Genomic DNA, 115,343 nt, shown 5'->3' on the forward strand with positions numbered 1-115,343 from the left:
AGCGATCTATAAATCTGCTGCGAGCGGCAAAATGGTGAAAATCTGATGCGTTATTTTTTGAAGGAAGTCTTTTGCCTTTCGTTAATGGCAATAACGTTGACGGGTTATGCACAAACGCCCCGCGTGCAAAAGCTTTGGTATAAACAGCCTTCGGGCAAAATATGGGAAAATGCCTTGCCTGTCGGAAACGGCAGGCAGGGCGCAATGGTGTATGGCAATGTGGTGAATGAAACGATTCAGCTCAATGAACATACATTATGGTCGGGCGGACCAAACCGGAATGATAATCCCGAGGCGCTGGCTGCATTGCCGGAAATCCGCAAGCTGATTTTTGAAAATAAACAAAAAGAAGCCGAGAAGCTGGCCAACAAAGCCATCATTACTAAAAAATCACACGGACAAATGTTTCAGCCGCTGGGTGACTTGCGGCTGACATTTCCGGGTCACGATACTTTTACCAATTATTACAGAGAACTCGACATTGAACGCGCCGTGGCCAAAACCACTTACCAGGTCGATGGCGTCAACTATACCCGTGAAGTCCTGGCTTCATTCCCCGACCGCGTGATCGTCATCCGCCTCACCGCCGACAAGCCGGGTAAGCTGGCATTCAATGCTTCCTATGCCTCTTTACACAAAACGAAATCCATTAAAACAAACACCGCAAAAGACCTTACCATCGCCGGCACGACGCAGGATCACGAGGGCGTGAAAGGTCAGGTACGTTTCAAAGGGATTACCAGGATCAAAACCGAAGGCGGCAATGTGACCGCGAATGACACCGCACTCAATGTCGCCGGCGCCAATGCAGCGACCATTTACATTTCGATCGCGACCAATTTTAAGAACTATAATGACATCAGCGGCGACGAAAACGCGCTGGCTGCCGCTTACCTTGATAAAGCTGCATCCAAATCGTTCGCGAGCATGCTAAACCCGCACATTGCAGCTTATCAAAAATATTTCAAACGCGTCAAATTCAATCTCGGCACAACAGAACTGGGTAACTTACCGACTGATGAAAGACTGAAAAACTTCCGTAATGTGAATGATCCCGAACTGGTTACGCTTTACTATCAATATGGTCGTTACCTGTTGATTTCCAGCTCGCAACCGGGCGGCCAGCCTGCCAATTTGCAGGGGATTTGGAACAATAAAATGATGCCGCCGTGGGACAGCAAATACACCATTAACATTAATGCGCAGATGAATTACTGGCCGGCGGAGCGTACCAACCTGAGCGAGCTGCATGAGCCGTTTTTGAAAATGGTTGAGGAACTTTCGCAAACCGGAAAAGAAACGGCCAGGACCATGTACGGCGCAAGGGGCTGGATGGCGCATCACAATACGGATATCTGGCGCGCAACCGGCGCTATCGACGGTGCCTTCTGGGGCATGTGGATCGCAGGCGGCGGCTGGACGAGCCAGCATTTGTGGCAACATTATCTGTATCAGGGCGACAAGGCGTATCTCGCCAGAATTTACCCGATCCTGAAAGGCGCAGCTACATTCTATGCCGACTTTTTGATTGAACACCCCAAATACAAATGGCTCGTCGTAAACCCCGGAAGCTCGCCCGAAAATGCCCCGGCCGCGCACGAAGGCTCCTCGCTGGATGCCGGAACGACAATGGACAACCAGATCGCATTCGACGTTTTCAGCAGCACGATTCGTGCGGCCGAAATCCTGAAAAAAGACGCTGCATTCACCGATTCGCTTAGGCAAATGCGCAAACGCCTGCCGCCCATGCACGTAGGCCAGCACGGACAATTGCAGGAATGGCTCGACGATGTGGATGATCCCAACGATCATCATCGCCACGTTTCCCACCTGTACGGCCTGTTCCCATCCGACCAGATTTCCGCCTACCGCACACCCGAATTATTCGCCGCAGCACGCACCACTTTACTGCACCGCGGCGACGTTTCGACAGGTTGGAGCATGGGCTGGAAAGTAAACTGGTGGGCCCGTTTACAGGATGGTAACCATGCATTTACATTAATTAAAAGCCAACTTTCACCATTAGGCACGTCCAAGGAAGGGGGAGGCACTTATAACAACCTCTTCGACGCCCACCCGCCATTCCAGATCGACGGCAACTTTGGCTGCACCTCGGGAATTACTGAAATGCTCATGCAAAGCGCAGACGGCTCGGTGCATTTACTTCCTGCATTACCCGACGTCTGGCAAGCCGGAAACATTGGCGGCTTACTTGCGCAGGGCGGTTTTGAAGTGGTGAATATGGAATGGAAAGCAGGTAAGCTCACGAAAGTGCAGGTGAAATCGAAGCTCGGGGGAAACCTCCGGTTGCGGACGCCAAACACATTGAAAACGGCCAGCGGCAAGTCGCTAGGCCAAGCTTCGGGACAGAATGCCAATGCATTTTACCAGGTTGAGCCGGTTGCCAGCGCCGTGTTGTCTCCTAAGGCTAATCTGTCCGCGCCAACGATCAAGAAAACATTCCTTTACGACATTCCGACGCAGGCTGGCAAGTCTTATGTCTTTGTCGCTCAATAAGTTATTAGTATCAATGATTAAGGTCAAATTATAATGATCAAACGATTTATTTCTGCCGCTTGTGTTGCGTGGCTTTGCATGGGACAGCTTGTGTCGGCCCAAACGACATTGGTTAACCCTATCCTGACCGGTTTCTATCCCGATCCGAGCGTCGTGCAGGTTGGGGCGGATTACTATTTGGTGAACTCTACATTCTCCTACTTCCCCGGCATCCCGGTTTTTCACAGCAAGGATTTGAAAAACTGGAAGCAGATCGGCAATGTCATCGACCGGTCTTCACAAATGGATTTCATGGGTGAGAAGCTGACCAGAGGACTTTTTGCACCCGCGATCAGCCATCACAACGGCACATTTTATGTGACCTGCACGGACATTGACCATGACGGAAATTTTGTAGTTACGGCAAAAAATCCGGCTGGCCCGTGGAGCAACCCGATCCGCATTCCACAAGCCCGCGGCATCGATCCTTCATTGTTTTTTGATGATGATAACAAAGCCTATATCATTTACAACAGCGACGCGCCGGACCGTAAACCCTTGTATTCCGGCCACAGAACGATCCGGATCTATGAGCTGGATCCTGCCACAATGAAGGTTGTCGGCGAGGAAAAGCAACTTGTGAATGGTGGTGTGGATCTAAGCAAAAAGCCGGTCTGGATTGAAGCACCGCATATCATGAAGCGTAATGGCTGGTATTATCTGTACGCAGCCGAAGGCGGCACGTCGGTGAACCATACCGAAGTTGTTTTCCGCAGCAAATCGGTGTGGGGGCCATTTGTGCCTTATGAAAATAACCCGATATTAACCCAAAAGGGATTACCGGAAGACCGCAAAGATCCGATCACGTCAGCCGGTCATGCGCAGTTTGTAGATGGCCCGGATGGAAAAACCTACGCCATTTTCCTGGCCGTGCGCCCTTATGAAGGCAATTATTACAACACCGGCCGCGAAACATTCATCGCGCCAGTGGAATGGAAAAACGACTGGCCGGTGATTAACCCGCCGACAAAAAATGTGGATTACGAATACAAGGTCAATTATAAGGAAGTAAAACAAAAAGACGCGCTTCCGCAGGCTGGAAACTTCGCTTACACTTTAACATTTGAAAGCAAACTTGATCCTGCGCTGCTTTTCATGCGGACCATCGACAGCAGCTCCTTCGCTTTATCGAAGCAAAAAGGATTGACGATGAAGCTGAAACCCGAAACCATCATGGAACTGGGCAACCCTTCGTTCATCGGAAAACGCCAGCAGCATTTGTTCTGCACAACCGAAGTAGAACTCGATTTTTCTCCCAAATCAGAAAAAGAAAAAGCTGGCCTGAGCATTTTCCAGGATGAAGCACATTTCTATTTTTTGAGTAAATCAATAAAAGAAGGAAAGCCCATGGTGCAGCTTTTCAAAAGTGCTGCAACGGGAAAAGAAATGGAGTTAATGTCCGAAATGCCCGTTTCGGACGCTTCCAGGCCGGTTAAACTGCGCATTGTAGCAGAAGGCGACACTTACAGCTTCTATTTTTCCAAAGGCAGTTCCTGGGAATTGCTCAAAGACAAAGTCGACGCCAAATTCCTGAGCACCGAAGTCGCAGGCGGCTTTATCGGCTGTTTGTTCGGCATGTACGCAACCTCTTCAGGCGAGCCTACAACCAACTCTGCTTCATTCAAATACTTGAAATACAGCGGCAATGATCCTATTTTCAAAACAATTAAATAACTAGTGAATATGTCCACGTTTAAGAAGCTATTGACCGTTACAGCGCTGCTGATAGGCGGTTTTGTTCATGCGCAATCCAATTTTACCAGCAAATCCATCGGCGTAGGCGTCGTGGTAGCGGATATGCAGCGCTCCCTTGATTTTTACGTTAAAGGGATTGGCATGGTCAAAACCGGCAATTTTACGATTAATGCCGAATTCGGGAAAAGGGGCGGTTTGACAGGCGGTGAAGCCGTTGAAGTCAACATTCTGAAACTCGAAAATGGCCCCGAAGGCACGGATTGGAAGCTGATGAGCTTTGGCAAAAAGGCCAGTCATCCCAAACCTAAATTCATCCAGGACGATACAGGTCCGCAGTACATTACCATTCAGGTGAAATCTTTAACGCCCATTATCGACAGGCTGAAAGCGCAAAATGTGACTTTCCTCGGCAGCACGCCCACACCTCTGACCAAAGATTCGCACTTCGTCCTAGTTCAGGATCCGGATGGAACATTTGTGGAGCTGATCGGCCCTATGTAATCAGAATCATCACTAAACCAATATCTTTCAACAACCCATGAAACGATTTTTACCAATTCTAATGTGCCTCGCACTGCTGGCTCCCGTGAGTCAGGCGCAGGAGATTTTAAGAGAAATGCCGAAAGGGTACGACACGGCGCAGGCTGGTGTGGCGGCTGGAAATATCGATACGGTTCAGTATGATTCCAAAACGGTGGGGAACAAGCGTAAAATGCTGGTTTACACCCCTCCGGGTTTTAGCAAAAAGAAAAAGTATCCGGTTTTGTATCTGCTGCATGGCATTGGCGGCGATGAAAAGGAATGGCTGAAAGGCGGCAATCCGCAGTTGATCCTGGACAATCTGTATGCCGAAAAGAAAATTGAGCCCATGATCGTCGTTATGCCGAATGGCCGTGCGATGAAGGACGACCGCGCAACGGGCAACATTATGGCGCCCGATAAGGTGGCTGCATTTGCTACATTCGAACAGGATCTGCTCAAAGATCTGATCCCTTTTGTTGAAAGTAGATATCCGGTTTTGAAGGACCGCGAGCACCGTGCAATTGCGGGGCTCTCGATGGGCGGCGGGCAGTCTCTGAACTTTGGTTTGGGAAATCTGGATCAGTTTGCGTGGGTAGGAGGGTTTTCTTCCGCGCCGAATACGAAAGCGCCTGCCGAGCTGATGCCCAATCCGGAAGAGGCCAAAAACAAGCTGAAATTGCTTTTCCTATCCTGTGGCGATGAGGATCGGCTCATCACATTCAGCAAGCGGACGCATGATTATCTGTTTGAAAACAATGTTCCCCACGTTTTTTATATTGAGCCGGGCGTGCATGATTTCAAGGTTTGGAAAAATGGTTTATACATGTTTTCGCAGTTTTTGTTCAAACCGGTCGATGTTCCTTCTTTGACTAAATACACCATTCTGGGATCGCCCGCGGCAACGAACATCCGGAATGCAAAATATCCGCAAATCCTGCCGGACAACCGGGTTGTGTTCCGCACCAAAGCGCCTAATGCGCAAAAAGTCCAGGTGGATCTGGGCAAAAAGTATGATATGGTCAAGGACACCGCTGGCGTCTGGTCGGTAACGACGGATTCTATTGGTGAAGGCTTTCATTATTACTCGCTAATGATCGACGGCGTTGCAGTGGCTGATCCGGCCAGCGAGACGTTTTATGGAATGGGCCGCATGGCGAGCGGCATCGAAATTCCATTCCGCAACGGAGGTTACTATGCCATGCGCGACGTGCCGCACGGCGATATCCGCGTCAAAAAATACTTATCCAAAGCCAGCAACTCCTGGCGCGAAATGTATGTTTACACGCCTCCCGGCTATGACCAGTCTACCGAAAAATATCCGGTGCTTTATTTGTTACACGGAGGAGGCGAGGACCAGCGCGGATGGGCTACGCAAGGGAAAACCAATCTGATTCTCGATAACCTCATTGCAGAAGGAAAAGCCAAACCTATGATCGTGGTCATGATGGATGGAAACCTTGGCAGTCCGATTGGGCCGGGCAGCATGGCCACAGCCGGTGACGGTTTTCTCAAAGTATTTGAAAATGAGCTGAAACAAGGAGCCGTTCCGTTCGTCGAAAGCACATTCCGGGTGCAGGCTGACGCCGCACACCGCGCATTGGCAGGCTTGTCCATGGGTGGCATACAGACATTATACGCGGGAGTCAAAAACACGGACATGTTCTCGTCCCTGGGCGTTTTCAGTTCCGGGTGGTTTGCCAACAACGACGCATTATCCGGCCCGCATTATGCATTTGCCAAAGACAATGCAAAGACGATCAACAGCAACCTGAAAAACTTCTGGATCTCCATGGGTGGCGAAGCGGATATTGCCTACAAAAACTGCAAGATCATGCTGGGCAAGTACGACGAGCTGGGCATTAAATATCAATACAGCGAATATCCCGGCGGGCATACGTGGCCGGTGTGGCGTCACGATCTGCATGGATTTTCGCAGGTTTTGTTTAAATAATCGTTCATCAACATTGTTATGGTAAATCAATCACTATTAAGCACTTGGGTCAAGACAGTTGCGGTATCGGCTGCGTTGTTGTCGTCCACCAATCTTCTGGCGCAAAAATCGCTTAAAGAAGCATATAAAGATTATTTTCCCATCGGCGTCGCCGTTTCACCCAGAAGCGTGGCCGGGCCGGAAGCGGAATTGATCAAGCAGCAGTTCAGCAGCCTAACGCCTGAAAATGCAATGAAAATGGGGCCGATCCATCCTGAAAAAAATGTATACAACTGGAAGGATGCCGATGCCATTGTTGCATTCGGGGAAGCCAATGGCATTAAGGTGCGCGGTCACACGCTTTGCTGGCATAACCAGACGCCCAAGTGGTTCTTCACCGATTCACTCGGTGCGCAGGTTTCGCGGGAAGAATTGCTGGCACGTCTGAAACAGCACATTACCGATGTAATGACGCATTACAAAGGCAAGATTTACGCCTGGGACGTTGTTAATGAGGCTGTTCCCGACACGGGCAAAGGCATTTACAGAGAATCCAAATTTTACCAGATCATAGGCGAAGATTACATTGAAAAAGCATTCGAATACGCCCACGCCGTGGACCCGGATGCAAAGCTTTTTTACAATGATTATAACACGGAGAGCGCGGTTAAAAGAAACAAGATCTTTCAATTGGTCACAAAATTAAAAGAGAAAAATGTCCCGATTCATGGCGTAGGATTGCAGGCACATTGGTCAATTTATGAACCGACACAGGCCGAGCTGGAAGAGTCGATCATGCAGTTTGCCAGCTTAGGTCTGGCCGTTCAGATTACGGAGCTGGATGTTTCAGTTTACCCCAAAGAACATGAACGAAGACAAAAAAAGGAGGGCGAAGGAAGCACATTTACGCCGGAAATGGAGCAAAAGCAGGCAGCACATTACAAAATGATTTTTGACACATTCAGAAAGCACAAAGGAGCGATAACTGGCGTCACATTCTGGAATGTTTCGGACAAAACGACGTGGCTCGATAACTTTCCCGTGCCGGGCCGTAAGGATTATCCGTTGCTTTTTGATCAGAATTTTAAACCCAAGAAGGCATTTGACGGCGTTGTGAATTTTTAAAAAGCTATTTCTAAATATATCCAATGCGCGTTTTACTTTTCCTGATCTTTCTTTCAACAAACTCGGTTGCCCAAGTCCGCCTGCCTAAGCTGATCTCGGACAATATGGTGTTGCAGCGCGACCAGCCGATCACGGTTTGGGGCTGGGCAACGCCTAAGGAAAAGGTGACGGTAACGTTCAAAAACAAGAAGCAAAGCACATTGACCGGTGCGGATGGCAAATGGAAAATCCAGCTGCGGGCACAACCGGCGGGAACTGGTTTTGAAATGGTCATAAAAGGCAAAAGCCAGCTCACGATCAGGAATATAGCCTTCGGAGATGTGTGGCTTTGCAACGGACAGAGCAATATGGTGATCAACATGGAGCGTGTGAAAGAACGCTATCCTGACGATATTGCCACCGCTAGTTACCCCGACATCCGCAATTTTTTCATTCCCACATTAACCGATCTGAAAGGCCCGCAGCAGGATTTTCCAAACGCCGAATGGAAGGCAACCAATCCCAAAGATGTGCTAGGCTTTGGTGCTGTATCTTACTTTTTTGCCAGAGACCTTTACGACCAATACAAAGTGCCCATCGGCATCATTAACAGCTCGGTAGGCGGCACGCCCATTGAAGCCTGGATCAGTGAAGGTGGTTACAAGGATTTTGCTGACATTCAAAAGGTTATCAATAAAAATAAAGACACTGCCTACGTCCTGGAAAGGAAGCAGAGCACGCTAACTAACGCGCCAAAGCCACCAAAATCAACAGATCCGGGACTGACCGAACATTGGGAAAGCGATTCCTATCAGCCCAAAGGCTGGCGGAACTTCAACATTCCTGGTTATTGGGAAGATCAGGGGCTGAAAGACTTAAATGGAGTGGTATGGTTCCGCAGGGAATTTGAGGTGCCCGAAAGCTGGATCGGCAAGCCGGTGAAGCTGTATATGGGCCGCATTGTGGACGCGGACGAGATGTTTGTCAATGGAAAAAGCATAGGTCGCGTAACCTACCAATATCCGCCGAGGCGTTATGAAATTCCTGCCGGTTTGTTGAAAGCAGGCAAAAATACACTTGTGATACGTGTTACCAATACCGCTGGAAAAGGCGGTTTTGTGCCGGACAAGCCTTACTTCATGACAGCCAGTGATCAGGAAATTGACTTGAAAGGAACGTGGCAATATAAAGTAGGGCAGGTTTTTGAGCCGGCAAAAAGGTCAGATGACAGCCCAGCTCCATTTATTGCGCAAAACCAACCTGCTGCACTATACAATGCGATGATTGCGCCCGTGCTGCCGATGAAGTTGAAAGGGTTTCTATGGTATCAGGGCGAGACCAATGTGCATGATCCCGAGCCTTACAATGTGCTTTTGCCCGCATTGATTAATGATCGCCGCAAGCTTTGGAATGATGATAATTTGCCTTTTCTGGTGGTGCAGTTGCCTAATTTTCAGGATATTGACTTCCTGCCTGCCGAAAGTAACATGGCGCTGCTAAGGGAAGCGCAAAACCGCGCATTAACACTGAAAAACACGGCTGTCGCGGTAACATTGGATCTGGGAGAGTGGAACGATATTCACCCGTTGAACAAAAAGGAGATTGGCCAGAGACTGGCGCTATCTGCCAAAAACCTGGCTTATGGCGACAAAAACGTCGTTCATAGCGGCCCGACATTGAAATCGCAAAGCATAGCAGCCGACAAGATTGTTCTCACATTTGACAATGTCGCTGATGGGATTAAGTCAATTGATGAGCAAACATTGCGCTGGTTTGCTATGGCTGGCGATGACAAGAAATTCGTTTGGGCTAATGCAAAGATTCTGGGAAAAGATCAGATTGAGCTGAGCAGCGAAATGGTTAAAACGCCCAAATACATCCGCTATGCCTGGCAGGATAATCCTGAGGGAATCAATTTTTATAACTCAGCCAACCTTCCCGCTTCGCCATTCCGCACGGACGGTGAGCAGCCGGATGAAAGCAAGCCGTGGAAAGGGAAAAAATGTGCAGTCGTATTGACTTATGATGATGCCTTAAATGTCCATCTGGATAACGTAATTCCGGCCCTTGATTCGCTGAGCTTAAAGGGATCATTTTACTTAACCGCTTCCTCGGACGCCGCCCGAAACCGCATCAAAGACTGGCGCGCCGCGGCAACCTCCGGGCACGAACTTGGCAACCATACGCTTTATCACCCCTGCGATGCAACCGGACCGGGCATGAGCTGGGTGAAGCCGGAATATGATCTCAGCAAGTATAGCATGGGCCGCATCCAGGATGAGGTCCGGATGTGCAATGCATTCTTGAAATCAATTGACGGGCTTGATAAACGCACATTCGCCTTCACCTGCGGACATAAAAAGGTGGCAGAGGGCGAATTTATACAAACGCTTTCCAGCGAATTTATAGCCGCCAGAGCGGTCAGACATGAAATGCACACATTTGAGGAACAAAAACTGATGGACATTGACTGCTATTCGATGGTGGAACAATCGGGCAAGGATATGATCGAGCTGGTAGAGCAGGCGCAGCAAAGCGGAAAGTTGCTCGTTTTCCTGTTTCACGGCGTGGGCGGGGAGCATGCTTTGAATGTGTCAAACCAGGCGCACAGTGAGTTGCTGCATTATCTGAAAGAGAATGAAAAAGAAATTTACGTGGATACAATGCGCAATGTCGCAGAGCATATTCAAAGTTTGAGAAAATAATTCTGTAAAACACCAATCATGACCAAAAGCCCTTTCTTAATGCTTTTTAGCTGCCTGTTGATTGGCTTCAAACTGCTTGCAGCTGATCTGTCAGGCGCCGAAGCGTCGGGCGCCGAAGCGTCGGACGCCGAACCGTTAGCTTCTGACGGGAATGACGGTTATCGGTTATGGCTTAACTATGAGCCGGTCAGGAATGCTTCGATGAAATCTGAATATCTGAAATATGCAGCATTCATTGGTAGGCCCGCGAGTGGTCAAATCATGCAGAGCGCATCTCAGGAGCTGCAATTGGGATTAGGTAAACTTTTGGATAAATCTGTAAATATCACAAACTCATTTGCTGGAAAGTCGGGTGGAATAGTTTTCAAAATAGAAACGAGCGCTAGTACTGCACAGCCGGTTGAAGGTTATCGGATCCAGTTGTCGGGCGGCAACGTGATCATTAGTTCAAAATCGGAGCAGGGGATTTTGTATGGAACATTTGCCCTGCTGCGGCATATGCAAATGCAGTTGCCGGTCAAGGGTTTAAACCTTGCCAGCAGCCCCAGAGTGCGTTACCGGATGCTGAACCATTGGGATAATCCGGATGGCACGATTGAGCGCGGCTATGCGGGACAATCGCTCTGGAAATGGTATGAGCTGCCCGAGCGCGTGGACCCGCGTTATGCGGATTATGCGCGTGCCAATGCTTCTTTGGGCATTAATGGAACTGTACTTAACAATGTGAATGCAAGCGCTCGGTTCATGTCACAGGAATACATTGTGAAGGTGGCGGCGGTGGCGAATGTGATGCGGAAATATGGGATCAAAACTTACTTGTCCGTATATTTTGCTGCGCCCAAAACATTAGGCGGTCTTAAAACTTCCGATCCGCTCGACCCGCAGGTGCGCGCGTGGTGGAAAGAGAAGGTTGCCCAGATTTACAAGGAAATCCCTGATTTCGGCGGGTTTTTGGTTAAAGCCAATTCAGAAGGAGAACCGGGCCCGCAGGATTACGGCCGCACCCACGCCGACGGGGCCAACATGCTGGCCGAAGCATTCAAACCTTATGACGGCATTGTGATCTGGCGTGCGTTTGTTTACAAAGCCGATCCCAACGCGGATCGCTTCAAAGCGGCGCACGAGGAATTTGTGCCTCTGGATGGAAAATTTGATCAGAAGGTAATTGTTCAGGTCAAGAACGGTCCTATTGATTTCCAGCCCCGCGAACCGTTCTCGCCGCTGTTCGGCAATATGCCCAAAACGCCGCTGGGCATCGAATTTCAAATCACGCAGGAATATCTGGGCTTTGCAACCCACGCAGTTTATGAAGCGCCCATTTTTGAAGAATGCCTGGATTCGGACACTTATGTAAACGGAGCCGGATCGACGGTTGCAAAGATTGTTGATGGCAGCCTGCACGGTTATGAGCGCACACTTATGGCTGGCGTGGCCAATACAGGCAACAGCCGCAACTGGACAGGCCATCCGCTGGCGCAGGCCAACTGGTATGCATTCGGAAGACTAAGCTGGGATCATCAGCTAACCTCAGAACAGATCGCCAGGGAATGGATTGCCTTGACCTTGACCCAAAATGCAAAAGCAAGCGAGCACATTACCGCATTAATGCTTCGTTCCCGCGAAATTTACGTCGATTACAACACACCGCTCGGCCTTTCCCGTCCCTGGATGGGCGTCCATTTCGCCCCCGAACCCTGGCAAAACAAGGGCTCGCGCCCGGATTGGACCGCCGTTTACTATCATCGTGCTGACTCAATCGGGCTGGGTTTCGACCGGACAGCTTCCGGAAGCAACGCATTGGCCCAGTACCGGCCGGAGGTTCAGAAACAATGGAACAATCCTGACCAAACACCACTTCCTTACCTGCTGTGGTTCCATCACGTTCGCTGGGATAAAAAACTGAGCACTGGCAGGACATTGTGGGAGGAACTTTGCACCCGTTTTTACACTGGCGCGGACTCTGTTGTATGGATGCAGCAGCAATGGGACCTGGCCAAACCGAGCCTTGATCCACAAATTTATACGGATGTTGCAGAACGGTTGAAGGTGCATCGCAGGGAAGCGATCTGGTGGCGTGATGCGTGGGTTCTGTATTTACAAACATTTACGAAGCAACCTGTTCCCGCAGGTTTTGAACCACCAAAACAGACATTGGAGGATGTAAAGAAGTCGGTTAATGTGTACTTAATGAGATAGATCCCCGGCTGTTCAAAGAATCGCAAAAAATCATAAAAAATTCACACTTTTATTAAGTGTAGCCTTGACAAATATCTAAAAGATTATATATTTGTATATAGGATTGATCTGATTAAAAATTGGACTTAATCTGCGTTCCACGTTGCGTTTAGCTGTCTTTTTTTGATTCCCATCCGGGAATATTTTGTGCTGTTCAACAAGTGTCATCTTAACATTTAAGTCGGATCTATGAAAAATCGATTACAAATTTTTACCCGCCTCTGGGGTACATGGTTAAGCGGGGCTGTGATATTACTGGCGCTGTCTATGCAGATCAGTTATGCCGCCCGGTTCGCAGACAAGCAGGTTGCAGGCAAGGTCACGGCCGATAATGGTGAAGCGTTGCCGGGTGTGAATGTTACCTTGAAAGGCAGTAGCGTAGGAACCACTACGGATACGAAAGGAGAGTTCTCACTAAGTGTTCCTTCGGAAACCAGTGTGTTGGTATTCAGCTTTATAGGGTATGCCAAGCAGGAGGTCGAAGTGGGCAACAAGACTAGGATCGAAATCCGGCTGGCCGCTGAGAACCAGGCTTTGGAAGAAATGGTGGTAATCGGCTATGGTTCGCAAAAGAAATCATCCCTTACCGGAGCCGTATCTTCGGTTTCTCCCAAAGAGCTGACAGCACTGCCGGTGGTTAGTGCGGAACAAGCTTTGCAGGGAAGAGTGCCAGGCGTCCGGGTAGTGAATAACGGTAGTCCGGGCCAGACTCCGGTTGTACGTATAAGGGGTATCGGTAGTATTAACTATGCTTCCGGGCCGCTTTATGTGATTGACGGAATTCCTGCCGGGGACCTGAACAACCTGGATCCAAAGGACATTGAATCACTGGAGGTTTTAAAAGATGCAAGCTCAGCCGCCATTTACGGCTCACGCGCTTCAAATGGTGTGATCATTATCACAACCAAAAAAGGATCCAAAGACGGTAAGCTGCATGTGAACCTGGATACTTATTATGGCACGCAGTCGGCCTGGAAAAAGCTGGATGTGCTGAATACAGACCAATATAAGCAATATGCAACGGCCTTGCTTGGTAACGCCGGGATAGCCTTGCCGGGCAGGCTGAATGATCTGAACCAGCCCATTTATCCGGGAGCCACGCAAACTTTTGCCCAAACAAATACCAACTGGCAGGACGTGATGTTCCGCAGCGCGCCCATCCAGCAGCACCAGATTTCAGTTTCAGGAGGCAATGCTGTTTCCCGTTTCTTTACATCGGCTGGCTATTTTGACCAGGAAGGGATTTTGATTGGCACAAATTATAAGCGCGCCAATGTGCGTCTCAACTCGGATCATCAGGTCGCCAAATTTTTGAGCATAGGACAGACTTTGACCGTATCATTTGACAAATCACGCGGCGAGCAGGGATTTGGGGGAGGGCGTACTGCTGTGATGCAGATGATCCGTAACCTGCCATACTGGCCTGTTACCGACCCAACAAAACCAGGTGGTTACAGTTCGCCAACCGCTGCCGATGGAAGTGACCCGGATAACCCGGTCCGCATTGCATTAATGGATGTGACGCGTAACCAGCGTTTGAAGTTGCTGGGATCTTTGTTTGCTGAGGTTAAGCTGGCCAGTTTTCTAAAATACCGTTTCAGCTTTGGTGCAGATATCGTTTCCGCGAACACCGTCAATCAGTTCCCGATTTATAATGATGGTTTCAAATCGCGTACACAATATGAGATCCAGGATAACCGCACTAATTTCTTCTCACCCGTGCTGACAAACCAGTTGACATTTGAAAAGAATTTTGGCAAACATTTACTTAATGTAACAGCGATTGTTGACAAGCAAACCTTCCGGGCCAGCACCCTGAACGGATCCGGTTACCGGCCAAACAATGACATCGACGAGCTGCAAGGCGCCTCCAATCCAAATGCTACAAGCACGCTGGACGAAAGCTCGCTGATCTCTTATGTAGGACGTTTGAATTATGAATATGCGGGAAAATATCTGCTTAGCGGGTCTATCCGCCGTGACGGTTCTTCGCGCTTTGCGCCAGGGAACAAATGGGGGACATTCCCGTCGCTTTCGCTGGGATGGCGGATCAGCGAGGAGGAGTTTTTGAAATCAGTCCCGGAAATCTCCGAGTTGAAAATCCGCGCCAGCTACGGACAAACGGGTTTTAACGGCATCGGAAGCTATGCATGGCAAGCACTTGTATCGGCCGATAACAGCAATTATGTTTTTGGCGGAAACAAAGTGCTGGGTTCGTATTTCAGCTCACTGGCCAATACGCAGCTGAAATGGGAAAGCACGACCATGACCAACCTCGGTATTGACCTGGCCCTGTTCAATAACAGCGTCACATTCACTGCGGAAACCTACAACCGCAAAACAGATGGATTGTTGCTGCAAGTCCCGATCCCCAACTCGGTGGGTTACTCGACCTCGCCGCTGTCGAACATTGGAAGCATGAAAAACTGGGGTTATGAATTCCAGTTGGGTTACAGCAAAAATGACGGCGATTTCAAATGGAATGCTTCGGCTAATTTGGATATCACCAGAAACAAGGTGTTGAGCCTTGCAACCCAAAGCGCAACACTTTTCTCAGGATCTAATGCTGATTTTGGCGGCGGTGACATTACTAAAACGGAAGCCGGCCACCCCATTCAATCGTTCTTCGGCTATGAAGTGGATGGTATTTTCCAAAATCAGGCTGAGATCAATGCAGCCAATGCATTGGATGGCGATGACAAAACCAAGTATCTGGACGCGGCAGCACCGGGCGATATCCGTTTCAAAGACCGTGACGGCGATGGCCGCATCACGCCTTCCGACCGGACCTACCTGGGCAGCTTCATTCCGAAGTTCAGCTACGGAGCCAATCTGGGAGGAAATTTCAAGAACTTCGATTTTACATTGTATCTGCAAGGTGTGCAGGGAAATAAAATTTACAATGGAACAAAGGTTATCGAGCAGGGCATGTTGCGTTTGTTTAATGCCGGAACCGACGTGCTGAATGCCTGGACACCAACCAACACGAACACCGATGTGCCACGCGCAGTAAGCGGCGACCCCAACAACAACAGCCGCACCAGCGACCGTTTTGTAGAAAGCGGATCATATATGCGGATCAAAAACCTGAGCATAGGTTACACCATTCCGACGAAGATCCTGTCTGCTTTGACAAAAGAAACAATTACCAAAGCGCGTTTCTATGTTTCGGCAACCAACTTGCTGACTTTCACCAAATATTCCGGGCTGGATCCTGAAATCGGTGTGAACGGTTCTTCCACGGATACAGCAACGCAGCTCATCAACGGCATCGATTACGGTATGTATCCACAGCCAAGAACCTTGCAGGTAGGATTGAGCGTAGGGTTTTGATATAAAAATTTTATAAAAGGAAACTGAAATGAAAAAGAAACTTATCATCATATATGTCTGCCTTTTCGGAATCGTGTTCGCCTGTAATGACGACACTTTGGAAAAGACAAATCCCAATGGGGTGACCGTGGAAGGTTACTATAAAAACGGGGCGGAACTCAATAGCGGCGTTACCAGCGTGTATTCCATGCTCAAATCCAATAACCTCGTCGCCAGGGAATGGTTCTTCCTGCATGACCTGCGCAGCGACGATGTGGCAGCAGGCGGCGGGCAGCTCGAAACGCCGCGTAACCAGCTCTTGCTCGGGACGCATGACACGGGAAATTCGGTTTTGGGAACAGTTTGGCTGGCTTATTACCGTTTGATCCACCGCGCCAATGCCGTTGTGGATAATTCGGAAAAGGTGACGGATCTGGCTGATGCGGACAAGAAAAGGCTGCTGGGAGAAGCGCGTTTTTTAAGAGCCTATGCTTATTATGAGCTCGTTAGCCTTTGGGGTGATGTGCCGCTTTATAAAAATTATGTGTTAACAGTTGACGGCAGCCTTCCCCGTTCTCCGCAAGAAGAAGTGTACGCATTTATCATTTCTGAGTTGGCGGCAATCCAGGCCGATCTGCCATTGACTTACGATGCAGCGAACCAGGGCCGGATCACCAAAGGTGCCGCACAGATGCTTCTGGCCAGGGCGCATATGCAAAAAGGTGATTATGCCAATGCGAAAATAGAACTGCTGAAAGTTTACAGCTCAGGCGTTTATGCGCTTGTGGATAATTACAACGACAACTTTTTGGAAGAAACTGAATTCAACAAAGAGTCTATTTTCGAGGTTAACTTCTTTCCTTCGGGCGGTGTGTACAACTGGGATGGTGACGGAAACGGCGCTACGGCAGGAACAGAAACCGTGCGTACGCAGGAATATTCGGCTATCGGATGGCGTAATGTGATCCCGTCGAACAGCTTGCTTTCGGAATTTGAAAAAACCAAGAAAGGTGATGCCAAAACCGACCCGCGTTATGATGATTCCTTTTATTTCACAGGAGAGAAATATAATAAAGGCGCCAACACATTAACGGACGGACAGCAGAATGGTAACGCGTCGGTGGTGGATGGTGTGACTCAAAAAGTGAGCTGGCAGAAATATTCGCTCATGTACAAGATGAACGAATCATTCCTGACAGGAGCGATCAACCAGCGGATCATGCGTTTTGCAGAAACCATTCTTTCACTGGCCGAAGTGGAAAATGAGTTGGGCAACACAGCCGAAGCTGTAAAATACCTGAACATGATCCGCGCCCGCAAAAGCGTAAGCATGCCAGCCTATCCAACGGCAAGATTTCCTGTTTCGACCAAAGACCAGGTCTTCGCAGCCATCATTCACGAAAAACGTGTGGAGCAAAGCGGCGAACAAATCCGCAACCGGGACATTGTAAGGTGGAGGAAGAATAAAAAGCTAAAATCCGAACCGCTAGCTTACTTCCAGGCCAACAAACACGAGTTGCTACCCATTCCCCAGCAGGAAGTGGACAACAACGCAAAGATTGAGCCGGGGGATCAGAATCCGGGGTACTAGTAAGCCCATCATCACGCCTGTCACCCTGAGCGGAGCCGAAGGGGAGGACCGAGATGCAACGTCTCGATCCTCCCCTTCGGCTCCGCTCAGGGTGACAAGGCGACAGGGTTAGTCAGGGTTATAATGCCACAAACAACAGCATTTAAAGTATGCGAAGATTTACCATTTTATCCTTCCTGCTCTTGATCTTTTCCTGCAAAAAACAGCAGGAAAGCCTTTTTACATCCCACAAATCCTCGGAAACGGGGATTTCTTTTTCTAATACATTAACCCCCAACGACTCGATCAACCCATTTACATTCACCAACTTCTACAATGGCGGCGGCGTCGGGATTGGGGATGTTAATAATGATGGGAAGCCGGATATTTTCTTTGGGGGCAACCAGGTAAGCTGCCGGTTGTATTTGAGCAAGATTGATACGCTTTCTAAAAAATGGGCATTTGAAGATATTACTGAGGCTGCCGATGTGAAGACTAACCGCTGGTGCACGGGGATCTCTATGGTGGACATTAACCAGGATGGCTTGCTGGACATTTATGTTTCCGTGGCAAAACACATGAAGATTCCTGCCGAAGACACGGAAAACCTGCTTTTTGTAAATCAGGGCCTGGGTAAAAATAAGATGCCTGTATTCAAGGAAATGGCCAAAGCTTATGGTTTAAATGATGCTTCGTTCACGGTTCAGACTGCCTTTTTTGATGCAGACCTGGATGGCGACCTGGATGCCTTTATGATGAATTCTGCGCCGGACCTGCAAAACCCTAATTATCTCCGCAAAACCTACCATGACGGCTCTTATCCCAGCACGGGCAAGCTGTTTCGCAACGATGGAGCAGGTGAAAATGGGATTCCCGTTTTTACCAATGTTTCAAAAGACGCCGGTGTCAGATTTGAAGGCTTAGGCCTGGGACTGGCGGTAAGTGACTTAAACAAAGATGGTTATCCTGATATTTATTGCTCCAATGACTTCATCAGCAGCGACATATTTTACCTGAACAATGGTATCAAAAACGCGGGAATGCCCAGTTTCAACAATGTGATCCGGGAAGCGACTGCGCATACGAGCTTGTACGGAATGGGATTGGATGTGGCCGACATTAATAATGATGCCTACCCCGACATTTTCCAGCTGGATATGCTTCCAGAGGACAATTTTCGGCAGAAAAAAATGCTGGCGGGGCAGGATTACGACCGGAAGGAAATGAGTATTTCGGATCAGTATGGCTATCAGTTGCAGTATATGCGCAACATGTTGCAGCTGCACCAGGGAGTCGGTGCGGGACAGGGTGAGGTGCCCGTATTTAGTGAGATCGGTTTGTTGGCCGGCATTGCCAAAACAGATTGGAGCTGGGCGCCGCTAATCGCGGATTTTGATAATGATGGGAATAAAGACATTTTCATCACCAATGGTTACCGCCGCGACGTGACGGACCGGGATTTTATCCAGTTCAAAGAAGATTTCTCAAATTTTGGCACCAATAATTTCAAACAGCAGAATGCATTGGAACTGATTAAAAAAGTGCCTGAGGTGCAGATCGCCAATTATGCCTATAAGAATGCTGGTAACCTTACATTTTCCAACACCTCCAAAGCATGGGGGCTCGACGAACTTTCCTACTCCAACGGCGCCGCCTACGCCGATCTGGACGGCGATGGTGACCTCGATCTGGTTGTCAATAATATTGATTCAGAAGCATTTATATACCAAAACAATAGCCGGGAAAAAGGAACATCAAACTTCCTGACCATTGCATTCAACGGAGCAAAGGGCAACTTGTCCGGGATCGGAAGCAAGGTTACCATCTGGACAGGCAAAACAAAGCAATATGCTGAAATGAGCGTTGTAAGGGGATTTCAGTCTTCCGTGGACCCGGTGCTGCATTTTGGGATCGGAAACCATGCATTCATTGATAGTCTGGAAGTGGTGTGGCCCGGGGGCAAGTCACAGAAACTTTCTGGCATTGCTGCCAATAAACGGTTGATTTTAAACCAGAAAGATGTATTGCAATCCGAAAAGCCCGCATTAACCAAACCGAAGCCGCAACCTTATTTTACCGACATTTCAAAACAAATGAACATTGACTTTCAGCACAAGGAAGGCAATTTTATTGATTTCAAACAGACTGCTACTATGCACAAAATGCTGTCTAAAAACGGCTTTGCGATCGCGTCGGGCGATGTGAATGGGGATGGTCTGGAGGATATTTTTGCAGGAGGAAGTTATCGGGGAGCGGAGCCCGCAATGTTCCTGCAAACGGCCTTCGGTAGGTTTGAAAAGCGCATTGTTTCTCAGGATTCTTTGCATGAAAATGCTGCCGCTGTTTTTCTGGACGCGGACAAAGATGGTGACCTCGATCTGGTGGTCTCAAACGGCGGAAATGAACTGCCTGTGACGGAAAAGGCTTTTTACAATGTACAACTATACCTGAATGATGGTAAAGGAAACTTCACGCCAGCAGCGCAATCGGCCTTTCCGGCGATTTCATTAAGCAGTTCCTGTCTGGTAACGAGTGATTTTGACAAAGACGGCGACCTGGACATTTTCATTGGCGGTCGCAGTATCCCGGGGAAATATCCGCTTCCTGCCAGCAGCTATCTGCTCAGGAATGACTCGAAAAACGGTCAGCCGCATTTCAGCGATGTCACCTCCCAATTTTGTCCCGAGCTCCGCAATGTGGGCATGATATGCAGTGCATTGTGGGCTGATACCAATCAGGATGGATTTGATGACCTCGTGCTGGCGGGTGAATGGATGCCGATCCGCATTTTTGAGAACAAACAAGGAAAATCACTGCAATCTCAAAAGACAACCGGCTTGGGTCAATTCACGGGTTGGTGGAACAGCATTGCAGCTGTCGATTTTGATCATGATGGAGACATTGATTTTGTTGCCGGTAATGAGGGTTTGAATACATTTTATCGTGCTTCTGAGAAGGAACCGATCAAGATTGTGGCAAAAGATTTCAACGGTGATGGCACTTTTGACCCCTTAATGGGCTATTTCATTCAGGGTAAGCGCTATCCAAGCGTCCCCCGCGACGCGTTGAATCAGCAGGTGATACAGTTCCGTCGCAAATTCCCGCATTATGCAGACTATGCGCAGGTTACTTTCGACGATTTGCTTTCGGGCGATGAAATTAAAGATGCCTATTCCGCAGAAGCGACTTACCTCCAAAGCGCTTACATTGAGAACATCGGACAAGGGAATTTTAAGATACGAGCATTGCCTGTCGAAGCGCAAAAATCACCCGTATTTGGCATTGCGACAGCCGATGTGAATGCAGACGGGCACGAAGATGTGATCCTGACCGGCAACTTTTATCCCAATGAAGTAAATATGGGCAGACAGGATGCATCCACGGGATTGCTGTTGCTAGGGAATGGAAAAGGGAAGTTTACACCAACAAACTGCGCCGAAAGCGGGCTGATGATCCGGGGCGATGCCCGGAAAAGTATTTTTATAAAAACTGCTGACCAGCAACGGCTCCTATTGACGGCGATCAATTCGGGCACGATACAGGTCAGCAGATTAAATAGTGTAAAACCTAAAAAAGGAAGTTTAATCCAGACAGCGCAGGCAGCCGCATCCCGATAAGATCGTCCGGCAGGCGCGTCATTCAATTCAGCTCAGTCAACATTCCTTTTTAGCAGCGGGATAACCTTTGTGCCGATCAGTTCAATGGAACGCATTAGCTGCTGGTGCGTAAGTCCTGCGTTATCCATTTGAAATGTAAACCGGTCGACACCGCCGAGTGCCTTGCTGTGGTTAAGCAACTTTTCCGCCACTTTTTCCGGTCCGCCCACAACCAGAACGCCCCGGGGCGCGATCAGTGCGTCGAATTGCCGTCTCGTAACCGGCGGCCAGCCTCTTTCTCTGCCCAGCTTGGTCCAGAGTTCGGCATAACCCGGATAATATTCGTCGATGGCCAGCTCGTCCGTTGCCGCAACATAGCCTGGTGAATGCAACCCAACTTTCAATTGATCCGGCCTGAAACCTGCCCTGTGACCTTCTTCACGATACAGATCGATCAACGGACGGAAGCGCTCGGTTTCACCGCCAATGATCGCCACCATTAACGGCAAACCCAATCTCCCCGCTCTGGCGAATGATTCGGGCGTGCCGCCTACGCCCAGCCACACAGGCAATTTTTCTTGAAGCGATCTTGGGTAAACAGGTTGATTATTTAAAGCCGGCCTGAATTTGCCTGACCATGTGACAAATTCATTTTCCCGGATTTTCAGCAGGAGATCCAATTTTTCTTTAAACAGTGCATCGTAATCATTGAGGTTAAATCCAAAAAGCGGATAGGCATCAATTGCTGAGCCACGACCTACCACGAGCTCTGCCCGTCCTTTGGAAATGAGGTCCAGCGTGGCGAAACTCTGATAAACCCGGACAGGGTCGGACGTGCTTAAAACGGTTACAGCGCTGGTAAGGCGAATATTTTTTGTTCTGGCGGCAGCTGCCGAGAGGATGACAGCAGGGGCCGAATCCAGAAATTCTTTTTTATGATGTTCACCAATGCCGAAGACGTCCAGTCCGGACTGATCTGCCATTGAGATCCTATCCAGTAACTGCTCCATTGCGTCCACACCTTCGAGGGCATCGCTGCCGTACATGGCGGATGCGAAACTATCAATTCCAATTTCCATTTTATTTACCTTTTGTTTAAAAGCGCAGCAAATGTACTTGTTCTTCACCCAAAGATAACGCGTTCGGCTTACTGCTGTCAGGAACTTTTAAGGCTGGATTATCTGTCTAATATGTAAATGACTGTGAAAGGAACTTATGAAAAAAATAGGATTTTTATCATTCGGGCATTGGTCAAACCATCCGGCATACAACGCCCGAACCGCGAGCGATACATTGCTTCAATCCATTGATCTGGCTGTTGCGGCCGAAGAGATCGGTTTAGACGGTGCTTATTTTCGGGTACATCATTTTGCATCTCAGTTAGCATCGCCTTTTCCCTTGCTTTCGGCAGTTGGTGCCAAAACAAGCAAGATTGAAATCGGAACGGGCGTCATTGATATGCGTTATGAAAACCCGCTCTATATGGTTGAAGATGCAGGCGCTGCGGATCTTATTTCCGAAGGTCGATTGCAACTCGGCATCAGCAGAGGATCGCCGGAGCAGGTGATCGACGGCTGGCGCTATTTCGGATATGAACCCGCTGACGGAGAAACCGACGCAGAAATGGGACGTCGCAAAGCACTTGAATTTCTGGAAAGGTTGAATGGTGTGGGATTTGCACAGCCTAATCCTTACCCGATGTTCCCGAACCCGCCTGGCTTACTGCGTCTGGAACCCTACTCCGAAGGTTTGCGCGAGCGTATCTGGTGGGGAGCGGCTTCCAATGCTACTGCCGTATGGGCTGCGGAAAACGCGATGTATTTGCAAAGTTCAACATTGAAATACGATGAAGGCGGCAAGCCTTTCCACGTGCAGCAAGCGGAACAGATCAGGTTATACAAAGATGCCTGGAAAAAAGCGGGTCACAAACGGGAACCAAGGGTTTCTGTGAGCCGGTCGATTTTTGCATTGATGAACGATCAGGACCGCATGTACTTCGGGCATGAAAATCGCGACCGTGACAAGATTGGCATGATTGAGCAAGACAAACGCGCTATATTCGGCAGAAGTTACGCCGCAGAGCCGGATAAGCTCATCAAAGAATTGTCACAGGACGAAGCGCTTCAGGAAGCTGACACAATCCTTTTAACCATTCCGAATACACTGGGAGTGGATTATAATGTGCATGTGCTGTCGTCGATCCTGGAGCACGTTGCACCAGGGCTGGGATGGCGATGAAAGTAGGTAAAGTTCAAACAGAATTGTCTTAAAATCCTTTTACTATGAATCGCAGAATATTGATCGTTACCGGTGATGGTGGCGAAAGTTACGAAACCCTCTATGCCGTTCACCGCTTTCAGGAAGAAGGTGACATTGCCGTGATAGCCGCCCCAAGCAAGCGCAGGCTTAATCTGGTAATGCACGATTTTGAAATTGGTTGGGATACATATGTGGAGCGCCCTGGTTACTGCCTGGCTTCGGACCTGACGATTGAGGACGTTGTAGTAAGCGACTACGATGCCATTCTGCTGCTGGGAGGCCGCGCTCCGGAATATCTGCGCAACCATGCCGCGCTGCTGGAAGTGGTCCGTGAGTTTGACAGACAGGGTAAATGGGTCTTCGCCATCTGCCACGGCATACAGATCCTGGTTACGGCCGGATTAGCCAAGGACCGGACGCTCACCGCCTATGAGCACGTTAGGACTGAAATTGAAATGGGTGGCGGCACTTACTCGACGCTGGAAGCTGTGCGCGACGGGAACATTGTGACCGGCCAAACCTGGCAATCGCACCCGGATTTTTATCGCGAAGTTTTTACCTGTTTCAAAGAGGTGGAGGAAGTGCAAGCGTAGTATCATGGAAACGACAAATAGTAATCCGCTTTTATGCGATATAGACTCAGGCGTTTGTGAAATGCCTGAGTCTTCTTTAGAAACAACCGTGCAAACGGAAGCTGCCACTCATAAGCCAGTTAAAGTCATTTATTTCACCGACCCGATTTGCTCTTCCTGCTGGGGCATTGAGCCTCAGCTGCGTAAGCTGAAATTAGAGTATGGGGATTATTTCGAAGTCGATTACCGCATGGGCGGCCTGCTGCCGGATTGGAGTTATAACAGCGGCGGGATCAGTAAACCTTCCGACGTGGCGCATCATTGGGATGAGGTAAGCCGGCATTATGACATGCCTATCGATGGGGACGTGTGGTTGGAAGATCCACTCAATTCGTCCTATCCTCCATCCATTGCATTTAAGGCAGCCCAATTGCAAGGCCACGACAAGGCCATCCACTTTCTCCGGTTGTCGAGAGAAATGCTTTTTTTGGAAAAGATCAACATTGCAAAATGGGAACATATGGCAGCGGCAGCAGAAAAGGCCGGCCTGAATGTGGAACAGTTTGGGATTGATTACAATGGTGAGGCCAAGGGCCTGTTTGAGGAGGATTTACAATTAGCAGCACAACTGGGCGTCAGAGGTTTCCCGACCATGTTTTTCGTTGACAGCGAGGGTAATCAGGAAAAAGTTTATGGCACCAAACCTTATGCTGTATACGAAGAAGCATTGCTAAAACAATTCCCCGCCGCATCCAAAAAGAGCATTGATACAGACTGGCAAAAGCTCTTCACCAAATACAACACGCTGACTGCAAGAGAGTTTTCTGAACTTTCTGAAATGCCGCGCGAGCAGACCGGGCAGTTCCTGCAAACATTGGTCAAGTCCGGACAATTAGATGAAGTGGTCACCAAGAATGGTTCGCTATGGCGTATGTTGGGCCAGCACGGCTCATAAACACCAAAAAAGGAATGTTTCCAAAGTCACCATCAGGAATGTCGGCCTTCATCCGGCTGATCATCATTTTCATTTTTGTATTTCCAACGGTAAGTCTGTCACAGGATTTGTATAGTCGTTCATTTGGTGATAAAAAAGCGCAACCTGTCATATTTCTGCACGGCGGTCCGGGCAGCAGCAGCGTATTTTTCGAGGCAACTACGGCTCAGTTACTCGCTGACAGAGGCTTTTACGTCATCATATATGACCGCAGGGGCGAAGGTCGGTCTGCCGATGGTAATGCAGAAATGAATTTTGATGAAGCTTTTGATGATCTGAAAGGGATTTACAAGCATTATAATTTAAAAAAGGCTTCTTTGCTTGCTTTCAGCTTTGGCGGTTTGGTTGCTGCGCAATTTGCTCAAAAGCATCCCGATATGGTGAGATCACTGACATTGTGCAGCGCGTTGGTATCACAGCAAAAATCCTATGACACAATTCTTCGCGCTGCGGGAGCCATTTATGAGAACAAAAAGGACTCCTCAAACTTAAACGAGCTCGCATCGATCGCAAAGATGGATACAAACTCGCTGGCCTATCGAACATTGGTTTTCAAACACGCTTCAGCGAACGGATTCTTCAACCTGAAAGAGCCAAACGACCGTGCAAAAGCCATTTACGACACTTACAAGACTAACCCGCTGATCACCGGATACGTAAAAAACGAGCGCGCCGTATCAACGTTCTGGGAGCACGAACCCAGCCACAACATCGATGTTACGCCACAATTGGAATATTTACATCAAAAAGGACTCCCAATATTTGCATTATACGGAAAACAGGACGGTCTCTATTCAACCGACCATATCTCCGAACTCAGCAATAAAATCGGAGATAGCCATATTAAATACCTCGATAATTGCTCCCACACATTGTTCATTGACCAGCAGGAGGCATTTTTAAATGCGATAAGTTCTTGGGTAGGGTCGGTTAGGTAGGTGTGAATTTGTTATAAAGGAGAGTTTCCAACGGTCATACAACATCGAGGGTAAATCTTGGCATGGGCATTGGTGAGAGCAGGGCATGATCCATCATCTTTCAGCCGGGCTGGTTTAATTCCTGTGGCTCAATCCCGGGTTTGGCGTAGGCCAGCCTTGCGATGGATTGCGGAAGAAAATAAGCGTCCAGACCTGCTACGGTCACTGTTTTAGCCTCAACATGATCGATGGTGCCGTCCGTGCCCACCAGGGCATCGTTTACTATAACTTCAACAATTTCCCCGATTACAATGCTGGTCTGGTTGATTTCCATCGGAATAATCTCGCGGAGTTGCAGGCCAACACGAACGGTTGATTGTGCCACAAAAGGGGCATTGAACCCGGCGACGTAGTGTTCGTCAAATCCACACGTCCCGAACTCCGAAACACCGGAAGGATAGCTGGCACTGGTCTGATGCGCCTGCTTATACCAGTCGGGCAGGACATTGTTCAGGGTAAATTGTCCGGTTGCTTTGATGTTGCGAAGCGTGTCGTTGTGTTCGCGTGCAGGCCGCATGACCATTCCAATGAGCGGCGGGTTGGCACCAAGGTGAAAAGCAGAGCTGATCACACACAAATTTGTCGTTCCGACCTCACTGATCGTGCCCAGTAAATTTAGTGATTTGTAGCCTAGCAGACTGTTGATCAGGCAAATCCGATATTGCTTTTCCATTGCGGCAATGTCTGTTGCGCTTACTTTTCCGCTTTTGATATTAGTCATGTTAATCTCCTTTTTTATTTACCCAGACCGCCTTGGTATGATAACTATCATGCGTGTCTTTATTCCAAATGTAACACGATATCGCATTACAAATATGGGTGTTGGAATGTTTTGGTATAAATAAAAAGTATCCCCAAAAGATCAGTTTTTCTAGCTTTTAACAAAATGGCATAATCAGTAAAAGTGGTAGGGAATTCGGTAATATGTATAAGTCAATTAGACTTTTTCTGTATTATCTTGCACTCTTGCTATTCAGGCATTTCCAGCTTTTGAACCTAACCATCCTTTTGATTCCTATGAACATCATTGACAGAAGAGTTTTTCTATCCCAACTCTCGTTGGCAGGCGCCGCGGCCGCTACGGCAGGATTCGGTTTTACATCAGCGCGCAGGCCTGACGAGTTTATTGAAACAGAGATTAATACAGGAAAGATCAAGGGTGTTCGCAATGATGGTGTGAATGTGTTCAAAGGCGTGCCTTATGGCGGTAAGATTTCAGGGGACCGAAGGTTTCGGCGACCGGCACCTTTGCAGCCGTGGACGGGTGTGCGGGATGCCACGCAATTTGGGGCACCCGCCATGCAGCCACCCAGGCGGAATGAGCCCGCGCCCTCGGAGGATTGTTTGTTTCTGAATGTATGGACGCCGGAGAATGACAACAGGAAGCGGCCTGTGATGTTTTACAGCCACGGAGGCGGTTTTGTAGGCGGATCAGGGGCTTCGCAGAGTCAGGATGGGTCCAATCTTGCACGGAATTTTGATGTCGTTGTCGTGCAGACCAATCACCGCCTGGGTTTGCTTGGCTTCCTTTATCTGGACGAAATTGCCGGTCCTGAATATGCAGGTTCGGGCAACATGGGCATGCTCGATATTGCGGACGGGTTGAAATGGGTGAATCAGAACATTGCGCAATTTGGCGGTGATCCTGATAATGTCATGATTTTCGGGGAATCGGGTGGGGGAGCCAAAACATCCTGCTTATACACCATGCCGGCCGCAGCGCCTTACTTCAACAAAGCCTCTATCGAAAGTGGCCCGGGCGTGCGGATGACGACCAAGGAAACTGCGGCAGAGACAACGGCAATGCTCTTGAAGGAGCTGAACATTGCTGCAAAAGATTGGAAAAAATTACTCAACATTCCGGCTGCTGACTTGCTGGCGATGCAGGCTAAGCTGCCGTTTGTTCCGCCATTTATCGAAAAAACGAATAACAGGGAGGCTATGCAGCGCAGCGCAGGCGGTTTCGGGCCGGTTGTGGATGGCGTTGTTTTGCCGCAGCATCCTTTTGATCCGGTCGCGCCTGACATCTCCAGAAACAAACCATTATTGGTTGGCTGGAATGAGGATGAGCACACTTTTTTTGCCTGGGAACGCAAGGATACGGAATCGTTTAAAATCGATTTTGAAGGACTGAAAAAGAAACTCGAACCCAGATATGGCGAGAATACCGACAAGCTGATTGAAACCTATCGGAAAGCCAATCCCAATGCTTCGGCACCGGATGTTTTTGTGGCGATCTCTTCCATTGCGATGATGGGACTAGGCTCCGTGACCATTGCAGAAAGAAAAGTTAAACAAGGCGGGGCGCCCGTTTACCTGTATAATTTCGGATATAAATCTGAGAAAAAGATCCCTGGCACGGACTATGCCATGGGCACACCGCATGCGATGGATATTTCATTCAAATTCAACAATGAGATCCCGCCGCGCGACGGCTCTGCGCCAAAGGAAAGTTTCTTCGGCGGAAACAATCCCGACCGGTTTGTGGCTTCCAATCATTTCGCTGAGCTCTGGACTACATTCGCCAGAACCGGCAAGCCAGCCGCTAAGGACGTCCCTGAATGGCCCGCTTACAATCTGAAAGACCGGCCCACGATGCGCATTGATACAAAATGCGAGATCATTAACGACCGCTTCGCACAGGAGCTCGCCACGTGGAGAGCACTTGGGAAGCTTTAACCTTATGGCTTTGGGAAATAGATAATCCAGCGCCAATGTCCACCTAAAAATTAACAAATGAAAAAGACCAGAAATAAGATGCGTACAAAACTTATATTGACTTTGGCTGCGGCTTTAATATTCACTTTTAAGGGATTTTCGCAATCCAATGCAGACGCCAAGCAGGCTATTTTTCCAAAAGGCGAACAAGGACCTGCTTCAAATTTTACGGGTAAAGCCTTTAACTATGGGTTGGTAGCAAATGACTCTACTTATCATACAGTTGTAGGAAACGTTTATTTCGAACCGGGTGCCCGCTCAAACTGGCACAAGCATCCGGCCGGTCAGATCCTGGTTATTACAGCGGGCGAGGGATATCACCAGATAAAGGGAAGGCCGATAGAAAAAATGAGGAAAGGCGATGTTGTGAAATGTCCGCCTAATGTGGAGCACTGGCATGGTGCGAGTCCCAACAGCGCTCTGCACCAAATGTACATTATTCCCAACACGGAAAAAGGGATTGTTGAATGGCTGCAACCCGTTACCGACAAGGAATACAGTGCATTTAAATAAACAATGACCCGGTTTGGCGGTTATGCAAAACAATCGTGCTGCGTGAAGATATCTACTTCCGCAGCACTTTTTTTCATAGAACTAATTTTATATCTTGAAAGAATTGTTGTAAGCCAGCTTCTTTTTTGAGTATGCAGCAATGAATGAATCCGGAGTATCTATACACTAGATTTTTGTTCATAACAAAATGATATGAGGCACGCACTAGCTATCGCATTGATTTGGTGGATACAACATAGTTTTTCACAAGCGCAAAATGTAAAGTTCAACCACCTTACCACCAATGAAGGACTGGCTCAAAGCCACGTTTCGGCGATATTAAAGGATAGGGAGGGTTTCATGTGGTTTGGGACCGAAGATGGATTGAATAAGTATGACAGTTATGTTTTTACGCATTACAAACATGACGTTTACGACAAAAGCAGCATTTCGGATAGCTATATTCAGGATTTGCTGGAAGATAAGCAGGGCAATTTATGGGTTGCGACTTCCAACGGACTGGACCGATTTGACCGGACGAAAAATGGCTTTGTACATTACATTACCCAGGATATCAACGACCTTTTTGAGGATAGCAAGAGCAGGATCTGGCTCGCCACTAAGGTAGGATTGTTTGTTTTTTACCCAAATAAAAAGCGTTTCAGACTGCTTCTGAACGCCGGGCAGACCAAAGGCAGCAGAACCAGAAACCCGGTCTACCGCATTGAAGAAAATAGCGATGGTTCGTTGTGGGCAGGAACCGAGAAAGGGCTTTTTCAAATCACAATCGGCGATGACTCGTATACCAGCAGAAGGGTTGACATTAACTGCGTACAATGTGCTCCGGCACCCGCGATCAGGGCGTTGCGAATGGATCGTGAGGGCCATTTGTGGATCGGTACGAAGGGAAGCGGTTTGTTTCGATATAATCTGAAAGACCGGTCTTTCCGCAATTTTCTGCACAAACCATCCGATAAGAACTCCGTCGCCCACAACGACATTCTTTCTATTCTTCAAACCAAAGACGGCAAGCTCTGGATTGGGACGGAAAATGGAGGGATCAGCGTCTTTGACGGGAAGGGACAATTCGAGACTTATGAGCACCGGGCCAACGAGCCAACGACGCTCAGCAATAACTCTGTGTATGCGATTTACCAGGACAACGCGGAAAACACGTGGGTAGGAACCTATGCCGGCGGCGTAGACATGCTGCCGAAGTTTGGCGAGAAATTTCTCTCTTACAGGCACATACAGGGAGATCCGAACAGCCTCACCGACAATGTGGTGCTCGCCTTGTGCGGGGACAGCTCGGGCGAGAGAATTTGGATCGGGACCGATGGCGGCGGGCTGAATGTATTTGATCATCGAAACAACACTTTTGCCAGTTACCGGCACGATCCAAAGAATAAAAATTCAATCAGCAATGACTTTGTTATCTCCATTGTGCAGGTTTCCACCGATGTTCTTGCACTGGGATTTCACGATGGCGGCTTTGATCTTTTTAATACTAAAACGGGCATAGCAGAACACCATTTGCCCAATCCCAGAGACCCGAACAGTCTGTCAATTGCCGATGTAAACAATCTTTTCAAGGACAAGGACGGCAACCTGTGGATAGGAACCTGGGGAGGCGGATTGAATTACTATAATGTCAAAAGCAAGCAATTCAGGCAATATCGTACCGATCCCGATGACCGCACCAGCATTAGCTCCGACATTGTGACTTGTGTTTTTCAGGATGAGACTGGGGCAATATGGGTGGGGACTTATAACGGACTGAACAAGCTGGATAGCACGGGCCGGTATTTTACGCAATATCAGCAAAACCCCAAAGACATCTCTTTTTTGTCACATAACAAGGTACAATGCATCCGGGAAGCCGATGGCGGTAACTTGTGGATCGGCACTGTGGGCGGCGGACTCAATTATTTTGATACCCACACACAAACATTTAAAGCTTTTACCGAAAAGGACGGTCTGGCCAGCAATGTTGTTTTTGCCATGCTGAAAGACCTGCATAAAAACCTGTGGCTGAGTACAAACAAAGGCATTTCAAGGTTTAATATCGCCGGGAAAAACTTCCGTAATTTTGGTGTGCGGGATGGGCTGCAGAGCAATGAATTCAGGGACAATTCGTGCTTTGTTACGGCAGACGGACAAATGTTTTTTGGGGGAGTGAACGGGTTCAGTACTTTTCACCCCGATAGTATCCAGTATAACACCTTTGTTCCTCCTGTCTATCTGACCAGTTTCCAGATTTTTAACAAACCGGTTTCCGTAGGTGATAAATCGGGCATTCTGAAAAGTGATATCAGCGGCACGAAGTCCATTACGCTATCTTACAAGCAGTCTGTCATCACATTTGGATTCGCTTCGCTCAGTTATATAATTCCTGAGAAAAATCAATACGCGTATAAACTGGAAGGATTTGATCCGTATTGGAGCTATGTGGGAGAAAAGCGAACAGCAACTTACACCAATCTTGACCCCGGCACTTACACGTTCCGGTTCAGAGCATCCAACAACGACGGTGTATGGAACATGAAGGGAAACTTCGTGACCATTACGATTACCCCGCCATTCTGGCTTACCTGGTGGTTCAGGCTGATTTCGGTGATAGGCATTGCAGCTTTGCTGATCTTTATTTATAAACTCCGCACCCAATCCAACCGCAGGCAGAAAAGGTTGCTTATGACGAAGGTCAGGGAGCGCACTATCCAACTCGAAGTGGCGATCGAGGAAGAGCGGAAAGCCAAGCGTATGGCGGAAGTCGCTATTGAAGAAGAGAAAAAAGCCAAGCAGCAGGCTGAGCTGGCAAGCCAGGCGAAGAGCTCTTTTCTGGCAGTGATGAGTCATGAAATACGGACGCCTATGAATGGTGTGCTGGGTATGGCCTCCTTGTTAGCGGAGACTGATCTGGATGAGGAACAGCTCAGTTATACAAAAAGTATACAGTCAAGCGGCAGCGGCTTGCTGGCTGTGATCAATGACATTCTCGACTTTTCCAAAATAGAGTCCGGAAATATGGAGCTGGAAGAGAGGGCATTCAATCTTAGAAGCTGCATTGAAGATGTGATGGCCGTTTTTACTCCCAAAATAGTTAAATATCAGCTCAATCTGTCATATAACATCGGTCTGGATGTGCCCGAACAGCTCATTGGCGATGGACAAAGGCTTCGTCAGGTCCTGATCAACCTGATCGGCAATGCCATTAAATTTACCAAAGAGGGCGAGGTAGCCCTGACCGTAAGCCGTAACGGAAAAGATGACGGTGATCTGGTAGGGCTGCATTTTGCAATCCGCGACACCGGGATCGGCATTTCCGAGAGTAAGATGGGCCGTCTGTTTAAATCGTTTTCGCAGGTAGATTCCTCCACAAGCCGTCAATACGGCGGTTCCGGCCTGGGGCTGGTGATCTTTCAAAAGCTTGTAAATATGATGGGTGGGACGATGGGTGTGACAAGCCAGGAAGGGAAAGGTAGCACGTTTACTTTTTCAATCCTTTTGCGGAAGCAAGTTCTGGTGGATGGGGGATTTTTACAGCCTGCTGTTGGGCCCGCCACCATCCTGCCACACCCGGACGGTCCCGGGAAGCTGTTATATGCCAGTTTTTCGTCGAAATACCCATTGGAAATATTGGTTGCAGAAGACAATAAGGTGAATCAAATTGTGATCATGAATGTGCTGGCCAAGCTCGGCTATCATGCTGAGCTGGTCATCGACGGCCTGGAAGCAGTGAATAGGAACGAGCAAAAAGCATTTGATCTCATACTCATGGATGTTCAAATGCCCGTCATGGATGGCTTGGAAGCAACCCGGAAAATCAGAACAGAGAACCCAACCCGGCCTTACATCATCGCCATGACCGCCAACGCCTTACAGGAGGACCGGAAACGATGCGCGGCTGCGGGGATGGATAATTATATCAGTAAGCCGGTTGATCTGGAAGATTTGATGGCGATGCTGAAAGAGCTGTCGCAGAAGATGCAGGCAGCTATCAACGGCTAATGCACAGTTACTCACCGATCAACTTCTTATGGCATGTGCCCTAATAGGGTTTTCCCTAAGATTTATGAGAAAGGGACTTTTTGCTTTATGTTAACGGCTGATTCATCGTACTTTCGATGGAGTGATATAAATTTATATTGTATACATTCATGATACGAGTCCTCATCGCGGATGACCATAATGTTTTTGTTGAAGGCATCGAGTCGCTTATTTCAGGGTCACCCGACATTGAAGTGACTGCGCGCTGCTACACGGTAAAGTCGGTTATTGAGCGGTTAAGCCAGACGGCGATCGATGTCGTGTTACTTGATATTTCGTTTCCCAACATTGAAGATGGCCTCGGACTTTGTGAGTATATAGGCCGCACTTTTCCGGAAACGAAAGTGGTGGCATTGACCATGCACGACGATGCGAGCCTCATTAAGCGAATTGTGAAAAAGGGCGCGAAAGGTTATTTGTTAAAGAATACTACAAAAATAGAGTTGCTTCAGGCCATAAAGGCGGTTCACGACGGTAAGCAGTATTTCAATGAATCAATCACGCAAATTCTGCTGAACGATAGCCCCAAGACCAGAAGGTCAACAGCTGGAACTGGCGTAAAACCGCACCTCAGTCCGCGCGAATCGGAAGTGCTGACACGCATTGCGCAGGGATTGACCACGCAGCAAATGGCCACTCAATTGTTTGTAAGCGCCAAAGCAATCGAATTTCACCGAAGCAGTCTGCTGATGAAGTTCGGTGTTCCCAATACAGCCCTGTTGATTAAGACGGCTATGGAGATGCAAATGATCGATTAGTTTTATTTTGGCAAAACAAGCGATGCTCATGAGATTTTGTTCTTCCCGGTCTGGTTGGCGGATCATTTTCCTGTTCTTAGTTATCCTAAGTGGCGGGTTTCATTCTGTGAAGGCAGTAGCGGACACAACGTCCGTTGATAGCTTGAAAAAACAGATCAATCTGTTGGTTCAGGATAAGCATTATAGTAAGGCTGCCAAGGCTTATGATTCTTTGGGCAAGATTTACCACCGGCAGTACGGATACAACAAGTACACGATGGATTCTTATTTAAGCAGCTTGAAATATTACAGTCTGATGGGCGATTCGCTGGGGTATTTCAATCAATATCTGGTGATCGGAGATTACTATTCGCAGGACTATTTCATGCATGCTTATGCCGAAAAATACCTGAAAAAAGCCCAGCAGTATTTCGAGCGAACCCACAACATGCCCAAAGTCATCGAAGCCAGATTGGGTTTGGATAATATCGCCCAACATATAGAACCCACGCCGCCCGGTTTGAAAACACACCTGCGCGAAACGGAACGACTTAGTGTAAAGTACAAACGACCTTATTCTCAGGCTTATGCGCTTAGTTTGCTGGCCAATACGTATTCCAGGGACAAGCAGCCTGATTCTGCATACTATTTTGCCAGCCGAAGTCTGATTATTTCAAATCAATTAAAAGTTAACTGGTTAATTGCATTGAATCACTTTTACCTGGGCCTGGTTGAGCAGTTTAGGAACAATAGTATGGCTGCTATTGAAGAATATCAGAAGAGCTATAACTTATCGAAGGCGGAAAATAGTCTGGGCATGATGCGGGAATTGTCACGGCACACGGCAGACAGTTATTCGCGCATGGGCGACTATAATAAGGCATATGACTGGTCACAAAAAACGCTCGATTATACGGTTCAATTTTACGCATCCGAGCAAACAAAAAGCATTCGTTTGCAGGAACTGGATAGTCAGATCAAGACGCTGGCGGTCGAAAAGCAACTGGTCGAAGAACAAAGCCGCAATCAGCATGTTTTAAACTCTGCGCTGTTCATTGGTCTGATCATCAGCGTTATAGGTGTGTTCACGCTGGTGTATCTGAGACGTCAGCAAACATTGATCGATCATCAGCACACGGTTATCGCCCAGCAACAAATTCGACAATTGGAGCTAAAATCGCTTCGGGCCATGATCGAAGGTCAGGAAGGCGAACGGAGCCGCATCGCGCGTGACCTGCATGATGGTCTGGGAATTCAATTGTCACGAATTAAACTGTTCATTGAAGCACATCAGGAAGAATTGCCTTCAACCGTAAAAGATCTCTTGAACCAGTTTCTGGATGAAGCCTGCGCCGAAACCCGGCTGATCTCAAACGATCTGCGCCCGTACGCGCTGTCCACATTTGGCCTCGTTCCGGCGCTGGAAGATCTGGTGCAAAAACTGAATCTCGTTAATCAAACAAACCTTATTTTAGACCATTATGGCGAAATGCCGCCTTTGAGCGACGAAGCTGCCGTGATGATTTACCGGGTTGTGCAAGAGTTGCTCAATAACGCGCTGAAACACGCACACGCCCAGGTGGTGACCGTCCAGCTGATGGTCAATGAAGAAACAACCCTCATTAGCGTAGATGACGATGGCCTGGGGGCTGACTTCGATAACCTGCTATCCACCGGAAGCGGCATGGCCAACATTAAATCCCGCATTGCCTACCTCGGCGGACACGTCATGTGGCAAAGCGAAGCCGGCAAAGGAACGTCAGTGATGATTTCGTTGCCTATCGCAATCCGGTCGTTTGCTCAGTATTGATAAAGACGTAATTAAGGTTACAATCACAGATTATCAAGGTCGGCAACGGAAGGTAAAAGACTATCACGCGAAATAGTGACACTTTTATCCTGGGAAGTAGGGCAAAAATCAGGTTATAATCTTATTATTTGCAAAATTTTGCTAGCTTTGAAAACTAGTAGTTAGTCTGTACACACATTAGCGAGCCGCAAATTGCGGCAGTTTCCATGAAGATTGTTGAGCTTACACGCATTGTTCCTGAGACGCTTTGGGCGGCGCGGTTTGAAGGAAATGAAGAAAACGAATTTGACCGCACATTCAACTGCTGGAACGATTTGGAGTATTTGGATGCACTTTTTACCATGCATGAGCAGGATCTTGTAAAAGATTTTTACGGCTATTGCACAGTAAGCCAAGCTGTTTCAATTACAATGTCAGAAGCCGATGCATTTGAAAAACAATTATTGAGTGTAGCAAAAGGACAGGATTTTGAAAAGAGACTGGGAGATATTTTCAAGCCACTGGACAAAATTACGAGAATCAAAATCTAAACGAAAAGAGCAAAGCCTATGGAACAGGCGCAAAATCGTGGCTCAGAATTTATGCCGTCCGACTCAACTACGACTTTTTTGTAATCTCCGGAAGCGCCATCAAATTGACAAAGACAATGAATGAGCGCAAGCATTTGCAGGAAGAACTCAAAAAGCTGGATGTGCTCGTAAGATTTCTGAAAGAACTGAATATTGAAACCGTAGAAGATTGGGGATACATTGATTTTGAATGACTATGCAAACGAGAGAAGATATATTACAAAAATTGGAGACAGTTACCGCTGTCGAACCCAGCAAGTGGAAAGAACGCGCAGCTCGCAAAGCGGAAAATCCCAAAGCACTTGAAAAATCGAGGGTTATTGCGATTAATATCCTTGCCCAATTGCGAAAACTTGGAATGAGCCAAAAGGATCTGGCGGAGAAGTTGCAGGTAACACCGCAGACTGTGAATTCCTGGGTGAAAGGGAATAGCAATTTTACGATTGAGACGATTGTGCGGATTGAGGAGGTTTTGGGGGTGGAGTTGATTGGGGTTAGTATTGTTTGATTTAATAAGGATCTGTTTAATAACTGCTCATATGTTATTTAAATTAGGGCTTTTCGCATAAGATGCCTGTATTAGGTACATAATTAGTAAAGGTATATATGAGTCTAGTATGTCACTATTTATTAATAGCACACCATGCACCTACGGTTATTTTCCCAAAGCTTAGGATTAATAATACTATGACAGTTGCTACTATGGGAGCCGCCACTCCAACTACCGGTGCGATTGCCATAGTAAGGGATGCAACTGTCAATGCTTGTGCTGAAGAACCTTGTTTTAGAAGAGCATCTCGCTCTTTTTTATAAGCCTTATCACCGCACAGGAATTTCCGTAACTCTTCTTTTATGGCATGAGCAAAGTTGCGTGTTTCTCCTGCCCCGCCGAACTGAGCCACGGTGACCGGTTCTGAATTTAGCCATTTATCAATTGCTTCTATCGGGTCATCTTTTGACTCTAGTAGAATTGGTATCAGCGTTTCTCGCTGATAATCTGGTAATTGCGCCATAAGTTCTTCTCGACTCGGAAAAACTATTTCATGAAATTCTTCCATTGTTACAACATTTTAGCAAGATATTCGGATGATACTACGTAGGTCGTCTGATTAAGATAAGCAGGATTGACGCTTCCGAATTGGAAGCCTGCCTGACTCGGCGATAAATGTGCGCCGGTAACAATTCCGATTAGATCAGTATTCGATTTGCGAAATACGGGGCTTCCCGATTGACCGGGACTAGTTTGCAAATTAATCACAATATGTTTTGAAGCAATATTTGAATGATAAAGCAGTGTTTTTGCCCCGATAATGGTTTCTTGATAAGTCAAAATTGTGCGATTATCTGTGGCGTGAGGGTATCCCACCAAAAAGACGGATTCTCCAACTGAAACCCTATCCGTGCCTACGTTTTGAGACTTAAGGAATAGAGTGGAATTATCTAGAACCTTCAGTATGCAAATATCATGAACCGGATCTGCCTCTACAATCTTAACACTCGCGGCGTCCATACTTTTTATTAGTGAATCTTGATAGCCGGCGATTTTTGACTTATTAGGCAGCGCAACAGCTAAACCTTGATCACTTAAGCCGGTTACATGTAAAGCCGTAGCAAAATGACCGGGTTTTTCAATTGAAAAGCATGTTCCCAAAATAAAGCTACCCTGAGGCGTCTCTCTTGCTAATGGAAAAACGGAATTATGAAATAAATCCATTGGACGATAAAATTAATGCCTAATATATGTTTATTTGGGCATTCATTCAACTTTGAATTAGAACGGCTCGATATACATCTTTGCGGTGGCATTTTTGAGTTGTAGGTTTTTCATGAATAATACTCTAATGTATGGCTGATTACGAAGCTCACCTGAATTCCCTGCCCGACAAACTATATAAGGATTCTGTCTATTATTTTAGCAAAGACCGACTTGCCAATGTTTATCAGGGTTTTTTTGCTTTTGGTCTTAATGATTTGGGAAGGGATGATAGGTGGAAAGAATGGGATGTTGCGCGATGCGGATTATTTTTTCGCAAGGAAGCGAAAAACGACGCTAAGGCTGTGAAATGGGATAATGATTTGTGGATCGAGGTGAACGACTACCTTATAAAAAATCTCTTTGAAAGATTTGAGGACTTTAAGTTGTATCTGAATTCACTGCCAGAAGCTCATTTATTTAAAAATTCACACCCCAATGATGAGCTGTATTTCTTTATGTTTACTACTACGACTGTCTTTCTATATTATCATGAATTAGGACATATAATACAGTATGACAAAAGTTCTCAGAAGCAAATTACTGAGGAAATGAATGCAGCTCTCACAAAAATTGATTTCGATATAATGAAACACGCTTGTGAATACGATAGCGATGAATTTGCCGCCAATTTTCTATATGAACAAATAGCCGGAAACTTCATAACTAAATCAAAACTTAAATCAAGACAGGTATTGAAGGCGATGATTACGACATCTATCGCAGCAATTTTCGTTTTGTTTGAGATGTTAGATGATGGTTTTCAATTACCTGTTTATTTCGAAGAGAAATCTCATCCTAACTCATTAATAAGAACAATAGCAATCACTGGTCTTGTTCTTAATAAGATGGAAGAGGAGTTTGGTACAAAATATGAAATAACTCAATCAGACGTTATCAAGAGAGCTTTTCAGATTGTCGTGCCACTACTTGGCTCCGGATACTCCATGAAAAACTTTTATGATGCCTTAAACTTGGAAAAAAAAGGTATAGTGAATTATTCGACTAAACTAAGAAAAATTAGAGATCAATTTGATTGGATGGCCGGTGTAAAATTAAAGAAGCGAAGTTTAAATGCAACAAATAAGTAGTAATGCTTATACAGATGCTTAGCGGGTTTTACAGTTTCAATTTGTGCATATCTCCACCATTAAGTCTTTCAGTTTTGCATCAAGGTTCTAAAAATAGTAGCATTTTAGATAGTGCTGTGTAGATGATTATCTCCCCCCAATCAACCGCTCTAACCGCCCCATCATCTCATCCTTCTCCTTCAACATTCTCTCATAAAGTGCCATCTTTTCTTCATGAAGTTTTAAGACTGCATCAATAGGATTGTTGTAGTTATTGATCAGCGTACTTAGTTGAGAGTTGTCATTGAAAGTGCTGGAAATTACAGTGATGGCTTGCTGTTCATCAAAATTCCGAATCGCCTCAGCAGGAATTTTCAAAATTGCCGAAACCTGCTCCAAAATATCAGCATCAATTTTTTCCTTCTGTTCGAGCAATGAAATTTTCTGCTGGTTCCATTCTTCGCCGAGCTCAAATGCAAGGAAATCTTGTTTTATCCCGAGCATTTCTCGAAATCTTTTAAGGTTACGGCCTTCGTGGATCTTTGGATTGGAGGTAGTATGTGTCATACAGAGACGGTTTTTGTTAAAAAGGCAATTTATATAAATCCTTCGGGAAGTGCAGGTATATTTTACAGACCAGGGAATGTAAGTTACCTGTTGCAGATTGTTGGGTATGTTTTTCAGGATTGCATGTTGCTATGCATTGGTGCTGCTCTCAGCACAGTTGAACTGATTCCAAGGGAAAACCCTAAGTTTTAAAAAAGTAGGGTTTCCCTTATTCTATGTCCATGTTGATTCGTCCTATTTTTGCTGGATAAAATTCTATTTATCCTGTGGGATCTTCATGTACATTAATTTTTAAAATGATTCGAATATCAATCGCTTTAATCGTCCTCTTTTTTGCCTCAAATGCTGTGACCCGGGCCCAAAAACTGATAGACTCGAAAGCAACAAGAGAGACGGCGGCACTATACCAGAATATGCACAAACTAGCCAAAAAGCACATACTTTTTGGACATCAGGATGCTACGGATTATGGACACGGCTGGCGTGACGAACCTGGAAGGTCGGACGTGAAATCGGTCGTCGGCGCGCACCCCGCGGTCATCGGTGTGGACATTGCGCCGCTGACAGGCAGACCTGCGGAATCCATAAAAAAGAGTGAAGAGCGTTTAAGAAAACTCGTCACCGACACCTACGCCCGTGGTGGAATTACAACCATCTCCTGGCATTTTTCGAATCCGGTTTCGGGCGGCGGTTTTTACTGGAAAGATTCTGTTTCATTGCCAGCGGTCAAATACATTGTTCCGGGAGGCAAAAACCATGAGGATTACAAGCTCATTTTGCAGGGTTTGGCTGACTGGTTCAAAAGTCTGAAAGGTGCGAACGGAGAGGCTATTCCGCTTATTTTCAGGCCTTATCATGAGTTTGACGGTGATTGGTTCTGGTGGGGCAAGTCACATTGCACGCCGGACGAATTCAAGTCATTATGGCAATTCACGGCAGGCTATCTGCGGGATAGTCTGGATGTTCATAACCTGATTTACGCCTTTTCTCCTGACAATAAATTCAACACTGTCGCAGAGTTCACCGAGCGTTATCCTGGCAATGAATGGGTGGATATGGTTGGCATGGACAACTACGGAGATATGGGCCGCGATGGGAAATACAACCTGGATCAGGCGATTAAAAAAATCAAAATCGTCAATGACTTTGCATTGGAAAACAAAAAACTCGCCGCATTTACCGAGACCGGTCTTGAATCCATCGTGAATCCGGTTTGGTATACTGATGTGCTGCTTAAAGTGCTTCAAAAGAACAAGTTGAATCTGGCTTATGTGCTTGTGTGGCGTAATGATACCAAAAGCCCCACCCATTATTACGCGCCATTTCCCGGGCATCCGGCCGCACTGGATTTCAAGAAGTTTTACGACGATGAATACACGCTGTTTGAAGGCGATTTGAAGCAGATTTACAGCCGATAGCGCATTCAATTTGCTGCCGGATGAGGTGGCGTTAAACGAATTATATCTTTAAAACCAAACCATGTAAAAGTATGAAACATGCTTTACTAAGTCGACGCGCCTGTGCCGCGGCTGTCACCCGGCTGGTGCCAGTGCTTAATCAGGTGAAGATCAGAAGAATGAAGAAGTTGGCAGCCTGTGTTTTTGTGCTAGCTGTAATGCAGACAAACGATGACGTATATGCAATGAGCGTTCGGGAGTTCTATGTTAAAAATAGCACGGGAAATCAGCTGCCGGTGATTGAAGTGAGTGGCAAGGTGGTAGATGACAGAGGCGAGCCGCTGCCGGGCGTCAGCATTGTGATCAAAGGGACGACGCAGGGAACAACCACAGGCGCAGACGGCAAGTACGCGCTGGCGGTTCCGGGAAACAACTCGGTGCTGATCTTCTCATTTGTAGGGTATTTGTCCAAAGAAATAGTTGTAGGCACGCAAAGCACCATTAATGTAACGCTTCCCGTGGATACAAAGGCATTGGAAGAAGTGGTTGTAGTCGGTTACGGTGAAATGAAACGTGCCGATCTGACCACAGCGCAGACCTCAATTTCTTCCAAGGATATTGAAAAAACGGTTAACACAACCATTGAACAGGCTATCCAGGGTCGGTCTGCGGGTGTGTATGTGACGCAAAACTCAGGGCAACCGGGCGGTGGTATTTCGGTGAATATCCGGGGCGTTAACTCGATCAGCGGAAGTAACGAGCCATTATATGTAGTCGATGGCGTGCAGATTCCGGGCCAGTCGGCTTCCTACGGATCGCAGAGTTCTTCCAATCCACTTGCTGGTTTGAACCCTGCTGACATTGAGTCTATTGAAGTTTTGCAAGGTCCTTCGGCGACGGCAATTTATGGTTCAAGAGCTACGAACGGTGTTTTGATCGTCACTACCAAAAGAGGAAAATCAGGAGATACCAAAATCTCTTATGGATATCAATATAGTTTGCAGACGCCCCCGTCGCCGCTGAAAGTAATGAACATGCAGCAATACGCGCAGATGGTGGGTGAATACCATGCCATTGCAGGAGGCGATACGCCGGGTGAGTTTCTCGATCCATCGTTGCTCGGTCCTGGTACGGACTGGCAAAAAGAGCTCTTCAAAAGCGCACCCATGAACAAACACCAGCTAAGCTTAAGCGGGGGGAATGACAAGACAACCTATTATCTGTCAGGTGAATATCTGAAACAGGATGGTGTTGCATTAGGCTCGGGTTTCAACAGATATGGATTCAGGCTGAACCTGGATAACAAACCCAGAAAATGGGCGACCATAGGAGCGAATCTGAGCTTTAACCAAACAAATGATAACCTCACCACCAGCCAGGAAAACGTCATTGCCAGCGCATTGCAGCTGACGCCACAGGTTCCGGTGAGAAACTTGGACGGCTCCTGGGGCGGGGGCGATGAGAACAATGGTGCCAACCAGTTTGCACCCGTAAACCCGATCGCGATTGCCAACCTGACCACCAATAAGCTCGTAAGAAGGCAATTTCTGGGCGGATTGAACCTGGGCATCGAAATCATGAAAGGCCTGAACTTTCGCTCATCTTTTAATACAAACCTGGGCTTTTCAAACTCAACCTATTACATTCCAACCTATGCCATTGGCTGGGCAAGAAACGTAACGGCCTCACTCACAAACGGAACGGGTGTCAACACGTATTACAACTGGAACCAGCTTCTGGAATATAACAAGCAGCTCGGCAAGCACAGTATCAATGTGATGGTAACGCACGAAGCGCAGGCTTCCACGTATAAAAATGTGGGCGGAACCCGGACGGGATTTTTGACCAATGACATTCTCGATCTGGCAGCCGGTGATGCATTAACATCCAGCAACTCAGGCGGCTCGGGCGAATGGGCCATGGAGTCGTACCTCGGCAGATTGAACTACAATTACGCCGATCGCTACATTGTAATGGCGACCGTTAGACGCGATGGTTCCGCGAATTTTGGTAAAGAAAACAAATGGGGCTTTTTCCCATCGGTGTCCGCAGCCTGGCGCGTTTCGCAGGAGTCTTTCTTTAATATACCTGCGATCAGCGATTTGAAACTGCGTTTTGAAACGGGCGTAACGGGAAATCAGGGCGGGGGAGGCATTTACTCGCCAATGGGCACGGGCGCAACGCCAACTTCCACGGGTTTCCTGCCCACCAAATACAGCAACCAGGGTTTGAAATGGGAAGAAACCAAAACCAACAACTTCGGTATCAACGTAGCATTGTTTGACAACCGGATCCAGTTTGAGGTGGATTATTATATCAAAGACACCGATAACCTGCTGATGGAGAAGCCGCTTCCCTGGTATATGGGCACCAACGGCACGGGTGCGGTAAGCTCTCCGACGGTGAACATTGGTGCGCTGCAAAATAAGGGTTATGGCTTCACCATCAACACGATCAACATCAATAAAGGCGGCTTCAAATGGGAAAGCAGCCTGAATATTTCCAGTTTCAAAACCAAGATCAAATCTTTTTACTCCGAAAGTGCATTCGTAGACCGCACGTCCTGGTGGATGCAGGATTGGACGCAACGTTCCGAAGTGGGCGAAGCGCCGTGGTTGTTCCGGGGTTATATGGAAGAAGGTTTATTCCAGAATGTCGCCGAGATCGACGGCAGCGCAGTTCCGGTTGACAACAACGGAGACAGATTGCCAACTAATGTCGATAATATCTGGGTAGGCGATGTGAAATTTAAAGACATCAATGGTGACGGAAAGATCAATGAGAGCGACATTACCAACATTGGTAACCCTTGGCCGAAAATGTTTGCCGGTTTCACCAACACTTTCTCCTATAAAGGATTTGACCTCAGTCTGTTGTTTACCAGCACCTACGGAAATGACATTTATAATTACCTGGGCAAGCTTAATACCAACGCGAGCAACATTAACCTAAGCCGCAACCTGCTCGTACACGCCATGGATTATGCCAAGCCGATCACCAATGAAGCAGGTGACGTGGTGCTTGCGAATCCCGGAACAGACGTAGCACGCATTTCCAACGGTCCAAACGGAAACTTCAACCGGCATACCGACAAATGGGTGGAAGACGGCTCATTTATCCGCCTCAAAAACGTATCGTTGAGCTACAATGTGCCCGCCGCTTTTATGTCAAAACAGAAAGTGATCCGGGGCGCAAGACTTTCCGTTGGCGCGCAGAATGTGCTCACATTTACCAAATACACCGGGTTTGATCCTGAGGTAGGAGCCTACGTATCGCGGGATGCAAGTCCTGGAAACCAGGCGATCGGTCTGGATTATGGTCGCTATCCCCTGACTCCCGTTTACACTTTTAGCCTCGGCCTGGACTTTTAAAAACGAATCAGATGAAAATTTTAAACAATATCCTTTATCTCGGCAGCTTATTCGGTTCGCTGCTAGCGGTGACTTCCTGCTCAGAAGATTTTCTGGAAAGGCCTCCGGTCGACGCCATTGTGGATGCAGGTTTTTACCAAACAGACGATCAGGTTCTGGCCTCGACGGCATTGCTTTACAGCAAGGTGTGGTTTGACTACAATGATAAAGCATCCTATAATCTGGGCGATTTCAGGGCGGGAACAGCGTTTTCAGCCTATAATGATCGTGGTAATGTGCTTTTTAACACCACTGGAAACACGCCTGAGAATGGTTCGGCGTGGCGCTCGTTCTTTATTGTAGTGGGTCAGTCCAATCTGGCAATCAGTAACATTAATCAATATGCAGGAGACGCGGTTTCTCCGGCGATCAAGAAAATGGCGATTGCTGAGGCGCGGTTTATGCGTGCCGTAGCTTACCGGTCGCTTGTGATGAACTGGGGCGCTGTGCCGATTATTGAAAATAACCTGGAACTGCTTTCCGATACGACTGTTTCACGAAACACACCTGAAAGTGTCTGGAAGTTTCTCACAAGTGAAATGCGTCAGGTGGCCGAAGATCTTCCTGCTACACCCATTCGTCCTGGCCGCATTACCCGATGGTCGGCAGAAGGAATGCTGGCGCGTTTTTACCTGACGCGTGCAGGCGTAGAGTCCGCAGGCTCAGGAACCAGAAACCAGGCTTTTTTGGATAGTGCCAAATATTATTCTGAAAGGGTGATTACGCAAAGCGGCTTGTCGCTGCTCAAAAACTATGGCGACCTCTTCCTGTTTCCTTATGATAACAATTCCGAATCGCTTTTCTCGCTGCAATGGGTCTATTCACCCGGCGCTTATGGCACACAAAATTCGACGCCGGCTTACCTCGCATTTAGTCCCGATATTGCAAATGGCGACGGCTGGGGCGGTGACAAAAGCGCCACCTGGTGGATGCTGGGTCAATATGAAGGTATAAAGCAAACGGCCACCGGTATGCAGGGACGCACCGTAGATCAGCGGCTGAAAGCGACATTCATGCTTCCGGGCGCATCGTATCCGGAGATTACGCAGACGATCCCGGGGGGTGAGCAGAAACTGATCGTTCCTAATCCAGGCGGCGACAATAATTTTGTTTCCATTAAAAAATACGTGACCGGAAAGGCCAAGGATGTAGGCGGCTTGTCGGCTTCGCAGAACTACGGACACGATACATATATGATGCGTTTGGCTGAAATGTATCTGGTGTATGCAGAAGCGGTTTTGGGAAACAATGCATCGACCAATGATCCTACCGCGCTGAAATATTACAATGCAATACATACGCGCGCTGGCTTGCCGGTTTTCGCGGGGCCATTAACATTCGACATTATTTTCAAGGAACGTCTGGTGGAATTTGCCATGGAAGGAATGGCCTGGTATGACCTGGTAAGCCTGCATTACTACAATCCCGCGAAAGCCTATGCCATCCTGAACAGCCAGGACAGGGGGCTATTTGCCACGGCGCCGGATGTTTTTCCAAACCCGACATCGTGGACATTTACCAAAACGGCCTGGTCGACAACCGAGCGCACGATCAATGCCAACAGCGGAAATTTCCTGCTGCCAATCCCGTCCGCAGAGCTGAGCCAGGCACCCAATCTGCAAAAACCCGCTGTGGATTACTACAGCAAATAATTTTCGGATTTATAAAATCGACATTTAAATGAAAAACAGATATAGATCGGCCCTGATGTTTGCCCTGCTGGCGCTCATGGCTGCATTTCAGATTTCTTGTAAGGAAGATGACGTTGACACCCATGGCGAACCTTCCATTACTTACATCCGCGTGACCAACCCGGCTTCGTCGGATTCATTGCTGGTCGGTGCTTTCCAAAGTAACCTGATCGCAATCGTTGGGGAGAATTTGCAGGATGTTACCGAAATATGGTTTAATGATCAGAAAGCGGTTTTGACACCAACTTACATTACCAATAAGAGCATTCTGGTGAGTGTTCCCGCCATGGTCCCGAAGGAAATCAGCAACAAAATGCGGATGATTTTTTCAAATGGCCGGACGCTCGAACATGATTTCGAAGTGCAGATCAGCGAACCGGAACTCACCGGAATGAACTGTGAATATGTGGCAACAGGCGGCATAGCGACCATTAACGGAAACTATTTTTACCCGCCGCTTACAGTCACATTTGCCGGAGGCGTAACGGGGGAGCTGGTTTCAGTAACGGATCAGATCATACAGGTGCGCGTGCCTCAGGGTGCGCTGCCAGGGCAGGTGACGGTAAAAACTGCTTTTGGAGAAACGAAATCGGATTTCTGGTTCAGGGATAACCGCAACATCTTTTTGAGTAATGATCCCTTTACAGGCTGGTGGAACCAGGCTTATGTGGTTACTAAGCCAGGCGCGGGAGATCCGGTGGCGATTAATGGAAATTACATTCGGGTGAAAGAAGTGGTCAGTGGCTGGCAGTGGAAGGAAGTTGCGGGAGGACCGCCCGACGCGATGGGGCCGATCAGCAAAAACATTCCGGATGAAGCGATCTTGCGACCAGCAGACTATAACCTGAAATTTGAGGTTAATACTTTAAAGCCTTATAATAATAACCTGTTGAAAATCAATGTAGGGTTAGCAAAAGACTTTGTCACAGACGCTTACCAGTGGGCGCCGCCTTACGATACGAAGGGCGAGTGGAGAACGGTCACGATTCCTTTTAACGAAATAGCAGCCAGCTATGAAAGTCTGGGCGTAAAAATGGCTGTGAATCCAAACGGTTACTACACCCGGCTGCTTTTCCATGGCGGGGGAGACCTGGATGCCGACATATCCATGGACAATTTCAGGGTAGTGCCAAAAATTCTCAAAAAGTAACATTCAAAGACATTCAGGATGAAAAAAATATATGATCTGCGGTTGTTGACCGTAGCAGGTTTTCTGATGCTTGCGGCGCTGCTGATAGCCTGCAACGAAGACGAAGTGGCCACAAGCAGCGAAGTACAATTGCTCAGTTTCGGTCCTTCGGGCGTGAGCCTGGGGGATACGATCAGTTTTATTGGTAAAAATCTGGATAAGGTGACTTCCATTGAACTGACAGGTGCGAGCGTTCCGGCGTCTGCATTTGTTAAACAAACACCCGAGCGCATTGTCCTGACCGTTCCCAACGAAACTTCGGAAGGGCTTGTAACCCTCAAAACGACCGCGGGGGACATTGTTTCCAAAACCATACTGAGCCTGGAAGTGCCCGTGGAGATTACCAAAATCCCCGCGCAGGCCAAACCGGGCGATAAGATCACGATTTCAGGAAAATACCTGAATTGGGTGAGAGGAGTAACATTTGCGCAGGATACGACCGTAACAGCATTTGTAAGTCAAACCATGACCGAGATGGTCGTGACAGTTCCTTTCGGCGCGCAAACCGGCCCGATCGTTTTCTCCACCGGTGGCACCGAGCCCCTTTCCATTGAATCCGAGACGGAGCTGGTAATCACATTGCCAGCATTGAAAAGCTTCGCACCGGCGATTGCCGAACATGAGAAAAACCTGACCATTACGGGCACCAATCTGGATTTGACAATGGGCGTACTGTTTACCGGTTTAACGGAGCCTGTGACCACGTTCGTCAGTAAAGCACCTGGTCAGTTGGTTGTAAAAATTCCCAAAGCAGCCACGAAGGGAAAAATTAGTTTGATCGCTTATTCGGGCGTGCCGATTGAATCGAAAGATTCACTAAAATTCGTTGGCGAGAAGTAAGCTTTGCTATTCCTAACCCTTTAAATTATTATGAAAAAAATCTATCTATGCATTGCGCTTTTAACTGCATTCAATAGCACAATAGCCCAGCAAAAATCGCCCGCGCCGCAAACATTAAACTACAAAGCGGACCTCAAAGCCACCGGCACCAGCGAAGACAAAACAAAACGCATTGACTCGCTGCTGCAAAGTTTTATTGATCAGAAAAAGGCGAGCAGCATTGTCGGTTTTGTTGCCAAAGGCGGGAATGTAGTTTACAACAAAGCATTTGGCTATAAAGACGTTGAAAACAAGGTTCCAGCCGCCGTGGACGATTACTATATCCTGTTTTCTCAGACCAAAGCAGTAACGACCGTAGCTTTTATGACACTGGTGGAAAAGGGACTGGTTTCTGTTGATGATCCGGTTTCTAAATATTTCCCGGAGATTTCTGATAAAGTCGCGACAGCCATCAAAGAGGATGGAACATTTGAGACAAGGCCGGTGAAGACGCCGATGACATTTGCGCATCTGATGTCGCACTCGTCGGGCATCAGCGCCGGGCTGGTAGGAAAGGCACGTCGTGCCGAAATGGAGAAGAAAAATGCCGCTGCAACCTCGGGAGCCGCGCCGTCGGCAGGACCGGGACAGCGGACAGGTGGAGCTGGCACTTCGAAGTATCTGAAAGATGAAATGATCGCGCTTGCTAAATATCCGCTGGGTTTCGATCCGGGAAGCGAATGGAGTTATCATATCAGTACCAATATGCTGGCTTATATGGTGGAGCTCATTTCGGGCAAAAGTCTGCGTGAATACGTTAAATCAACGGTTCTGGATCCGCTGGGAATGACCGAAACAGACTGGTATTATGAGCCCTCGAAAATGAGCCGCTTCGTGAAGGCTTACAGCGACATCGATGGCAAACTCGTGCCGGAATCCAACAAGTATAGCGAGACCACGATCAGCCCGGTACAAACTTATGCGGAGGGCGCTATCGGATTGAATGGTCCTATCGGCGACTATGCCAAGTTTTGCCAAATGTTGCTCAACAAAGGCGAATACAATGGCAAGCGCATTCTCAAACCCGAGACCATTGAGCTGATGACCAAAGTGAACCGCCTGCCTGAGGTGAACTCCGGCGGAAAGGGGTTTCAGTTCGGGCTTGGATTTGAGCTATATAATGCAGAAAAGAAGCCGGTTCCGGAAGTTTCCAACACTGCATTTGCATGGGGCGGACTGTACGGCACGGATTACATTATCGATCCCGAAAACAATATGATTGTGCTGTTTTATCTGAATATGCCCAAGCACGAGCCGATGTATAAGCCATTTTTGAGCAAAGCCTATCAGCTCTTCAAGTAATCTTGTCAGCTGTTCAGACTTATAGAATTGAAATTTATTTAAGCATTTTCCTAATGTCAAAATCAGACAATTTCTGCAATAGATATGCATTGCTGAAACCTTCAATGCTATTTTCTGCATTGCTAAGCTTGCTTTTTTCAACCGAAAGTTTATTTGCACAAACACCTAAAAAACCGGAAGCTAACCGGTTCACCAAAGTGGTTCTTGCGCAAAGGCTTGAAGAGCCCATGCAGTTTCAGATCCTGAAAGACGGCCGGGTACTTTATGCGGAGCGGAAAGGGAAGTTGAAGGTGTATGATCCAAAGTCGCAGACTATGGAAACGGTGGCTGAGTTTGCCGTCAGTACAAAATATGTAAATAAGGCGGGTGAAGTTACCGAAGGGGAAGATGGCATGCAGGGCGTGATCCTGGATCCAGATTATGATAAAAACCACTGGATTTACATTTACTATTCGCTGGCTGGCGACGAGGCGAAAAACGTGCTCGTGCGTTATGAATGGCATGGCAAGGAATTGCTGGAAAGCTCGCGAAAGGTGGTTCTGGAAGTGCCGGTGCAGCGTGAAGAATGCTGCCACGTGGGCGGAGGAATGCTTTTCGACAAAGACAAAAACCTGTATCTGACTACGGGTGACAATACATTTTCCCGCGCTTCCGACGGTTTTGCTCCGCTTGATGAAAGACCGGGAGAAGCACCCCGCGATTCCCAAAAGTCATCTCCGAACACCAATGATTTGAGAGGGAAAATCTTGCGCATTCATCCTGAACCGGATGGGACATACACCATTCCAAAGGGCAACCTTTTTCCTCCGGGAACACCGCAGACTAAACCTGAAATTTACACAATGGGCAACAGAAACCCGTGGCGTCCCACGATCGATTCGAAAACGGGGTGGCTCTACTGGGGAGAAGTAGGCCCCGACGGTTCCCGCGATGATCTGGAAAAACGTGGACCGCAATCCTATGATGAATTCAACCGCGCCAAAGGACCTGGGTTTTACGGGTGGCCGTATTTTGTTGCCAATAACAAAGCTTATGTGAAATATGACTTCGCCACCAAAGTTTCCGGGGCGCCTTTTGATCCCGCCCGTCCGGTCAATAATTCTCCGAACAGCACGGGCTTAAAAGAACTTCCTGCTGCACAGCCTGCCTTTATCTGGTATTCAAAAGCGCAAAGCCAGGAGTTTCCGCTTATGGAAAGTGGTGGTAACAGCGCTGTGGGCGGCCCGGTGTTTAGAAAAAATGATTTCAAAAATGCGTCAAGGCTTTTTCCTGAATACTATGAAGGAAAATGGTTCATCACCGACTGGGTGCGTGGATGGGTTAATGTGGTTGAAATGGATGAAAACGGTGAATACAAATCCATGGAGCGCTTCCTTCCTGATTTGAAATTAAAGGGGCCGATCGATATGAAATTCGGGCCGGACGGCGATTTGTATGTGCTGGAATATGGAAACGGTTATTTCAAAGATAACCCGGAAGCAGAACTGATCCGGATCGAATACAACAGCGGGAACAGAAAACCTTTGGTAGAAGCATCAGCAAGCAAAACGGCGGGCGCGCTTCCCATGCAAGTTACGCTGTCGTCCGAAGGCACAAAAGATTTCGACGAAGACGACGCGCTGCAATATGAATGGGTTGTCAGCAAAAACAAATCCGTTTTCAAGACGCTGAAAGAGGCGAATCCCTTCATTACTTTTACCACACCGGGCACTTATCAGGCCGCCTTGACAGTAACAGATAAAGCCGGAGAAAAGAATACCAAATCGGTTGAAATTAAAGCAGGTAACGAACCTCCGGTGGTTGAATTTAAAATCACCAAAGGAAATTCCACCTTCTATTTTCCGGGAAAAAGCATTGATTATGAGGTGCGTGTGAGCGACAAGGAAGATGGCAGTCTTGCAAACAAGAAGATCGCGCCTTCCCAGGTTTCTGTTAGCACCAATTATCTTTCAGAGGGTTTTAACTTAACCCGGATCGCACAAAAGCAAATGAGTGTAGATGCTTCGGCGCAGTATGCAACCGCGATTTCACTGATCAACAATGGGGATTGCAAGGCTTGTCATGCCATTAAAGAAAAGGTGCTGGGGCCATCTTTTACGGCTATATCTGCCAAATACAAGGGTGATCCCGCCGCCGTAGCAGGTTTGTCCAAGAAGATATTGAATGGTGGTTCCGGCGTTTGGGGAGATGCATTCATGCCCGCGCACCCGACCATGGCGGAAAGCGATGTAAAAGGAATTGTCCGCTACATTATGAGCTTGTCGGACGCGCCCAAACCGGCCAAAACATTGCCCGTGAAAGGAACTTATACAACGGTTGTTCCCAAGGGCGATACGGAAGGCAGCTTCATATTCCGCGCCGCATATGCCGATAGGGGCACAAAAACAGCATCCTCGCAATCCTCGGAAGCGACTGTTGTTCTTCGAAATCCAGTGGTGCCGGTAACATTGGCCGATCAGGTTAAAGATATCAGTTTCAACAATGATAGTACAATGGCATTTGTCAGAAATTCCGGCGCGTCTTTCAGGCTTAAAGGCACTGATCTAACGGGTATCAAGCAAATCGAAATTATCCGAGCGTCCGGGCGGAATGCACCAACACCTCCTTCGGGAACGATCGAGGCGCACGCAGGCATCGCAGATGGAGTTCTTTTGGGAAAATTTTCAGGTGAATACAGTGATAAAATGGTACTTGACATTGCGGCCGGTGCAACTTCTGGTGTAAAAGATGTTTATTTTGTCTTTACAGGAGCACCTATCCGAATTAAGGCTATTCGTTTCGGCGCCGGTGATTAAAATCAATCCATATCAAATAGTATAGTTGTGTATAAGCATATTTTCAACAGCGTTTTTCTGGCAGTAACCGCAGCCAGCTCTTTTGCCCAGAATGCGCCAACCATTATTCCGATTGAAACCAGACAGAATGTGCTGGTCTTGCAAACAGACAAGGATAATCATCTTGAAATAACCTATTTCGGAAAGAAACTAAGTCAGCCCGCAGAATACAAACTCATCCCATCACAGAGCCGCCAACAGGATGGAAATGCTGGGATTTACAACTCCGCTTATACTCCGGCAGGAACCTGGAATGTCTCAGAACCAGCGCTGCAACTGACGCATGGTGATGGAAATAAATCACTGGATCTTGTTTATGTTAGCCATAAAACCGCAAAGGAAAACGACAATGTAAGTCTAACGAGCATTGTGTTGAAAGATCCGGTGTATGCGGTGGAAGTAACACTTTTTTACAAAACCTATTTCCAGGAAAATGTCGTGGAGCAATGGAGTGTCATTAAAAGTGAAGAGAAGAAACCCGTTACGCTTCAAAAATACGCTTCCGCCAATCTCTATTTCATCGCAAAAGACTATTATCTGACGCATTACAATGGAACCTGGGCGAAAGAAATGAACCCGGAAGAAGAACAATTGACAGCTGGGATCGGGGTGCTGGATTCCAAACTTGGAACACGCGCCAATCTTTATCAGCCGCCTACTTTTTCCTTGTCTTTTGATAAACCGGCCACGGAAACAGAAGGGAAAGTTTTACTGGGAACACTCGCTTGGTCAGGCAATTTCAAAATGGAATTTGAGGTTGATTCTTATCATAATCTGCGCTTAATCGCGGGTATAAATCCATATTCCTCAGAATATCCGCTCGCCTCAAAACAGGAATTTAAAACACCTTCATTTATATACACATTCTCAGAAAACGGAAAAGGAGAAGCCAGCCGCAACCTGCATAACTGGGCCAGAAAATACCGGATCCTTGACGGCGAAGGCACCAGAATGACGCTTTTGAACAACTGGGAGGCTACTTATTTTGATTTTAATGAAAGTAAGCTTTCTGAGCTTTTCAAAGATGGCAAGAAGCTGGGCGTTGATCTGTTTTTGTTGGACGACGGCTGGTTTGCCAATAAATATCCAAGAAACAGCGACGGGGCTGGCTTGGGAGATTGGCAGGAAAATGTAAAGAAATTGCCAAACGGGATCGGCTATCTGGTGAAGGAAGCACAGAAAACGGGGATCAAATTCGGGATCTGGGTTGAGCCGGAAATGGTCAATCCTAAAAGTGAGTTGTATGAAAAACATCCCGACTGGGTGATCAAACAACCGCAGCGCCCGGAACATTATATGCGCAACCAGCTTCCGCTGGATTTGTCCAACCCGGAAGTGCAGGACTTCGTCTATGGCATCCTGGATAAACTGTTTACCGAAAATCCGGATATCGCCTACATAAAATGGGACTGCAACGCAACCACATTCAACCCTTACTCGGCTTACCTCGAAAAAAACAAGCAAAATCAGGGCAAGCTTTATGTGGATTATGTAAAAGGATTGTATAAAGTTCTGGAAAAGCTGCGCGCCAAATATCCGAAAGTGCCCATGATGCTTTGCTCGGGCGGCGGCGGTCGTGTCGATTATGAAGCGCTGAAATATTTCACAGAATTCTGGCCCAGCGACAACACCGATCCTTTGGAACGCGTGTTTATGCAATGGGAATATTCGTATTTCTTCCCCTCGATCGCGCAAAGCGCACACGTGACCGATTGGGGAAAACAACCTTTGAAATTCCGCACCGATGTGGCGATGATGGGCCGGCTAGGTTATGACATTGTGGTCAGTCATTTAAATGAAAAAGATCTGCAATTCAGCCAGCAGGCAGTCACCAATTACAATGCCGTGAAAGACGTCATTTTCCAGGGTGATCTTTTCCGGCTGGTCGATCCTAAGAAAAACGATTACGCTGCATTGATGTACGCGGCGAAAAACAAATCCAAAGCCATTCTATTCTCCTATTTGGTCGGAAACAGAAATGGCGACGGCTCAGATACGCCGATCCGGCTGGAAGGTTTGGATGCAGCAAAGAATTATAAAGTACGAGAATTGAATCTCTATCCTGGGACCAAATCTGCCATCAAAGAAGATCAGGTTTATTCCGGAGAATATCTGATGACGGCCGGGTTTAATCCCGTTGTGAATGCGAGAAGAACAAGTGTGGTATTGGAGATTGAGGCGATGTAGGGTGCTATTTTTTGAAGAGTTTATGATCATAAATCTTGCGCTATGAACCTGAAATACATATCGATAACGCTTTTGAGCCTCGGTCTTTCGCTTACCCTGCGATTTACCGCTGATGCCCAAACATCCGAAGAAAAACCGCTATGGCCATCAGGTATCACAGACAATCCCGTGAAATATGCTACTGGCGAAGAGGTGGTAAATTTCGATGTAAATCCTCAGTCGCTTTCAAAAAAGAACCGGGTCTTTCGCAAAGTGTCCGTTCCTACGTACGTTCTACATTTGCCACCGCCTGGAAAAGAAACGGGGGTCGCCGTAGTGATATGTCCGGGAGGCGGCTTTGTAGATAATTGGTTCGATCGGGAAGGAACTGACCTTGCGCTTTGGCTAAAAGAACAGGGCGTGGCATCGATGGTGCTAAAATATCGCTTGAATACCAGAGATAGCAGCAAAAATTTTGTAATTCCCAGAGAAACCTATTTTGCAGCTGCATTCGATGACGCAAAGCAGGCCATTATCACTTTGCGAAAAGATGCATCTAAACTTAAAATTGATCCCAATAAAATCGGCATAGCAGGTTTTTCGGCTGGCGGAACATTGGCGGTAGAACTCGCAGCAACCGACGAAATCAATGAGGGATCCGGCACGGTTAGCTGGAAACCCAATTTCGCAGGTCTTTTCTATGCTGCATTTTTAAAAACTTATACAGTTCGAAAGGAAAGTTGTCCCCCGGTTTTCCTCATCAATGCCCACGACGATAAGTTGACAACAGCCGCCAAATGCGTTGATTTTTATTCATCTTTGCTGAAAGCAGAAATTCCAGCCGAAATGCATATTTACAACAAAGGCTCTCATGGATTTGCCATGGATTTTACAAAGGGCGAAACCCTGAAATACTGGCCTGAGAGCTTTTTAGGGTGGCTAACAGACATTGGAATGGTTCAGAAAAAGTAAGTGTATTTAACTGGATCTTCTGAAATTACTGATTAATAGCAAAACCTGATTGTCCCCACAGAAAGGCCACTGTTAATCCAGTTTCAACGGTGGCCCAACCACCTTCATTTCGTTTTGTTCAAATATTTTGGCGATTTCTTGTGGCGTAGGATCGTGCGTCAGCGCCGCCATTTGCAAGAAAAAATCTTCCAATTTTCCAGCCGGCTGCAATGTTACCAGCATTTTACCTTTGGCCGATGCCTGGGTCCAGGCGTGAGGAACAGCTCGCGGCAGAAAGATGCTCTCGCCGGCCGTCAGGCTAAATCTTTCCTTATCCACAAGGAATTCATAAGCGCCTTCCAGCACATAAAAAACTTCATCCTGTCCCGGGTGCACATGTAGCGGCGTTCCACGCCCCTGACTGAGTGAAGTTTGCTCAAAAATCGCGAAACCACCATCTGTATCGCTACCCGAAACCTTAACATCCAACACATTCGCATTGACGCCCTTCAACTGAATGTGACCATGCTTACGCCCTTCACCAGCCTTTGTTTTAAATACCTTTTCGATCATTCCTCTTAATGCCGCTGCATTCGCAAATACAATGGCAGGAAGTGAAGTAATGACAGCCATACTGCCAATAAATGCGTTTCTTTTCATATGATGATGAATGTTTAAGGTTGATTTGTTCAGGTTAAAGGCATTCGGGAAAAAGGACAAATGTGCGCATTCCGATAGATGGATGCGTAGCGTTTGCGTTGATTATTTAAGCTGATATTTTAGAGGAGGAGCGCAACTAATGTAAGGATGTGGGAGGTTTTGAGCGCTACCTTTAAATAAGTAGGAATGAGAGCGAATGGAAGTTACTCTTCCAGCTTTCAGGCTTATCCAGGCTTAATAATTGAATTTTTCCAGTAACATTGTATTTTCGAGGAAATGACCAGTACTATGCAGCAAACATTTCAGATAAATCCCGCCAACATCAACGCGCAAGTGATAGAGAACATTCTTGCTACTGCCAAAGCCAAATTTGGAAGTCGTACGTTTCGACTCATCATTGATGACGAGCCTATTGCCGCACCGGTTGATCAAAAAGAGCTTTATAAAAAGACGCTGGAACTGCGCGAGCTGTTTAAAGATGTAAGTGTCCCAGCTAATTTAAATTTGTCTGACCTGGCAAATGAAATGCTGGGCGAATGAACAAAGTCTATTTTGATACCGATGTTTTGATCCATTTGCTTATTTCTCAAGAACCTGATAAAGCAGAGCTAGCTTACCCACTATATAAGGCGGCTACAGACAATGACCGTTTTTTTGTTTCATTGCTTTGACTGCAAGAGGTGGCCTATGTACTGCATCGTTTGGGGCAACAACCAGACAACATTGAGCGGATGCTAAACACCTTTTTGCCCTCAGAACCGGTATCATATGATTTAAACCAAACGATGCGCGGCATTCAACTAGCTAAATTAATTGGGTTTCAAAATATTAGTGACTGCATCCATACAGCCATAGCCGAAGATCACTGTACAGAGTTAATCACCTTCAATAAATCCGATTTCAAGCGGATCCAAAAATTCTCCGAGCTTAAAATCAGGATCCTGTGATATCAGACTACGCGACTACGCCTTTGTACATTGTGATATTAATGGTTTCTTCATGCTGATTACAGAAGAAATAATCGCAGGATACTGGGAAACATTGATTTTGAATGACTATGGAAACGAGAGAAAATATATTATTAAAACTCGAATCTATTGCCATTTTTGAACCCAGCAAAAGGAGAGCGCGAAACACGCAAAGCCGGTAACCCGAAAGCTATGGAAAATCAAGGATTATTGCGAACAATAATCTTGCCTAGTTGAGAAAACTTGGAACGAGCCCGAAGCGTTTGGTGCAGAATTTGTGGGTAAGACCTCAGACAGTTAATTCTTGGGTTAAAAAGAATAGCATTTTACGATTGCTACGATTGTGAGGATTGAGGATGTTTTGGGAGTGGAGTTGGTTTTGTGTTAATCGGAACCATCTATTAGTTTGATTGCATTCTTTTAAGCATTTTAGCTTGGTGAAATTGTTTTTCGCCGAGATTAGTCGAATATATTATGTATTTTCCATTGTCTTCAACACGTGCTTTATTATGCAATCTGATATCACAGTGATTTACTAGATACCTCGGCATAAATTCGTCAACACTAGTAGTGATCTCGGCTCTTAATGTTCCACCCTTCCAGGATAAATAGATATCACTTATTTTTTGAAGATTTTTTGTAAATTTTATTGTAGAAGAGCATACTCTAATTTTTGACCTTGGTGGAATATCTATGGACCGGGCTTCTTTTGGAACTAGATCTTCTAAAAATTTCTCATACGAAAACGCATTCCCATTTTTGATTTGGGCGGTGTGTTCCGCACCACCTGAAATGTACGAGGCGGTGTTCCTTATGGATACCTGTAAATTCCGAAGTGTCAAAGTGTCACTGTTTTGAATCGATATTGCCAACATGTAAAAATCTTTATCTAGAACATCAATTACTTCATATTCAATAGTGGGTATCGATTCACTACCTGATAATTCTTGGAAATTGGTAATTTGAGTATTGATTAATTTGGCTTGCTCTTGTAACAGTTGGTCACCAACGTCAATCTGTTTTATAGCATAACTTAACGCGGAATCCTGCTTGGCATTGATACTTTGCTGAATCTTCGAATTTTCATTTGCTTTTTCTATAATGTTTTTGCTTGATTCTTGGAGTTTTTCGTAACGAGATAATAACGCCTTAAATTCGGTTTCTCTCTTGGCATTTTGTTGATTCGTTTCTCTCGCATCATCCAATTCTTTCTTAAATTGAATATATGCGGCGGACAGGCCAATGAGTGTAGCAATAACGCCGAATATAAATGTGTAGTGCGGAAGTTGCCAGTTTGAGAACATTTTATTTAGCATTGTGATAGTATCCTATGTTATTTTTTGGAACACGAGACTCTACATATTAGCGTCCTATGCACAAATCCAAGGGGGCGAGAAAAGTATCGAAGTTTGAACATCTTCAATGCTTAAATTTTTTCAAATATTCGGTAATTGTTTCACTGCCTTAAACACCAACTGCTTCTTCGTCTCATGCCTCGTTACCAACAGCAACCTTCCCAATTTAATATCTGAAATCAAGTCTTTAAGAAGCTTTGTTTTGGCATCGTCGGTGATATTTGGAGATCCGTCGGGGCCGGTTTTTGGATGGAGGAACATTAAATACAGGTTATCGTCTTTTAGGATAACGTAAAAATAGGTGCGGTATCCGCCAGATCCTCCTAAACGCTTTTTGATATATGGATTTTTGGCATGGCCTCCTAAACGTTTGCCACCTGAGAAATCTATTTTTTCTGCGAAGAAATAATCGACAATTTCTTTTTCCAAATCTTTGTACGCATTCTTCTTGCTAAGCTTTTTGAATATTTTCTCAAACTCAACGGTGCAGAATATTCTCATAAAAGATTTGAAAGCTCATTCATTGCATCATTGAATTCTTTGGAGTTAGGCAATATAATTACTGCGGATCTTAGATCAGAAATCGCTTCACCTAATTCTTCAATTGATTCTTTGTATGCCTTGAACTCCCTTGCTGCAATCCCATTTTTAATTACAGGTTGAATCGTTTCAATGTATTCCAACTCCAAATCATACCAAATTTGGGAGGAGTGAAGCAATCCGATGATCGTCTCTCTTACTTTTTCATCCGAAATGTCAACCCAAGTGAGTTCGGCCAGGTAGGTGCTGACGGTTTTGGCGCTTGCAGTCTTTCTTGTCAGGCTGTCTTGTAACTTATTAATGGCCAGACTGATGGAGGAAACCAGGTCCTTCTGGTCTTTTACGACTTTTCCTGTTGCCGTAGTAGATACAGCCTTTCTTAGTCCCTGGGTGAGTCTATGAATATTTGGCTTGGTCGCAATCATGGTCTATATTTTAGTCTTCTTTAATAAATCTTTGCTGACTAAGGTAACAAATTAAAGCAAAAAAAGAATCAGCATTGAGGTTGCAACTAGATGCACATTTTACCATCACCTACTTCCCAATTAACCGCTCCAACCTTTCGATCATCTCATCCTTCTCCTTCAACATCCGCTCATACAATGCAATCTTCTCTTCGTGAAGCTGAATAATCTTATCAATTGGGTCTAATTGAATGGTTCCGTAATTTACAGAACTACCGACGGCTCTGTCATTGAAAGTAGTTGTAATAATATTGACTGCTTGATTTTCATCAAAATTCCGAATCGCCTCAGCGGGAATTTTCAAAATCGCCGCAACCTGCTCCAAAATGTCGGAATCGATTTTTTCCCTCTGTTCTAGCAGGGAGACTTTTTGCTGGTTCCAATCTTCGCCTAGTTCGAAGGCGAGGGCGTCCTGTTTGATCGCGAGCATTTCCCGAAATCTTTTGAGATTGCGGCCTTCGTGGATCTTTGGATTGGAGGTAGTATGTGTCATCTGGAAAGGGTGTTTGGTTAAAAAGGCAATTTATGTAAATCTCCCGGGAAGTTTCCGGATAATTTACGCGAACCAAAATGTAAGTTACCGGGCGGTTAGGTCATTCCAGCGTTACTTTTTGAATCGTGGGGCTAGCAACATTTGTCCCACAAAATGAAAACGCCGACGAAATTTTTCGCCAACGAGATCATATACAAAGCCCTTCTCCATTGGGAGAAGGGCTTTACCGGGCGTTTTCACAAATCTATTTCTTTACTATCGCAGGGTGTCAGTATCGTTTGCCCGAGGTAATGCCCCTGGACCGTGACATCGCGCTGGTCGCCGATCTTTACACGGAATATTCCGTTTGTGACCGTTGTTTCTTTGAACGTTTCGCCTTTTCGTCCGCTCCGGTCCTTTCCCTTGATGGAAACGATCACTTTCCCATTCACGCCTTCGCCGTTGTCATTTCGTACAATCTCCCCAAATGCCAGGCCATGCTCTGCTTCAAACCTTTTGAAATGAGTGCCTAAGCCGGTTAGTACGAGTAAGGTTGCGCCGCCGATGATTTCCGCAGCGCACGTATTTCCCGTATCGCCGAGTGCAGAGAGGCGCAGATTGGTGGTAATCCTGCGTTCCCTCCTGATGAGGTTCTTGGTCATATAGCTGAAACGGCCGTCGCCAAGCAGGGATTCCGTCATCACGAGGATCTGCTTTTTTTCACCTGGTTGCAGGAAAACCCAGCGGTGATCGAGGTATACGCGGAATAACGGGTGCGGCTGGTGGATTGTGAAATAAACGAAGGCGGGGTGTTTTAATGTGTTTTCTGCTACAAGTACCGTCGCTTCCCTTGATGCCGGTGAGCTCGTGGTAGAGGCCATCCATGTGTAATTGGATTGCGCCTCGTTGTTCTCGGGAGTCACCTCCCATATATTGCTGACCGAATCGAGAAACGGGTCCATTCGCGCAACCAAACATGCGTGCTGGTTATACTGAACGGAGCCAAAGGGGAACGAGACCGTGGCAGGACTCCATATATCCGATGCCGTAAAGGTCACCGTCGAACCTGCCGGCACATCCAGTGTCTGCTCACCTAGCGGCGACTCCGTACCTCCGCCAAATGTAAAATCTTTGGCAAAAAACTTCACCGTAACACTATGGGCGTCACTGGAACCGCGGTTGGTAACCCGGGCGATAACTGTGTTATTGTGCCCTTCCCAGGGAATGTTCCTGAATGCAGGGTCCGATGCATTACGCCCATTGAGAACCTCAATGTCAGGACTTTGCCAGTTTGATCCCGGCGACCAGGGGGTTAATGCAGGGTCGGGTTTCAGGTCGGCCGCGTAACGGACGCGTATGGTTGCAGAGTCGGCAGTGGTATTGGAAACATCCACAATAAAATCCTGTTCAAATCCTGGTGTTGTGGTATCCCTGTCCTTGAAATCCTGCGAGAGTGAAAACGAGCCCTCATCGGTCACCGCGTCGGCGTCTTCCTCCACACGAAGAATATTAGGCCGGTCGCTCGGATTCGTTGAACGGAACAGCGCCTCAGTTCCCAGCACGGCCCTGGATTTTGGCGGATTATGGTCGGCCGTAACCCCGGAGACAGCGGGACGGTATTCGAAATAATAATTTTTACCATCTTCGAGGCGTACTTCGGCGGCGGCAAAACGACCCGCCGGTACCGGCCCTGCCATGGTTGCATGCAAGGTGATACTTTCGTCTATCGCGCCAAAAACGCCAAAGTTATACATCCGGATCTGGTTCGGGTTGAGCCAGCCGAGCATCAGCCGGTGTGCGGCAGAAGGCAGCGGCAGGTCACGCTCCCAGGTCATCAGTTCCCAGCTTTCATTGGGGTTAAATCCTGTAATGCGGCTGCTCGCATCCGCGCTGAAAGAATTTTGATCGTACTGATCATTGAGGCCGAGATTATGCCCAAGCTCATGAATTACGGTTTCATGAAACTGGCGGGCACCATCCCGCGTTGCCCAATCGTCCGGCATGAAAACTTTTCCCACGCCACGATATTGCGGAATAGGAATAGGAGCCGTAAGGTCAACCCCTACGAGCTGCTGAATGTTTGTGAGAGAAGCTCTTGGCCAAACAAATAAATCGTCGTCCGGTGCGGTGCGGGGCACACTTCTCACGGCATAAATCAGTGAATCAATCTGCGAAAGGTCCAAAAAAGGAGCATTACCTGCTTGCTGGGCAATGATGTTTTGCTGTACAATGAGAGATATGATGGTCGAGTCAAGATCTTGATTGGCTATCCACGTATCGTCAAAAGTAAAATAAGATTCCCAGGCATTGGGCAGCATAACAGGCTGCGTTATCCCAACAAGGTTCACATTGAAAAGTCCCCCGGAAGCCTCATTATAATACCGCACAACAGACTGGTTCAGCACGCCTACGCCATTGACCATCTCATCCTGAAAATCATTTATGATCGTATTCAAAGCCGCGCCGCCGGGATAACGGTTGCTGGAAGTATCTACCAGAACGAGGCCGATATTACGTGTACCAAGGGCCGGTATAACATTTACATTCTGCGGGACCTGAAAGTCGCCGCTGTCGGGCCCGCCCCAGGTCCCGCCCGATGGCCCCGATTCAATGCTGCCAAATGTTGTAACCGACGGCCCGTATTCCTCGTTCGTCCAGTTTTCGAGCACATTAAATATTGCGGTTGCGATGGAATTGCCCTGGTGGATCACTTCAAGTTTATGCTTTCCCGTCATCCAGCCCGCAGCCAGCATGATATCGGGCTCAGCAGGGTTGAAGCTGTTATCTCTTGAAATAGAGACCATGGCGCCGGATTCTTTGGGGTGAACAATAAATTCCAGATCATCGAAGCTGATGGCAGGATTATTGATTTTCACCGGAACCCGTACCCATCCTGAAATGAAAAGCTCGCCGTCGGGGACTCTGAGGGTAACCGGATCAGAATTCAGTTTGCCAATCAGGACTTCCTCCTTCATCCCGATCGCAATGCGTTCGTCATCGATGGCCTGAACTGCCCAGAGATGTCCTATGCCTGTGAAGATTTCCGTGGGGGCAATGCCAGGTTGCGACAAATCAGCAAATAAGATGCGGTCTCCGGATTTTTCAGCGATAAATACTTGGTTCTGCTGATTGTTTGTCCAGCAGGCGTCGGCAATTTCTCCGAGGTTATCGAAAATCACAACGGGCACACCACCACTGATTATTTCCAGAATGCGGCCTCCGCTCGAATTTTCTGCCACGAAAATTTTTCCCGAAGTTTCCTGTTTCAATACAACCACAGCTTTATTCAGATCTGCGGAGAGCACGTTCAGCAAGCTCGGCAGTTCCGTCAATGCAAACAGGCGGCCACTTGCGCTATCCTCCGTCACCAAGAGGGATTGGTCGCTCTGTGTGAGCACATTCGTCGGGTTAACGGGATTTCGCAGAAGCCTTCTCACATTACCTCCGCTGATCTTTCCTTTTAATAGCCCGCAAGCGGGCCCCACCATATATAATGTATCATCGTCGTCCGCAAGGTCAAAGGAATTTATTTTGGCCCTGACGCTAAAAATGGGGGACGAAGTACTCGCCGCAATATCCAGGGAAAAAAACCTCCCGTTTCTTTGGGCAATGATCACTTTGTCGCTGCCGGAAGTTACCCGGAGTGCTACCGGATTTTTAAAATTTTGTACAAGCTGAACTAGATTTGACATAGCGGTATAGTTAAAAAGTGGAACAATTTGACCGATTGGCGCTTCGGAAATTAATGGGAGGCATGCTAAAACTACAATTTATGCGGCCGCTATAATTACCATCAAATCAATTGGCTGGAAGGAACATGCTAATCTTATTTTATGGCGCGGGATTGTATAGTTTAAATAAAATATTTTCTTCCTAAAGGGATAATCGGCCCGGCTTGCTGCACTTAGGCTTTGAAACCAGTTTCAGCATGGCAGCTATTCTAGACAAGGTGCCTTCTGACACGAGGTTTTGCGCACGATGCGAAACTGCGCAATCACGTTTCGCGATCCAAAGCCTTTTCTTCATGAAAGAAATTTTTTACAAAGCACTGAAAGCGAATGTGCTTCTAGGTGCATTGATGCTTTTGGCACTCAATGTCTTTGCACAGAACGCCCGTGTTCTGACTGGCAAGGTTAACAGCGCCGCGGGGGCTGTTCCGGGTGTCAATATCTTGCTCAAAGGTTCACAAACCGGCACTACCTCGGATGCTAATGGTAATTTCAGCATCAACATTGAAGGGCCTAATCCCGTAGTCGTAGCATCTTCTATCGGCTACAAATCGCAGGAAGTGAATGTCGGTAACAGCTCTGACATCACCATTTTACTGGAAGATGACATTGCAACATTAAGCGAAGTCGTAGTTACAGGTTACTCGACGGAAAACCGCAGCCAGGTTACGGGTGCAGTTTCGACCGTGAAGCCGCAGCAATTGCAGGTTGTGCCTTCTTCCAATGTGGAGCAGCAGTTGCAGGGGCGCGTTTCAGGTCTTACAGTTATTTCAAATGGTCAGCCGGGAACGTCCAGCCAGGTTCGGATCCGGGGATTCGGATCATTTGGCGGAAATCAGCCGCTGTATGTTGTGGATGGCGTTCCTACGCAGAGCATTCAGTTTATCAATCCTAATGACATTGAATCAACGACTGTATTAAAGGATGCAGCATCCGCTTCTATTTATGGAGCACGTGCTGCGGCTGGTGTCATTGTGCTTACAACTAAAAAAGGGCAGAAGAAGGCGCAGAAACTGTCTGTGAGCTATGACGGACTGTATGGCGTTACCAATCCCGGCAAAGGCCAGGACATTCTGAATCCGCAGGAACAGGCAGACTGGACTTGGCAGGCCAGGAAAAATGACATTTTTCAAAGTGGCGGAACGATCGGGCCAAACAGCTTTGCAGGCATTGCCAATGGTCAGTATGGCTCCGGGAGTACACCGGTTTTGCCTGATTATCTGCTGGTTGGAGGGAAAGTTGGGCAGCCGGCATCGGCAGTTAATCTGGAAACAGAACGCACAAAATACAATACTAATCCGGCAAACGGCCCGTATTATCTGGTTATGGAAGCCAACAAGCAAGGTACGGATTGGTACAAAGCCATCACCCGAACTGCGCCTATGACGCGCCACACGCTTGGATTTTCAGGCGGCTCGGATTTTAGTCGTTATTATGTGAGTCTGGGCATGCAGGAGCAGAACGGGATTGTGATCAATAATAAATTTTCCCGTTACACATTGCGGACGAATACTGAGTTTGATCTGAGCAAAAAGCTGCGGTTTGGCGAGAACATTCAGTTGGCTTATGTTGGGGCAAAAGGATTACAGGGCAATTCCGGCAGCTCGCTGGGGAACAGCACCAACAATAATTCGAGCATTGCATCCGACGAGAACGACATCCTCTCGGCATTCAGAATGGCGCCGATCGTGCCGGTTTATGATGCATTCGGCGGATATGGCGGAACGGCAGCTCCTGGTTTGGGTAATCCAAGGAACCCACTGGCCAGCAGAGAAGCCGCTGCCAATAACCTTAACCGGACCATTTACGGTTTTGGTAACGCCTATCTGGAATATGATGTCATTCCATCATTGACATTACGCAGCAGCATTGGCGGCACTTATTTCAACAATTACAGCACGAGCTCTTCACGTTCCACCTATGAAAATGCGGAGAACATTGCCAATTTCAGCTATAATGAAGGATCTGGTTTTGCATTAGCCTGGACATTTACCAACACCGCGACATTCAAAAAGACATTCGGCAAGCACGAGATCAATGCGCTCGCCGGCGTCGAATCATTGAACACAGGCGCCGGAAGGAACATCAGCGGATCCGGCCTTAACCCGTTCTCGACCGATCCGGACTACGTGACGCTTAGTACAACCACGCCCGGCACGACGCGTCAGGTTAATAGCGGAAACTCCAAGGGAAATAACTTTTATTCACTTTTTGGTCAGGCCAAATACATTTACAATGACCGCTACATTGTAACCGCAGTCGTTCGCAGAGATGGTTCATCGCAATTCTCTCCCAATAACCGTTTCGGTGTTTTTCCCGCATTCTCGGCTGCATGGCGTGTTTCGTCCGAAGATTTCATGAAGAACATCAACTGGATCTCAGACCTGAAAATAAGGGGCGGTTACGGCTTAATGGGGAATTCCAATTACCTGAGCTCAACCAACCAGTTCAATCTTTTTGCTTCCAACGCGGCAAACGGATATGATCTGGGAGCGACAAACAACACCATTTCGCCGGGTTACTACACCAGCCAAATCGGCAACCAGGATGCCAAATGGGAAACCAGCGTCACTTCCAACATTGGGATCGACGGAGCGCTTTTCAATAACAAACTCGAAATCGTGGTGGATTTCTGGCGCAAGGATACGCGTGATTTGCTTTATCAGCTGGCATTGCCGGGCGTTGTGGGTGTAAGGGCCAGCGCGCCATTTGTGAATGTAGCCAGCATGCGTAACCAGGGAATTGATCTTCTGCTTTCGAACCGCGGCGCATTGATCGGCGATCTGAACTATGAAGTGACGGCGATCGGGAGCTTTTTGCAGAATAAAATCACGGCCATTGCGCCACTGGTTCCCTATTTCACAGGCGGCGGAACCCGCTTGGGTACGCCCGTTGTGCGTAATGAGGTGGGTCATACGCTTTCTGAGTTCTTCGGATATCAGGTGGCAGGGCTTTTCAGCAGCAAAGAAGAAGTTGCAACCGCACCTACGCAGGCCGGTGCTGCGCCTGGACGTTTCCGCTTTGCGGACCTTAATAATGATGGTAAGATCAACGACGCTGACCGCGCTTACCTGGGCAGTCCGGTCCCGAAATTTACCGGTAGTATTTCCCTCGGATTGTCTTATAAAGGCTTTGATATCAACACCAATATCTACGCTTCTTTGGGTAACAAAATATTCAACAACCAGCGCTGGTTTACAGACTTTTATCCCTCATTTACAGGCGGCGCGCTCAGCACACGCGTGAAGGATTCCTGGCTGCCCGACCGCACCGATGCCACTGTGCCGATCTTCGAAAGCGCCGGGAATTTCAGCACCAACACGCAGGCCAACTCTTACTATGTGGAAGACGGATCTTACGCCAGAATGCAGTATCTGAACCTGGGTTACACATTGCCGGCCACTGCCTTGAAAAAGATCGGCATGAGCCGTTTGCGCATTTCTCTGTCCGCGACAAATCTCTTTACCGTGACCAAATACTCAGGACTGGACCCGGCTGTGGGTGGTTCGTCTGACTCGGCCTTCGGGATTGACGTGGGCAATTACCCGGTGACGCGCGGCTATAACCTGGGCCTGAGTTTCGGCTTGTAATGCTTCTTAATGTTCAGATCAAAACATCAAATACAATGACAAAATATATCAATAAAACCTGGATCATCATGTTGCTGCTGACATTCGTCAATAGCGCATGTTCCGACCAATTCCTCGAAATCCCGGCTACCGGGCAGCTTTCTGTAACCCAGTTAAACTCAAAAGCAGGCATTGAAGGATTGCTGGTTGCTGCTTATGCAGAAACGAACGGCCGCGGGTTCCGCCGGGTAACGGGCACATCCAACTGGCTGCGCGGAAGCATTTCCGGTGGTGATGCCAATAAGGGTTCCAATTCCGGCGATTATGGCGATTTGATCCCGTTCATGACTTACCAGCTTTATCCGAGCCTTTTTGATATTGGTCAAAAATGGAATGCCATGTATGAAGGCATCAGCCGCGCCAATGCTGTGTTGCGCATTTTACCATCTGCCAGCGCGGATGTAACGGACGCTGACAAACAACGCATTTCCGCAGAAGCCCGCTTCCTACGCGCCCATTATTACTTCGATCTGAAAAGGATTTTTAACATGGTCCCTTTCATTGACGAAACAATGACCTATGGAAACGGGATAGAAAAAGTGCCAAATAACACCGATATCTGGCCCAAAATAGAAGAAGATCTTGCTTATGCTTACCAAAACTTACCCGCAACACAATCGCTGGTTGGTCGTGCCAACAAATGGGCAGCGGCATCTTATCTGGCAAAAACCTATCTCTATCAAAAGAAATTCCAGGATGCCAAAACGCTTTTCGACGAGGTGATTGCCAATGGCGTAACGAGCGGAGGGCTTAAATATGCATTGGTAGCAAATTATACCGACATATTTAATGCAGCCAAGGAAACCAATTCCGAATCTATTTTCGCAATCCAAGCGGCAGCAAACACGGGAAGCACCGACAATGCCAACACCGATCTCGGCTTAAATTATCCTTACGGTTCCAGTGCACCGGGCGGCTGCTGCGGTTATTTTCAGCCTAGTTTTGAGCTTGCCAATTCCTTCCGCGTGAATGCGCAGGGATTGCCGCTTGTGGACGGATCTTATAATACGGCCGCAAACCAGTTGAAAACCGATCAGGGCATTATCTCGGATCAGCCCTTTACGCCCGATGCCGGACCGGTCGATCCACGTCTGGACTGGTCGGTGGGACGCCGGGGCATTCCTTTTCTGGATTGGGGCGTGCATCCGGGTTATTCCTGGATCCGCGACCAGAGCTTCGGCGGGCCTTATTCCCCTAAAAAATTTATTCATTACAAATCCCAGGTTAAAAACCTTTCGGACGCCACAGCCAGCACAGATACTTACTCGGCGATTAATTACAATATTATCCGCTACGCCGATGTGCTCTTAATGGCTGCGGAAGCTGAAATCGAAGTGGGAAGCCTTTCGAAAGCACAAAGCTATGTGAACATGGTCCGCCAGAGAGCAGCGAACAGGGAAGCGTGGGTGAAAACCGCAAATGGTCAAAATGCTGCGAATTATAATGTATCCATTTACAATGCAGCCTGGTCAGATAAGACTGCTGCCAGGCTCGCCGTGCAGTTTGAGCGCAAGCTGGAACTGTCAGGCGAAGGCCACCGCTTCTTCGACCTCGTTCGCTGGGGAACGGCCCAGACAGTGCTTAATAACTTTTTGACCTACGAAAAAACCAAATTGCCTGTGGCATACAGCGGAGGCAATTTCACAGCTGGCCGGGACGAATACCAGCCCATTCCACAAACGCAGATCGATTACCAGGGAAGCGACATATTGAAACAAAATCCTAATTATTGATCCAATCAGGAATGCAAAATAACAGAAGAGATTTCCTGCAAAAATTTACACTCAGCGTCTCTGCATTGGGGCTGGGCACGTCGTCGGCCGCATTGGCCGGCCATGTGCCCGCGCCTGCGGAGGCTACGGTGAAAGCTTCGGCAAACAGCTGCATCGTGGATACGGCTTCCGGCAAAGTGCGCGGCTATATGCATAAGGATACTGTCAATTTCAAAGGCATTCCCTACGGCGCTTCCACAGCCGGAAAAGGACGCTTTATGCCGCCGGCCAAACCAGAACCCTGGACTGGAATTCGCGATACATTGACTTACGGACCCGTATGCCCGCAAAAGCCGAATAAAGGGTGGGGAATGGAAGAATATGCTTTTTTATATCAATGGAATGATGGTTTTCAAGGAGAAGATTGCCTGCGACTGAATGTATGGACGCCTGCGATCAATGATAGTAAAAAGCGGCCAGTGCTGTTTTGGATGCATGGAGGCGCTTTTTTCTCCGGCTCGGCGCAGGAGCATCCTTCTTATGACGGTGAAAATCTGGCGCGAACGGGCGATGTCGTTGTCGTGTCTGTAAACCATCGTTTGAATGCATTCGGCTTTCTGAACCTGGCCAATTATGGTGATCAATTTGCAACATCGGGGAACGTGGGCATGCTGGACCTGGTGGCCGCGCTGGAATGGGTGAAAGAAAATATTGCTGGATTTGGCGGTGATGCGGGTAATGTTACGATCTCCGGCCAATCCGGCGGAGCAGCAAAAGTGACCACATTAATGGCGATGCCGTCTGCGAAAGGGCTCTTTCATAAAGCCATTTCTCAAAGCAGTTCCACGGTGCAGGTCGCTACGCATGCTTATTCCTCGGAACTGGCCAAGCTGGTTTTGGCAGAACTCAAAATTGATAAATCCAACATTGCAGACATTCAGCAGATTCCTTTTTCGCAGATTGTTCAGGCCAGCATTGCAGCCGAGCAGAAGTTAGGGAGCAAGTTTCCGCTGGACGTCGGACGCGCTGGCTGGCAGCCTGTGGTGGATGGCAAAGTCATTCCTGCACATCCGTTTGATCCAACGGTTCCAGATTATTCTGCGCAAATTCCGATGATCATTGGCACCAATCGCAACGAAGCTTCTGCGAGCATTGGCAATGCGGCCATGGAATTGCTAGACGAGGATGGTTTGAAAATGAAGCTGGCCGAGGGGTTTGGGGATAAATCACAAACGGTTTACGACACCATGCGCAAGGTGCATCCAAAGGCAAAGCCTGTTGAGATTTTATCCTATATATCACCTTATAATCCAATGGCTTATGTGCAAGCCGAGCGGAAAGCATTGCAAAAAGCAGCACCGGTTTTCCTCTATCTTTTTGCGTGGCAAACGCCCGTGCTTGATAAACGCCCTCGTGCTTTCCATTGCAGCGAAATCCCATTCGTTTTTGCCAACACCGATCGCTGCGAAACCATGACGGGCGGGGGAGAAGAAGCGCGTGCACTAGCTGACGGAATGACCAAAGCCTGGATAAATTTCATGAAAACCGGAAATCCGTCCCACAGCGGCTTACCAGTCTGGCCCGACTTCGTCAAAAAGCCGGGTGCTATGATGGTTTTTGATGATAAAAGTGAAGTCCGCGTGGACCCGGACGGGGCTGCCAGACAAATGTTAGAGCGGATTTTTTACAAAAGAGATTTTTGAAATATGAGCAAAATATTCACCCTTTTACTATTCCTAACCCTTGGATTTTCAATGGCCTGCGTTGCTAAAAGCAGGCCAAAAGTCCTTATTTTTAGTAAAACCCTTCGCTATTACCACGAGTCGACCCCTAATGGCATTCAGGCTATTATGAAACTGGGGAAAGCCAATGGTTTTGATGTGGACACGACGAAAGATGCCGGTTTTTTTACCGATAAAACATTAAAAAAATACGCAGCCATAATCTGGCTTTCCACGACGGGCGATGTCCTTAATGCAACGCAGCAAGAGGCTTTTGAACGCTACATCCGTGCAGGAGGCGGTTATGTAGGCATTCATTCCGCATCGGCTTCGGAGAAAGAATGGCCGTGGTTTGGCCGGTTAACCGGCGCCGTTTTTGTAAGCCACCCGCCCGATCCCGTTCCGGGTGTAGTGCAGGTTACCAACCGGAAAGATCCTTCCACCGCCCATTTGCCCGAGCGGTGGGCGTGGAAGGATGAATGGTATAATTTCAACAAACGCGTCTCTAATGTAGAAGTGCTGTTTTTGGCGGATGAAAAAACCTTTGAAGGCGGCACGGAAGGCGAATATCATCCGCTGGCCTGGAAACATGCATTTGATGGTGGAAGGGCATTTTACACCGCGTTGGGACATCTGGCGACTGCTTACGATGATCCGCTTTTTCAGCAACACATTCTGGGTGGGATTCAATATGCCATTGGCAAGCATTAACTTTTTTTAATTATGAAGTCTTTTAAAATAAAAATGGCTGCTGCCTGCTCACTGGCGCTGATATGGCTGACTTACTCGGCTATGACGGTCAGAACGCAGCCGGCTCCGGCCAAAGTGCTGGTGTTTTCCAAAACAAAAGGCTGGCATCACTCCTCGATTCCGTTTGGAATTAAAGCCATTCAAAAACTAAGTGCGGAAAATCAGTTTGTGGCCGATACAACCACCAATTCCAATGCATTCACGGATGAAAACCTGAAAAATTATGCCGCCGTGATCTGGCTGAACACAACGGGCAATGTGCTGAATGGGGAGCAGCAGGCTGCATTTGAGCGTTACATTCAGGCGGGCGGGGGTTACGTAGGTGTGCATGCTGCTGCGGACACAGAGTATGACTGGCCGTGGTATGGCAAACTTATGGGCGCGCATTTCGCGAGTCATCCGCATAATCCTAATGTGCGCAAAGCCACGGTTCAAGTTTTGGATAAAACACATCCTGCCACTTCCAAACTTCCCGAGCGCTGGGATAGGGAGGATGAATGGTACAATTACCGCTCGTTTTATTCGGGTATCAGAGTGTTGGCTGAACTGGACGAAAATTCCTACGACGGCGGCACCAATGGCGCCAAACATCCGATTTCCTGGTATCATACCTTCGATGGCGGCCGCGCTTTTTATACAGGCAACGGGCATACGGATGAAAGTTACAGCAATCCCGCATTTCTGGGTCATTTATTAGGAGGGATTCAATATGCAATCGGTAAAAATGCGCCTTTGGATTACAAAAAGGCTTATGCCAAAGTTACGCCCCAGCAAAACCGATTCGTAAAAACGGTTCTGGCCAATGACCTGAATTCGCCGATGGAGCTCGCTGTTGCACCCGATGGGAAGGTTTATTTCACCGAGCTTTTTGGAAATTTCTCCGTTTTTGATCCTAAGACAGGAAAAGCAACACTGATCTATAAATTCCCGATCACGAACATGGGCGGCACGGGACTGATCGGCGTCACGCTGGACCCTGCTTTTGAACAGAACAGGCAAATTTACCTTTATTACGCGCCGGAGGGTTTGACCGAAGAAAATCTTGCATTCCAGCTTTCGCGGTTTACATTAAGTAAGGATAATCAGCTTGATCTGGCATCCGAAAAAATCCTGTTAAAAGTGCCTGTCCAGAAAAACAGCGGTTCGCATCATGGCGGCTCGCTGGCCTGGGATAAGGACGGAAATTTGTACATTTCAACGGGCGACAGCTCCACGCCTTTCCCCTCGGGCGGTTATTCGCCTATGGATGAGCGTCCTGAGAAAGAATTTTACAGCCAGGATTCCCAACGCTCCTCCGGGAACACCAATGATTTAAAAGGAAAGATCCTGCGCATCCATCCCGAGCCCGACGGCTCTTACAGCATTCCGGAAGGCAATTTGTTCGCCAAAGGAACGGCGAAAACGCTGCCTGAAATCTTCGTCATGGGTTGCCGGAACCCTTACCGCATTGCCGTTAACCCCAAAACTTCGGTTTTGTACTGGGGCGAGATCGGGCCGGATGCAGGGAAAGACGGCGCGCAGGGGCCGAGGGGTTATGATGAATTTAATCAGGCCAAAAAGGCCGGAAATTATGGCTGGCCTTACTTTTTGGGTAATAACGCTGCTTATGTGAAATGGGATTTCGCAACCAAAACGGCTGGGCCTAAGTTCGATCCGGCGGCACCGGTCAATAATTCACCTAATAACACAGGTCTGAACAAATTGCCGCCTGCCGTTCCTGCTATGATCTGGTATCCCTATGCTGCCTCGGAAGAATTTCCCGAACTCGGCGTGGGCGGGCGCAGCGCGATGGCGGGTGAATTTTATACATTCAATCCAAAAACAACCAGTGCCGGCAAATTTCCGGATTACTACGACGGCGCACTTTTCGTATTCGACTGGATGCGCAACTGGGTGATGGCTTTGCGATTTGATGAAAATGAAAATTACGTGAGAAGTGAGCCTTTCATGGCCGCAAACGGCGATTTTCGTCGGCCTATTGATCTGGCATTTGGTGCGGATGGCGTAATGTATATGCTGGAATACGGCTCGGTTTATGGCGCGGATAATGACGATGCGCGATTGGTGAAGATTGAATACAACACCGGAAACCGCCCGCCACTTGCCCAGGCTTACATCGTGGATTCGGCGCGGGAGGCTCTGGTCGATAAAACCGTTTTCCTGACTTCCGAGCGAAGAAATTTCCCGATGGCCAAGCAAGCCAGCGGCCAGCCACCCTTTCGCGTTGCATTCAGCAGCCGGGGAAGCAAGGATCTGGATGACGACGATGACATTACATATCAGTGGCTTTTTGATGGTAAAACAGTGGGAAGCACCAAGCCTAATGCCAGTTTTATTTACAAAAAACAAGGTGTTTTCAATGCAATTTTACGGGTAACAGATAAATCCGGGCTTGTCAGCGCGGATACGCTCGTGGTGCGGGTTGGGAATACCAAACCTGCGGTGAAGATTGCGGGTGCAGCTAACAAGTCTTTCTTTTGGGATGATAAACCTTTTTCCTATGCGGTTAATGTGAAGGACAAGGAAGATGTAAAAGTTGATCCTAAGCAGGTTAAGGTGCTGATGAGCTACAATCCGCAACAGGAATCACAGCAAACCCTCATCCCCGAAAGTGCCGACGCATTGTTACAGGAACCTACGCCATTAGGCAAGACATTAATGGCTGCCAGCGATTGCCGTGCCTGTCACACGATTGATCAGCCTTCGGTAGGTCCGACGTTTACAAACATTGCCAAACGATATAAAACAAAGGCCGGTGCGACCGAAGAACTTGCGGCCAAGATCATCAATGGCGGTGGCGGAAACTGGGGTAAGGAGCACATTATGAGCGCACACCCGCAGCTTTCTACACAGGATGCGCAGGAAATGGTGCGTTACATTTTTTCTGTGACCGACGAGAAAAAGAGCCGCGTCGCATTGCCGCTGCAGGGACAAGCCAGTCTGACTGAGCACACGAAGAATGATCAGAAAGGGCAATACACCATTGTTGCTTCTTATCAGGACAAGGGTGGAAAAACGGTGGGGCCACTAACCGGAATCGACGTTGTAAAACTCAGGAATGCCAATGTAAAACCTGCTTTTGCAGATGCTTTCACGGGTTTTTCGCGCTTCCGAGACAATCTTTCACAAGGCGGACACAAGTCATTTATTTTGTTAAAAAACATTGATATGACGGGCATTAAGCAGTTTGTTTACGAATATGCGTCATCGGGTCAACAAGGGAGCATTCAGGTGCGGATGGATTCGCAGGCGGGGCCGGTGATCAGCACGGTGGCATTCGGGCCGACGGGTTCCTGGGATACATTGCAAAAAGTGACGGGCACATTGGATAAGGCCATCAGCGGAAGGCATGACATTTATTTTTTCGCGATAAAGCCCGATAAGCCGAATGACGAAATCTTAAAACTGACCAATATCCGTTTTGAGCAATAAAAGTTGAAGCGTAATAAGCAGGAACAACCAAAGGGTTTTCCAGTCGGAAGTGAGTGTTTTGAGACTGTCCAATGCTTTGTAAACCAGCTTATAAACCGAGCCGGAAGTAAGGTCCATGGCCGCGGCGATCTCTTCGGTGGAAAGGCCGCTGTAATATTTCAGGAAAATGATTTCCCGCTGGCGTGTGGGCAGTTTTTCGATAAACTTAGATAATCCATCGGAAATCATTTCGCCTGCTTGTGCCTCGATCAGCTGGTCCTCCGCCGACGCTTCGGCAAGTTCGGCTTCCTGGTTCACAAACTTGCGCTGACGGGTGATCCGCCGCAGCAGTTCCCGGCGCAAGGCAACGATCAGATATGCTTTTACGGAAGCAACTGCAGGCAGTGTAGGCGCATTATTCCAAAGCTGGACAAACAGATCCTGCACCGTATCTTTGACGAGTTCTTTGTCGGCAACGAGGCGGTAACCATAGTTATGAAGCAGTCGAGCGTAAGTTTTGTAAATGCATTCGAATGCGGTAGCATCCTGTTTTTGGAGAAGCGCCCACTGGGTCAGGGCAGCATTTTCATCAGAACCCGCATTGTGCTCGTAGGGCGGATTTTGCAAGTTCTGATCTGATTCCATATGATTCACCCCCGCAGCCAAAACCTGCGTTTTGTCCAATTAATTATGATTTAAAGCAGGTTCAAAAATAGCCATAAAGAAATCAAAAAAAAATATCTTTCTATATTTATAAATTCAATTGGAACAACACTGATATGCCATCTTACGAGCATTTTGCCAGCCAGGATTTTGTGGCCGACGATGCCTTTATAAATTGGGTTACCAATCCTTCCGAAACCACTGATGCCTTTTGGCAGCAGTGGCTTTTGGAGCATCCGCACAAGCGAAAAGATGTGGAAGCGGCCGCCCGGATCGTGCGGGAACTCAGCGTCCAGACCAATGTTTTCGAAGAGGAAGCGTTGCAGGCGAACTGGGAACGGATCAGATACAAAACGACTGCTAATCAGGAAAAAGGCAAAGTAATTGCGTTTCCACGCCGCTGGCTGGCTATTGCAGCAAGTGTAACGATCTTAATTCTGGCAGGCATCGGCGTGTGGCAAAACAGCAAATCTGTTCAATATGCAACGGGTTACGGCGAGGTGAAAACGGTGACTCTGGCGGATGGTTCCAAAGTGACATTGAACGGGAATTCCAGGATTTCATTTGTGAATGGCTTCTTTAACAGAAAAGTCAGCCTGACGGGCGAAGCATTGTTTAAAGTAAAAAAAGTCCGGACACTGAGTCAGCAAGTGGCATTTAAAGTGCAGGCCGACAGGGTGCTGGTAAATGTGCTCGGGACAACTTTCAATGTGAGCAACCGCCGCGAAAATGTGGAAGTAATGCTTGTGGAAGGCAAGGTGCGGCTGGATCTGGAAGGACAGCGATCCGGGGAGGTTATGCTCGATCCCGGCCAGAAAGCGACGATTTCAAACACTGCGCCTGCACTCGTAAAATCCAGTGCGGATCCTGAAAAACATATCGCCTGGTTGCATAACGAGCTCATTTACAATGGTGAAGATTTGCAAACCGTGTTTCAAAATCTGGAAGATGGTTTTGGAATAAAAACAAGGGTAACCCGTCCTGAAATATTGAAAAAGCGTTTTACGGGTTCTGTTTCAACAGATTCAATCCAAAATTTTTACAATCAGCTTGAAACGATCTACCATTTGCAGGTTGAGCCGGAGGCAGGCGGTTATCTGGTCAAATAATATAAGGATAATTGCAAGCGCATGAAGGCAACGTGGCGAATGGTAATGCAATGGGTTCCGGCTTGGTTAGTGGCGGTTTTGCTGCTGACGCTTCAAACCAATGCTGCTTTTGCCCAACAAATCAGTCTTACCGAAGCGCTGCGCCGCATTGCTGCAACATATCAGGTTACATTTAACTACGACACAGATCTCTTGGCTGGCAAATCAGTCGAAGCATTTGATCCAGATTCGATCAGGAATCTTGATAAGGTGGTAACAAAACTGCTGAAACCTTATCAGATCTACTTTCGGCGGAGTGGTAAAACGTACATTCTTTATTCGGAAAAGGCGAAAAGTCAGGCCATTTCCAGGGAAATGAAAGAGGAGCGCTTTCATTCAAAAGGATCGGAGAATAAAGCGGAATGGCTATTGACAGGAACCGTTTTATCCCAAAACGGCGAGCCGGTTCCAGGCGCTACAATCAAGCTCGAAAATACTTCTTATGGTGCTGCCGCTGCTTTAAATGGCACATTTGAACTGGTGGTTCCGGCCCTTGAAGGCACGCTTTCTATTTCTTCGGTTGGTTTTGAAACGCAGCAAATTGGGTTTTCAAAGGAAATAAACATTGTGATAAGGCTGGCAGAAGACACCAAGCTGCTCAGTGAAATGATCGTGACCGGATATTCAGCGGAGATCAGGCGTGATTTTACGGGCGCTGTTTCCACGGTAAATGCGCACGACCTGACGATTGTGCCTTCGGCAAATGTGGAGCAGCAATTGCAAGGGCGTGTTGCGGGATTAACTGTTATTACGAACGGGCAGCCTGGCACATCCAGCCAGGTCCGCATTCGTGGTTTTGGGTCCTTCGGCGGGAATCAGCCGCTTTACATTGTGGACGGCGTTCCTACGCAAAGCATTTCGTTCATCAATCCGGGTGACATTGAATCCACTTCCATTTTAAAGGATGCAGCCTCGGCGTCCATTTACGGGGCGAGGGCGGCAGCGGGCGTGATTGTAATTGCCACGAAGAAAGGGCAACGCAAAGCGCAGCGGATGCAGCTCAGTTACAACGGATTATTTGGCGTGACAATGCCGGGGAAGCGACTTTCGGTGCTGGGTCCGCAGGAGCAGGCCGACTGGACCTGGCAGGCCCGGAAAAATGATATTTTCCAAACCGGGGGGACCATCGGCCCGAACAGCTTTGCAGGCATTGCCAACGGCCAGTACGGTGCAGGTGAAAAGCCAGTTTTACCGGATTTCTTGTTGGTTGGTAACCGCACCGGCCTTTCCGGGTCGGCTGTGGATTTGAACCTGGAAAGAAGCAAATACAACACCAATCCCGCACTAGGCGAGTATTATCTTGTCGTTCCGGCCAATCACAACGGCACGGACTGGTTCAAAGCCATCAGCAGGAATGCCGCACTGATGCGCCACACGCTTGGGCTTTCGGGCGGAAATGCATTCAGCCGTTATTACATGGGCATGAGCTATCAGAAGCAAGACGGGACAATAATCAACAACAACTTTGATCGCTATACGTTTCGTGTCAATACCGAATATGATCTTACGAAGCGGTTACGATTTGGTGAAAATTTACAGCTTGCATATCTGTCTGCAACAGGCCAGCAGGGGAGTATGGGCGGATTTTTGGGTAACAATATGAACAATAACCCAAGCGTGTCTGCCGATGAAAACGACATACTCGCAGCCTACCGTATGGCACCGATTATTCCGGTTTATGACGCATTCGGAGGCTACGCCGGCACAGCCGCACCGGGATTCAGCAATCCGCGCAACCCGGTAGCGAGCAGACAAGCAGCCGCCAACAACTTCAATCACACGATCTTTGCATTCGGCAACGCTTATTTGGAATACGACATTACTTCCTTCCTGACATTCAAAAGCAGCATAGGCGGGACGTATTTCAACAACTATAACGGCACATTAACGCGGGCGACTTACGAGAATTCTGAAAATATCGCCAACACCAGCTATACTGAGGGGTCCGGATTTGGGTTAGCATGGACTTTTACAAATACATTGCAGTTTAAAAAGACATGGAAACGGCACGAAATAAGCGCGCTGGCCGGTATGGAAGCCCTCAATACTGGTGCTGGCAGGAACATCAACGGCTCAGGCATCAACCCATTTTCAATTGACCCTGAATATGTTACGTTAAGCACAACCATTCCAGGCTCCACAAGGCAAATCGGGAGTGGGAGGTCGATGGGAAATAACTTTTATTCCCTTTTTGGCCAGGCCAGATATATTTTCAACGACCGGTATATTCTTGCGGCGGTTGTGCGGAGGGACGGCTCTTCGCAATTCGGTCCGGAAAACCGTTTTGGTGTATTCCCTGCATTTTCGGCTGCATGGCTGATGTCGTCCGAGCGCTTTATGCAATCGGCGCGCTGGGTTTCTGACCTGAAATTCCGGGTTGGTTACGGCCGGATGGGTAATTCCAATTTTTTGAGTTCGACCAATCAATATAGTCTTTTTGTATCCAATGCGGCCAATGGGTATGATCTGGGCGCAAGTAACGATTCAATCTCTGCCGGATATTATAACAGCCAGATCGGTAATCCGAAAGCCAAGTGGGAAACCAGCATTACCTACAATGCAGGTCTGGATGGCTCTTTTTTTAATAATAAGCTGGAAACTGCGATAGATGTCTGGCGAAAGGAAACCACAGACTTGCTCTATCAGCTCCCTATACCGGGCGTGGTGGGCACCCGGGCAAGCGCACCTTTCGTGAATGTGGCGGGTATGCGCAACCAGGGCATCGATCTGCTGGTGACCAATCGCGGACGTCTGGCTCGGGAACTTCGGTATGAAATCTCCGCATCGGGCAGTTTTCTTGCTAATAAAATAACACGGATAGCGCCGCTGGTGCCGTATTTCACGGGCGGCGGCACCCGATTAGGGACGCCCGTGGTCCGCAATGAGCCCGGACACGCGTTGTCTTCATTTTATGGTTACCGCGTGTCGGGTTTGTTCCAGAATGCAGAAGAAGTGGCGAATGCAGCCACTCAGCCGGGAGCAGCGCCCGGGCGGTTCCGGTTTGCGGACGTGAATGGCGACGGCAGGATCAATGATAATGACCGCACCTATCTGGGCAATCCAATTCCAAAATTTACCGGACGCATTGCCCTCACGCTTCGTTTCAAAGGGTTTGATCTGAATGCCAATTTGTATGCTTCGCTCGGAAGTCAGATTTTCAACAACCAGCGCTGGTTCAGTGACTTTTATCCCTCATTCACCGGCGCGGCGATCAGCACCCGTGTCCGCGATTCCTGGTTGCCTGCGCGAACGGCAACCAATGTGCCGATCTTCGAAAGCGCTGCCAATTTCAGCACCAACACCCAAGCCAATTCTTATTACATCGAAAACGGTTCCTATGCACGGATGCAGTATGTGAGCCTCGGCTACACCATTCCCGGACAACTAACAAAAAAGGCGCATTTGGATAAAGTAAGGCTCGTTTTTCTCACTTCCAACCTTTTTACGATCACCTCATACAGCGGCCTGGATCCAGCAGTAGGGGGGAATTCGGACGCCGTTTTTGGCATCGATGTCGGGAATTATCCTGTTAGCAGGGGATACAGCATCGGATTATCTGTGGACTTCTAGGTGGTCCTAAACTTATCTGAGAAATTGTAAAAGTTTGCAGACTGGCAGAGAGGAAGGGATTCGCTAAATAAGTGGCCCAATTCACACAATCCTCCCTGAGCAGGATCAGACGAAATATCCGGTAAACTTCCTAATTATAGCCCGCCCGGAATTGCAGCGGTGTTTGCCGTGTCTTCGTTTTGAAAAGCTTGCTAAACGATTGCGGATAATCGAAACCTAATTCATAAGCAATTTCACTAACAGATAGATGCGTTGTCGATAGTCGCTCTTTGGCACGTTCGATCAGCTTTTCGTGGATCAAATGTTGGGTAGTGCTCCCGGTGAGCTGTTTCAGGCAATCGCTCAGATACTTGGAAGACAAATGTAATTCCTCCGCCAGAAATTGTGCCGTGGGTAAACCATTGTTGAGCTGGTCGGAATCAAAGTAACTGTTCAAGATTCTCTCAACTTTATTTAAAAGCTCGTTGCTGACCGTCTTACGGGTAATAAATTGTCTGTTGTAATATCGGTCGCAGTAAGTCAGCAAGAGCTCAATGTTGGCAATCCATACTTCCTGACTGAAATTGTCAATTGGCAGCGACAACTCTTTTTGCAGTTGGAGGAAGATGTTTTCCACCGTCTTTTGCTCGTCGTCTGAAAGAATGAGCGCTTCATTGACTGCATAATCGAAATATCCGTAAGACTTAATTTTGCCGCCCAGAGCAGCGTTACGAAGGAAATCCGGATGGATGGACAGCTGCCAGCCAGCTTTGGCAAAAACGAAATCCTTATCAATAAAACTCACCTGCCGGGGCGCAAAACAAGACATTACTCCTTCGTCAAAATCGAAAATACTTTGGCCGTATTGTATTTTGCAAGGACATTCCGTTTTCAGAGTAACCTGGTAAAAGTCCGTAATAAGCCTTGTCCGCTGTTCAATTTTTATCTCAGGGAAATCCTCAAACCTCGTCAGGCTCACCAGCGGATGCCTGGGCTTCGGCAGCTGCAAGAGTTGGTGCAGCTGGCTGATCGACTGAATGTGAAGCGTTGTTGTCGTTTCCATCGTACAAGTTAGCTAAATCAAACCTGATTTTTTCCGATAGGAATTGGCCATAAATCGGGCGATCATCGCATTCGGCAATAAGCTAGTCAGCCGTGCGCCGATCCGGTTTCTGCTTCCGGATACCTGGAAATGCTTTTTTGTCTCCAAAGCTTTCAATAATTCATCTGCCACTTCTTCCGGCGTTTGAGTGACAGCTGTTTGATAATCTGAGCTTAATCCGACTCCTTTTTCATTATTGATGCCCGCAGCTTCATTGAAATTGGTTTTTGTCAGTCCCGGCGCAAACAGCATAACCAGAATATTGTATGGTTTACATTCCTCGGTTATCGCCTCGGTAAAGGAGCGGACAAAAACTTTGCTTGCCGCATAAGTCGCCATGTAAGGTACCGGAGCGAAGGCTGCCATCGAGGCGACATTGATGATCGTGCCGCTTTTTCGCTCACGCATAGGTTGCATGAAAAGATGCGTCATCGCTACCAGGGATGCATTATTAAGTTGTATCAAGTCCAGTTCAGATTGCAAATTCAACGCTGCAAACTCACCGCCCGAGCCGATCCCCGCATTGTTGACAAGCATATCGACTTCCCAGTTTTGTTTTTGGGTTTCTTGAAAAATTTGAAGTGGAGCATCCTGTTTAGTCAGGTCCGCCGCAATGTAAGTTGCCTGCACTCCATATGTTTCCTGTAAATGTTTACTAAGCTTGGAGAGTTTCTCTGCGTTTCGTGCCACAAGAATAAGGTTATGCTTTTTCTTAGCCAGCTTTATTGCCAAAGCTTCACCGATTCCACCCGAAGCGCCTGTTATCAATGTATTTTTCATTTTTTCTATGCATTAAATGATAATACAAAGGACGCTCGCTGCCGCTGAACGACTTGTAATCAAAAGTCGGTTTGTTGTGTTCAATAGTCGGGTAAACAGTCAAGCATCTGGGAAGTCACGTGGATGATGAGAAGTTGCGATCTGCTGAGTATGAAAGGATGTAAATCCCATTACGATAATTCTTCGCCAACTTTGTTAACGGCTTTTCTGATGGTGCCATTGACAGTAATCATTTTATTTCTGCGGTGAACTCTTACTTGCACAGAGAAAGAGATTCGAACCGCGCGGCGTCCGCTCTCGATACAGTTACCCATATACTACCTTTCCAGGGTAGCTCCTTCAACCAGAGAGGGCACAAAAAAAGCCAGTTTTCGTGATGAAAACTGGCAGTTGCAGAGAGGAAGAGATTCGAACTTTTTTGTAACCTGCTCTGAATGAATAATTTATAAAGCTATTTTTTGCCTGCTCTCGAATTGCTCACCTTGATGTTTTGATTGGCAACGGACCTATCAAATTTAAGAAATTCCATCTTTTTAGAAAAACTTTGATTGCATTAATTCCGCTAATTGAAGTCTGACAAACAAACTCGGTAAATGGTCAGCTAAATAAGTGGCCCAATTCACACAATCCTCCGTGAGCATGATCAGACGAAATACCGGTAAACTTCCTAATTATAGCCCGCCCGGAATTGCAGCGGTGTTTGCCGTGTCTTCGTTTTGAAAAGCTTGCTAAACGATTGCGGATAATCGAAACCTAATTCATAGGCAATTTCACTAACAGATAGATGCGTTGTCGATAATCGCTCTTTAGCACGTTCGATCAGCTTTTCGTGGATCAAATGATGGGTAGTGCTCCCGGTGAGCTGTTTCAGGCAATCGCTCAGATACTTGGAAGACAAATGTAATTCCTCGGCCAGAAATTGTGCAGTGGGTAAACCATTGTTGAGCTGATCGGAATCAAAGTAATTGTTCAAGATTCTCTCAACTTTATTCAAAAGCTCGTTGCTGACCGTCTTACGAGTGATAAATTGTCTGTTGTAATATCGGTCGCAGTAAGTCAGCATGAGCTCAATGTTGGCGATCCATACTTCCTGACTGAAATTGTCAATCGGCAGCGACAACTCTTTTTGCAGTTGGAGGAAGATGTTTTCCACCGTCTTTTGCTCGTCATCTGAAAGAATGAGCGCTTCATTGACTGCATAATCGAAATATCCGTAAGACTTAATCTTGCCGCCCAGAGCAGCGTTACGAAGGAAATCCGGATGGATGGATAGCTGCCAGCCAGCTTTTGCAGGAACGAAATCCTTATCGATAAAGCTCACCTGCCTGGGCGCAAAACAGGACATTACTCCCTCGTCAAAATCGAACATACTTTGGCCGTATTGTATTTTGCACGGACATTTCGTCTTCAAAGTCACTTGGTAGAACTCCGTAATAAGCCTTGTCCGCTGTTCAATTTTGATCTCAGGGAAATCCTCAAATCGCGTCAGACTCACCAGCGGATGCCTGGGCTTCGGCAGCTGCAAGAGTTGGTACAGCTGGCTGATCGACTGAATGAGAACCGTTGTTGTCGTTTCCATCGTACAAGTTAGCTAAATCAAACCTGATTTTTTCCTATAGGAATTGGCCATAAATCGGGCGATCATCGCGTTCGGCAATAAGGTAGTCAACCGTGCGCCGATCCTGTTTCTGCTTCCGGATACCTGGAAATGTTTTTTTGTCTCCAAAGCTTTCAATAATTCATCTGCCACTTCTTCCGGCGTTTGCGTGACAGCTGTCTGATAATCTGAGCTTAATCCGACGCCTTTTTCATTATTGATGCCCGCAGCTTCATTGAAATTGGTTTTTGTCAGTCCCGGCGCAAACAGCATAACCTGAATATTGTATGGTTTACATTCCTCGGTTATCGCCTTGGTAAAGGAGCGGACAAAAACTTTGCTTGCCGCATAAGTCGCCATATAAGGTACCGGAGCGAATGCTGCCATCGAGGCGACATTGACGATTGTGCCACGTTTTCGCTCACGCATAGGCTGCATGAAAAGATGCGTCATCGCTACCAGGGACGTATCATTAAGTTGTATCAGATCCAGTTCTGATTGCAAATTCAATGTTGCAAACTCGCCACCCGATCCAATTCCTGCATTGTTGACAAGCATTTCGATCTCCCAATCTTGTTTTTGGGTTTCTTGAAAAATTTGAAATGGAGCATCCTGTTTAGTCAGGTCTGCTGCAATGTAAGTTGCCTGCACTCCATATATTTCCTGTAAATGTTGACTAAGCTTGGAGAGCTTATCTGCGTTGCGCGCCACAAGAATAAGGTTATGCTTTTTCTTAGCCAGCTTTATTGCCAAAGCTTCACCGATTCCTCCCGAAGCGCCTGTTATCAAGGTATATTTCATTTTTTCTCTGCATTAAATGATAATACAAAGGACGCTTGCTGCCGCTCAACCAATTGTAATCAAAAGTCGGTTTGTTGTGTTCAATAGTCGGGTAAATAATCAGGCATCTGGGAAATTTTATTTAAATCCACCTTTACACGCACAGCAGCACTTCCGAACATGCGATGCGATCTAAATACAGATCCGCGGTTTATACTTTCAATGACTATCAGGTAATCCCAGCAAAGCAGGCTATTGAGATATTGCAAAAGGAGTTTGAAGATCCAATCATTACAAAAGTGATTCCGTTCAAGACCTTCAAGTTGAACGATCAGCAATATCTGGATTACTACTATAAAAACCCCGACAAGCCGTTTTGCAAAACGTTCATTGACCCGAAATTGAAGATTCTATTGAAGCAGTTATCAAGTCATGTGGATGAGGAGAAGTTGAAATCTTCGGAGCGGCAAAGGTTGTAGATTCCATTATGATAATCGTTTGACAACGTCCATGATCTTTTGTTCAAGCCTGCTTTCATTCGGTTGCGACAGAATCGGGGTGATAATCTCTTTCTGCTCATCATTTGGCAGGGCTTTGAATCTTTTTAACATTCCAGCATCGTCAAAACAATTAAGTACTTGATCTTTTGAGCTGAGCTTATTATCCGAGTTCATGTACATGGTTACTGCCACTTCATCTCCGCCACCTTTGTTAATGGCTTTTCTGATGGTGCCATTAACTGAATCATTTTATAAGCGTTTGTGACAGGTGCGAGGTTCAAATCTTTGAATTCATAGCCGTCAATCGTACCGGATACTTTCATTTCGCCCCAGCTGCCCTGAATGTCTTTCGTTCCAGGTATTACCAGATGATACGTCCAGGCACCCTTTCCGGGCTGATGCCTGAGAATCAACTTTTCACTCTTTATTAATGTTTTCATCTTTCAGGTTTGCCAGACATATTGAAATTTATGGATCGACGAGTCTTTTCTGGCAATCGGACACCCAATCTCCCAAATGTGCCCAAACGCATCTTTGAGCTTCCCATTTTTCGAGATGTGATTGTCTGATTAAGTAGCCGTTAAGACGCGAAGAATTTCTGACAACTTTGCGAGCCGGTCGTTCAAGTCCACCAGACCAGACTTTTGCAGACAATTAGCTGACAACGCCAGTAACTCATCCTTCGACTCACTTGAAGCTATGTCGATCAAATCGGGATTGCTTCCATCACCAGGAATTTTAAGCGCCCTTCTTCTTGCCTGGGTCAACAACAAAACATTTCGCCTACTGATTTTCAAATCAATTTTGATCTGGTCATTCATTCCGGGGATACTCATGATGGTATCATACACACTGGTCAAATCTTTCACGTTCATCATGTCATTTCTAAGTTAGAATTGGAACTGTACAAAGCTACCAATTGCCCTTGAAACGATCCTAAGGAGAATTTCCCTAGGATAGGTGTCTGATTTCCAAGCTCCTTACTTTCGCTGTCACGAAACAAACCATTGAGCAAATGAGAGTAAGAACGAGGGGAAATGGCGGGCTTTTGACCTTGGCCAAATCAAGGAGCTAGACATTGTGGATTATTTATTGGAGCTGGGGTTCGAGCCAGACAAAATCAGAAATGTCGACCATTGGTATTTATCACCATTTATGCATTGGGCTTGCAGAATGATTCAGGTGGTTACGAGCTACGCAATTCATGTACAAAGCTTGCAAGCAGTCCGAGAGACATAACCACAATTGATGTTGGCGCCTCGACTGTATCTGTGTTCGAAAGGATGTTTGATTTTTTATCGTACAAGACCATCATGATCCAAACAGTCGAGGTGCCGGAGAACCATGTGATACTCAATTCCATTTCGCTTTTTGAAAGGTCACGATCATTTCTCGAACGCCATAGTCAGATTAACCTGTATCTGGATCGGGATACGGCGGGATTAAAGTGCAGCTCAGTAGCAAAGGGGATCAGTGAAAAATACAATGACGCCAGTCCGCTGTATGACGGCTTCAAAGATCTAAATCATTGGTTGATCAGCATCACCTAAGCATCTTAGCCTTTTGAATCTCTCTTTAAAGAAGTTAACAACATCGACATACTGAAAAGCTGGAATGATTGCCTCTTATCCGCAATCGGCCAGATGTCAGTTTGTCTTACAAACTAAGGATCTGGCCCGCTCAAACACTCCGGAGTCGTTGGCGGGATTGAATAAAAAATGATGTCGAAATGTGAAAATGATAGTGTGATGAAAAAAGACAAAAACAATCGAACCAAGTTGCTGAATGTCCGCTTAACGCCTGAGGAGTTTCAGCAGCTTCTCCGGAAAGTGCAAAAAACAACATGCCGGAAGACGAGTGAGTACGCAAGGAAAGTATTGCTTTCGGAGCCAGTTATCGTCAACCACAGGAACCAGTCATTTGACGAAGTGATGGTTGAACTTACACGCCTTCGCAGCGAGCTAAGCAAGGCCGGCAGCAACCTGAATCAAGCTGTCAAAAGACTGCATGCACTCTCGCAAATTGCTGATTTTCGAAGCTGGTTGGAAGCTTATGAGGGTGATAAGAATCGCCTGATCGAAATGGTGAACGAGATCAATACTTACATCAGCAAAGCCTCGAAAATATGGTTGCAATCATAAAGACAGGGACGTCAATCCGCAGCACTTTTTATTACAATGAAAACAAGTTGAAAGAGGGCGTGGCAGAGTGCATTATGGCAGGAAACTATCCGGATGATACCACAAAACCTTTCCGAGCAAGAGCGTCTGAATCTGCTCTTAAAATTGGCTTCTTTGAACACCAATGTGGTTCGAAATAGCGTCCATATCTCCCTAAACTTTGACCCTTCCGAACAACATTCTAAGGCGCTTTTGAAAGAAATTTCGAAGGCTTATATGGAGAAGATTAGCTTTGGTGACCAGCCATTCCTGGTGTATCAACATCACGATGCCGGGCATCCGCACATCCATATTGTGAGCGTAAAAGTGGCGCATGACGGTAGCCGGATTGAAACACAGAATATTGGACCAAACCAATCAGAAAGAGCAAGGAAGGAAATCGAACAAGAGTTTCATCTGGTGAAGGCATCAGACAAAAAACAACAGCAATCCGAACATTTGAAGCCTGCGATGGTCAGCGCGAACTACGGCAAAGTCGAGACCAAAAAGGCAATCTCAAACGTCCTTGCAGGGGTCATCGACAAGTATAAATTTACTTCAATTCCCGAGTTAAATGCGGTCTTGAACCGCTACAATGTGGCGACAGATCGCGGAAATGAAGAGTCCAGAACTTTTAAGAAGGGCGGGCTTCACTACCGGCTGCTGAATGCGAAGGGTGAACGGGTCGGTGTGCCTATTAAGGCTAGCGACTTTCACCAAAAGCCAACATTAAATTACCTGCAAAATCGGTTTGAAGCCAATGAGCAACTGCGGCAAAATGACAAGCTAAGGGTCAAAAATGCTATTGATTTCACATTGTACGGAAAGACGAATGTGACACTTGATCGGCTCATTCATATTCTCGAACGAGATGGAATCGACACCGTTGTGAGAAAGAATGATACTGGACTCATCTATGGAATAACCTATGTCGATCACCGCTCGAAAGCAGTTTTTAATGGAAGTTCTCTCGGTAAAAATTATAGTGCAAAAGCGATTCAGGAACGCTGTGTTACTATCAATACCGCCATGGCTAACAGGCTATCAAATACACAGAAACACGACCAACCAATAACAGGTTATGGACAGTCAGCCACATCAAAAAACTATTTGCTGGCAACTCGTCAGCAGGGTAATAACGCTAGACTTGCCAATGGCGAGGATTCATTATTTGATCCTGTCAAACAAGATGGTTTTACACCAGCAGACCTTCGTGGAAGCAAGCGTAAAAAGAAAAAAGGGTTCTCTCAATCATTATAAATCTGTTTTATTATGGCATCGAATACCGGCGAAAACAACATAAGCCTTCGCAAAATAACCGATATGACCCGCTTGATCAGCATCATGGTCCTAGCATTGCATTTTTACTACCTCTGTTGCCAGGCATTTCAAAATTGGCACCTGACATCTTTAATATCAGACCTGATTTTGCATAAAATTTTTGCAGCAGGGTTGTTCTCTTCTTTCAGTAAAACGAAGATTGTGGCACTCGCTTTCTTAGTCATTCCGCTGGTCGGGGTGAAAGGTAAAAAGGGCGAAAATATCCGGGTAAAACCTTCTTTAATTAGTGTTTTGACAGGGATCGCCATCTATTTTTTAAGTGCCATCATTCTGAAAACACCAGTCGAAGAGCAATTTAGATCAGCTCTGTATATGGTATTTACCTCAGTTGGTTTCCTACTTATATTATCCGGTGGAAGCCAGTTTTTCAGATTGATAACTGCTCGTTTGAGCAACGATATCTTTAATAAAGATAACGAAAGTTTTCCTCAATTTGAACAGCTTCTAGAAAACGAATACTCGATCAATCTTCCCGCAGAATACCGTCACAAGGGCAAAACGCGGCAGAGTTGGATCAATATCATTAATCCTTTTCGTGGGGTGCTGGTGAGCGGATCTCCGGGATCTGGGAAGACATTTTTTATCTTTCGACATGTGATCACTCAGCACATTGAGGAAGGTTTTTTCGATGTTCGTTTATGATTTCAAATACAGCGATTTGACCCTGCTAGCATACAATGCCTGGTTGAAAAACCAATCCAGTTTTCCCGTTGAGCCGGCTTTCTATACGATCTGTTTCGATGACCTATCGCGTAGCCATAGATGCAACCCATTGAATCCTGAAAGTATGCTTGACATAACCGATGCAGTGGAGTCAGCCCGCACTATTTTGATGGGATTGAACAGAGAATGGATTAAACGGCAAGTCGATTTCTTCGTTGAATCGTCTATCAACTTTATGACAGCGGTTATCTGATCTATTGCATACGGTGCTGTATGTATCGCGGCGATAATGTATCCTGCTTCATTTTTCGACGCGTAGTCAAGTCTTGATTTGCTAGCAGCACCTTGTTTTGCCCCATAGATTTCTCAAGCTTATCGACGAACGCCATTAAGTGCCAGTGATGAGGATGAGTGTCTACAGACCTCTTAGTCGTTACTGAATTTTCGGCTGGTACACAAATACCGTGGTTTAAGCGAACTTTATTCATCCCTTCAGTTTCTGGACTATTAGCATTCAGAGCGTTAAAATTGTTCAGTTAACCGCTTCAATCTCACGTTAAATTGTACTTTCATCTGGTCCCAACATCTATTTCGAGACTACACTTTTAATGCGTTTTAAGAGCCATACGTACTTCTCGCGCCTGTTTAAGAAAGTAACAGTGAGCCGCCCCGGGCTTTTCACGGAGGAGTGCAAACTTACTTGAAAGCTTGTCTGCTTTAATTGCGGCTAGTACCTGGTTATAATAGCACAGTTCCGCACTTTTCCGTTTTCGCATATACTGCTACAAGAAACTGTCCCGATTTTGACAACATCAGTCGTCATTTATACATGGTCGTCATAACAGAAAATTAGTACCATTGCATTTTTGTGTTTGGTCGGTCAACGGATATTGGGCAGATCAATAAGTTGATTAACATGCATTTTGGTAAGGCCAGAATAATTTTCCCGATCATTATCTCTGCCATTTTATTAATGGCCCCGCTACGCGACGTTTCCAAAAAAGGAAAAGATAATCATCCGGAATTACTGTTGCAGCTCCGTAATAGCAAGGCTGATACCCATCGCGTGCATATTTATGACAAGCTAAGCCGGCATTATCTTAATAGTGCCGGTAAGTTGAAAAGCCACGCTGACAGCGCGCTATATTTCGCAAATAAAATGTTCTATTTGAGCCAAGCTTTGAAATACCAAAGGGGACAGGACGACGCGATCTTATTGAAAGGAGATCTATTTATTAAAAATAATGAGCTGAAATCTGCCATCAGCTTATTAAGCACATTGCGGGATTCCACCCGCATTCGATTTGCCATCACTCTGGCTAATTATTACCTGGCTAAACAAAATAAAACGAAGGCCGACACAGACAGTTCACTGGCGTTTTTGCAAGATGCAGACAAAAATGCAAAGACACTTTCTGCTGAAAAATGGCAAAATGAAGCTCTCCATGCCCGCGCAATCTTTGAGTTTAAGATCGGAAATATAAATGCTGGAAAGAGACGATTTAAAGAGCTGATCGACCGGATTGACAGACCCGGCAGTGAAGAAATCCAGGCCAGTTTATGGCAGGAACTCGCTAAGTTGATTTCGTCGCGCGATAATAGTGGGATTACCAAGTTATATTGTTATCAACAGATGGCTGCGCTTTACAAGCAGTCGGGCAGCGAAGCAAAAGAGATTGAAGCATTAAAAAGCATTGCAGACATTAATCTGGTGCATGGTAGACTGGCACTTGCCGAATCGCAGCTGCTCCTGGTCCTTAGGCGCTACAAAGCGATAGGCTATCAAAATATTCACTTTGTATATGATTTACTGGCAGTCACTTATCGTTATAAAGGGGAGTATAGCAAGGCTATCTTTTACGGGATAAAAACCATTGAGGGAATGGAGGCTACACATGATACTACCAGGGCAGCTACCTTTTACAGTCGACTTGCCAATATGTATAGAGAGCTGGGAGAACATGAAAAAAGTTTGGAATGGTATCGAAAGGTGGTACGAAAGAAATTACTTGCGGATGATAGCAATCCTTACACAATAAGGGACGCAGGTTTTTTGGCCAGGGAATTAATAAAATTAAAAAGGGAAAAGGAGGCTCTGGCTTTTATGCTTGCTTATCAGACAAATAATAGGCCTTTGGGGATATATGCGGAAGCAAGCATGACGGCCTCCATGGCTTACTGCTATCGCGCGTTGCATCAAAATCGTCAGGCGGATCGATATTATACCAAATTAATAACGATCAGTAGTCAGTTGCAGAATAACAATGAAATCTATACTGATGTTTATAATGAAATCGGCCAATATTTTATAAGTAAAAATGAATATAGGAAGGCCGCACTTTATTTAAAGAAAGCATTAAATGCATCGGAGGGAATTAACTCATTGTCAGAAACAAAGGAGCTTTACATGGTACTTTATAAGGCAGATTCTGCGGCTGGGAATTACATTTCAGCTATGCAATATTTGCTGAGGCATAAGGCATTGAATGATTCCATTTTCAGTATCGCAAAAAGCAGACAAATAGAAGAATTACAAGTTCAATATGAAACAGCACAAAGAAAAAAGGATATTGAAATACTCCATAATAAAAATGAACAGGCAAATGACTTGAAAAACATTATGCTGGCAGCCGCAGCATTATTGCTCGTGATTATCGGACTGCTTTATAATCGATATCTGATCAAACAAAGAAGTAATCGCGTACTGGAAGCAAATCAAAAGGAGCTGGACCGCAAAAACCATTTCTTGCAAACACTTAATGCCGAGCAAAATAAATTGCTGGAAGAAAAAGAATGGCTGATTACGGAAGTGCATCACAGAGTAAAAAATAACCTTCAAATTGTTACAAGCTTGCTCAATACACAAACCGCGTATCTAAAAGACGATGCTGCAATTCTTGCTGTAAAAGACAGCCTTCGACGGATGCAGGCCATGTCACTGATCCATCAGAAACTTTACATGGATCAGAACACGTCCACTATTTCCATGAAGGAATATGTCAATGAATTGGTCTGTAACTTGCAAGACAGTTTTTCAACAGGGAACCGGATCACTTTCGAGCAAAATATTGAAGCATTGTACCTGGATGTGGCATCAGTCATCCCACTGGGGCTCATCATCAATGAAGGGATCGTTAACGCGATCAAATATGCTTTCCTAAATGTAGAAATGGGTGGCGTCCGCATTGATCTGCATCGCGACGGAGCGGAACATATACTGCTCAGGATATCGGATAATGGTGTCGGCTTGCCGGCAGGTTTGGACATTATGCAGGATAATTCCCTGGGGCTGGATCTGATGCAAGGGCTAACAAAGCAATTGAATGGTGTGTTCAAAATAGAAAGTGATCATGGCGTACATATCACTGTCAGATTTAATTTGGTAAATTAGCTCTTTAAATTATAGCTGTTTATATGAGTGGTAACGTGCTTATCGTAGAGGATGAATTTATTGTAGCCAATGACCTGCGCGTAGTTTTGAAGCAGGCCGGTTACAAGGTGAATGGCATCTCGGCTTCGGTGGAAGAAGCGGACGAAAGTATTAAGAAACAAAAGCCGGATCTTGTTATTCTTGATATACAGTTGAAAGGTAAGTTGTCCGGAATTGATTTTGCCAGAACATTACGTGCTGAAAATATTGCCTTCATTTATCTGTCGGCCAATTCGAGCCAGAAAATACTGGAAGAAGCCAAGTCTACGGAGCCGGATGGGTTTTTAGTCAAGCCGTTTAGGGAAAAAGATTTACTCGTTTCATTGGACATTGCGTGGTATCGCCACACACACAGTCTGGATTCAAAGTTGCGCCAGGAAACCCTTTTACAAAAACAGATGAGCGATATCAGCCAGGAAGTGCTGGATGCTGATCAAAAGTTGTTGAAAATGGCAGGGGTCGTTCAGCCATTTGTTCCCTTTGATCTAATTGCTTCTGGTACGAGGCCATTTAAAACCGGGCAGTTTAATGATCTGGCTTATTTACGTATCGGTTTCAACGAGTATCAGTTCTTAGGCAAAAAAGAGTTTGCGACCATTTTAGGTTTGAAGGATCCTGCGCTCGCGATGGTGGCGGATAATAGCCCAATAGACACGGATGCGAATATTTACGATGACTTATCTGCTGTCGAAATGTCTGCGCCGGTAACACTTCAGAAGGTCCTTGCCGATACATTCAAATTGAAATCGTATCTAGTTTTGCCTGTGGCTTTGCATAATGGATTGGTTGTTCATTATTTCTTTTACAGCCGACAGCCTAATGCTTATTCCACAAGCCACATTAATTTGTTGCAAAGTCTGAAAACCCATTTGAGCGACGTTGCGCAAACTGCATTTGATACTGCCGAATCACCGGCCTTATCATCCAATATGGCACAACCAAAGAACAGTGCAGCAATATTTCAATCCGGTTTCAAAGGCATTATTGGTAATCATCCCCTTTTACTGAGCGCCCTGGATCTAACCATGCAAGTTGCTCCCTACACGACTTCCGTGCTAATCCTTGGCGAGAGTGGCACTGGTAAAGAGAATATTGCGCGGTCTATCCATGCCAATTCGCCGAGGAAAAATGGCCCATTTGTCAAAGTCAATTGCGCTGCTATTCCTTCTGCATTGATAGAATCGGAGTTGTTCGGCCACGAAAAGGGCGCATTTACCGGCGCTAGCGAAAAGCGTAAGGGCAAGTTTGAACAAGCCAATGACGGGACTATTTTTCTGGATGAAATCGGAGAGCTTCCATTGGATATGCAGGTGAAGCTTTTGCGTGTTTTGCAGGAAAAGGAAGTCGAATACATTGGCAGCAGCATTTCCAAAAAAGTAAATGTCAGGATCATTGCTGCCACCAACAGAAACCTTGAAAAGGAAGTCGCAAAAGGAACATTCAGACTTGACCTGTATTATCGGTTGAATGTATTTCCCATTACATTACCGGCATTGAGGGAGCGAAAAAGTGACATACCTGCGTTGACCGAATTCTTCGCAAATAAATTTTGCCACGAATTTGGCAGGCTTTTTCCGGGTGTTGCCGAATCCATGATGGAAGGATTGAATGCCTATGATTGGCCAGGCAACATTCGCGAGCTCGAAAATGTAATAGAACAATCTGTGATTTTGAATGACGGGAAATCGAAGCTGGAATTGAAGCGAAGCCTGACCAACAAGGGCATTGAAAGCACCGACAAATTGAACATTGCAACGCTTGAAGATGTCAAGAACATTCAGAGAGAGACGGAGCGAGAATATATCATATCCATTTTACGAAAATCAAAAGGGCTGATCCGCGGTGCAAATGGAGCTGCTGAATTGTTGAATTTAAAGCCAACCACACTGGAATCCAGAATGGCAAAACTCGGCATTCAGCGCGAAGATTTTACGAATTTAACAGAATCAAACAAGTTTTAAATTCGTCACACAACTCCGAAAATATCGGAGTCCGAAAAAAGCCTCCCCCGAAAATTTCGGAGCCATATGGGTTTTTCATAAATCTATATACAACATTAGTTAATTTTAAGTGTATGTAAATCAAAATGTTATGTTTGTTTTGGTGTTGATTTTGGTATAAACGCAGAAATGGCACATAATTGGTTGCAATCGAATTTGAAAGTGAAAAAGCAAATTCGATTGATATGCAAACTGACCTGACTGAGCCTTTGGAAATATTGATGTTGACTGCTGACTATTTTAAAAATAGGGCAGACGTGAAGGAGGAGTTTGTCGAGATCATTTGGATAAAAGGAGGCAATTGTAAATTGTTGTCCTGTTCGGAAGTTTATACCATTTCAGCAAAAAATTCACTTCTTCTGAAACCAGGCCGATCAATCAATTTGGAACAAGCATTCAAATTGGATGGATTGGTAATTCGCTTCCAAGCAGAAATGTTACCAGTCGATTTTAAATTTACAAGTGCGTATAGCTCCAATCTTGTGTCGAGGATATACGAAATTGGTGAACTTAGTGCAGAAGGAATCGGGAGCGTCATCGAATGTATGCAATGGGAATTGAAGCATTCCACCGGTTCAAAAATTGAAGTTTTGTCCGCTTACCTGCGTATTGTTTTGATTTATTTATCCAAACAGAAATCAATTGTCCTGGGGCCTGATATCAAATCAGATGCTGTTTTGGCAATCCGGTTTTTTAGCCTGCTGGAAAGCAAATATTTGGAATTCAAGAAAGTCAGTGACTATGCGGATGCACTGGCGGTAACTCCCAATTATCTGAATAAAGTCATCAAACGCGAAACAGGGCTTTCGGCCGGGGCAAACATCCGCGAGCGACTGATCAGACAAGCGAAGCAAATGGCGGCGGCACAAAATGCTAATCTGAAAAACATCGCATATAAGCTCGGTTTCAACGATGCAGCACATTTTAGCAAATATTTCAAGGCAAGTTGCGGATGCAACTTTACAACATATGTAAAGACGAAACCGCTCCGAAATGAAGCTTACATTTAATCTTGGGGTAGGCGTCGCCTTGCATTTTGTTTGTCTATTCAGCTTTAAGGCAAATGCTCAAACTCCGGCAACCAGGGGGATTTGGCTGATGCCGACATTACAATTCAATGTGTCCGATTCGGCGGCAATCAATTTGCAGCCGGGCTGGAACCCACAGCAGGGAATGTTCTTTATCTATGCCAACTCGGTTTTGAAGGTCAATCGGCTGCTCGACATTAATCTGGGCTATTTGTTTTTGGACTTACCAGAAAGGAATAACGACGAGTCGACATTCATGAATGGGGCAACGCTGAAATTAGGTTCGAGGAAATTCATGCTGGAAAACAGAAACCTAATATGGAACCGGTTCAGAACTTTGAAGGACAGCAAGCATTACGATCGGAACCGGGCGCGGCTGTTTTATCATATCAAGTTTGATCACTACAAAATAAGCCCTTATGTGGTTGATGAGTTCTGGATTTATTTAAATGAAATTCACCTGGCCAGGAACAGGGTAGGTGCAGGAGTTAGCTTGGCGGTGGTCGATAAGCTCAACCTGGACTTCTCTTACGTGAGGCAGTCGGATCGATCCGGCGACAAGCTGCATTTGTTTTTTCTGGTTCTGATCAAGTCACTAAACTAGCAAGATCAAGGCCTTGAAATTGAAGCGTATAGGGCAATGCGTTAATGAAATTTAACGAGGAATTATTTCAAACAATCAAGAAATATGAAAGAGATCAAATTTGGCCGTTCACCTTTTTTGTTTGCTACAATCGTGGTAATTCTGACGTGTTTCGTTCATGCAAAAGAATTGATTCATGAAGATCAAATCGATGATCTCGACGCTGCTCGCGTAAAGCCCATGGAGCAGATTTTGGAAGCCAACCTGCGTGCAACAGAGTCCAAGAGAGCATTCCTTGACGCGTACACGGTTTTTATGCATCCCAGATGTATGAATTGCCACCCGAAGGGAGATACGCCGTTTCAGGGAGATGACAGCCATTTGCATTCCCAGGGCGTCACCCGCGGCGTGGACGGCAAGGGGGTTTATGCTAATAAATGCTCCAACTGTCACCAGCCGCAGACTACGGAGCTGGAAGGGGCGCATTTGCCTCCTTCGCATCCAAACTGGCATTTGCCCCCGGCAAACCGCAAAATGGTCTTTGAAGGGAAATCGCCGAGGGAGCTGGCGGCCAGTTTCAAAGATTCAAGCTTTACGGGCTTTGCAACCATGGAACGGTTTATCGAACACGTTGAAAAAGACCCGCTTGTGCAGCACAGCTTTACATACGGCAACCGCCCGCCGCTTTCCCATGATGTGTTTGTTGCAAGAGTAAAAGAGTGGATAAACAAAGGTGCCGTGCTGCCGGACAAGTAACATGGAATGTATTTCAATTCATCACCAGATTAACAAATGTTGCAAATGATGGAAAAGATACCTGAATACAACCGTCGGGAGTTTCTGACAACCAGCGCAATCCTGGCAGGCGGGCTGCTCATTCCATTTCATTCTTTTGCAGGCAAAAGAGAACGGAATAACGCGAGCCTGGACACCTTAAAACCAAATGCTTACCTGCGGATCGGAACGGATGGTCAGGTGACCGTGCTATTGTCACGCTGCGAGGTTGGACAGGGAATATGGACCTCGCTGCCCATGCTGATCGCAGAAGAGCTGGATGCCGACTGGACAAAAGTCCGGGCTGAACATGCCCCCGCCGCAGTGGAATATTATCACACCGTTTATGCCACACAGCGTACAGGCGGGTCAACGAGCATTTCCTCAGAATTTGAACGATACCGAAAAGCGGGAGCCACCGCACGACATTTATTGGTGCAGGCCGCTGCATCCCGCGCAAAGGTTGACTTTGCCGAATGTATCACAGAAAACGGGCAGGTGATTGCCGGGGGCATGAAAATAGATTATGGTGATCTGGTGAACGATGCCGCAAAGTTGAAACCACCAGCGGAGGTGCCTCTTAAAACCCCAGCGCATTGGAAAATAATTGGCAAAAGCAAAAAACGGCTCGATACACCCGATAAATCAAATGGTAAGGCGATTTTCGGCATTGATGTCCGCGAACCTGATGCGCTGACCGCTGTGATAGCACGGGTTCCGTTGGAAGGATCAGTTATTAAAAGTTACGATAAGGAAAAAGCGCTTAGCATTCCAGGCGTAAAGCAGGTTGTGGAAATTCCGCAGGGAGTGGCGGTGCTGGGAGATAATTTCTGGGTGGCAAGAAGGGGAAGAGATGCACTGAATGTGCAATGGGACCTGAAAGAAAACGCGAAGATTGACAGTAGGAGCCTTTTAGCAGATTACAAAAAAAGAGCAGATCAGGGAGGCATAGTCGCAACGGAAAAAGGTGATGTAGATGCGGCGCTCAAAACTTCCGCAAAAATACTATCCGTGGAATACTTCCAGCCCTACATTGCTCACGCACCGATGGAACCCTTGAATGCAACGGTTCGCTTAACCAAAGACAAATGCGAGGTGTGGACCGGCACCCAGACACAAACGGACGATCAGAATGCAGCCGCTGAAATTACGGGCTTGCCGATCAGTAAAGTTTTTATACATACTATGTTTTTGGGCGGTTCATTCGGTCGGAGAAATATTACAAGGTCCGATTTTGTGCGCGAGGCGGTTGAAATTGCAAAGGCGACAGGGAAAGTTGTCAAGACGGTCTGGACGCGGGAAGATGACATTGCGGGCGGACGTTACAGGCCGGCATTTTTGCATCGGTTCAAAGTCGGGCTGGGTAAGGATGGCTTGCCAGTCGCCTGGAAACAGATCAGTGTCGGACAGTCGGTGATGACGGGCGGGCCGTTTGAGAAAGTGGCGGTGATTAATGGTGTAGATCAATATTCCATTGAAGGCATGCAACAAGCCGCACACGTGAATGCACTGGTAAATAAGAAAATCGAACTGAACACGCCAGTTTTGCCCGTTACCGTAGACAACTGGCGGGCGGTTGGGCTCAGCCACACCATTTTTGCCATGGAAAGCCTTTCGGATGAAATGGCCTACGCGGCCGGGAAAGATCCATTGGATTACCGCATCGCGCTCTATAAAGAAGAGCCCCGGTTGGTTCATGTACTCAAAGTGCTTAAAGAGAAAAGTGACTGGGGTAAAAAGCTGCCCAAAGGACAAGGAATGGGCGTTGCCGCTTTCAAAGGAATGGGAAGTTTTGCCGCATTAATATTTAAAGTGACGGTTAATCCGAAAGGTTTGGTCAAAGTCAGCAAAGCAACCTGCGTCGTTGATTGTGGCATTGCTGTCAATCCGGATGGCGTTTTAGCCCAGGTGGAAAGCAGTGTCGGTCACGGACTTTCCGCAGCCTTGTACAGCGAAGTGACTTATAAAGCCGGACTGGTGGACCAACGCAATTTTCATGATTATAAATCGCTCCGGATGAATGAGATGCCGCTGGTGGAAACACATATTATCCCAAGCGAGGAAAAGCCGGGCGGGATAGGAGAGGCGGCGGCAGGACAAGTGATGCCCGCCTTGACCAATGCAATTTTTGCCGCTACGGGAAACCGGATCAGAACACTGCCTGTGTACCGAAAAAGCTAGGCTTTAACAACATTCCTTTAAACAGAAGACGACTATGATCACGCTAAAAGTGAACGGGGACGATCATACATTGGACGTGCCGGGCGAAATGCCAATCCTATGGGTAATCCGCGACGTGCTGGGTCTGACGGGAACAAAATTCGGCTGCGGCGCGGCGCAATGCGGGGCTTGTACATTGCATTTGAATGGGGACGGAATACGGTCCTGCATAACACCGGTGTCCCGTGCAGCCGGGAAAGAAATCGTTACCATTGAAGGCCTAAATAATCAGGTAGGAGACGCACTCCGTTCGGCTTGGGCGGAAGTGGACGTTCCGCAATGTGGTTATTGCCAGTCGGGCCAGATCATGGCAGCGGCCATTCTGCTGACAGAAAATCCGGCACCCAATGATCAGGACATTGACCGGGCTATGTCAGGAAACATTTGCCGGTGCGGCACTTATCAGCGAATCCGGGCCGCAATTCATCTCGCAGCAAAAAGCTAACTTCTAAACATTGATCTATGAGCATTAAATCAATCAATCCAACCAATGGCAGCCAGATAAAAACTTATACTGAGCTGGGTTTTGAGGAAACCGTGCAAAAGATCGAGCGTGCAAACACCGCCTGGGAAAGTTGGAAAAAATCCACCCGCGACACCCGCAATGCACTGCTTATTTCCATGGCTGATGTGTTAAGAAAGCGCAGTCAGGAATTGGCTGTGCTCATGGCCACTGAAATGGGGAAACCTGTCACGCAAGGACTTGATGAGGTTGAAAAATGCGCCCGTTGCTGCGAGTATTATGCGGAAAACGCCGAGAAGCATCTTTCAGACAGGATTATTGAAACGGAAGCTTCTAAAAGTTACGTCACCTTTCAGCCGATGGGCGTAGTGTTGGCAGTCATGCCGTGGAATTTTCCCTTCTGGCAGGTTTTCCGATTTTTAGTGCCCGCGTTGGCTGCTGGAAACTGCGGCGTGCTAAAACACGCATCCAATGTGCCGGGTTGCGCATTAGCTATTGAGGAAATAGTAAGGCAAGCCGGTTTCCCGGATGATGTTTTTTTGACGTTACTGGTTGGGAGCGACAAAGTTTCGAAAATCATCGAACATCCTTTGATCAAGGCAGTCACCCTCACGGGCAGCACCAAGGCCGGTATCCAGGTTGCCACAAAAGCCGGGTCGGTTTTGAAAAAGACGGTTCTCGAACTGGGCGGAAGCGACGCCTATGTTGTGCTGGCAGATGCTGATCTTGAACTGGCGGCCGAATCCTGCGTGAACAGTCGCCTGATCAATGGCGGGCAGAGTTGCATTGCAGGGAAGCGGTTCATTATTGAGAAAACGGTGATCGAAGAGTTCATCAAGCTTTTTTTTCAAAAAATGAAGGCGAAACGGATGGGAGATCCGCTGGATGCCGCAACAGAAGTGGGACCTCAGGCACGCGCAGACCTCCGCGACGAGCTTCACGGCCAGGTTGAGAAATCGATTGAAAAGGGAGCAGTTTGCATTTTGGGCGGGGAAGTGCCACCTGGAAATAATGCATTTTATCCGCCCACGATGCTTATCAATGTAAAGTCCGGAATGCCGGCTTACGATGAAGAATTATTTGGACCCGTGGCTTCCATCATTGAGGCGGAGGACGAGGCCGACGCCATCCGGATTGCTAATGACAGCATTTTTGGATTGGGGTCAGCTGTTTTCACGCAAGACATAGCCAAGGGTGAGCGCATTGCTGCGACAGAACTTCAGGCCGGTTCGAGTTACGTGAACCACCGTGTGGCTTCCGATCCGCGCCTTCCGTTCGGCGGGATCAAAACGTCAGGGTACGGCCGCGAACTGAGCGATTTTGGCATCCATGAGTTTGTCAATGTGAAGACAGTTTATATCAAATAATGCAACCACTTAAAATCCATTTATTATGAGCAGGAAAATTCTATTCATGGTGACCAGTGCGGCTGTGATCGGCCCGAAAAATCGCCCAACCGGCAGCTTGCTTACCGAGCTGGCGCATCCCTACGAAGCCTTTAAAAAGCAAGGGTATGACATCGATATTTACAGTGTGAAAGGAGGCGAAGCACCAATTGATATGGTCGAATTGGATGATCCCATCAACAGCGCCTTTTTGAGCGACGAAGGATTGACTAAGATGAAAAATACGGACAGTATCGAAAACCTCTCCATAGCAGGATACGATGCGGTGTTCGTTCCAGGCGGCCTGGGGCCGGTTGCCGACATGACGGACAATCCACCTGTGCAGCAGATATTGGCGGATTTTTATGAAAGCGGCAAAATCGTGAGTGCAGTTTGCCACGGTCCGGTTTCGTTGGGCAATGTGATATTGAAAGATGGTTCTTACCTCGTCAACGGAAAAAATGTGACCGGGTTCAGTAAAGAGGAAGAAGAAAATTACGCGAAGGAAGATGTGCCTTTTGAGCTGGAAGATCTGCTGAAAGCAAACGGTGCTAATTATAGCTCCGTGGACCCCTGGCAGCCTTACAGCATCGCCGACGGAAGGCTTGTAACAGGTCAAAATCCGGCTTCGGCCCAGGGCGTTGCCGAGAAGGTAATTGCCATTTTAGAGTCAGCAGGTTCATAAATCAGCGATCATGAGCGCAAACGCAATTACAACCTTTGCCAAATGGCAGGTCAAAAGTGAAAATCTTGAAACTGTGCTTCATTTGCTGGCAGACCTTTCAAAAAAAAGCAAAGCAGAAACGGACAATCTCTTTTATCAGGTTTTCCAGGATCAATCAAATCCCAATGTGCTTGTTTTATTTGAAGGCTACACGAATGAAGCCGCCCTGACGGCGCACCGGAATTCAGCGCATTTTCAAGAGATCGCCGTAAAGCAAATCATCCCGTTACTGGAAAACAGGGAGGTCGTATTGACCTCAGAATTAAATCTGAATTGAATAAATAATGCTGAGAATAAAACTCAAATACATCGTTCTGTTAATGGTCTTCGCGCTGGCCGCGTGCAGGGATAAGGAGCAGCAAAGCGAACATTTCCTTGACTACTATGCCTCGGACACTTCGCAGGTGCAGACTGCCGGGGTTAAGATGATTCCGATCAAAACCCCGGCCGGTGTATACAAAGTTTGGACAAAGCGGATCGGGAATAATCCCAAAATCAAGGTTTTGCTCCTGGCAGGCGGCCCGGGTTTTCCGCACGATTATCTGGAAGTTTTTGAAAGCTTTTTTCCGAAGGAGGGCATTGAGTTTTATTATTATGATGAACTCGGCTCAGGGAATTCTGACAAGTCGGTGGATTCAACCCGGTTTAGCGTCGATCGTGCAGTCGCGGAGTTGGAGCAGGTGCGGGAAGCATTGGGTTTAGGTAAAGACAATCTCTACATTTTCGGGCATTCGTGGGGTGGCATTCTGGCTATGGAATATGCGCTGAAATACCAGCAGCACGTCAAGGGACTGATTATTTCCAATATGTCGTCAAGCGGGAAGGAGTTCAACCGGTACATTCAAGAAGTGCTCGTAAAACAGCTTCCGAAAGTCACATTGGACAGCATTAACCTGCTGGCAGCCAGAAATGACTACGCCAATCCCAGATATACGGCATTGGTTACGGAACATTTCTATGGGAAGTTTGTTTGTCGGCTCCCACTCGATCAATGGCCCGAACCATTTACCAGAGCATTAGGAAAGCTCAACCAGCCGTATTACTTATCCATGCAGGGGCCGAGTGAGTTTGGCATCATCGGGAGTTTGAAGAATTGGGATATCAGCAGCAGATTGAACCAGATCAAAGTTTCGGCCCTGATGATCGGTGCGAAATATGACGAGATGGATCCCAAGCACATGGAATGGATGAGCAAGCAAGTCGCAAACGGCAGATATCTGTATTGCAACAATGGAAGTCATCTCAGTATGTATGATCAGCAGCAAGTCTATATGAAGGGGATCATTCAGTTTCTCCGGGATGGAAATGTTGACTGATTATGTTCGTATATCTCTATCCGTTCATTCAGATTGACTTAGCATTTAATTTTTGTCGCGGTTATGATTGTCAGGAAAATGCTTTCGGTTAGAGCTATTTATGAGTTCACGGGCTATCATTTGTGGTGGCTCACTGGGTGGATGGCGCTGGTGGCTGTCGTGTATCATTTCACGCAATGCAGGTTGCTGGCGCTTCCATGGCTTCCGCTTCCGCTCATTGGCACGGCAGTCGCATTTTATGTGGGTTTTAAAAATAATCAATCGTATGACAGGCTTTGGGAGGCGAGGAAAATATGGAGTGAAATGACCAATAGCAGTAGGAGGCTGGCAACTTTGGCCCGCAATACCCGGTCGGGCGAGCTGGATGTGAGTGATGGCGCAGAAGTGAGAAGACAGATTGTGTTCCGGCACATAGCTTATATTTATCAGCTTCGGAATCAACTGCTTGAACCCACTCCATGGGAACATGCCAGTTTGAAGGGGATTTTTGGATTGGGCAAAATCAACAGATTGAGGCGGGCAAGACTCGCTGCGATTTTTGAGAATGAGTTGCATGAAGCAGCAGGGAGAAAATACATTTCCGAGGCAGAAACTGATCAATTGAAAGAATATCAAAATGCGGCTGTACAATTGCTGAACCTGCAAACGGAAACGATCCAGAAGCTTTATGAGCGCAAAGAAATTACCATGATCCAGCAAATGCAGTTTCAAACGGCTGTGAATGGTTTCTATGATTGTCAGGGAAATCTGGAACGGATCAAGCAATCGCCATTGCCTCGAAAGTACGCCACATTCAGCTTTGTGTTCGTCTGTATTTTCATTTTTCTGCTTCCGTTTGGCATCGTTGGCGAGTTTGGTAAAATGGGTGCGGCTGGGGTCTGGTTGGCCATTCCTGTCGGGGCAATTATAGGCTGGATTTTCGTGGCCATGGAAATGACCGGCGATTATTCAGAGAACCCTTTTGAAGGATTGCACAATGATACACCGATGCTCTCAATTTGCAGGGAAATTGAAATTAATATGCTTCAAACCATATGCGAAAAAGACATTCCGTGCCCGATTCAAGCGAGGGGAGACACAATTATTTGACCGGAGCATTATCATTTACATTGAATTTTTATCAACAAAAATTATGAAACCGAAAGCGTTTTTTTCCATTCCAAGACGGGCTGAATTGTTATTCTCTCTGCTTTTTATCATGTGTATTTTCCAGTTATCTGCACAAAGCATTCAGCGAAACAATGTTGCCCGGATCACGCAATTTGAAGTGAAGGATGCGTATCAGGATCAATTTAGAAAAGCATTGAGCGAATACGTTTTACATGCGCTCCGCTCAGGCAATAATGTCATGGCAGAGGCTTATTCAGAAAGAGAAAATCCCCGTGTATTATGGTTGATTGAAAGATGGGAAAATCAGGCTGCGTTAAGTCAATCAGCGAAGGATAAGCAGTTTACAGCCATAACCGCGCTTGCGAAAACAGCATTGCAGCAGCCTTCCAAAGTCTTTAATGTAAAAGATCTGGAACCACTCTCGAAACAGCAATGGAGAAGATCTGCAAGAAAGGAGGATAATCCGCAAACGATGATGCTTTTTGTGAACTCAAAATCAGGCACAGCGCAGCGTTTCAAGGATGTTTACCACGTTGCAATGCCCCTGTTTCGCAGTGAGAAAGGCGTAGTTACGTATCAGCTTTCACAACTGGAAAATGACAGCGAGCAATTTGTGACCTACGAAAAATTTAGGAGCGAAGCCGCTTTCCAGTTTCACTTGAAGTTCCCGCCAATCAAGCCTGTTGTTGATTATTTGGAAACAGACATTAAAGAAAAGCCTTTTCAAAAAGGACTGCACACACTCATTGAAATAGCTCCTCTCACCCGTGAATAGTACTAACTCAATTCAACATTAAATCATTTAAAAAATGAAAGCAATCACAAAATTCATCCTGGCAAATCTATTGAGCTGCTTTATCCTGTTTAGTGCGCAAGCGCAGACAAATGCAAGAACATCATCCGGCGGCGTTGATGAACTTGAAATTTTGAAACAACTCACTTCCACGGCTGTCGTGGCCGACCTGCCCGTTTACCAACTACTCAATGCTCCCGGAAATGAGCAATTGAAAGCATTCTTTTTCACGCCAGTCAAAGATCCTGCTGCTTTAAAAGGAAAGAGGATAGCGGTGATCGCGGCAGACGGCTTTGAGGAAATTGAAATGCTGGGACCAGTCTGGTATTTTAGGGCATTGGGCGCGAAAGTGGATATTGTGGCACCGAAATACAATCCTGCGCCCGAGCGCTATGGTTTGGGAACGCCCGAAATGGCCAAAGGTTATATTATGGCGATCCAGTATTTGCAACCTGTGGGCTGGGTAAAAGTGGACCGCACGGCCGATCAGATAAAAGTGGCCGATTATGACGCTATTTTCATCCCTGGCGGCGCCTGGAACCCGGATAACCTGCGCTTTGACAAAGATGTGATCAAATACATTCAGGATTTCAATAAGGCAGGAAAATTGGTCGCAGCCATTTGTCATGCGCCGGTTGTACTGGCAACTGCTGATATTTTGAAAGGCAAAAAGCTGACTGGCTACTGGAACGTCCACGCCGATCTTAAAAATGCAGGTGGCGTTTTGCAGGACGTGCCCGTGGTAACAGACGGAAACTTGATCACCAGCAGGCACCCGATTGATGTTGCTGATTTTTCGAAGGCTGTGGAGCAGTGGTTATTGAAAAAATAGCTGTTCTCAATTCATTGACATCAGTTTTCATACTTAACATTCTTATCTGATGAAAGCGAAAGGAAAATTATCAGTTTGCCTGCTTTGCCTCCTGCTTGGAAATCTACCAACACAAGCCCAGCAGCTAAAACACCTGGTGATTGACAAAATGGAAGCTAAAGCAATCTCTGACGGCATTACACTCAGATCTGAGTCGGGCGCCAACGGCACATTTGGTTATTTCGTTTTAAAAAAAGACGCAAGTGTTCCCATGCATAAGCACGTAAATGAGCAGTATTCTTTCATCTTAAAGGGTAGTGTAAAAGCAATAATCGGCGATACAACGATCATTATCAAAGCTGGTGAAGCTGTGCTGATCCCGGCTAATCTTCCACACAGTTTCACCAGCCTGGAAGAAGGGACTATTGATCTGGACTTTTTTGCTCCCCGCCGCGAGGATTGGATCAACGGCACAGCTGATTATTTCAAAAAGAAGTAAGTGGTAAAATTCATCACATTAAAATCCAGAAATTATGGAATACAGACAGTTAGGTAACTCGGCGTTGAAGTTATCCGCGATCACGTACGGAAGTTTTGCGATTGGCGGCACCATGTGGGGCGGAACTGAAAAGAACGATGCGCGAAAAGCAATCCTGACTTCAATTGATCACGGCATTACCACATTGGACACGGCGCCATTCTATGGATTTGGCCTGAGCGAAGAGTTAATCGGTGAGTCTATTAAGGACAGAGATCGTTCAGCAATTCAGATTCTTACAAAATTTGGGATGGTGTGGGACGGAAGTAACAATGGCAAAGGTGACTTTATGATGGATATTGATCAGGACGGTAAAAAGTATCCGATCTATAAATATGCCTCGAAAGCCAACGTCATGAAAGAAGTGGAGGAAAGCCTGCAACGGCTGCGGACCGATTACATTGACCTGTTGCAACTACACTGGCCCGATTCAACCACACCCATTGAAGAAACCATGGAGGCAATGCAGCTCCTGATCGATCAGGGTAAGATCCGCGCGGCAGGGGTTAGCAACTATAATGAAGTACAAATGTTGAGAGCGCAGGAACACATCAACCTGGCGTCTAACCAGGTGCCTTACAGTATGTTGAAACGACAGATAGAGGCGAAAGTAATTCCTGCGGCAGTCGAAAATCTTATTGGCATTATTGCATACAGTCCGCTGGAAAGGGGGTTACTAACCGGGAAGTTTTTCAACGGCAATGCGCTGAAATCCGATGATCACCGGAATGGATACTTTTCTCAATTTGATCTTGATAAGGTAAAATCTTTACTGGAACGCATTGAGCCGATTGCGCAAGAAAAAGGCGCCACCTTATCACAGCTTGTATTAAAATGGACAACACTTCAAAAAGGCGTTACCGTTGTTTTGGCGGGAGCCAGAAACGAAGAACAGGCCATTAGCAATGCCGGGGCGGTTGATATCGACCTCAGCAACGACGAGCTGGACCTGATTAATAAAGCAGTGAATAGTTTGTAATATGTTGAATCTGGAATGGTTTAGGACATTTAAGGTTGTCTATGAAGTTGGCACATTGTCGGCGGCGGCGCAGTCGTTGTTTATTTCCCAGCCTGGGGTGAGCCTGCATTTGAGTGCGCTTGAATCCTACACCGGTTACCGATTATTTGAACGAAAAAACAGAGGTGTGATTCCAACGGACCGGGGCACACTGCTTTACAATTACATCATTGGCCCGATGATCGGCCTGGAAGAAATTGAAAAGCTTTGCTACAAAAAATCGAAAACCAGCCGGGCGACGGTGAGTGTCGGGATGTGTTTTACAACGTTTCAATATACGCTTGAAGAGCATGTCGGACATTTACCGTTCAACCTGATTACCAAGTTTGGTGAATGTGCCCAACTGTTGAATGAGCTCAATGCCGGAGTGATAGACTTTGTAATTACCTCACAAACACCACAGTTTCCGAAACTGGTTTACACACCATTTATGGCCACACGCAATGTGCTGGTCTGTGGAGGTCAAACCGACATTAGTACACTTGATAAACTAATCATTGCTAACAAGCCCGAGCCAATCAGAGATTGGCTCGGGAATCAGGTTTGGTTTGCGACTTCCGCAGATATGGAGGCTGTAAAACGTTTTTGGCAGGTAAATTTTGAGACATCACCGGCCTTTAAACCGAGCTTCGTTTTACCGCATTACGGGTCTATTCTGCGCAATCTCAAAAGTTGTAATGGTTTTGCAGTTGTTCCGGATTTTGTATGCAAGCATGAATTGGAGGAAGGAACTGTGAAACTCGCATGGGAGGGAAGCCAACAGCCTGAGGATATGCTTCATTTTGCCAAAAGAAAAAATACATCTTATCCCAAAGAGCTCTTGCACCTGGAAAATTTAATGACCGAAAGCTGTTCTCTTATAAATTATCTTCCAACGTCTCTTCTTTAAGGTCCAGTCGCCGCTCCATGATCCGGATGACATCATCATCGAATTCGTCCCTGCGACAGAAATGTATCAAATGTCTTCTTTCATGTTCCAGAACCTCCATCATTACTTTATTAAAATGTCTGACCATTGCCTGCACTTTTTCCTTTTGCTCAGCGTCATCCAGTCCCTCATAAACTCCTACTTTGAAAGCCATCAAGTCTAGTTTGTGCTGGATCATCCTGTTTTCCAAAGCATCTTTTGCATACCTGGAATCGAGTTTATCATGCGCAGCATTGAATAAATATTTTTCAATGGCCATGAGCTGATCATGGTCCTCCACTTCGCCCGGGATTTTTTCCGGCTTTATCTTTTTGATCACCCAGGGAAGCGTCAGTCCCTGACCGACGAGCGTCACGATGATGACAATGTAAGTGATAAATAAAATCAGGCTGCGAAACGGAAATTCAGCGCCACCGGGAATGACAAGCGGGATCGATAACGCCGATGCAAGCGAAACGACGCCCCGCATGCCGATCCAGCTGATAATCATGGGATTTCGCCAACCCGGATGTGGGACTGCCACTTTGATGTACTTACTGATAAAAGAAGTAAAAATGCCCGAAATATGTCCCGCGGCCAGCCTCACCAACATAATCAGAACAGCAATGACCAATGCTATTTTCAGCGCTTCGGAAAGTGAAATATCCTTTAATCCCTTCATGATCCCAGGGAATTGTATGCCAATCAGAAAAAATACTATTGCATTCAGGATGAAAGTGATCGAGGGTAATATGGCGTTTGATTTCAGGCGGCTGCTGTGCGGCAGGACAAAATGAGTCTGTGAAGAAAGCAGCAATCCGGCAGTAACCACCGCAATCACACCGGAAGATCCTAATTCTTCGGCTACAATGTAATTCAAGTAGGGGAGCACCAGTAAGAACGTCACATCCAGGTTGGACGTCGTTGGCAGCCATTTGTACAAAGCATAGAACAGCATTCCGATGGCGACACCGATCGCAACACCTGAAACAGTGATCAGCGCAAAGGTGCCAAGTGCCTCATACCAAACGAATTGATTGGAAACAACAGCCGCTAATGCAAACCGGAATATGGTCAGGCTGGCTGCGTCATTCAGCAGGCTTTCACCTTCCAGGATGGAAATCAGGCCTTTGGGAAGTTTGACTTTTTTAAGAATCGCAGTGGCTGCTGCGGCGTCGGGTGGCGAAATGATGGCGCCCAGCAGAAAACCCTGGGCCATGGTGAAGCCTGGAATGAGCCAGCAGGAAACGATGGCAACCAATGTGGAAGTAAGTAAAACGTAACCTAATGCCATTACGCTCACCATTCTGCGCCATTTCCAGAGTGCCCGCCATGAATATTGCTGCGCTGCGTCGAAAAGGATAGGCGGGAGGATGATCAAAAAAACAGTGTCTGGATCGATCCGGACATTGGGAATTCCTGGTATGAAACTCAATGCTAACCCGGTCACTACGAGCAGAATCGGGTAAGCGATGGACAGCTTCCTGGCGATCAGCACCAGGAATGCTACCATCAAAACCAATGAAACATATATGATGATATCGGTTTCCATCAAATCGTGTTTTCCCAGGCTTTGGCTTGTCCGTCTTTCAGCATATCCTCAACAAACTGAGGGAATACATTCCTGAATTTTCCGGTTTCAGCCGGAACGACGCGCACCATTTCGTCGATCATATCTTGCGGGTCCAGCTTCCAATCCGGCGTATTGATTTGTTTATCGAACGAAGCTTTCAAGGCCGCTTTTTTTGTGAAATTTTTAGCATCGTTCAACCAGCGGAATGACGTTTCGGACATTCTTTCATTGAAACCAGTAAAAAAAGCGCCAGGATTAATTGTTTGGACTTTAATTCCAAAAGGCTCCAATTCTTCCTTCATAGACTCGGCAATCGCCTCCAATGCATGTTTTGTAGAACAATAAATCCCAAAATGGGTCGGCGTGAACAATCCTCCCATAGAAGACAGCCAAACCACTTTACCTTTTCTGTTTTTTTCAATCAGGTTTGCAACGAACCGCTGAGTCAGGTCCAGCGGTGCAAAGACATTGGTTTCAAAATTCCTGCGAACAAGTTCCAGAGGAGTTTCAGACACCGGGCCCGTTTCTCCTATTCCGGCATTGTTGACCAGTATATCAGCATCCCATCGAAGTGCCGCACTAACGTCATACTTGTCTAAAATGTCAAGTCTTTCCACACGGAGGTTCTCTGTAATACCAAGTTCTCTTGCTTTATCGCGAAGGACTGTTACCTGTGGCCCGATGTGCACGCCGGCAAAAACTTCATGACCTAATTGAGCTAGTCCTATTGCGGTGCCTTCCCCTAAACCGGAACCTGCGCCCGTGATTAATATTCTTTTACTATTCGGCATGATGATGTGATTAAGTTGTTGAAACTATACAGATTAAAGTTGTATTTTTAAATACTGAATGCAATCAAAGCTCGGTCGAATAGGCTGGTATTCAAAATAATATGACTGATAGTCATTATTAGTTAACTGATAATATAAAAGCAATAAATCAGCGGTTGCATTCTCCAGACAAGTATGATGCATTACTACATTAAAAGAATCTCTATTTTCTTTATTTTCATTTTGGCGAGCTCACCGTTCTCTTTTGCACAAAAAATGTGGGCCGAACAAACCAAATTGTTTGCACAATTACGAAATAGCAAGGCAGATACAAGACGCGTTGATATTTTGCTCAAACTCGGCCGTTATTACATGCTTAGGGAATATTACGTGTATAGAACGGGCAACCCGAAGTCACAGCTGGACAGTGCGTTGCATTTCTCTGACAAAGCACTTAGTTTAAGTAAGACATTGAAATATGAGCAAGGAAAAAATGAGGCGGTTATTTTAAAAGCGGATGCCTTTATCAGGGGTCAAGATATGGGTTCTGCTCTTCGGATATTAAGTTCATTGCAAAACGAAACCCGCTTTCGCTTGCTGGTGATTTTAGGACGTCACTATTTATTCCATATCCCTAGGACTCCCCGGGCGAAATCACATTTAGATAGCTCACTGCTTTTCTTAAATCAAGCCAATAAAATATCGCCAGTATTATTGTCTGATAAGTTACAGCCGGAACGTATACATGTCAAGGCAATGCAAAGCTTTATCCTGGAAGGTATCCACCCCAGTATAAAAATATATCTAGAATTAATCAGCAAAATTAATGCACCCGGAAATGAAGATCGCGAAGCATTGCTGTGGCATGAACTTACTACGCTTATTCCGTTGAGGGAAAAAACGGGTTTGACGCGCTTGTATTGTTTCCAAAAGATGCGGGATTTGTACAAAAGAAATCACAATCAGGAAAGAGAAGCCTGGGTTTTAAAATCCATTGCAGATATCCATATCGTAAGTGGAATGCTGGATTTGGCTGAAAGCGAATTGTTAGAAGTTCTTGCACTTTACGATGCCATTGGCTATCGCGAACTACATCATATCTATGACCTGCTGGCCATCACTTACCGCAGCAAGGGTGATTACGGCAAAAGTATTTTTTATGCAACGAAGGCCATTGAAAGTGCGGAAGCAACCAACGATTCTTCTTCGGCACTGACATTTTATGGCCAGCTAGCCGCGATGTATCGAGAGTTGGGACAATCGAATAAAAGCATCGAATGGTATTCTAAATTGCTCGATAACAGGTCGTTTACAGCTGGTGAGAATCTTTTCAAATTCAGAGAGGCTGGCTTTTTCGCAAGGGAGCTGGTTAAATTGAAGAGGGAAAAAGAAGCATTGACTTACATGCTCAATATAGAAGCCAAAAACAAGCCAGTCGGGATGCAGGCGGAAGTGTCGCTAATCAGTTCATTGGCATTTTGTTACAAGGCTACAAAGCACGAGCGACAGGCGGATAATTATTACACCAGGCTGATAACGCTTACAGAAAAACTACCCAAGGACAATCAAGTTACCGCCAACGCTTATTATGAGATTGGTCAATATTTTATTAGTAGACATCAGTTCGAGAAGGCGTCATCATATTTGCATAAAGCACTAATTGAATCACCTGGGACCGTTTCAATTTCATTAAAGAAAGATATTTATCTGATGCAATACAAAGCGGATTCCGGTTTGAATAATTGGAATGCAGCTGCGAAAAATCTTTTAATGCATAAGCAGTTGAATGATTCCATTTTTAATGAAACAAAGAACTGGCAAATGGCAGAGCTTCAAGTGCAATTTGAAACTGCTAAAAAGCAAAAGGATATTGAGCTGCTGAATAGTCAAAACCAGTTTCAACAAATCAAGGTTAAGGAAGCTAATAGAACAAAAAATATCTTGCTGGCTGCTGCCGCATTGCTACTGGTCATTATAGCCTTATTATTAAATCGCTATCTCACAAAGCAGAAAAGCAATCGGATTCTTGAAGAAAAGAAAAAGGAATTGGATGAAAAAAATAGATTTCTTGAAATGCTTAACGCTGAGCAGGATAAGTTGCTTGAAGAAAAGCAATGGCTGATCAAGGAAGTGCATCACCGGGTGAAGAACAATCTCCAAATGGTGACAAGTTTACTCAACTCGCAATCGGTATATCTGGAAGATGATAAGGCAATTGTTGCTGTAAAAGATAGTCTGAGACGCATACAGGCAATGTCCCTGATTCACCAAAAACTTTATCAGGGTCCGAATACATCTGTTGTTTTTATGCCGGATTATATCAACGAATTGATAAATTATCTGCGCGAAAGTTTGGAGTCCAGTACACGGATTGTATTTGAACAGAGAATTGAAATTATTGATCTGGATGTTGCACAGGCAATTCCACTAGGATTGATCCTTAATGAATGTGTTGTTAATGCGATTAAATATGCATTTTTTAATCGCCAGGATGGGATTGTACGCATCGATTTGATGCGGGTGTCACCGGATCGTATAATGCTCACCGTATCAGATAATGGAATTGGTTTGCCACAAGGATTTGATGTAATCGAAAATAATTCACTCGGTCTCGATCTCATACGAGGATTAGCAAAACAAATCAACGGCAACTTTGTAATTGAAAGCCATAAAGGGGTGCACATTAAGCTTACCTTTACGTAACACAACTTGAATTAGCTTTATTTCATATGACACCCGTTTCAGAGGATTGGCTTACGTGTCAACTTAATACATATTTAGTTTTTCAGAAATGAATTAAATCCATCATCTCAAAATTCTTGCAGATTCTTTCTAATAAATGATATGACGTTCGACAATTCTCACTTCAAGTATGCGGACAGTGACGGACCGACGCTAGCCATGTCGATGCAAGTTCATAACAATGTCCTTTACATATGTAGTTTAACCAAGTATATAGCAGCTTGATCTCGCATCTTCATATAAAGTTGAATTTTGTAACCGCTTGCAGGTGTCTAAAAATTCGGTGGTTAAATAGTAAACTAAGCAACAGACATAAATTTCCTCTTATTCACAGTGGAGGAGTTAAATTTTACAATATAGCTTTCATCGGACACCTTAATCTGTACTCTGCTCAACGAAGTAAAAGTGCTGCCGAGCGACTGAGCACAATTTAGGACTTATATGAATAATCATTAAGTATATGACACTAAAATCACTGCATGTGCAACGCTCTTTTCATAAATCCACCCAAAAAGCTGGCGACGAATGTAAGGACGAGCGAGCCGTATAAACAGAAATTTTCCAATTCCCGAACAGCGGTGTTTTGTGGCGGATCGGTCAATAAGAAGTAGCCTGTTACAATGAGAAAGCATTGCAGCAGCGCGAGAAGCCAGCCTTTATGAGGCTCAACAAAACCCAGACAAATCGCTGAAACTACGGCCACAAAGTATGGAAAATGAATGCTTTCTGCATTTTTGATAACGGCAACAACGAGAGCGCTCGTGAACAATACCATGGCTGAGCTGACGATCAGTTTCTTGTCAAAAAAAGGGGTTTTAACGGTAGATGAGCGATTTTTTTCATTGGAGATCTGCGCTAAGATCCGTCTTTCGGAATCGAAATCTGCCTGCGCTTCGGCAAGCATGTTCATCTCCTGATGCGCTTTTCCGCGCCAGTGGTAGGGTTCGGGTGAAGTTTCCTGCGCCTTGCTAATCGCTTTGCTGAATGCTGGAAGCGCAGATTCTACATCTTGCTCTTCCAGGTACATTTTTGCAAGTTCCAAATGCGCCTTATAGACATCATCATCCAGGCTCACAGCAGTTTTAATGTCATAAAAGGCCTCAGGCCTGTTATTTTTACCCTTTTGTGACAAGCCTCTATACAAATATGCAATGCTCGATTTTGGTTTGGTTTTTACTTTAGAATCAAAATACTGGTATGCTTCATCAAATTGATTATTAAGAAAAAGTTCAATGCCGTTTGAAAATGCAGCTTCTTCCTTTTCCGAAATGGTGCGGAGATCAGCATAATTTCTCAGGTAAAATATATAGCTAAAAAATAAGATAACGGCGAGCAGTTCGAGCATTGCGACGTAGATTGTATGTTGTCAAAATAATTAAATTATCGCTCCCATCCTTCCCCATATTCCTAATGTTCTTCAACAAAGCATAAGCGTTCTTAAAACCGGTTTTTTGCTATCGTCGATGCCGTTTGCTTCTATTTAATGCTTGCCGCCGTTGATAGCGCACTGCTTCACGTGGATCATTTCAAAAAATGGACTGGAAAGGTGTAGTCGGTCCGACTACACCTTTTCTTGCGTATATGTGATTTTAAACAGGCCGCTAACAACGGATCTATAATTTCTTCCAGTAATCATTTGCGGCGGCAATGGTCGCAAATTCCATAGCCACTATTTGTCCTATCGCAATCAGCATCCCGGCGTCTTCTGCGTACACCGGGCGAAGCCTTTCGCGTACGGCTGGATCAGGTTGCGTTGCCTTTATAATAAGTCTGGACATTTTTATCGCAAGATGGCGTCCTTCTTCCGCGGTTGCTGTAATTAGTGTGCCATTTGGCACTAGTTGTATTGGATCTGCC

Annotated in this window: 87 protein-coding genes (2 of these 87 cut by a window edge); 63 read left to right on the forward strand and 24 right to left on the reverse strand. The window is 46.6% G+C overall.

What is annotated here, in order from left to right; all coding sequences use genetic code 11:
• The 11 genes from L0660_RS13700 to L0660_RS13750 all read left to right on the forward strand — a co-directional run.
• A protein-coding gene (locus L0660_RS13700) for a Gfo/Idh/MocA family protein (RefSeq protein ID WP_233796434.1) crosses the window boundary here: on the forward strand, positions 1–46 show its final stretch. Its footprint begins 1,043 nt before the window's first position; only the last 46 of its 1,089 coding nucleotides appear in the window; its start codon lies beyond the left edge, outside the window; its stop codon occupies positions 44–46.
• A gap of 38 nt (positions 47–84) precedes the next feature.
• Complete coding sequence (locus L0660_RS13705; protein WP_235159972.1) at positions 85–2,517, forward strand: glycosyl hydrolase family 95 catalytic domain-containing protein; 2,433 nt, start codon at positions 85–87, stop codon at positions 2,515–2,517.
• Positions 2,518–2,550: 33 nt separating this feature from the next.
• Positions 2,551–4,230 (forward strand): glycoside hydrolase family 43 protein, encoded by a 1,680-nt coding sequence (locus tag L0660_RS13710; RefSeq protein ID WP_235159973.1) that lies wholly within the window; start codon positions 2,551–2,553, stop codon positions 4,228–4,230.
• A 9-nt stretch (positions 4,231–4,239) separates the two neighbouring features.
• Positions 4,240–4,752, forward strand: a complete 513-nt coding sequence (locus tag L0660_RS13715) for a VOC family protein (RefSeq protein WP_233796431.1) — start codon at positions 4,240–4,242, stop codon at positions 4,750–4,752.
• Between the two features lie 61 nt (positions 4,753–4,813).
• Entirely contained in the window at positions 4,814–6,724 is a 1,911-nt protein-coding gene (locus tag L0660_RS13720) for an alpha/beta hydrolase-fold protein (protein ID WP_409013402.1), read from the forward strand.
• An 18-nt stretch (positions 6,725–6,742) separates the two neighbouring features.
• The gene (locus tag L0660_RS13725) at positions 6,743–7,828 is read left to right on the forward strand and encodes an endo-1,4-beta-xylanase (RefSeq protein ID WP_235159975.1); all 1,086 of its coding nucleotides are present in this window, start codon (positions 6,743–6,745) and stop codon (positions 7,826–7,828) included.
• A gap of 23 nt (positions 7,829–7,851) precedes the next feature.
• Entirely contained in the window at positions 7,852–10,512 is a 2,661-nt protein-coding gene (locus tag L0660_RS13730) for a sialate O-acetylesterase (RefSeq protein WP_235159976.1), read from the forward strand.
• Positions 10,513–10,530: 18 nt separating this feature from the next.
• Positions 10,531–12,708 carry an alpha-glucuronidase family glycosyl hydrolase gene (locus L0660_RS13735; RefSeq protein WP_235159977.1) on the forward strand — a complete coding sequence of 726 codons (2,178 nt, stop codon included), beginning with the start codon at positions 10,531–10,533 and terminating at the stop codon, positions 12,706–12,708.
• A gap of 228 nt (positions 12,709–12,936) precedes the next feature.
• Positions 12,937–16,080 carry a TonB-dependent receptor gene (locus L0660_RS13740; protein ID WP_235159978.1) on the forward strand — a complete coding sequence of 1,048 codons (3,144 nt, stop codon included), beginning with the start codon at positions 12,937–12,939 and terminating at the stop codon, positions 16,078–16,080.
• 28 nt (positions 16,081–16,108) lie between these two features.
• Positions 16,109–17,650 (forward strand): RagB/SusD family nutrient uptake outer membrane protein, encoded by a 1,542-nt coding sequence (locus tag L0660_RS13745; protein WP_235159979.1) that lies wholly within the window; start codon positions 16,109–16,111, stop codon positions 17,648–17,650.
• Positions 17,651–17,799: 149 nt separating this feature from the next.
• Entirely contained in the window at positions 17,800–21,246 is a 3,447-nt protein-coding gene (locus L0660_RS13750; protein WP_235159980.1) for a VCBS repeat-containing protein, read from the forward strand.
• A gap of 32 nt (positions 21,247–21,278) precedes the next feature.
• On the opposite strand, the gene L0660_RS13755 is transcribed toward L0660_RS13750, so the two are convergent.
• Entirely contained in the window at positions 21,279–22,304 is a 1,026-nt protein-coding gene (locus L0660_RS13755) for an LLM class flavin-dependent oxidoreductase (RefSeq protein ID WP_235159981.1), read from the reverse strand.
• Positions 22,305–22,440: 136 nt separating this feature from the next.
• On the opposite strand from L0660_RS13755, the gene L0660_RS13760 reads away from it, so the two are divergent.
• The 4 genes from L0660_RS13760 to L0660_RS13775 are packed head-to-tail and all read left to right on the forward strand — an operon-like array spanning position 22,441 to position 25,988.
• Entirely contained in the window at positions 22,441–23,463 is a 1,023-nt protein-coding gene (locus L0660_RS13760; RefSeq protein ID WP_235159982.1) for an LLM class flavin-dependent oxidoreductase, read from the forward strand.
• Positions 23,464–23,507: 44 nt separating this feature from the next.
• Positions 23,508–24,077: a DJ-1/PfpI family protein gene (locus L0660_RS13765; protein WP_233796421.1), complete on the forward strand. Its 570-nt coding sequence runs from the start codon at positions 23,508–23,510 to the stop codon at positions 24,075–24,077.
• A gap of 4 nt (positions 24,078–24,081) precedes the next feature.
• Complete coding sequence (locus L0660_RS13770) at positions 24,082–25,011, forward strand: ClpXP adapter SpxH family protein (protein WP_235159983.1); 930 nt, start codon at positions 24,082–24,084, stop codon at positions 25,009–25,011.
• A 14-nt stretch (positions 25,012–25,025) separates the two neighbouring features.
• Positions 25,026–25,988, forward strand: coding sequence for an alpha/beta fold hydrolase (locus L0660_RS13775; RefSeq protein WP_235159984.1), 963 nt, complete (start codon positions 25,026–25,028; stop codon positions 25,986–25,988).
• Between the two features lie 100 nt (positions 25,989–26,088).
• Here the strand turns inward: L0660_RS13775 and L0660_RS13780 are convergent, their stop codons facing one another.
• Positions 26,089–26,748, reverse strand: coding sequence for a flavin reductase family protein (locus L0660_RS13780; RefSeq protein WP_235159985.1), 660 nt, complete (start codon positions 26,746–26,748; stop codon positions 26,089–26,091).
• 296 nt (positions 26,749–27,044) lie between these two features.
• On the opposite strand from L0660_RS13780, the gene L0660_RS13785 reads away from it, so the two are divergent.
• From L0660_RS13785 to L0660_RS13815, 7 genes are all read left to right on the forward strand, one after another.
• A complete protein-coding gene (locus L0660_RS13785) occupies positions 27,045–28,706 on the forward strand; it encodes a carboxylesterase/lipase family protein (protein WP_235159986.1) in 1,662 nt (553 codons plus the stop codon).
• 57 nt (positions 28,707–28,763) lie between these two features.
• Complete coding sequence (locus L0660_RS13790; protein ID WP_235159987.1) at positions 28,764–29,258, forward strand: cupin domain-containing protein; 495 nt, start codon at positions 28,764–28,766, stop codon at positions 29,256–29,258.
• A gap of 192 nt (positions 29,259–29,450) precedes the next feature.
• Entirely contained in the window at positions 29,451–33,245 is a 3,795-nt protein-coding gene (locus L0660_RS13795; RefSeq protein ID WP_235159988.1) for a hybrid sensor histidine kinase/response regulator, read from the forward strand.
• Between the two features lie 149 nt (positions 33,246–33,394).
• Positions 33,395–34,042 carry a response regulator transcription factor gene (locus tag L0660_RS13800; RefSeq protein WP_235159989.1) on the forward strand — a complete coding sequence of 216 codons (648 nt, stop codon included), beginning with the start codon at positions 33,395–33,397 and terminating at the stop codon, positions 34,040–34,042.
• Positions 34,043–34,070: 28 nt separating this feature from the next.
• Positions 34,071–35,831, forward strand: a complete 1,761-nt coding sequence (locus L0660_RS13805; RefSeq protein ID WP_235159990.1) for a sensor histidine kinase — start codon at positions 34,071–34,073, stop codon at positions 35,829–35,831.
• 206 nt (positions 35,832–36,037) lie between these two features.
• Positions 36,038–36,361: a hypothetical protein gene (locus L0660_RS13810; RefSeq protein WP_235159991.1), complete on the forward strand. Its 324-nt coding sequence runs from the start codon at positions 36,038–36,040 to the stop codon at positions 36,359–36,361.
• A 235-nt stretch (positions 36,362–36,596) separates the two neighbouring features.
• Positions 36,597–36,908, forward strand: a complete 312-nt coding sequence (locus tag L0660_RS13815) for a helix-turn-helix transcriptional regulator (protein ID WP_235159992.1) — start codon at positions 36,597–36,599, stop codon at positions 36,906–36,908.
• A 115-nt stretch (positions 36,909–37,023) separates the two neighbouring features.
• Here L0660_RS13815 and L0660_RS13820 read toward each other — a convergent pair whose 3' ends face one another.
• Together L0660_RS13820 and L0660_RS13825 are read right to left on the reverse strand one after the other, a co-directional pair.
• Positions 37,024–37,458: a hypothetical protein gene (locus L0660_RS13820; protein WP_235159993.1), complete on the reverse strand. Its 435-nt coding sequence runs from the start codon at positions 37,456–37,458 to the stop codon at positions 37,024–37,026.
• Between the two features lie 2 nt (positions 37,459–37,460).
• Positions 37,461–38,114 (reverse strand): serine protease, encoded by a 654-nt coding sequence (locus L0660_RS13825; protein WP_235159994.1) that lies wholly within the window; start codon positions 38,112–38,114, stop codon positions 37,461–37,463.
• Positions 38,115–38,245: 131 nt separating this feature from the next.
• On the opposite strand from L0660_RS13825, the gene L0660_RS13830 reads away from it, so the two are divergent.
• Positions 38,246–39,244 carry a hypothetical protein gene (locus L0660_RS13830; RefSeq protein WP_235159995.1) on the forward strand — a complete coding sequence of 333 codons (999 nt, stop codon included), beginning with the start codon at positions 38,246–38,248 and terminating at the stop codon, positions 39,242–39,244.
• Positions 39,245–39,370: 126 nt separating this feature from the next.
• On the opposite strand, the gene L0660_RS13835 is transcribed toward L0660_RS13830, so the two are convergent.
• A complete protein-coding gene (locus L0660_RS13835) occupies positions 39,371–39,790 on the reverse strand; it encodes a helix-turn-helix transcriptional regulator (RefSeq protein WP_235159996.1) in 420 nt (139 codons plus the stop codon).
• Positions 39,791–40,086: 296 nt separating this feature from the next.
• On the opposite strand from L0660_RS13835, the gene L0660_RS13840 reads away from it, so the two are divergent.
• From L0660_RS13840 to L0660_RS13880, 9 genes are all read left to right on the forward strand, one after another.
• Positions 40,087–41,208, forward strand: a complete 1,122-nt coding sequence (locus L0660_RS13840; protein ID WP_235159997.1) for a glycoside hydrolase family 26 protein — start codon at positions 40,087–40,089, stop codon at positions 41,206–41,208.
• A gap of 71 nt (positions 41,209–41,279) precedes the next feature.
• The gene (locus L0660_RS13845; RefSeq protein ID WP_235159998.1) at positions 41,280–44,558 is read left to right on the forward strand and encodes a TonB-dependent receptor; all 3,279 of its coding nucleotides are present in this window, start codon (positions 41,280–41,282) and stop codon (positions 44,556–44,558) included.
• An 11-nt stretch (positions 44,559–44,569) separates the two neighbouring features.
• Positions 44,570–46,249 carry a RagB/SusD family nutrient uptake outer membrane protein gene (locus L0660_RS13850; RefSeq protein ID WP_235159999.1) on the forward strand — a complete coding sequence of 560 codons (1,680 nt, stop codon included), beginning with the start codon at positions 44,570–44,572 and terminating at the stop codon, positions 46,247–46,249.
• A 28-nt stretch (positions 46,250–46,277) separates the two neighbouring features.
• Positions 46,278–47,438: a glycan-binding surface protein gene (locus L0660_RS13855; RefSeq protein ID WP_235160000.1), complete on the forward strand. Its 1,161-nt coding sequence runs from the start codon at positions 46,278–46,280 to the stop codon at positions 47,436–47,438.
• A gap of 18 nt (positions 47,439–47,456) precedes the next feature.
• Entirely contained in the window at positions 47,457–48,317 is an 861-nt protein-coding gene (locus tag L0660_RS13860) for a hypothetical protein (RefSeq protein WP_235160001.1), read from the forward strand.
• A gap of 30 nt (positions 48,318–48,347) precedes the next feature.
• Positions 48,348–49,658, forward strand: coding sequence for a serine hydrolase (locus tag L0660_RS13865; protein ID WP_235160002.1), 1,311 nt, complete (start codon positions 48,348–48,350; stop codon positions 49,656–49,658).
• Positions 49,659–49,711: 53 nt separating this feature from the next.
• Complete coding sequence (locus L0660_RS13870; RefSeq protein ID WP_235160003.1) at positions 49,712–52,453, forward strand: PQQ-dependent sugar dehydrogenase; 2,742 nt, start codon at positions 49,712–49,714, stop codon at positions 52,451–52,453.
• A 27-nt stretch (positions 52,454–52,480) separates the two neighbouring features.
• The gene (locus L0660_RS13875; RefSeq protein ID WP_235160004.1) at positions 52,481–54,679 is read left to right on the forward strand and encodes an alpha-galactosidase; all 2,199 of its coding nucleotides are present in this window, start codon (positions 52,481–52,483) and stop codon (positions 54,677–54,679) included.
• Between the two features lie 42 nt (positions 54,680–54,721).
• Positions 54,722–55,630 (forward strand): alpha/beta hydrolase, encoded by a 909-nt coding sequence (locus L0660_RS13880; RefSeq protein ID WP_235160005.1) that lies wholly within the window; start codon positions 54,722–54,724, stop codon positions 55,628–55,630.
• Between the two features lie 72 nt (positions 55,631–55,702).
• Here L0660_RS13880 and L0660_RS13885 read toward each other — a convergent pair whose 3' ends face one another.
• Positions 55,703–56,269, reverse strand: a complete 567-nt coding sequence (locus tag L0660_RS13885; protein WP_235160006.1) for a cupin domain-containing protein — start codon at positions 56,267–56,269, stop codon at positions 55,703–55,705.
• Positions 56,270–56,557: 288 nt separating this feature from the next.
• On the opposite strand from L0660_RS13885, the gene L0660_RS13890 reads away from it, so the two are divergent.
• Entirely contained in the window at positions 56,558–56,809 is a 252-nt protein-coding gene (locus L0660_RS13890; RefSeq protein WP_235160007.1) for a hypothetical protein, read from the forward strand.
• Positions 56,810–57,638: 829 nt separating this feature from the next.
• On the opposite strand, the gene L0660_RS13895 is transcribed toward L0660_RS13890, so the two are convergent.
• The 5 genes from L0660_RS13895 to L0660_RS13915 all read right to left on the reverse strand — a co-directional run bounded on the left by L0660_RS13895 (position 57,639) and on the right by L0660_RS13915 (position 63,760).
• On the reverse strand, positions 57,639–58,553 hold the full coding sequence (locus L0660_RS13895; protein WP_235160008.1) for a hypothetical protein: 915 nt from the start codon (positions 58,551–58,553) through the stop codon (positions 57,639–57,641).
• A 120-nt stretch (positions 58,554–58,673) separates the two neighbouring features.
• Positions 58,674–59,021: a hypothetical protein gene (locus L0660_RS13900; RefSeq protein WP_235160009.1), complete on the reverse strand. Its 348-nt coding sequence runs from the start codon at positions 59,019–59,021 to the stop codon at positions 58,674–58,676.
• Positions 59,022–59,089: 68 nt separating this feature from the next.
• Positions 59,090–59,557, reverse strand: coding sequence for a hypothetical protein (locus L0660_RS13905; protein WP_235160010.1), 468 nt, complete (start codon positions 59,555–59,557; stop codon positions 59,090–59,092).
• 109 nt (positions 59,558–59,666) lie between these two features.
• Complete coding sequence (locus L0660_RS13910) at positions 59,667–60,089, reverse strand: XRE family transcriptional regulator (protein ID WP_235160011.1); 423 nt, start codon at positions 60,087–60,089, stop codon at positions 59,667–59,669.
• Positions 60,090–60,325: 236 nt separating this feature from the next.
• Positions 60,326–63,760 carry a hypothetical protein gene (locus L0660_RS13915; protein ID WP_235160012.1) on the reverse strand — a complete coding sequence of 1,145 codons (3,435 nt, stop codon included), beginning with the start codon at positions 63,758–63,760 and terminating at the stop codon, positions 60,326–60,328.
• A gap of 332 nt (positions 63,761–64,092) precedes the next feature.
• Between L0660_RS13915 and L0660_RS13920 the strand changes: the two genes are divergently transcribed.
• Genes L0660_RS13920 through L0660_RS13940 form a run of 5 tightly spaced genes read left to right on the forward strand, consistent with a single transcriptional unit; the run spans position 64,093 to position 75,040 of the window.
• Positions 64,093–67,386 (forward strand): TonB-dependent receptor, encoded by a 3,294-nt coding sequence (locus L0660_RS13920; RefSeq protein WP_235160080.1) that lies wholly within the window; start codon positions 64,093–64,095, stop codon positions 67,384–67,386.
• Between the two features lie 35 nt (positions 67,387–67,421).
• The gene (locus L0660_RS13925) at positions 67,422–69,158 is read left to right on the forward strand and encodes a RagB/SusD family nutrient uptake outer membrane protein (protein WP_235160013.1); all 1,737 of its coding nucleotides are present in this window, start codon (positions 67,422–67,424) and stop codon (positions 69,156–69,158) included.
• Between the two features lie 11 nt (positions 69,159–69,169).
• Positions 69,170–70,840, forward strand: coding sequence for a carboxylesterase/lipase family protein (locus tag L0660_RS13930; protein WP_235160014.1), 1,671 nt, complete (start codon positions 69,170–69,172; stop codon positions 70,838–70,840).
• A gap of 3 nt (positions 70,841–70,843) precedes the next feature.
• Positions 70,844–71,569 (forward strand): ThuA domain-containing protein, encoded by a 726-nt coding sequence (locus tag L0660_RS13935; RefSeq protein WP_235160015.1) that lies wholly within the window; start codon positions 70,844–70,846, stop codon positions 71,567–71,569.
• 12 nt (positions 71,570–71,581) lie between these two features.
• Positions 71,582–75,040: a ThuA domain-containing protein gene (locus L0660_RS13940; protein ID WP_235160016.1), complete on the forward strand. Its 3,459-nt coding sequence runs from the start codon at positions 71,582–71,584 to the stop codon at positions 75,038–75,040.
• On the opposite strand, the gene L0660_RS13945 is transcribed toward L0660_RS13940, so the two are convergent.
• Positions 75,008–75,703: an RNA polymerase sigma factor gene (locus L0660_RS13945; RefSeq protein ID WP_235160017.1), complete on the reverse strand. Its 696-nt coding sequence runs from the start codon at positions 75,701–75,703 to the stop codon at positions 75,008–75,010. The two genes, L0660_RS13940 and L0660_RS13945, sit on opposite strands and share 33 nt — an antisense overlap.
• Positions 75,704–75,798: 95 nt before the next feature.
• On the opposite strand from L0660_RS13945, the gene L0660_RS13950 reads away from it, so the two are divergent.
• Both L0660_RS13950 and L0660_RS13955 read left to right on the forward strand, forming a co-directional pair.
• Complete coding sequence (locus L0660_RS13950) at positions 75,799–76,791, forward strand: FecR family protein (protein WP_235160018.1); 993 nt, start codon at positions 75,799–75,801, stop codon at positions 76,789–76,791.
• 21 nt (positions 76,792–76,812) lie between these two features.
• A complete protein-coding gene (locus tag L0660_RS13955; RefSeq protein ID WP_235160019.1) occupies positions 76,813–80,400 on the forward strand; it encodes a TonB-dependent receptor in 3,588 nt (1,195 codons plus the stop codon).
• 130 nt (positions 80,401–80,530) lie between these two features.
• On the opposite strand, the gene L0660_RS13960 is transcribed toward L0660_RS13955, so the two are convergent.
• From L0660_RS13960 to L0660_RS13975, 4 genes are all read right to left on the reverse strand, one after another.
• Entirely contained in the window at positions 80,531–81,442 is a 912-nt protein-coding gene (locus tag L0660_RS13960) for an AraC family transcriptional regulator (protein ID WP_235160020.1), read from the reverse strand.
• A gap of 12 nt (positions 81,443–81,454) precedes the next feature.
• Entirely contained in the window at positions 81,455–82,261 is an 807-nt protein-coding gene (locus L0660_RS13965; protein WP_235160021.1) for an SDR family oxidoreductase, read from the reverse strand.
• Between the two features lie 667 nt (positions 82,262–82,928).
• Positions 82,929–83,840 (reverse strand): AraC family transcriptional regulator, encoded by a 912-nt coding sequence (locus tag L0660_RS13970; protein WP_235160022.1) that lies wholly within the window; start codon positions 83,838–83,840, stop codon positions 82,929–82,931.
• Between the two features lie 12 nt (positions 83,841–83,852).
• On the reverse strand, positions 83,853–84,659 hold the full coding sequence (locus tag L0660_RS13975) for an SDR family oxidoreductase (protein ID WP_235160023.1): 807 nt from the start codon (positions 84,657–84,659) through the stop codon (positions 83,853–83,855).
• 164 nt (positions 84,660–84,823) lie between these two features.
• On the opposite strand from L0660_RS13975, the gene L0660_RS13980 reads away from it, so the two are divergent.
• Positions 84,824–85,117: a peptide-methionine (S)-S-oxide reductase gene (locus L0660_RS13980; protein WP_235160024.1), complete on the forward strand. Its 294-nt coding sequence runs from the start codon at positions 84,824–84,826 to the stop codon at positions 85,115–85,117.
• A gap of 6 nt (positions 85,118–85,123) precedes the next feature.
• On the opposite strand, the gene L0660_RS13985 is transcribed toward L0660_RS13980, so the two are convergent.
• From L0660_RS13985 to L0660_RS13995, 3 genes are all read right to left on the reverse strand, one after another.
• Positions 85,124–85,312, reverse strand: coding sequence for a hypothetical protein (locus L0660_RS13985; protein WP_235160025.1), 189 nt, complete (start codon positions 85,310–85,312; stop codon positions 85,124–85,126).
• 8 nt (positions 85,313–85,320) lie between these two features.
• Positions 85,321–85,578, reverse strand: a complete 258-nt coding sequence (locus L0660_RS13990; protein WP_235160026.1) for a DUF1905 domain-containing protein — start codon at positions 85,576–85,578, stop codon at positions 85,321–85,323.
• A gap of 129 nt (positions 85,579–85,707) precedes the next feature.
• A complete protein-coding gene (locus tag L0660_RS13995) occupies positions 85,708–86,016 on the reverse strand; it encodes a hypothetical protein (protein WP_235160027.1) in 309 nt (102 codons plus the stop codon).
• A gap of 258 nt (positions 86,017–86,274) precedes the next feature.
• Here L0660_RS13995 and L0660_RS14000 point away from each other — a divergent pair, with 258 nt between their 5' ends.
• The 4 genes from L0660_RS14000 to L0660_RS14015 all read left to right on the forward strand — a co-directional run bounded on the left by L0660_RS14000 (position 86,275) and on the right by L0660_RS14015 (position 89,280).
• Positions 86,275–86,688, forward strand: coding sequence for a toprim domain-containing protein (locus tag L0660_RS14000; RefSeq protein WP_235160028.1), 414 nt, complete (start codon positions 86,275–86,277; stop codon positions 86,686–86,688).
• A 198-nt stretch (positions 86,689–86,886) separates the two neighbouring features.
• A complete protein-coding gene (locus L0660_RS14005; RefSeq protein WP_235160029.1) occupies positions 86,887–87,279 on the forward strand; it encodes a plasmid mobilization protein in 393 nt (130 codons plus the stop codon).
• Positions 87,280–87,372: 93 nt separating this feature from the next.
• Positions 87,373–88,557, forward strand: a complete 1,185-nt coding sequence (locus L0660_RS14010) for a relaxase/mobilization nuclease domain-containing protein (protein WP_235160030.1) — start codon at positions 87,373–87,375, stop codon at positions 88,555–88,557.
• A 12-nt stretch (positions 88,558–88,569) separates the two neighbouring features.
• Positions 88,570–89,280 (forward strand): YWFCY domain-containing protein, encoded by a 711-nt coding sequence (locus L0660_RS14015; protein ID WP_235160031.1) that lies wholly within the window; start codon positions 88,570–88,572, stop codon positions 89,278–89,280.
• A 275-nt stretch (positions 89,281–89,555) separates the two neighbouring features.
• Here the strand turns inward: L0660_RS14015 and L0660_RS26375 are convergent, their stop codons facing one another.
• Positions 89,556–89,789, reverse strand: a complete 234-nt coding sequence (locus L0660_RS26375) for a DUF4113 domain-containing protein (RefSeq protein WP_409013397.1) — start codon at positions 89,787–89,789, stop codon at positions 89,556–89,558.
• A gap of 428 nt (positions 89,790–90,217) precedes the next feature.
• On the opposite strand from L0660_RS26375, the gene L0660_RS14020 reads away from it, so the two are divergent.
• From L0660_RS14020 to L0660_RS14100, 17 genes are all read left to right on the forward strand, one after another.
• Positions 90,218–92,692 carry a histidine kinase dimerization/phosphoacceptor domain -containing protein gene (locus L0660_RS14020; protein ID WP_235160032.1) on the forward strand — a complete coding sequence of 825 codons (2,475 nt, stop codon included), beginning with the start codon at positions 90,218–90,220 and terminating at the stop codon, positions 92,690–92,692.
• A gap of 23 nt (positions 92,693–92,715) precedes the next feature.
• Positions 92,716–94,692: a sigma 54-interacting transcriptional regulator gene (locus tag L0660_RS14025; RefSeq protein ID WP_235160033.1), complete on the forward strand. Its 1,977-nt coding sequence runs from the start codon at positions 92,716–92,718 to the stop codon at positions 94,690–94,692.
• Positions 94,693–94,916: 224 nt separating this feature from the next.
• Entirely contained in the window at positions 94,917–95,741 is an 825-nt protein-coding gene (locus L0660_RS14030) for an AraC family transcriptional regulator (RefSeq protein WP_235160034.1), read from the forward strand.
• Positions 95,725–96,363, forward strand: a complete 639-nt coding sequence (locus tag L0660_RS14035) for a DUF2490 domain-containing protein (RefSeq protein ID WP_235160035.1) — start codon at positions 95,725–95,727, stop codon at positions 96,361–96,363. Before L0660_RS14030 ends, L0660_RS14035 begins: the two co-directional genes overlap by 17 nt.
• An 84-nt stretch (positions 96,364–96,447) precedes the next feature.
• The gene (locus L0660_RS14040; protein ID WP_235160036.1) at positions 96,448–97,098 is read left to right on the forward strand and encodes a hypothetical protein; all 651 of its coding nucleotides are present in this window, start codon (positions 96,448–96,450) and stop codon (positions 97,096–97,098) included.
• A gap of 45 nt (positions 97,099–97,143) precedes the next feature.
• Positions 97,144–99,297, forward strand: a complete 2,154-nt coding sequence (locus L0660_RS14045; RefSeq protein WP_235160037.1) for a xanthine dehydrogenase family protein molybdopterin-binding subunit — start codon at positions 97,144–97,146, stop codon at positions 99,295–99,297.
• 34 nt (positions 99,298–99,331) lie between these two features.
• Positions 99,332–99,781, forward strand: a complete 450-nt coding sequence (locus L0660_RS14050) for a (2Fe-2S)-binding protein (RefSeq protein ID WP_235160038.1) — start codon at positions 99,332–99,334, stop codon at positions 99,779–99,781.
• Positions 99,782–99,798: 17 nt separating this feature from the next.
• Entirely contained in the window at positions 99,799–101,166 is a 1,368-nt protein-coding gene (locus tag L0660_RS14055; protein WP_235160039.1) for an NAD-dependent succinate-semialdehyde dehydrogenase, read from the forward strand.
• Positions 101,167–101,191: 25 nt separating this feature from the next.
• Positions 101,192–101,869 (forward strand): type 1 glutamine amidotransferase domain-containing protein, encoded by a 678-nt coding sequence (locus L0660_RS14060; protein ID WP_235160040.1) that lies wholly within the window; start codon positions 101,192–101,194, stop codon positions 101,867–101,869.
• Positions 101,870–101,879: 10 nt separating this feature from the next.
• Positions 101,880–102,185 carry a putative quinol monooxygenase gene (locus L0660_RS14065; RefSeq protein ID WP_235160041.1) on the forward strand — a complete coding sequence of 102 codons (306 nt, stop codon included), beginning with the start codon at positions 101,880–101,882 and terminating at the stop codon, positions 102,183–102,185.
• Positions 102,186–102,192: 7 nt separating this feature from the next.
• Positions 102,193–103,224 (forward strand): proline iminopeptidase-family hydrolase, encoded by a 1,032-nt coding sequence (locus L0660_RS14070; RefSeq protein WP_235160042.1) that lies wholly within the window; start codon positions 102,193–102,195, stop codon positions 103,222–103,224.
• A 63-nt stretch (positions 103,225–103,287) separates the two neighbouring features.
• A complete protein-coding gene (locus tag L0660_RS14075) occupies positions 103,288–104,313 on the forward strand; it encodes a bestrophin family protein (protein WP_235160043.1) in 1,026 nt (341 codons plus the stop codon).
• Between the two features lie 43 nt (positions 104,314–104,356).
• Positions 104,357–105,109 carry a putative quinol monooxygenase gene (locus L0660_RS14080; protein WP_235160044.1) on the forward strand — a complete coding sequence of 251 codons (753 nt, stop codon included), beginning with the start codon at positions 104,357–104,359 and terminating at the stop codon, positions 105,107–105,109.
• A gap of 34 nt (positions 105,110–105,143) precedes the next feature.
• A complete protein-coding gene (locus tag L0660_RS14085) occupies positions 105,144–105,959 on the forward strand; it encodes a DJ-1/PfpI/YhbO family deglycase/protease (RefSeq protein ID WP_234658638.1) in 816 nt (271 codons plus the stop codon).
• Between the two features lie 49 nt (positions 105,960–106,008).
• Positions 106,009–106,437, forward strand: coding sequence for a cupin domain-containing protein (locus L0660_RS14090; protein WP_235160045.1), 429 nt, complete (start codon positions 106,009–106,011; stop codon positions 106,435–106,437).
• 34 nt (positions 106,438–106,471) lie between these two features.
• Positions 106,472–107,455, forward strand: a complete 984-nt coding sequence (locus tag L0660_RS14095; protein WP_235160046.1) for an aldo/keto reductase — start codon at positions 106,472–106,474, stop codon at positions 107,453–107,455.
• 1 nt (position 107,456) lies between these two features.
• Entirely contained in the window at positions 107,457–108,383 is a 927-nt protein-coding gene (locus L0660_RS14100) for a LysR family transcriptional regulator (RefSeq protein ID WP_235160047.1), read from the forward strand.
• On the opposite strand, the gene L0660_RS14105 is transcribed toward L0660_RS14100, so the two are convergent.
• Both L0660_RS14105 and L0660_RS14110 read right to left on the reverse strand, forming a co-directional pair.
• Positions 108,352–109,953, reverse strand: a complete 1,602-nt coding sequence (locus L0660_RS14105; RefSeq protein WP_235160048.1) for a Na+/H+ antiporter — start codon at positions 109,951–109,953, stop codon at positions 108,352–108,354. The genes L0660_RS14100 and L0660_RS14105 overlap by 32 nt on opposite strands.
• Positions 109,953–110,765: an SDR family oxidoreductase gene (locus L0660_RS14110; protein ID WP_235160049.1), complete on the reverse strand. Its 813-nt coding sequence runs from the start codon at positions 110,763–110,765 to the stop codon at positions 109,953–109,955. Before L0660_RS14110 ends, L0660_RS14105 begins: the two co-directional genes overlap by 1 nt.
• Before the next feature lie 174 nt (positions 110,766–110,939).
• On the opposite strand from L0660_RS14110, the gene L0660_RS14115 reads away from it, so the two are divergent.
• Entirely contained in the window at positions 110,940–113,447 is a 2,508-nt protein-coding gene (locus tag L0660_RS14115) for a histidine kinase dimerization/phosphoacceptor domain -containing protein (RefSeq protein WP_235160050.1), read from the forward strand.
• 511 nt (positions 113,448–113,958) lie between these two features.
• Here L0660_RS14115 and L0660_RS14120 read toward each other — a convergent pair.
• Positions 113,959–114,831: a M48 family metallopeptidase gene (locus L0660_RS14120; protein WP_235160051.1), complete on the reverse strand. Its 873-nt coding sequence runs from the start codon at positions 114,829–114,831 to the stop codon at positions 113,959–113,961.
• A gap of 268 nt (positions 114,832–115,099) precedes the next feature.
• Positions 115,100–115,343, reverse strand: the 3' portion of a protein-coding gene (locus L0660_RS14125; protein WP_235160052.1) for a hexameric tyrosine-coordinated heme protein. It continues 2 nt past the right edge of the window; 244 of the gene's 246 nt are visible here — the last part of the coding sequence; the start codon is cut by the window's right edge — 1 of its three bases falls inside, at position 115,343; the stop codon is at positions 115,100–115,102.

This window comes from Dyadobacter sp. CY351, assembly GCF_021502625.1.
Taxonomy (GTDB): domain Bacteria; phylum Bacteroidota; class Bacteroidia; order Cytophagales; family Spirosomataceae; genus Dyadobacter; species Dyadobacter chenhuakuii.

Bases quoted from the DNA above. Each gene is read 5' to 3' on its own strand.
- L0660_RS13705 (WP_235159972.1), top strand. From the start codon at position 85: ATGGCAATAACGTTGACGGGTTATGCACAAACGCCCCGCGTGCAAAAG.
- L0660_RS13710 (WP_235159973.1), top strand. From the start codon at position 2,551: ATGATCAAACGATTTATTTCTGCCGCTTGTGTTGCGTGGCTTTGCATG.
- L0660_RS13715 (WP_233796431.1), top strand. From the start codon at position 4,240: ATGTCCACGTTTAAGAAGCTATTGACCGTTACAGCGCTGCTGATAGGC.
- L0660_RS13720 (WP_409013402.1), top strand. From the start codon at position 4,814: ATGTGCCTCGCACTGCTGGCTCCCGTGAGTCAGGCGCAGGAGATTTTA.
- L0660_RS13725 (WP_235159975.1), top strand. From the start codon at position 6,743: ATGGTAAATCAATCACTATTAAGCACTTGGGTCAAGACAGTTGCGGTA.
- L0660_RS13730 (WP_235159976.1), top strand. From the start codon at position 7,852: ATGCGCGTTTTACTTTTCCTGATCTTTCTTTCAACAAACTCGGTTGCC.
- L0660_RS13735 (WP_235159977.1), top strand. From the start codon at position 10,531: ATGACCAAAAGCCCTTTCTTAATGCTTTTTAGCTGCCTGTTGATTGGC.
- L0660_RS13740 (WP_235159978.1), top strand. From the start codon at position 12,937: ATGAAAAATCGATTACAAATTTTTACCCGCCTCTGGGGTACATGGTTA.
- L0660_RS13745 (WP_235159979.1), top strand. From the start codon at position 16,109: ATGAAAAAGAAACTTATCATCATATATGTCTGCCTTTTCGGAATCGTG.
- L0660_RS13750 (WP_235159980.1), top strand. From the start codon at position 17,800: ATGCGAAGATTTACCATTTTATCCTTCCTGCTCTTGATCTTTTCCTGC.
- L0660_RS13755 (WP_235159981.1), bottom strand. From the start codon at position 22,304: ATGGAAATTGGAATTGATAGTTTCGCATCCGCCATGTACGGCAGCGAT.
- L0660_RS13760 (WP_235159982.1), top strand. From the start codon at position 22,441: ATGAAAAAAATAGGATTTTTATCATTCGGGCATTGGTCAAACCATCCG.
- L0660_RS13765 (WP_233796421.1), top strand. From the start codon at position 23,508: ATGAATCGCAGAATATTGATCGTTACCGGTGATGGTGGCGAAAGTTAC.
- L0660_RS13770 (WP_235159983.1), top strand. From the start codon at position 24,082: ATGGAAACGACAAATAGTAATCCGCTTTTATGCGATATAGACTCAGGC.
- L0660_RS13775 (WP_235159984.1), top strand. From the start codon at position 25,026: ATGTTTCCAAAGTCACCATCAGGAATGTCGGCCTTCATCCGGCTGATC.
- L0660_RS13780 (WP_235159985.1), bottom strand. From the start codon at position 26,748: ATGACTAATATCAAAAGCGGAAAAGTAAGCGCAACAGACATTGCCGCA.
- L0660_RS13785 (WP_235159986.1), top strand. From the start codon at position 27,045: ATGAACATCATTGACAGAAGAGTTTTTCTATCCCAACTCTCGTTGGCA.
- L0660_RS13790 (WP_235159987.1), top strand. From the start codon at position 28,764: ATGAAAAAGACCAGAAATAAGATGCGTACAAAACTTATATTGACTTTG.
- L0660_RS13795 (WP_235159988.1), top strand. From the start codon at position 29,451: ATGAGGCACGCACTAGCTATCGCATTGATTTGGTGGATACAACATAGT.
- L0660_RS13800 (WP_235159989.1), top strand. From the start codon at position 33,395: ATGATACGAGTCCTCATCGCGGATGACCATAATGTTTTTGTTGAAGGC.
- L0660_RS13805 (WP_235159990.1), top strand. From the start codon at position 34,071: ATGAGATTTTGTTCTTCCCGGTCTGGTTGGCGGATCATTTTCCTGTTC.
- L0660_RS13810 (WP_235159991.1), top strand. From the start codon at position 36,038: ATGAAGATTGTTGAGCTTACACGCATTGTTCCTGAGACGCTTTGGGCG.
- L0660_RS13815 (WP_235159992.1), top strand. From the start codon at position 36,597: ATGCAAACGAGAGAAGATATATTACAAAAATTGGAGACAGTTACCGCT.
- L0660_RS13820 (WP_235159993.1), bottom strand. From the start codon at position 37,458: ATGGAAGAATTTCATGAAATAGTTTTTCCGAGTCGAGAAGAACTTATG.
- L0660_RS13825 (WP_235159994.1), bottom strand. From the start codon at position 38,114: ATGGATTTATTTCATAATTCCGTTTTTCCATTAGCAAGAGAGACGCCT.
- L0660_RS13830 (WP_235159995.1), top strand. From the start codon at position 38,246: ATGGCTGATTACGAAGCTCACCTGAATTCCCTGCCCGACAAACTATAT.
- L0660_RS13835 (WP_235159996.1), bottom strand. From the start codon at position 39,790: ATGACACATACTACCTCCAATCCAAAGATCCACGAAGGCCGTAACCTT.
- L0660_RS13840 (WP_235159997.1), top strand. From the start codon at position 40,087: ATGATTCGAATATCAATCGCTTTAATCGTCCTCTTTTTTGCCTCAAAT.
- L0660_RS13845 (WP_235159998.1), top strand. From the start codon at position 41,280: ATGAAACATGCTTTACTAAGTCGACGCGCCTGTGCCGCGGCTGTCACC.
- L0660_RS13850 (WP_235159999.1), top strand. From the start codon at position 44,570: ATGAAAATTTTAAACAATATCCTTTATCTCGGCAGCTTATTCGGTTCG.
- L0660_RS13855 (WP_235160000.1), top strand. From the start codon at position 46,278: ATGAAAAACAGATATAGATCGGCCCTGATGTTTGCCCTGCTGGCGCTC.
- L0660_RS13860 (WP_235160001.1), top strand. From the start codon at position 47,457: ATGAAAAAAATATATGATCTGCGGTTGTTGACCGTAGCAGGTTTTCTG.
- L0660_RS13865 (WP_235160002.1), top strand. From the start codon at position 48,348: ATGAAAAAAATCTATCTATGCATTGCGCTTTTAACTGCATTCAATAGC.
- L0660_RS13870 (WP_235160003.1), top strand. From the start codon at position 49,712: ATGTCAAAATCAGACAATTTCTGCAATAGATATGCATTGCTGAAACCT.
- L0660_RS13880 (WP_235160005.1), top strand. From the start codon at position 54,722: ATGAACCTGAAATACATATCGATAACGCTTTTGAGCCTCGGTCTTTCG.
- L0660_RS13885 (WP_235160006.1), bottom strand. From the start codon at position 56,269: ATGAAAAGAAACGCATTTATTGGCAGTATGGCTGTCATTACTTCACTT.
- L0660_RS13890 (WP_235160007.1), top strand. From the start codon at position 56,558: ATGCAGCAAACATTTCAGATAAATCCCGCCAACATCAACGCGCAAGTG.
- L0660_RS13895 (WP_235160008.1), bottom strand. From the start codon at position 58,553: ATGCTAAATAAAATGTTCTCAAACTGGCAACTTCCGCACTACACATTT.
- L0660_RS13905 (WP_235160010.1), bottom strand. From the start codon at position 59,557: ATGATTGCGACCAAGCCAAATATTCATAGACTCACCCAGGGACTAAGA.
- L0660_RS13910 (WP_235160011.1), bottom strand. From the start codon at position 60,089: ATGACACATACTACCTCCAATCCAAAGATCCACGAAGGCCGCAATCTC.
- L0660_RS13915 (WP_235160012.1), bottom strand. From the start codon at position 63,760: ATGTCAAATCTAGTTCAGCTTGTACAAAATTTTAAAAATCCGGTAGCA.
- L0660_RS13920 (WP_235160080.1), top strand. From the start codon at position 64,093: ATGAAAGAAATTTTTTACAAAGCACTGAAAGCGAATGTGCTTCTAGGT.
- L0660_RS13925 (WP_235160013.1), top strand. From the start codon at position 67,422: ATGACAAAATATATCAATAAAACCTGGATCATCATGTTGCTGCTGACA.
- L0660_RS13930 (WP_235160014.1), top strand. From the start codon at position 69,170: ATGCAAAATAACAGAAGAGATTTCCTGCAAAAATTTACACTCAGCGTC.
- L0660_RS13935 (WP_235160015.1), top strand. From the start codon at position 70,844: ATGAGCAAAATATTCACCCTTTTACTATTCCTAACCCTTGGATTTTCA.
- L0660_RS13940 (WP_235160016.1), top strand. From the start codon at position 71,582: ATGAAGTCTTTTAAAATAAAAATGGCTGCTGCCTGCTCACTGGCGCTG.
- L0660_RS13950 (WP_235160018.1), top strand. From the start codon at position 75,799: ATGCCATCTTACGAGCATTTTGCCAGCCAGGATTTTGTGGCCGACGAT.
- L0660_RS13955 (WP_235160019.1), top strand. From the start codon at position 76,813: ATGAAGGCAACGTGGCGAATGGTAATGCAATGGGTTCCGGCTTGGTTA.
- L0660_RS13960 (WP_235160020.1), bottom strand. From the start codon at position 81,442: ATGGAAACGACAACAACGCTTCACATTCAGTCGATCAGCCAGCTGCAC.
- L0660_RS13965 (WP_235160021.1), bottom strand. From the start codon at position 82,261: ATGAAAAATACATTGATAACAGGCGCTTCGGGTGGAATCGGTGAAGCT.
- L0660_RS13970 (WP_235160022.1), bottom strand. From the start codon at position 83,840: ATGGAAACGACAACAACGGTTCTCATTCAGTCGATCAGCCAGCTGTAC.
- L0660_RS13975 (WP_235160023.1), bottom strand. From the start codon at position 84,659: ATGAAATATACCTTGATAACAGGCGCTTCGGGAGGAATCGGTGAAGCT.
- L0660_RS13980 (WP_235160024.1), top strand. From the start codon at position 84,824: ATGCGATCTAAATACAGATCCGCGGTTTATACTTTCAATGACTATCAG.
- L0660_RS13985 (WP_235160025.1), bottom strand. From the start codon at position 85,312: ATGAACTCGGATAATAAGCTCAGCTCAAAAGATCAAGTACTTAATTGT.
- L0660_RS13990 (WP_235160026.1), bottom strand. From the start codon at position 85,578: ATGAAAACATTAATAAAGAGTGAAAAGTTGATTCTCAGGCATCAGCCC.
- L0660_RS13995 (WP_235160027.1), bottom strand. From the start codon at position 86,016: ATGATGAACGTGAAAGATTTGACCAGTGTGTATGATACCATCATGAGT.
- L0660_RS14005 (WP_235160029.1), top strand. From the start codon at position 86,887: ATGAAAAAAGACAAAAACAATCGAACCAAGTTGCTGAATGTCCGCTTA.
- L0660_RS14010 (WP_235160030.1), top strand. From the start codon at position 87,373: ATGATACCACAAAACCTTTCCGAGCAAGAGCGTCTGAATCTGCTCTTA.
- L0660_RS14015 (WP_235160031.1), top strand. From the start codon at position 88,570: ATGGCATCGAATACCGGCGAAAACAACATAAGCCTTCGCAAAATAACC.
- L0660_RS26375 (WP_409013397.1), bottom strand. From the start codon at position 89,789: ATGAATAAAGTTCGCTTAAACCACGGTATTTGTGTACCAGCCGAAAAT.
- L0660_RS14020 (WP_235160032.1), top strand. From the start codon at position 90,218: ATGCATTTTGGTAAGGCCAGAATAATTTTCCCGATCATTATCTCTGCC.
- L0660_RS14025 (WP_235160033.1), top strand. From the start codon at position 92,716: ATGAGTGGTAACGTGCTTATCGTAGAGGATGAATTTATTGTAGCCAAT.
- L0660_RS14030 (WP_235160034.1), top strand. From the start codon at position 94,917: ATGCAAACTGACCTGACTGAGCCTTTGGAAATATTGATGTTGACTGCT.
- L0660_RS14035 (WP_235160035.1), top strand. From the start codon at position 95,725: ATGAAGCTTACATTTAATCTTGGGGTAGGCGTCGCCTTGCATTTTGTT.
- L0660_RS14040 (WP_235160036.1), top strand. From the start codon at position 96,448: ATGAAAGAGATCAAATTTGGCCGTTCACCTTTTTTGTTTGCTACAATC.
- L0660_RS14045 (WP_235160037.1), top strand. From the start codon at position 97,144: ATGATGGAAAAGATACCTGAATACAACCGTCGGGAGTTTCTGACAACC.
- L0660_RS14050 (WP_235160038.1), top strand. From the start codon at position 99,332: ATGATCACGCTAAAAGTGAACGGGGACGATCATACATTGGACGTGCCG.
- L0660_RS14055 (WP_235160039.1), top strand. From the start codon at position 99,799: ATGAGCATTAAATCAATCAATCCAACCAATGGCAGCCAGATAAAAACT.
- L0660_RS14060 (WP_235160040.1), top strand. From the start codon at position 101,192: ATGAGCAGGAAAATTCTATTCATGGTGACCAGTGCGGCTGTGATCGGC.
- L0660_RS14065 (WP_235160041.1), top strand. From the start codon at position 101,880: ATGAGCGCAAACGCAATTACAACCTTTGCCAAATGGCAGGTCAAAAGT.
- L0660_RS14070 (WP_235160042.1), top strand. From the start codon at position 102,193: ATGCTGAGAATAAAACTCAAATACATCGTTCTGTTAATGGTCTTCGCG.
- L0660_RS14075 (WP_235160043.1), top strand. From the start codon at position 103,288: ATGATTGTCAGGAAAATGCTTTCGGTTAGAGCTATTTATGAGTTCACG.
- L0660_RS14080 (WP_235160044.1), top strand. From the start codon at position 104,357: ATGAAACCGAAAGCGTTTTTTTCCATTCCAAGACGGGCTGAATTGTTA.
- L0660_RS14085 (WP_234658638.1), top strand. From the start codon at position 105,144: ATGAAAGCAATCACAAAATTCATCCTGGCAAATCTATTGAGCTGCTTT.
- L0660_RS14090 (WP_235160045.1), top strand. From the start codon at position 106,009: ATGAAAGCGAAAGGAAAATTATCAGTTTGCCTGCTTTGCCTCCTGCTT.
- L0660_RS14095 (WP_235160046.1), top strand. From the start codon at position 106,472: ATGGAATACAGACAGTTAGGTAACTCGGCGTTGAAGTTATCCGCGATC.
- L0660_RS14100 (WP_235160047.1), top strand. From the start codon at position 107,457: ATGTTGAATCTGGAATGGTTTAGGACATTTAAGGTTGTCTATGAAGTT.
- L0660_RS14105 (WP_235160048.1), bottom strand. From the start codon at position 109,953: ATGGAAACCGATATCATCATATATGTTTCATTGGTTTTGATGGTAGCA.
- L0660_RS14110 (WP_235160049.1), bottom strand. From the start codon at position 110,765: ATGCCGAATAGTAAAAGAATATTAATCACGGGCGCAGGTTCCGGTTTA.
- L0660_RS14115 (WP_235160050.1), top strand. From the start codon at position 110,940: ATGATGCATTACTACATTAAAAGAATCTCTATTTTCTTTATTTTCATT.
- L0660_RS14120 (WP_235160051.1), bottom strand. From the start codon at position 114,831: ATGCTCGAACTGCTCGCCGTTATCTTATTTTTTAGCTATATATTTTAC.